Source organism: Candidatus Enterococcus avicola (assembly GCF_047470845.1).
GTDB lineage: Bacteria > Bacillota > Bacilli > Lactobacillales > Enterococcaceae > Enterococcus_D > Enterococcus_D casseliflavus.
The window spans coordinates 56,632-171,974 of record NZ_JBLGTY010000005.1 but is presented as its reverse complement, the minus strand read 5'-3'; the positions used below and the strand labels follow the sequence as shown (position 1 = coordinate 171,974).

General features: G+C 44.7%; 105 protein-coding genes, 1 pseudogene and 1 riboswitch (2 of these 107 only partly in view). Of the genes and pseudogenes, 32 read left to right on the top strand and 74 right to left on the bottom strand.

The features are described from left to right. The 4 genes from ACI3E5_RS07055 to ACI3E5_RS07040 all read left to right on the top strand — a co-directional run. Positions 1-2: a 2-nt sliver of a DEAD/DEAH box helicase family protein gene (locus tag ACI3E5_RS07055; RefSeq protein ID WP_271772896.1), read on the top strand. The gene continues 583 nt to the left of window position 1, outside the view; just 2 of its 585 coding nucleotides fall inside the window; its start codon lies beyond the left edge, outside the window; the stop codon is cut by the window's left edge — 2 of its three bases fall inside, at positions 1-2. A gap of 103 nt (positions 3-105) precedes the next feature. Further along, on the top strand, positions 106-528 hold the full coding sequence (locus ACI3E5_RS07050) for a VOC family protein (RefSeq protein ID WP_271772898.1): 423 nt from the start codon (positions 106-108) through the stop codon (positions 526-528). 217 nt (positions 529-745) lie between these two features. Continuing rightward, positions 746-934, top strand: a complete 189-nt coding sequence (locus tag ACI3E5_RS07045; protein WP_123834347.1) for a hypothetical protein — start codon at positions 746-748, stop codon at positions 932-934. A gap of 403 nt (positions 935-1,337) precedes the next feature. Beyond that, a complete protein-coding gene (locus ACI3E5_RS07040; RefSeq protein ID WP_081116612.1) occupies positions 1,338-2,189 on the top strand; it encodes an Rgg/GadR/MutR family transcriptional regulator in 852 nt (283 codons plus the stop codon). Between the two features lie 73 nt (positions 2,190-2,262). Here ACI3E5_RS07040 and ACI3E5_RS07035 read toward each other — a convergent pair whose 3' ends face one another. The 4 genes from ACI3E5_RS07035 to ACI3E5_RS07020 form a co-directional block, all read right to left on the bottom strand. After that, complete coding sequence (locus ACI3E5_RS07035) at positions 2,263-3,489, bottom strand: glycoside hydrolase family 3 protein (protein WP_077452719.1); 1,227 nt, start codon at positions 3,487-3,489, stop codon at positions 2,263-2,265. A 130-nt stretch (positions 3,490-3,619) separates the two neighbouring features. After that, positions 3,620-4,150, bottom strand: a complete 531-nt coding sequence (locus ACI3E5_RS07030; protein WP_005225551.1) for a folate family ECF transporter S component — start codon at positions 4,148-4,150, stop codon at positions 3,620-3,622. A 26-nt stretch (positions 4,151-4,176) separates the two neighbouring features. After that, a riboswitch (THF riboswitch) is annotated at positions 4,177-4,278 on the bottom strand. Between the two features lie 231 nt (positions 4,279-4,509). Beyond that, complete coding sequence (locus ACI3E5_RS07025; protein WP_005225550.1) at positions 4,510-4,692, bottom strand: hypothetical protein; 183 nt, start codon at positions 4,690-4,692, stop codon at positions 4,510-4,512. A 31-nt stretch (positions 4,693-4,723) separates the two neighbouring features. Continuing rightward, complete coding sequence (locus ACI3E5_RS07020) at positions 4,724-5,989, bottom strand: MFS transporter (RefSeq protein ID WP_375838486.1); 1,266 nt, start codon at positions 5,987-5,989, stop codon at positions 4,724-4,726. Positions 5,990-6,211: 222 nt separating this feature from the next. Here ACI3E5_RS07020 and ACI3E5_RS07015 point away from each other — a divergent pair, with 222 nt between their 5' ends. Continuing rightward, positions 6,212-6,868 (top strand): Crp/Fnr family transcriptional regulator, encoded by a 657-nt coding sequence (locus ACI3E5_RS07015; protein ID WP_008378905.1) that lies wholly within the window; start codon positions 6,212-6,214, stop codon positions 6,866-6,868. A gap of 55 nt (positions 6,869-6,923) precedes the next feature. Here ACI3E5_RS07015 and ACI3E5_RS07010 read toward each other — a convergent pair whose 3' ends face one another. The 15 genes and pseudogenes from ACI3E5_RS07010 to ACI3E5_RS06940 form a co-directional block, all read right to left on the bottom strand. Beyond that, positions 6,924-7,316: an OsmC family protein gene (locus ACI3E5_RS07010; protein WP_002307605.1), complete on the bottom strand. Its 393-nt coding sequence runs from the start codon at positions 7,314-7,316 to the stop codon at positions 6,924-6,926. Further along, positions 7,313-8,203 (bottom strand): ATP-binding cassette domain-containing protein, encoded by an 891-nt coding sequence (locus ACI3E5_RS07005; protein WP_002316738.1) that lies wholly within the window; start codon positions 8,201-8,203, stop codon positions 7,313-7,315. The genes ACI3E5_RS07010 and ACI3E5_RS07005 overlap by 4 nt, the downstream gene beginning before the upstream one ends. Further along, positions 8,203-9,081, bottom strand: a complete 879-nt coding sequence (locus tag ACI3E5_RS07000; RefSeq protein WP_498821135.1) for an ABC transporter ATP-binding protein — start codon at positions 9,079-9,081, stop codon at positions 8,203-8,205. The genes ACI3E5_RS07005 and ACI3E5_RS07000 overlap by 1 nt, the downstream gene beginning before the upstream one ends. 3 nt (positions 9,082-9,084) lie before the next feature. Beyond that, complete coding sequence (locus ACI3E5_RS06995) at positions 9,085-9,915, bottom strand: ABC transporter permease (protein WP_005234832.1); 831 nt, start codon at positions 9,913-9,915, stop codon at positions 9,085-9,087. Beyond that, positions 9,915-10,874: an ABC transporter permease gene (locus ACI3E5_RS06990; protein ID WP_002307597.1), complete on the bottom strand. Its 960-nt coding sequence runs from the start codon at positions 10,872-10,874 to the stop codon at positions 9,915-9,917. The genes ACI3E5_RS06995 and ACI3E5_RS06990 overlap by 1 nt, the downstream gene beginning before the upstream one ends. A 72-nt stretch (positions 10,875-10,946) precedes the next feature. Further along, a complete protein-coding gene (locus ACI3E5_RS06985; RefSeq protein WP_498821138.1) occupies positions 10,947-12,527 on the bottom strand; it encodes an ABC transporter substrate-binding protein in 1,581 nt (526 codons plus the stop codon). 51 nt (positions 12,528-12,578) lie between these two features. Next, entirely contained in the window at positions 12,579-13,409 is an 831-nt protein-coding gene (locus ACI3E5_RS06980) for a MetQ/NlpA family ABC transporter substrate-binding protein (protein ID WP_498821139.1), read from the bottom strand. A 255-nt stretch (positions 13,410-13,664) separates the two neighbouring features. Beyond that, a complete protein-coding gene (locus ACI3E5_RS06975) occupies positions 13,665-14,759 on the bottom strand; it encodes an aminotransferase class I/II-fold pyridoxal phosphate-dependent enzyme (protein ID WP_498821141.1) in 1,095 nt (364 codons plus the stop codon). Beyond that, positions 14,749-15,948, bottom strand: a complete 1,200-nt coding sequence (locus tag ACI3E5_RS06970) for a MalY/PatB family protein (RefSeq protein ID WP_375838489.1) — start codon at positions 15,946-15,948, stop codon at positions 14,749-14,751. The genes ACI3E5_RS06975 and ACI3E5_RS06970 overlap by 11 nt, the downstream gene beginning before the upstream one ends. Beyond that, positions 15,938-16,906, bottom strand: a complete 969-nt coding sequence (locus ACI3E5_RS06965) for a homoserine O-succinyltransferase (protein WP_010747802.1) — start codon at positions 16,904-16,906, stop codon at positions 15,938-15,940. Before ACI3E5_RS06965 ends, ACI3E5_RS06970 begins: the two co-directional genes overlap by 11 nt. 400 nt (positions 16,907-17,306) lie before the next feature. Beyond that, positions 17,307-18,077, bottom strand: a pseudogene (locus ACI3E5_RS06960) (C39 family peptidase). Positions 18,078-18,215: 138 nt separating this feature from the next. Further along, positions 18,216-18,827 (bottom strand): hypothetical protein, encoded by a 612-nt coding sequence (locus tag ACI3E5_RS06955; RefSeq protein ID WP_005225537.1) that lies wholly within the window; start codon positions 18,825-18,827, stop codon positions 18,216-18,218. 117 nt (positions 18,828-18,944) lie between these two features. Then, on the bottom strand, positions 18,945-19,832 hold the full coding sequence (gene rsmA / locus ACI3E5_RS06950; RefSeq protein WP_005225536.1) for a 16S rRNA (adenine(1518)-N(6)/adenine(1519)-N(6))-dimethyltransferase RsmA: 888 nt from the start codon (positions 19,830-19,832) through the stop codon (positions 18,945-18,947). Next, positions 19,829-20,401: a ribonuclease M5 gene (gene rnmV, locus ACI3E5_RS06945; protein WP_118214878.1), complete on the bottom strand. Its 573-nt coding sequence runs from the start codon at positions 20,399-20,401 to the stop codon at positions 19,829-19,831. Before rnmV ends, rsmA begins: the two co-directional genes overlap by 4 nt. Then, positions 20,394-21,164, bottom strand: coding sequence for a TatD family hydrolase (locus tag ACI3E5_RS06940; protein ID WP_074932156.1), 771 nt, complete (start codon positions 21,162-21,164; stop codon positions 20,394-20,396). Before ACI3E5_RS06940 ends, rnmV begins: the two co-directional genes overlap by 8 nt. 185 nt (positions 21,165-21,349) lie before the next feature. Here ACI3E5_RS06940 and ACI3E5_RS06935 point away from each other — a divergent pair, with 185 nt between their 5' ends. The 3 genes from ACI3E5_RS06935 to ACI3E5_RS06925 all read left to right on the top strand — a co-directional run bounded on the left by ACI3E5_RS06935 (position 21,350) and on the right by ACI3E5_RS06925 (position 23,408). Further along, positions 21,350-22,066, top strand: a complete 717-nt coding sequence (locus ACI3E5_RS06935; RefSeq protein WP_015509323.1) for a hypothetical protein — start codon at positions 21,350-21,352, stop codon at positions 22,064-22,066. Between the two features lie 173 nt (positions 22,067-22,239). Further along, a complete protein-coding gene (locus tag ACI3E5_RS06930) occupies positions 22,240-23,100 on the top strand; it encodes a metallophosphoesterase (protein ID WP_015509322.1) in 861 nt (286 codons plus the stop codon). Between the two features lie 134 nt (positions 23,101-23,234). Continuing rightward, on the top strand, positions 23,235-23,408 hold the full coding sequence (locus ACI3E5_RS06925) for a hypothetical protein (RefSeq protein ID WP_010747796.1): 174 nt from the start codon (positions 23,235-23,237) through the stop codon (positions 23,406-23,408). Positions 23,409-23,436: 28 nt separating this feature from the next. On the opposite strand, the gene ACI3E5_RS06920 is transcribed toward ACI3E5_RS06925, so the two are convergent. Continuing rightward, positions 23,437-25,194 carry a metal ABC transporter permease subunit gene (locus ACI3E5_RS06920; protein ID WP_005225531.1) on the bottom strand — a complete coding sequence of 586 codons (1,758 nt, stop codon included), beginning with the start codon at positions 25,192-25,194 and terminating at the stop codon, positions 23,437-23,439. A 1-nt stretch (position 25,195) separates the two neighbouring features. Next, positions 25,196-25,918, bottom strand: coding sequence for a metal ABC transporter ATP-binding protein (locus ACI3E5_RS06915; protein WP_060791832.1), 723 nt, complete (start codon positions 25,916-25,918; stop codon positions 25,196-25,198). A 573-nt stretch (positions 25,919-26,491) separates the two neighbouring features. Here ACI3E5_RS06915 and ACI3E5_RS06910 point away from each other — a divergent pair. Further along, positions 26,492-28,006: a flavocytochrome c gene (locus ACI3E5_RS06910; RefSeq protein ID WP_034857667.1), complete on the top strand. Its 1,515-nt coding sequence runs from the start codon at positions 26,492-26,494 to the stop codon at positions 28,004-28,006. 83 nt (positions 28,007-28,089) lie between these two features. On the opposite strand, the gene ACI3E5_RS06905 is transcribed toward ACI3E5_RS06910, so the two are convergent. The 4 genes from ACI3E5_RS06905 to ganS all read right to left on the bottom strand — a co-directional run bounded on the left by ACI3E5_RS06905 (position 28,090) and on the right by ganS (position 33,668). Further along, complete coding sequence (locus ACI3E5_RS06905) at positions 28,090-30,156, bottom strand: beta-galactosidase (protein ID WP_270276060.1); 2,067 nt, start codon at positions 30,154-30,156, stop codon at positions 28,090-28,092. Between the two features lie 9 nt (positions 30,157-30,165). Then, the gene (gene ganQ, locus ACI3E5_RS06900) at positions 30,166-31,020 is read right to left on the bottom strand and encodes a galactooligosaccharide ABC transporter permease GanQ (protein ID WP_010747791.1); all 855 of its coding nucleotides are present in this window, start codon (positions 31,018-31,020) and stop codon (positions 30,166-30,168) included. A gap of 1 nt (position 31,021) precedes the next feature. Then, positions 31,022-32,257, bottom strand: a complete 1,236-nt coding sequence (locus ACI3E5_RS06895; protein WP_375838548.1) for a carbohydrate ABC transporter permease — start codon at positions 32,255-32,257, stop codon at positions 31,022-31,024. A 139-nt stretch (positions 32,258-32,396) separates the two neighbouring features. Then, positions 32,397-33,668 carry a galactooligosaccharide ABC transporter substrate-binding protein GanS gene (ganS, locus tag ACI3E5_RS06890; RefSeq protein ID WP_016608234.1) on the bottom strand — a complete coding sequence of 424 codons (1,272 nt, stop codon included), beginning with the start codon at positions 33,666-33,668 and terminating at the stop codon, positions 32,397-32,399. 254 nt (positions 33,669-33,922) lie between these two features. Between ganS and ACI3E5_RS06885 the strand changes: the two genes are divergently transcribed. Beyond that, entirely contained in the window at positions 33,923-34,921 is a 999-nt protein-coding gene (locus tag ACI3E5_RS06885) for a LacI family DNA-binding transcriptional regulator (RefSeq protein ID WP_498821150.1), read from the top strand. Between the two features lie 82 nt (positions 34,922-35,003). Here ACI3E5_RS06885 and ACI3E5_RS06880 read toward each other — a convergent pair whose 3' ends face one another. The 17 genes from ACI3E5_RS06880 to ACI3E5_RS06800 form a co-directional block, all read right to left on the bottom strand. Beyond that, complete coding sequence (locus ACI3E5_RS06880; protein WP_034857670.1) at positions 35,004-35,525, bottom strand: GNAT family N-acetyltransferase; 522 nt, start codon at positions 35,523-35,525, stop codon at positions 35,004-35,006. A gap of 17 nt (positions 35,526-35,542) precedes the next feature. Then, the gene (locus tag ACI3E5_RS06875; protein WP_375838491.1) at positions 35,543-36,304 is read right to left on the bottom strand and encodes a YibE/F family protein; all 762 of its coding nucleotides are present in this window, start codon (positions 36,302-36,304) and stop codon (positions 35,543-35,545) included. Further along, positions 36,301-37,332, bottom strand: a complete 1,032-nt coding sequence (locus ACI3E5_RS06870; RefSeq protein WP_498821152.1) for a YibE/F family protein — start codon at positions 37,330-37,332, stop codon at positions 36,301-36,303. The genes ACI3E5_RS06875 and ACI3E5_RS06870 overlap by 4 nt, the downstream gene beginning before the upstream one ends. A gap of 168 nt (positions 37,333-37,500) precedes the next feature. Next, complete coding sequence (locus ACI3E5_RS06865) at positions 37,501-38,460, bottom strand: D-2-hydroxyacid dehydrogenase (protein WP_167822993.1); 960 nt, start codon at positions 38,458-38,460, stop codon at positions 37,501-37,503. After that, a complete protein-coding gene (locus ACI3E5_RS06860; protein WP_010747783.1) occupies positions 38,457-39,788 on the bottom strand; it encodes an APC family permease in 1,332 nt (443 codons plus the stop codon). Before ACI3E5_RS06860 ends, ACI3E5_RS06865 begins: the two co-directional genes overlap by 4 nt. Positions 39,789-39,911: 123 nt before the next feature. After that, entirely contained in the window at positions 39,912-41,132 is a 1,221-nt protein-coding gene (locus tag ACI3E5_RS06855) for an MFS transporter (RefSeq protein WP_231472410.1), read from the bottom strand. Positions 41,133-41,320: 188 nt separating this feature from the next. Then, a complete protein-coding gene (locus tag ACI3E5_RS06850) occupies positions 41,321-41,920 on the bottom strand; it encodes a YczE/YyaS/YitT family protein (RefSeq protein WP_194185456.1) in 600 nt (199 codons plus the stop codon). A gap of 107 nt (positions 41,921-42,027) precedes the next feature. Continuing rightward, entirely contained in the window at positions 42,028-43,512 is a 1,485-nt protein-coding gene (locus ACI3E5_RS06845; protein ID WP_498821156.1) for a response regulator, read from the bottom strand. After that, positions 43,505-45,253 carry a sensor histidine kinase gene (locus ACI3E5_RS06840; protein WP_231472408.1) on the bottom strand — a complete coding sequence of 583 codons (1,749 nt, stop codon included), beginning with the start codon at positions 45,251-45,253 and terminating at the stop codon, positions 43,505-43,507. Before ACI3E5_RS06840 ends, ACI3E5_RS06845 begins: the two co-directional genes overlap by 8 nt. After that, positions 45,246-45,866: a DUF624 domain-containing protein gene (locus tag ACI3E5_RS06835; protein WP_231472407.1), complete on the bottom strand. Its 621-nt coding sequence runs from the start codon at positions 45,864-45,866 to the stop codon at positions 45,246-45,248. Before ACI3E5_RS06835 ends, ACI3E5_RS06840 begins: the two co-directional genes overlap by 8 nt. A 278-nt stretch (positions 45,867-46,144) precedes the next feature. Further along, on the bottom strand, positions 46,145-47,614 hold the full coding sequence (locus ACI3E5_RS06830; RefSeq protein ID WP_005225517.1) for an ABC transporter substrate-binding protein: 1,470 nt from the start codon (positions 47,612-47,614) through the stop codon (positions 46,145-46,147). Positions 47,615-47,641: 27 nt separating this feature from the next. Continuing rightward, on the bottom strand, positions 47,642-48,562 hold the full coding sequence (locus ACI3E5_RS06825; RefSeq protein WP_005225516.1) for a carbohydrate ABC transporter permease: 921 nt from the start codon (positions 48,560-48,562) through the stop codon (positions 47,642-47,644). A 13-nt stretch (positions 48,563-48,575) separates the two neighbouring features. Beyond that, positions 48,576-49,457 carry an ABC transporter permease gene (locus tag ACI3E5_RS06820; protein WP_086294872.1) on the bottom strand — a complete coding sequence of 294 codons (882 nt, stop codon included), beginning with the start codon at positions 49,455-49,457 and terminating at the stop codon, positions 48,576-48,578. Positions 49,458-49,697: 240 nt separating this feature from the next. Next, positions 49,698-51,089: a glycoside hydrolase family 1 protein gene (locus ACI3E5_RS06815; protein ID WP_231472406.1), complete on the bottom strand. Its 1,392-nt coding sequence runs from the start codon at positions 51,087-51,089 to the stop codon at positions 49,698-49,700. After that, the gene (locus ACI3E5_RS06810) at positions 51,082-51,957 is read right to left on the bottom strand and encodes an ROK family protein (protein WP_005225513.1); all 876 of its coding nucleotides are present in this window, start codon (positions 51,955-51,957) and stop codon (positions 51,082-51,084) included. Before ACI3E5_RS06810 ends, ACI3E5_RS06815 begins: the two co-directional genes overlap by 8 nt. Positions 51,958-51,960: 3 nt before the next feature. Continuing rightward, a complete protein-coding gene (locus ACI3E5_RS06805; protein ID WP_081116589.1) occupies positions 51,961-54,639 on the bottom strand; it encodes an alpha-mannosidase in 2,679 nt (892 codons plus the stop codon). Positions 54,640-54,712: 73 nt separating this feature from the next. Next, positions 54,713-56,002: a glycoside hydrolase family 125 protein gene (locus ACI3E5_RS06800; protein WP_081116588.1), complete on the bottom strand. Its 1,290-nt coding sequence runs from the start codon at positions 56,000-56,002 to the stop codon at positions 54,713-54,715. A gap of 155 nt (positions 56,003-56,157) precedes the next feature. Here ACI3E5_RS06800 and ACI3E5_RS06795 point away from each other — a divergent pair, with 155 nt between their 5' ends. Then, positions 56,158-57,210 carry a GntR family transcriptional regulator gene (locus ACI3E5_RS06795; RefSeq protein WP_010747776.1) on the top strand — a complete coding sequence of 351 codons (1,053 nt, stop codon included), beginning with the start codon at positions 56,158-56,160 and terminating at the stop codon, positions 57,208-57,210. Positions 57,211-57,215: 5 nt separating this feature from the next. Then, positions 57,216-59,366 (top strand): GH92 family glycosyl hydrolase, encoded by a 2,151-nt coding sequence (locus tag ACI3E5_RS06790; RefSeq protein WP_081116586.1) that lies wholly within the window; start codon positions 57,216-57,218, stop codon positions 59,364-59,366. Between the two features lie 85 nt (positions 59,367-59,451). Here the strand turns inward: ACI3E5_RS06790 and ACI3E5_RS06785 are convergent, their stop codons facing one another. Next, positions 59,452-60,258 carry an HAD-IIB family hydrolase gene (locus ACI3E5_RS06785; protein WP_081116585.1) on the bottom strand — a complete coding sequence of 269 codons (807 nt, stop codon included), beginning with the start codon at positions 60,256-60,258 and terminating at the stop codon, positions 59,452-59,454. Between the two features lie 172 nt (positions 60,259-60,430). On the opposite strand from ACI3E5_RS06785, the gene ACI3E5_RS06780 reads away from it, so the two are divergent. The 5 genes from ACI3E5_RS06780 (at position 60,431) to ACI3E5_RS06760 (ending at position 67,616) form a co-directional block, all read left to right on the top strand. Further along, positions 60,431-61,426: an ROK family transcriptional regulator gene (locus tag ACI3E5_RS06780; protein WP_081116584.1), complete on the top strand. Its 996-nt coding sequence runs from the start codon at positions 60,431-60,433 to the stop codon at positions 61,424-61,426. A gap of 37 nt (positions 61,427-61,463) precedes the next feature. Further along, positions 61,464-63,305: an FAD/NAD(P)-binding protein gene (locus tag ACI3E5_RS06775; protein WP_315036722.1), complete on the top strand. Its 1,842-nt coding sequence runs from the start codon at positions 61,464-61,466 to the stop codon at positions 63,303-63,305. Positions 63,306-63,496: 191 nt separating this feature from the next. Then, positions 63,497-64,435, top strand: a complete 939-nt coding sequence (locus ACI3E5_RS06770; RefSeq protein ID WP_005225502.1) for an AAA family ATPase — start codon at positions 63,497-63,499, stop codon at positions 64,433-64,435. Between the two features lie 2 nt (positions 64,436-64,437). Then, positions 64,438-65,481 carry a DUF58 domain-containing protein gene (locus ACI3E5_RS06765; protein WP_315036726.1) on the top strand — a complete coding sequence of 348 codons (1,044 nt, stop codon included), beginning with the start codon at positions 64,438-64,440 and terminating at the stop codon, positions 65,479-65,481. Further along, entirely contained in the window at positions 65,478-67,616 is a 2,139-nt protein-coding gene (locus ACI3E5_RS06760; RefSeq protein WP_375847751.1) for a transglutaminase-like domain-containing protein, read from the top strand. The genes ACI3E5_RS06765 and ACI3E5_RS06760 overlap by 4 nt, the downstream gene beginning before the upstream one ends. A gap of 58 nt (positions 67,617-67,674) precedes the next feature. Here ACI3E5_RS06760 and ACI3E5_RS06755 read toward each other — a convergent pair whose 3' ends face one another. After that, positions 67,675-70,326, bottom strand: a complete 2,652-nt coding sequence (locus ACI3E5_RS06755; protein ID WP_016608271.1) for a cation-translocating P-type ATPase — start codon at positions 70,324-70,326, stop codon at positions 67,675-67,677. A gap of 349 nt (positions 70,327-70,675) precedes the next feature. On the opposite strand from ACI3E5_RS06755, the gene ACI3E5_RS06750 reads away from it, so the two are divergent. Further along, positions 70,676-71,419, top strand: a complete 744-nt coding sequence (locus tag ACI3E5_RS06750) for an NADPH-dependent oxidoreductase (RefSeq protein WP_498821161.1) — start codon at positions 70,676-70,678, stop codon at positions 71,417-71,419. 119 nt (positions 71,420-71,538) lie between these two features. Here the strand turns inward: ACI3E5_RS06750 and ACI3E5_RS06745 are convergent, their stop codons facing one another. After that, positions 71,539-71,889: a hypothetical protein gene (locus ACI3E5_RS06745; protein WP_081116580.1), complete on the bottom strand. Its 351-nt coding sequence runs from the start codon at positions 71,887-71,889 to the stop codon at positions 71,539-71,541. 159 nt (positions 71,890-72,048) lie between these two features. On the opposite strand from ACI3E5_RS06745, the gene ACI3E5_RS06740 reads away from it, so the two are divergent. Further along, positions 72,049-72,357, top strand: coding sequence for a DUF5960 family protein (locus tag ACI3E5_RS06740; RefSeq protein ID WP_008378984.1), 309 nt, complete (start codon positions 72,049-72,051; stop codon positions 72,355-72,357). A gap of 128 nt (positions 72,358-72,485) precedes the next feature. Next, positions 72,486-72,692, top strand: a complete 207-nt coding sequence (locus tag ACI3E5_RS06735) for a glycine zipper domain-containing protein (RefSeq protein WP_034857684.1) — start codon at positions 72,486-72,488, stop codon at positions 72,690-72,692. 140 nt (positions 72,693-72,832) lie between these two features. Here ACI3E5_RS06735 and ACI3E5_RS06730 read toward each other — a convergent pair whose 3' ends face one another. Continuing rightward, the gene (locus ACI3E5_RS06730) at positions 72,833-73,126 is read right to left on the bottom strand and encodes a hypothetical protein (protein ID WP_005234725.1); all 294 of its coding nucleotides are present in this window, start codon (positions 73,124-73,126) and stop codon (positions 72,833-72,835) included. 310 nt (positions 73,127-73,436) lie between these two features. Between ACI3E5_RS06730 and ACI3E5_RS06725 the strand changes: the two genes are divergently transcribed. Next, positions 73,437-73,892 carry a type II toxin-antitoxin system HicB family antitoxin gene (locus ACI3E5_RS06725; RefSeq protein ID WP_081116579.1) on the top strand — a complete coding sequence of 152 codons (456 nt, stop codon included), beginning with the start codon at positions 73,437-73,439 and terminating at the stop codon, positions 73,890-73,892. 135 nt (positions 73,893-74,027) lie between these two features. Here the strand turns inward: ACI3E5_RS06725 and pepV are convergent, their stop codons facing one another. Next, entirely contained in the window at positions 74,028-75,452 is a 1,425-nt protein-coding gene (gene pepV / locus ACI3E5_RS06720) for a dipeptidase PepV (RefSeq protein WP_005225493.1), read from the bottom strand. 159 nt (positions 75,453-75,611) lie between these two features. Here pepV and ACI3E5_RS06715 point away from each other — a divergent pair, with 159 nt between their 5' ends. After that, positions 75,612-76,448: an NAD(P)H-hydrate dehydratase gene (locus ACI3E5_RS06715; RefSeq protein WP_428214555.1), complete on the top strand. Its 837-nt coding sequence runs from the start codon at positions 75,612-75,614 to the stop codon at positions 76,446-76,448. 73 nt (positions 76,449-76,521) lie between these two features. Here ACI3E5_RS06715 and ACI3E5_RS06710 read toward each other — a convergent pair whose 3' ends face one another. From ACI3E5_RS06710 to ACI3E5_RS06670, 9 genes are all read right to left on the bottom strand, one after another. Next, complete coding sequence (locus ACI3E5_RS06710) at positions 76,522-78,576, bottom strand: beta-galactosidase (protein WP_231472403.1); 2,055 nt, start codon at positions 78,574-78,576, stop codon at positions 76,522-76,524. Further along, complete coding sequence (locus tag ACI3E5_RS06705) at positions 78,573-80,810, bottom strand: alpha-galactosidase (RefSeq protein WP_081116576.1); 2,238 nt, start codon at positions 80,808-80,810, stop codon at positions 78,573-78,575. Before ACI3E5_RS06705 ends, ACI3E5_RS06710 begins: the two co-directional genes overlap by 4 nt. Positions 80,811-80,818: 8 nt before the next feature. Further along, on the bottom strand, positions 80,819-81,286 hold the full coding sequence (locus ACI3E5_RS06700; RefSeq protein ID WP_010747761.1) for a hypothetical protein: 468 nt from the start codon (positions 81,284-81,286) through the stop codon (positions 80,819-80,821). 52 nt (positions 81,287-81,338) lie between these two features. Then, the gene (locus ACI3E5_RS06695) at positions 81,339-82,673 is read right to left on the bottom strand and encodes a PTS sugar transporter subunit IIC (protein WP_015509292.1); all 1,335 of its coding nucleotides are present in this window, start codon (positions 82,671-82,673) and stop codon (positions 81,339-81,341) included. A 100-nt stretch (positions 82,674-82,773) separates the two neighbouring features. Next, positions 82,774-83,808 carry a LacI family DNA-binding transcriptional regulator gene (locus tag ACI3E5_RS06690; protein ID WP_016621049.1) on the bottom strand — a complete coding sequence of 345 codons (1,035 nt, stop codon included), beginning with the start codon at positions 83,806-83,808 and terminating at the stop codon, positions 82,774-82,776. Positions 83,809-83,949: 141 nt separating this feature from the next. Next, entirely contained in the window at positions 83,950-84,552 is a 603-nt protein-coding gene (locus tag ACI3E5_RS06685) for a hypothetical protein (protein ID WP_010747759.1), read from the bottom strand. Next, positions 84,549-85,409 carry a carbohydrate ABC transporter permease gene (locus ACI3E5_RS06680; protein WP_005225484.1) on the bottom strand — a complete coding sequence of 287 codons (861 nt, stop codon included), beginning with the start codon at positions 85,407-85,409 and terminating at the stop codon, positions 84,549-84,551. Before ACI3E5_RS06680 ends, ACI3E5_RS06685 begins: the two co-directional genes overlap by 4 nt. Then, on the bottom strand, positions 85,409-86,320 hold the full coding sequence (locus tag ACI3E5_RS06675; protein ID WP_005234717.1) for a carbohydrate ABC transporter permease: 912 nt from the start codon (positions 86,318-86,320) through the stop codon (positions 85,409-85,411). The genes ACI3E5_RS06680 and ACI3E5_RS06675 overlap by 1 nt, the downstream gene beginning before the upstream one ends. Before the next feature lie 132 nt (positions 86,321-86,452). Further along, entirely contained in the window at positions 86,453-87,769 is a 1,317-nt protein-coding gene (locus tag ACI3E5_RS06670) for an ABC transporter substrate-binding protein (protein WP_008379010.1), read from the bottom strand. A gap of 242 nt (positions 87,770-88,011) precedes the next feature. Here ACI3E5_RS06670 and ACI3E5_RS06665 point away from each other — a divergent pair, with 242 nt between their 5' ends. Then, positions 88,012-88,530, top strand: a complete 519-nt coding sequence (locus ACI3E5_RS06665; protein WP_010747758.1) for an isochorismatase family protein — start codon at positions 88,012-88,014, stop codon at positions 88,528-88,530. 55 nt (positions 88,531-88,585) lie between these two features. On the opposite strand, the gene ACI3E5_RS06660 is transcribed toward ACI3E5_RS06665, so the two are convergent. Beyond that, positions 88,586-88,870, bottom strand: coding sequence for a hypothetical protein (locus ACI3E5_RS06660; RefSeq protein ID WP_026008050.1), 285 nt, complete (start codon positions 88,868-88,870; stop codon positions 88,586-88,588). 287 nt (positions 88,871-89,157) lie between these two features. Between ACI3E5_RS06660 and ACI3E5_RS06655 the strand changes: the two genes are divergently transcribed. The 4 genes from ACI3E5_RS06655 (at position 89,158) to ACI3E5_RS06640 (ending at position 91,922) form a co-directional block, all read left to right on the top strand. Continuing rightward, on the top strand, positions 89,158-90,291 hold the full coding sequence (locus ACI3E5_RS06655) for an alcohol dehydrogenase catalytic domain-containing protein (RefSeq protein ID WP_060791802.1): 1,134 nt from the start codon (positions 89,158-89,160) through the stop codon (positions 90,289-90,291). A gap of 19 nt (positions 90,292-90,310) precedes the next feature. Continuing rightward, the gene (locus tag ACI3E5_RS06650; RefSeq protein ID WP_010747755.1) at positions 90,311-90,655 is read left to right on the top strand and encodes a YrhK family protein; all 345 of its coding nucleotides are present in this window, start codon (positions 90,311-90,313) and stop codon (positions 90,653-90,655) included. Positions 90,656-90,683: 28 nt separating this feature from the next. After that, positions 90,684-90,899 (top strand): DUF378 domain-containing protein, encoded by a 216-nt coding sequence (locus ACI3E5_RS06645; protein ID WP_008379021.1) that lies wholly within the window; start codon positions 90,684-90,686, stop codon positions 90,897-90,899. 180 nt (positions 90,900-91,079) lie between these two features. Then, positions 91,080-91,922 (top strand): hypothetical protein, encoded by an 843-nt coding sequence (locus tag ACI3E5_RS06640; RefSeq protein ID WP_010747754.1) that lies wholly within the window; start codon positions 91,080-91,082, stop codon positions 91,920-91,922. A 51-nt stretch (positions 91,923-91,973) separates the two neighbouring features. Here the strand turns inward: ACI3E5_RS06640 and ACI3E5_RS06635 are convergent, their stop codons facing one another. The 10 genes from ACI3E5_RS06635 to ACI3E5_RS06590 form a co-directional block, all read right to left on the bottom strand. Then, entirely contained in the window at positions 91,974-92,837 is an 864-nt protein-coding gene (locus ACI3E5_RS06635) for a formylglycine-generating enzyme family protein (RefSeq protein WP_010747753.1), read from the bottom strand. 15 nt (positions 92,838-92,852) lie between these two features. After that, a complete protein-coding gene (locus ACI3E5_RS06630) occupies positions 92,853-93,629 on the bottom strand; it encodes a sulfite exporter TauE/SafE family protein (protein WP_010747752.1) in 777 nt (258 codons plus the stop codon). Beyond that, positions 93,626-94,738 carry a radical SAM/SPASM domain-containing protein gene (locus tag ACI3E5_RS06625; RefSeq protein WP_010747751.1) on the bottom strand — a complete coding sequence of 371 codons (1,113 nt, stop codon included), beginning with the start codon at positions 94,736-94,738 and terminating at the stop codon, positions 93,626-93,628. The genes ACI3E5_RS06630 and ACI3E5_RS06625 overlap by 4 nt, the downstream gene beginning before the upstream one ends. Positions 94,739-94,767: 29 nt before the next feature. Further along, on the bottom strand, positions 94,768-96,255 hold the full coding sequence (locus ACI3E5_RS06620; RefSeq protein ID WP_010747750.1) for a sulfatase family protein: 1,488 nt from the start codon (positions 96,253-96,255) through the stop codon (positions 94,768-94,770). Positions 96,256-96,268: 13 nt separating this feature from the next. After that, entirely contained in the window at positions 96,269-98,203 is a 1,935-nt protein-coding gene (locus tag ACI3E5_RS06615; RefSeq protein WP_010747749.1) for a beta-glucoside-specific PTS transporter subunit IIABC, read from the bottom strand. 111 nt (positions 98,204-98,314) lie between these two features. Continuing rightward, positions 98,315-99,136, bottom strand: coding sequence for a PRD domain-containing protein (locus ACI3E5_RS06610; protein WP_010747748.1), 822 nt, complete (start codon positions 99,134-99,136; stop codon positions 98,315-98,317). Positions 99,137-99,352: 216 nt separating this feature from the next. Next, positions 99,353-100,666: a DUF438 domain-containing protein gene (locus tag ACI3E5_RS06605; RefSeq protein WP_010747747.1), complete on the bottom strand. Its 1,314-nt coding sequence runs from the start codon at positions 100,664-100,666 to the stop codon at positions 99,353-99,355. Next, positions 100,663-100,896, bottom strand: coding sequence for a DUF1858 domain-containing protein (locus ACI3E5_RS06600; protein ID WP_262119114.1), 234 nt, complete (start codon positions 100,894-100,896; stop codon positions 100,663-100,665). The genes ACI3E5_RS06605 and ACI3E5_RS06600 overlap by 4 nt, the downstream gene beginning before the upstream one ends. A gap of 113 nt (positions 100,897-101,009) precedes the next feature. Continuing rightward, on the bottom strand, positions 101,010-101,744 hold the full coding sequence (locus ACI3E5_RS06595; protein ID WP_010747745.1) for an ABC transporter permease: 735 nt from the start codon (positions 101,742-101,744) through the stop codon (positions 101,010-101,012). Next, entirely contained in the window at positions 101,741-102,460 is a 720-nt protein-coding gene (locus ACI3E5_RS06590; RefSeq protein ID WP_010747744.1) for an ABC transporter ATP-binding protein, read from the bottom strand. The genes ACI3E5_RS06595 and ACI3E5_RS06590 overlap by 4 nt, the downstream gene beginning before the upstream one ends. 96 nt (positions 102,461-102,556) lie before the next feature. On the opposite strand from ACI3E5_RS06590, the gene ACI3E5_RS06585 reads away from it, so the two are divergent. The 3 genes from ACI3E5_RS06585 to ACI3E5_RS06575 are packed head-to-tail and all read left to right on the top strand — an operon-like array spanning position 102,557 to position 104,739. Further along, positions 102,557-103,309 carry a polysaccharide deacetylase family protein gene (locus ACI3E5_RS06585; protein ID WP_010747743.1) on the top strand — a complete coding sequence of 251 codons (753 nt, stop codon included), beginning with the start codon at positions 102,557-102,559 and terminating at the stop codon, positions 103,307-103,309. After that, entirely contained in the window at positions 103,306-104,283 is a 978-nt protein-coding gene (locus ACI3E5_RS06580) for an ABC transporter substrate-binding protein (RefSeq protein ID WP_010747742.1), read from the top strand. Before ACI3E5_RS06585 ends, ACI3E5_RS06580 begins: the two co-directional genes overlap by 4 nt. A gap of 51 nt (positions 104,284-104,334) precedes the next feature. Continuing rightward, entirely contained in the window at positions 104,335-104,739 is a 405-nt protein-coding gene (locus ACI3E5_RS06575) for an arsenic metallochaperone ArsD family protein (RefSeq protein ID WP_034695728.1), read from the top strand. Between the two features lie 56 nt (positions 104,740-104,795). On the opposite strand, the gene ACI3E5_RS06570 is transcribed toward ACI3E5_RS06575, so the two are convergent. Both ACI3E5_RS06570 and ACI3E5_RS06565 read right to left on the bottom strand, forming a co-directional pair. Beyond that, positions 104,796-106,058, bottom strand: a complete 1,263-nt coding sequence (locus tag ACI3E5_RS06570; protein WP_010747740.1) for a PTS sugar transporter subunit IIC — start codon at positions 106,056-106,058, stop codon at positions 104,796-104,798. Positions 106,059-106,167: 109 nt separating this feature from the next. Beyond that, positions 106,168-106,824, bottom strand: a complete 657-nt coding sequence (locus tag ACI3E5_RS06565; RefSeq protein WP_010747739.1) for a YczE/YyaS/YitT family protein — start codon at positions 106,822-106,824, stop codon at positions 106,168-106,170. A 92-nt stretch (positions 106,825-106,916) separates the two neighbouring features. On the opposite strand from ACI3E5_RS06565, the gene ACI3E5_RS06560 reads away from it, so the two are divergent. Beyond that, complete coding sequence (locus ACI3E5_RS06560) at positions 106,917-107,588, top strand: cyclic nucleotide-binding domain-containing protein (RefSeq protein WP_498821177.1); 672 nt, start codon at positions 106,917-106,919, stop codon at positions 107,586-107,588. A 121-nt stretch (positions 107,589-107,709) separates the two neighbouring features. On the opposite strand, the gene ACI3E5_RS06555 is transcribed toward ACI3E5_RS06560, so the two are convergent. From ACI3E5_RS06555 to ACI3E5_RS06535, 5 genes are all read right to left on the bottom strand, one after another. Continuing rightward, positions 107,710-109,152, bottom strand: coding sequence for a glycoside hydrolase family 32 protein (locus tag ACI3E5_RS06555; RefSeq protein WP_262119108.1), 1,443 nt, complete (start codon positions 109,150-109,152; stop codon positions 107,710-107,712). Between the two features lie 42 nt (positions 109,153-109,194). Then, positions 109,195-110,571, bottom strand: coding sequence for a PTS transporter subunit EIIC (locus ACI3E5_RS06550; RefSeq protein ID WP_010747736.1), 1,377 nt, complete (start codon positions 110,569-110,571; stop codon positions 109,195-109,197). Positions 110,572-110,717: 146 nt separating this feature from the next. Next, the gene (locus ACI3E5_RS06545; protein ID WP_010747735.1) at positions 110,718-111,713 is read right to left on the bottom strand and encodes a LacI family DNA-binding transcriptional regulator; all 996 of its coding nucleotides are present in this window, start codon (positions 111,711-111,713) and stop codon (positions 110,718-110,720) included. A gap of 372 nt (positions 111,714-112,085) precedes the next feature. Then, positions 112,086-113,396, bottom strand: coding sequence for an NCS2 family permease (locus tag ACI3E5_RS06540; protein ID WP_016610053.1), 1,311 nt, complete (start codon positions 113,394-113,396; stop codon positions 112,086-112,088). 160 nt (positions 113,397-113,556) lie between these two features. Continuing rightward, a complete protein-coding gene (locus ACI3E5_RS06535; RefSeq protein WP_010747733.1) occupies positions 113,557-114,156 on the bottom strand; it encodes an NUDIX hydrolase N-terminal domain-containing protein in 600 nt (199 codons plus the stop codon). Positions 114,157-114,345: 189 nt separating this feature from the next. Between ACI3E5_RS06535 and ACI3E5_RS06530 the strand changes: the two genes are divergently transcribed. Next, positions 114,346-115,343 carry the 5' portion of a DUF389 domain-containing protein gene (locus tag ACI3E5_RS06530; RefSeq protein ID WP_226818218.1) on the top strand. 7 nt of this gene lie beyond the right edge of the window, so the window shows 998 of its 1,005 coding nt (coding positions 1-998); it begins with the start codon at positions 114,346-114,348; its stop codon lies beyond the right edge, outside the window.

The following is a 115,343-nucleotide window of genomic DNA, read 5'->3' as shown; positions in this document are numbered from 1 at the left end:
AAGTCTAAAAGAAACGCCATTTTCAAGCTTTGCTTCAATACGAAATTGTCTATTGACTTTGACGCTGCGTCAAGCGGTATCCTCTAATTAAGAGGAGGTGTCAAAATGAACGTTTATGTTATGCCAATGTTTTATCAATTGAAGACAAAAGATATTGAACAATCATCAAAATGGTTTGCTGAAATCTTGGGGTTCCAGTCATTGTATCAGTTTCGCAATCAAGAAAATCAAGTGACGATGGACCATCTGCGTCTTGCTGACTACCAAGATTTGATGCTGATTGCCGCAGACTCGTTCACTGTTGGCGATGGGGCAATTTTGAATGTAGCGATGATTGATCTTCAGAATATCGCTCAGAAAATTCCCGAAAAGTGGATCGTGGAACCTTTGATGGAAAAGCCGTGGAATGCCCTTGAAATGACCATCAAAGACCCCAACGGTTATTTGTTTACCCTAACAGAGGCGATAAGAAAAAACGAATCAGACTTTCAAACCTTGATGGACCAAACCAAGGATTACTTACAATAAAATGGAACCGAGTAAGAAGGATGGCTTTCTTACTCGGTTCCTTTTTTATAAAACTTGATTCTGGCAACAATGACAAAAACGAACGCTCCCTAGATTTACCTAGCGAAACTTTTTATCCCATCAGATATACCGTTTTAGTATATTTTTAAATATTGAAGTTAATTATTAACACACTTAACTCAGAACATGCTACACTATTTAAAAAGGAGGAGTTCCTATGGAAAAGAAATCGCAGCTTCCGTGGTACAAGCGCAAAACGTTCTACCTTCCAGTTGCCGTCGTCCTCGGCGTGATTGGGGTTCTTCCCAGTCTCGTTTCTCTTTTCGGAGTCTCGATCGATGATGAATTCAATCCTGATTACTATTCTGATCCAAATGAACCAATGTTCAAGAAAAAACAAAACTGACTGTTGCGATGCCGTATGCAGGTTTTTTGACCAACAAAAAAAGAGCAATCACTCGCTGTTGTGTTTGCTCCTTTTTTAAAAGGGATTCGGCAAACCTACGCACCTTGACAGGGTAAGCTGTTTGGGGAGAGGGCGTTTGAATGCACGAATGAACAGTAACTTATTACGTGAAACCACTTATACTTTTTCCTGTTAAAAAATCAATTGCTAACCAATCACAAAGGATCGATTATTTGAAGAAAGAAAAAACGTTAGCCATTAGTTCTACAACTTCCCAGGGAAAACTAAAAAAATCAAACATCCATTTCTCCTCCTTTAATTGACTTTCTTCAAGTTTACCCGCAAAATAAAGCTGTAACATATTTGGACTATTTTTCCGTCCACTTTTTTTAGGAGGGATTTTTTGAAGGCCAATGACTTGTTAAAAGAGTTACGAACGGAACGAAATATCTCACAGCGAAAATTGGTTGAGAACATTTCAGAACGCAGTACACTGGCAACCTTTGAACAAAAAGGGCACCGCATCGCCTTTGATATTTTGCACCAATATTTGGACCGCTTAAATGTCACTTTGGAGGAATTTGAGTATCGCTTGGATGACAATCAAGTCAGCGAGAAAAAGCAGCTATCCAAACAGTTGACCACCGCTTACTATGAAAGCAAGTATTCTGAAGTCCTCTCTTTGATCAACAAAGCCCAAGCGCTGTATAAAACCACGAAGGATTTCTTCTATTATGTCCTGTATAGTCAATTCTTTTTGATTTTAGAGAAAAAAGGCGTGGTTACCGACGAGGAAGAACGGCGCATCATCGAAGCGACCATCAAGAAATACTTGGAACGCATCGACACGTGGGGAAAATTTGAAATCTCCTTATTTACCAATCTGCTCTTCCTCTTTTCTGACGAGTACATCTTGTATCAAATGAAACACCTGAATAAAAAAATTTTTTACAGCAATGCGTTAAGTATCAATTATCAAATCTACACAAAATTGCTGACGAATGCGGCTTTCTTGTTTATCGATCGCAAAAAACCTGCCGAGTTGGCGCATGTGCTGACGTATCTAGCCGATCACCTGCCGCCGGACAATGATCGTATCCGCTTGATGATTCGTTATTTCGAAGGCATCTACGCCTTGTTTCAAGGAGATCGTACGCTGGGAATGGCCACGATTGAAAAAGCACTGGATTATCTGCGTTTTATTGGGCAAGAAGCCTTTGCCAAAGAATTAGAGGCACTGGCTCAGAGTATCTAAAAAAAACCTGCTGCTTCCTCTCAGTAAGAGAACGACTCTCTTACACGGAGGAAACAGCAGGTTTATTTTTTTCTTAAAGTAAATGCAATGCTTCTTTCCAGAGCAAGACCCGTTTGACGGAAGCATTCAAATCAGCTTCTAAATAGCGGCCATCTTCAACCGCTTGTACCACAAAAGGAATCTGTTCTTGATAGGTAGAGGAGATCACTAGATCATTTCCCGCCTGCAACGCCTGTAATGCGGCTTCTTTTTGCGGAATGAACTCAGAAAGTCCTGCCATATCCAAGTCATCCGTCATGATGACCCCTTTAAAATGCAATTCATTTCGCAGCAGCTCATGCACGGGTTTTGAAATAGAGGCGGGTACGGTCTTATCGATACTATTGACGATCGTATGGGCGACCAAAATACTATCGGCACCAGCTTTGATCCCTGCGGCAAAAGGCAGAAAATCCGTTTCCCGCAGTGCAGATAGCGGGCGGTCATCGGTGACGATTTCGACATGCGAGTCACGATTATTGCCATAGCCAGGAAAATGCTTCAAGGTAGACCCAACGTGGTGTTTCTGTAAAACTTGAACCACACGTTCTACAAACGCACTCGTGCCCTGCGCATCCATGCCAATGGTTCGGTCGTAGATAAAGGACTGCGGATCAGTGGAAACATCGGCAACGGGAAACAGCCCAGCATTGATGCCGTAAGCTTTTAAAATTTCCGCTTTCTTTGCTGTATCTTCTTCGATCGCTGACCATCCACCTTGGGCATACAGCTGTTGTGGTGAGAGAAAACGCTGATCCGTAAGGTTCGGATTGCGGCTGATGCGAGTCACTGTGCCCCCTTCTTCATCCATACCGATTAACAGCGGGATGGCGCTGGCTGCTTGGTAATCTGAAATTTTCTGTTTCAAGCTCGCCGCCGTCTCATTTTCGGTATCACGGCCGAATAACAGATAGCCACCAAAGTGATACTTTTGAAGCTCTTCGATTTGATTGCTTTCTGGCACACGCACAAAAAACAATTGCCCGACCTTTTCCTCCAAACTCATCGTGGCGATTTTTTCTGCTATTGCCTCTTCTGGCTGTTCTTGCGTGGAAGTTGAAACAGAAGTTGACGTGGAAACTGAGGTGGGTTCCTGACTTTCCCTGCTTTCTTCCTGTGTTTCGTCCCTCAAGCTACTTTGCTGGATCATGGCTGGCTCTTCGGTTTGCTGTTTTTGCTGTTCTATCATCCACTTCATCCCTCCCATTGCTGCTAAGACCAAGAAAAGAAACAGTCCCATAGCGAGTCCTTTTTTATTCATAGGTTCCCCTTCCCCTCTAAACAAGTTATTGAGAATGATTAAGCCAATCCTTAGAAAGAAAAAAGTGAACCACTGACGAAATATTCGCAGATGATTCACTTCAATGGATGTTATCGTTCTTTTTTACTCGTTAAACGAACCGTCGGATCAGCCGTTTGTATGGTACCGCACGCCCTACGATGTAAATCAACGCAGTTTGTATCGGGAACATGATGACTGCTTTTAGCAAGCGGACCGACCAGATCGCCCAGCTTGTCAAAGGAATATTCAGCATCATAGCTAACCAGATCGGTGTTAAGATCAAGGTTATTAAAAGTGTATTTAACAAGACGACCATCGCCGCTCGTTTTAATGTGACTTCTTTCCGATAAAAGAAGTAGCCATAAATCAGTCCACCAACGAAGGCATTGATGGTAAAGCCGAAAAAGTAGGCTGATTTTGGAAAAATCACCATTCCTGCGATATCGGCTAATGAGGAGCCAACTGCTGTCCAGAACGGACCAAACAGCATACCCATGATCAGCTGTGGTACAAAGGAAAATGTGATTTTGATATAGGAGGTTTCAAACCCCAAGATTTGCGACAAGACGACCATTAAGGCAATCAAAAGTCCCATGACCGCAATCATGTGTGCATCGACTTTTCTTTTCATAGCGAGCATCTCCTTTTAGAGTTGCTACAAATTCATGCAGCGAATGCGAAAATAAAACCGCGAACGAATGATCGTTCTTCGTCCGAAAGGCAACATCCCATCCTTTCAGCACTTAACGCTTTATTTCCTACTCTGATTTTTTTTAGGTATTGCTACCCAGAAACACTATAGCATACAAGCGCGGACTGCTACAATTTTTCTTGCTTATTTTCTTGTACAAAATCTGCCAATGTTCGCTTTTCTTTTTTTGTGCATCAAAAAAACGCTTTTCTCATGTGAATCTTTCTGCCACCAGTAAGTGAGCAGCAAACATTCTCAAAAAAAGCGTTCATTCCTGTTTCTTGTTTCCTTTCAAGCCTTATGACAATTTACCCAATCAGATTGTCATTGATCAATACCGATTTGATGTCGCGTAATTGATGATCGATAGCAAGCTGTTCATGGGTCATTGTTGCGGTAACCTCTTTCATGGCATGCATTTCTTCATTCAATTCGTTGATATTCGTTACTAATTTGTTCAATGCTTCAATAATCAATTGATTGTTATCCATGGTGAAACACTCCTTTTTGTAATGGTTGAGGTTAGTCTTCTTCGTTGATTGGCTGATTCATCGTACCAACGGCGGCAACTGCGCGTTTCGTTTTATAAAACAATTTGTATAAAACAAGAACGACGACTGGGATCAGTCCGCATAAGATGTAGATTTGCGAATAATCAAACAGACCGTGTAAGCTTCCTAATGCATAGGGACCTACGCCTAAGCCGAGATCCAGCCCGATGAAATAAGTGGAGAGCGCTACGCCGACTCGGTGAGGATCGACTTCTTTCAGACAGACAGCTTGGCCATTGGACATGAAGGTGCCATAGCCCAAGCCGACAAAGCAACCCGCAAGCAACAACATCCAGCTGTTGCCAGTAATACTCAATAAGAAAAGACCAAGGGTCAAGAATAGAAAGCTGGGATACATGACCGCATCTGCGCCATGGCGGTCAAACAGTTTGCCCGTCATTGGCCGTGTGAAGGTCACAGAAAGTGCATAGACGATGAAGAAAAAGGCACCGGCCGTTTCCAACCCAAGGTCACTGGCGTAGATCGACAAGAAGCCGAGAACGCTGGAATAAGCCAACCCGATCAAAAAGGCAATCCCAGAAATGAAAAAGACTTTTGGTTCGACAAAACTTTTGATGGACCATTTTTGCAGCTGTGCTTTGTGTTCTTCCGTCAATGGGATGTTTTTGACCGGGAACCAGAAACAAGCGATGGCTGTTGCGATCGATAAAATAGTTGCTAACCAAATAATGAAATCAAAGCCGACCGTCGGTAGTAATAGCATACCAATAAAAGGTCCGACCGCCGCTGCTAAACTAGTACTTAATCCATAGTAATTGATCCCTTCGCCATGTTTGGAAGCTGGGATATAAGCGGTGACGATCGCATTAGCCGCAGTCGAGACGGCACCATAAGCAAAGCCATTGAAAAAGCGCACCGCATCTAAAATATAAATGTTGACTGAGACCAAATAAGTAGCGGTGGTAATGACATAAAACAATATCCCCCAGCGCAAAACGGCTTTACGACCAACTAATTCTAAAATTTTCCCAACATACAAGCGAGCGATCAAGGTCCCGATAATATAGATCCCCGCTGCCAAGCCAGCTTGTGCAGTGGATGCCCCTAACTCCTGCGTGGCAAATTTCGCGGTGATGACGACAAAACAATAATACACGAGAAAGACGATAAAATTGATCAAGGTAATCGTGATAAACCCTTTGTTCCATAGTTTTTCATTTTTAGTTGTCGGCAACGAGCTGACGACTCCTTCTTGATTGGTTTCCCTATCTGACATGTTTCTTCCATTCCTCCTGTTTGTGCTGTGATGCGTTTTACTATACCGAAACTTCCTCTGCTTGAAATGCGCTTTTGCTGTTAAAAAAGAGCATTAACAAGAAACATTAACATTTGTTATTGCTTTTTCACCAGAAATGTCTTTTAATGAAGCATGAATAGAGGAAATTTCAGATTTTTTTCAGAAAATGTTGGGTTGGCATGAAGTGAAGGAGTAACGTGGGTGGAGAAACAGATATTACGTGATTATTTAGAAAAACAAGCAATACCGGTCGTTATCCGTAAGAAAAAGAGTTACTTGACATATGAAGGCATCCCGGATCGGTACGTCTATATTTTAAAAAAAGGCATCATCAAAACTAGCGTAGTGACCCATGAAGGGCGCGAATTCAACTTGCGCTATTTGACGGATTTTGAGATCGTCTCTTTGTTTAAAGACGAATCCTCTCAAGAAGTCGAAGCCCCTTTTAATGTGCGGGTTGAATCAGAAGAAGCCGAATTATACAAAATCGTGCGGGATCAATTTTGGGCAGATGTCAATCGTGACCGTCTGCTGCAGGATTATGTCAAAGAGTATTATCGAAGAAACTTGATGGATACGATGAAAAAGATGCAGCAAATGCTGATGAACGGCAAATTTGGTGCTGTCTGTACCCAAATCAATGAGCTGTATGAAACGTTCGGAATCCAGACAACAGATGGTGTCTTGATTGACTTTGAAGTCACCAATGAGGAGATCGCTCGCTTTTGCGGCATTACCTCTGCCAGCAGTGTCAATCGAATGATGCAAAAATTACGAGAATCTGGCGCCCTAAAAAGTGTCGATCGCAAACTATTAGTGACAGATATCGACTTTATTCGGGAGAATATTATTTATTGATCAAAAAAAAGACTTTGCACGCCTATTGGTTTCAGGCACACAAAGTCTTTTTCGATTAAATAAACGTCACTGTTTCCGTCACTTCGATCGCTGGATCTAATGATTGGATCACGGGGCAATTTGGTGAAACGAGTTTTAGGCAACGGGTCGCTTTGTCATGGTCGGCTTCAGCGATTTTCGCATAAAACTGAATGTGGATGGCACTGACTGGTTGGGCTTTTTTGTTGTCGTCCCGGTCATAGCTGACTTCGATCTTTTCGATTTCTGCTGTAATTTTTGAATTCTCTAGGACGGATGCGTATACATAGCCGCCGCAAGCAGCGACTGCACTCACCAGCATTTGGACTGGCGAATAGCCTTTTTCCCGTGCTAACACCCAATTGCCAGTTGGGGTCGTCATTTCAAGTTTGTCGCTTCCTTGATGGATCGTCAATGTTTCTACTGTCATCGTTTTTCTCTCCTCACAAAATGATCTGGTTCAACTTCGACCCATTCATACAATGGTGTCAAAGTAATCGTGCTTTGAATTTCCGTTTGTTCCATCGCACCTCTTGCTAACACAGGATCAGCGATCGGCGCTGCTGCTAATAATTTCTTCGTGTAAGGATGCAGCGGATTGTCAAACAAACGGTCGGTGGGTGCCAATTCAACTAATTTCCCTTGATACATGACGGCTGTTCGGTCACTGATATGACGAATCACGGACAAGTCATGGGAAATGAACAAATAAGACAACGAAAACTCTTTTTGCAGACGCAGCAGCAATTGTATAATCTGAGCCTGAATGGAGACATCTAATGCCGAAGTCGGTTCATCACACAAGACGAACGCCGGGCGATTGACCACCGCACGAGCGATGCCGATCCGTTGTCGTTGTCCGCCGCTGAAACTGCGGGGCAGTTTATGGACATCATCACCCGTGATCCCGACGATCGCTAAGATTTCTTTGGCTTTCGCTCGGGCAGCATCTTTCGTTTCATGATACAACGGCTCCATCACCAGTTCAAGTGCCGTCATGCGGGGATTCAATGATGAATACGGATCTTGGAAAATGATCTGCATTTGCTGATACGCTGCTTTGCGATCTTCTGCCGTCAATGCTGTTAGCTCTTTGCCTTCGAAGAAAATCTCCCCGCTTGTTAAGGTCTCTAAATTTAAAATACTGCGTCCTAAAGTGGTTTTCCCACTCCCAGATTCCCCTACTAGCCCCAATGTCTCGCCCCGATGGATCGTTAGACTGACATCTTCGACCGCTCGGACTTCACTGACAGTGCCACGCCAGTTTTTGCTGCGAAAGGTTTTCGTCGCATGTTCTACGCGAATCAGTTCTTCCATTATTCTGTCACCTCCTGATTGCGCCAAACGCGATGGGTCTTAGATAACTGCGTTTCTTGCAACTCATCTGCCAATGTCTCATGATAGTCAAAGACTTTTAATTCGGCATGCTTGTCGCCTAAATGGGCCGCTTGCAATAATTGTTTCGTATAAGGATGCGCAGGTTGATAAAAGATCTCTTCCGTGGTGCCTTCTTCCACGACTCGGCCTTGATACATCACTTTAATAAAGTCGCACATTCCTGCAACGACCCCAAAGTCATGGGTCACAAGGACGACGGAAAGCTGGTTCTCTCTTTGCAGGTTTTTGATCAAGGCCAAAATCTGTGCTTGGATCGTCACATCTAAAGCCGTCGTCGGTTCATCTGCGATCAGCAATTTCGGTTGCGCCAATAAAGCCATGGCGATCATCACCCGCTGACGCATCCCCCCTGATAGCTCGTGGGGATATTGTTTCATGCGTTGCGCTGGAAAAGGTATGCCGACTTTTTCTAACTCTTTGGCGGCGATTTCTTGAGCTGCTTTTTTCGATACTTTTTGTGAGCGGCGAATCACTTCGATCAAATGATAGCCAATCGTACGCAAAGGATTCAACGAAGTCATCGGGTCTTGAAAAATCATGGCGATCGGTAATGTTCGACGATCGGTCACTGCTGCTCCTTCAAATGTATAACTGGCATAGTGATCGGTCACCTTATCAGGCAAAAGATCCATGACACTTTTCATGGTCATACTTTTGCCACTACCAGATTCGCCGACGATCCCAACCACTTTGCCTTTTGGAATCACTAGATCCAGCTTTTTGACTAACGGTTTCGGACCGGTTTTGCTGTGAAACGTCACATTCAACGCTTCGATCGCTAATAATTCTGTCTTCATCGGTCACACCTCCCTTTGCAAGACATGTTTGATCATGTCGCCGATGTTGTTGAAGGAATAGATGGTGAAAATAACAAAGAGCCCTGGAAGGATCGCCATGTATGGTGCCCGCTGCAAGCTGTTTTGCGCATTTTGCAACAGACTGCCCCACGAAGCCATCGGCTGCTGAATCCCTAATCCGAGGAAGCTCAACGCTGATTCGGTCATGATCGCCCCAGAAATACTTGCGGATGCCGCAACGATCAAGGTTGGCAGTACTGCTGGGAAAACATGCTTCACGATAATACTGAATGAAGAACGGCCGATAAATTTCCCGTAAGCAACATACTCCCGTTCTTTCGCTGCTAACGTTTCACCACGAATCAAACGAGCGATGTTCATCCAGGAGAAGCCGCCGATCACAATAATGATCGTGGTTAGTCCAGGACGTAAAAAGACGCTCAAAACGATCACTAACACCAGCCAAGGAATCGATGACAACACATCGACGAGCCGCATCAGCAAGTTATCGATCCATCCGCCAAAGTAGCCAGAAACAAGACCGACAAGGGTCCCGATAAACGTCGCAGTGATCATTGCCAACACACCTACAAACAAGGACACCCGACCGCCGTAGACGACCCGAATAAAGTAATCCCGCCCCACTTCATCAGTCCCAAATAAATGAGACCAACTCGGTGGCTGTGACATGTTGCTGACATCCGTTGCATTGGGATCGATCGGGATCAAAGGTGCAACAAGCGACAAAATAATCAATAACGTCAAGAAAACGACAGAAAAAGTATAGATGGGCGAAGCAAGCATGACTTCACTGATTTTTTTGAAACGTTTCATTACTTGCTCCCTCCTTTACGGATACGTGGATCAACCACGGAATATAATACATCCGCTAACAAATTCCCTAAGATGACCAGTGTTGCTGACAGCAGCATGATCGCCATAATCACAGGATAATCGAGGCTTTTCGTTGCACTCATCAAGTAAGGTCCGACGCCTGGCCAGCCGTAGATCGTTTCTGTAATGATCGCACCGGTAACTAACATCGGTAACGCCAAGCCGATTTGGGTGACAACGGGAATCAAAATATTGCGACTAATGTGACGACTGAAGATCTGCCATTTGCTGGCGTGGAATGCCCGTTGCACCATCACGTAGTCTTCTGATACTTGCTGAGTCGCTGATGCCCGAATATACCTTGTCAAATCTGGGAAGAAGGCGACAGTCAATGTGATATAAGGCAAAATAAAGTGCTGCAGAAAATCGCCAAAATCCCCTTCTTTGCCGACTGTATACATGCCAATGATTGGGAACATATTCAATAAGTAACCAAATACATAAATCAAGATCATCGCAAACCAGAAGGTCGGCACGGCGATCCCTAGAGATGCCACAGCGTCAATGATCCGATCCCAAATCTTTCCTTTGTTGGCAGCGGCTAACAGACCTAAAATGATCGCCAGCAATAAAGCGGTCAAATAAGCAGGGATCACTAGCCGCATCGTATTCGGGATCCGAGTGGCAAGTTCCTGTGAAATGCTGCTTTGAGAAACCAACGAAAAGCCAAGATTACCAGTAAGAACATTTCTGATCCAAAGAAAATATTGAACCAAAAAGGGTTGATCCAAGCCATAGCGCTGCCGCAAAAGATCGATTTGCTCTTGCGACATATTGGGTGTCGTGATGGAGTCGATCACATCATACGGTGCGATATGTATAAGTGAAAAAACGATAAAAGAGATCACAAACAGCAAAGGGATTGCTTGCAATACTCGTTTTGCAATGTATCGAAACATAACTGACCTACTTTCTTTTTCATAGAAAAAAGCTGTGATAAAAAAGATTCCTCTTTATCACAGCCAATGGATTTACTTGATTGTCAATTTAGACATATCTTCGAATGTATAGATTGGGATCAAACCTGCATCTTCTACATTACCAATTCGGTTATTGACCGCTAGGATTTTCTTGTTGTCAACGATTGGGTAAATGATCGCTTCGTCAGCAATGGCCTTTTGCAAATCATCATACAATGCTTCACGTTTGTCCGTGTCTAATTCAACTGCTGCTTGGGCAAACAAATTGTCAATGGTTTCGCTATTGCTTTGGAAGTAGTTGGCACTACCGCCAGTTTCAAATAGACTGCCGTATAAGTCAGGGTCATTTCCCATGATATACCCGCCAAGGAATAAGTTGTACTTCGTTGAATCAGGTTTCTTCAACTCGGTAAAGATCGCTGTACCATCGCCACCTTCAAGTGTAACCGTTATGCCTGCTTGTTGCAATTGTTGTTGGATCAACGTAGCTTGGATCGTTTGGGCTGGATCGGTTGAGTTGAAAGCCAAATTCAATGACAAATCAGTCACCCCAGCTTCTTGTAAAAGTTCTTTTGCTTTTTCAGCATTCGTCTCATATTTTTCAACATCATCAGTGACGTATGGGTTGTTCGGTGGCAAGAATGAATATGGTGTTGCATAATACTCTTCATCTAAATATGCTGCTTGATTTAATTCATCTTTGTTCAACGCATAGAGAACTGCTTGTCGAACTTTCACATCTTGCAAAGCATCTGAGTGAGTGTTCAAGCCTAGATAACCAACACGGTTTTCAGTATAAGGATAAACAGAGATCTGCTCATCATCTAAGTCTTCAATATCTGAAGGCAAGACAACGGCTGCATCCACTTCCCCTTTTTGCAAAGCGACTTTCGCAGTATCGGTACTTTCGATGATGCGCAACGTCACATTTTGAATCGAAGGCTTGCCGCCATAATAGTTTTCATTGGCTTCAAAAGTAAAGTACTCACCACGTTTGTATTCTTTCAGTTGATACGGACCAGTGCCGACTGGTTTTTCAGGCAGTTCACTGACAGAGAAGTCGGTAACATCTTTAAAGATATGCTCGGGAATGATGTATGTTTCGGTTGCAATATTGCTGATCGCTGCCGCACTCGGTGTCGGCAACACGAATTTGACGGTGTATTCATCCACTTTTTCGATCGCGATTGGTTGGTCGTCGACCCAAAGGGAATCGGCATTGCCATTTTCTTTTTTGACTTTTTGTTCATATGTGAAAACAACGTCATCGGCGGTAAAGTCTTCGCCATCTGACCATTTCACATCTTGTTTCAAATGTACTGTCAATGAAAGGCCGTCTTCAGCTGGTTCCACTGATTCTGCCAACGCATTTTGTGTTGTTCCGTCTGCTTCCACTGTAACTAGTGGAGAATAGATCATGTTTGTCACTGTCAATCCCCAACGATCACTGGTGTTGATCGGGTTAGTGGACGATGGGTCCCCGCTGATCGCATAAGTGAATGTTGAATCATCGCCAGCACCAGCTGCACTGCTGCTTGCCGTTTCCTCTGTATTTGATCCACCGCAGGCTGCTAGAACTAATCCTAGTCCGACGACGGCAACACTTGCTAAACCTTTTTTCCAATTGATCATTTTTCCATCCTACTTCCTGTTCCTATATAATTATAGTAGATTTTTTGCTTTTTATTCCCAAACAGGGATACTTGATTTCTTGGTAACTTCGTCAATAATTGCTTTTACTTCATCGGTCTGATAATACGCTACGACCGTTTGGTACACATCATTTTCTGCTTCGTCTGCTCGCGCAGCAATGACATTATAATAGGGCGTGGTGGAGTCAGCCACAGGTTCTAAGAAAATCGCATCTTCTGTAGGAACCAAACCAGCATCGACGGCCATGCCATTATTGATCAAAGAAATGTCGACATCGGTCATTGCCCGAGCAGTTTGATTGGAGTCAAGTAGCTCAAATTTCAGGGCTTTGGGATTGTCAATGACATCACTGGTTGTTGGCAGTAAACCTTTTGATTCATCCAAAGTGATCAAACCGGCGGTCTGTAAGAGTAATAGTGCACGGCTCTCATTTGAGACATCATTGGGTAAAGCCACCGTAGCACCATCTGCCAATTCGTTGACATCGGTGATTTTATCGGAATAAATACCAAGTGGGTTTAATGTCGTATAGGCAATCGTCGTGTTGGAATAACCACTTTCTTCGTTGACATTGTCCATAAAAATCTCCGTCAATGCTGCGTGAAGGTCAATTGAGCCATCCTCAAGCGCCACGATTGGCTGACGATAATCGGTGAATTTCACCAATTGCAAGTCGATATTTTCGTTTTCCTTCAATTCTTCCTGCACATGTTCCCAGGCTTCGTTTTGCTCACCCACGACACCCAATTTGACAACGGTGGATTCCTCATCTGCTTGACTGCTGCCGCAAGCGGCGAAGCTGAACAATGCCAGCAATCCAAGAGCCCCTGTTGCCAATCCCTTTACTACGTTTCTTTTCATCCCTTTTTCCCCTTTTGTTCCCTCCTCAGATCAATCGTCCCGTTTTCTTGACGTATTGCTCAACTAGACCAATTTCACCTCTGTTTCTCAAAACAAATTGTTTTTTCAAAAGAGAAATGGCAAATGCCTGTTGCCGTCAACCGAAAACATCGGACTCACTATTCATATGTAGTGTAACTTTATCCTATACAACTAAAACTGTCAATAAAATTACTCTACAAAAGTAAGTTTTTAACTAGCTGATCTGTGGTCGGGTTATTTGAATATCTTCAGTGCATTTTCTAAGTCATCGATCAAATCTTTACTACTTTCGATCCCAATGGAGATCCGTAAAAGATCCGGCGTCAACCCATAAGATTCTCGTACCTCTTGAGGAATATCCGCGTGGGTCTGTGTCGTTGGATACGTGATGAGACTTTCCACACCACCTAGGCTTTCCGCAAAGGTAAAGACCTGTAATGCTGCTAAAAAGCCGCTGATTTTGGTTTCATCAAGCACCCGAATACTGATCATCGCGCCGGCGTTCGGATAAAGCACCTCTTTGATCGCCGGATGGGCTCGTAAAAAGCGGCCGACTTCCTTGGCGTTGGCTTCCTGTCGTTCAAAGCGCAACGGCAGCGTCTTTAAACTTCGGATAAATAACCACGTATCAAAGCTGCTCAAGGTCGGGCCTGAAGTATTGGCTAAATAATTCAAGCGCTCCCCTACTTGCGCATCTTTGGCGATGACGACGCCAGCCAAAATATCATTGTGACCTGATAAGAACTTGGTGCCTGAATGGATCACTAGATCCGCGCCTTCTTCTAAGGGCAGCTGTCGTAATGGCGTCAAAAAGGTATTATCTACGATCAGTAGCGCCCCATGGTCGTGAGTAAGCTTGGCGGTTTCAGCAATATCCGTCACGGTCATCAAAGGATTCGTTGGGGTCTCTAAAAAGACAGCCGTTACCTCGTCAGTTAGTTTTTCACTTAATTCTGTTACAGTGCTGAAGGTATCGAAGAATGCCCGTTGGCTTTTTTCCAATTCCGCAAAGTAGCGAAAGCTACCGCCATACAAATCACGAGAAACCAAAAAGCGACTCCCGCTGGTAAATAAGTCAAAAATCAAAGCAATCGCACTCATGCCAGAGCTGGTCACTACTGCCCGAGCTCCTTTTTCTAATTCAGCAAGACCTGCTTCTAAGATATCACGGGTCGGGTTTTTGGTACGGGTATAATCATAGCCTGTACTTTGCCCTAACTCGGGATGAGCAAAGGTCGTGGAAAGATAGATCGGTGGGCTGATCGCCCCAGTTTGCTGATCCGAATGATTGCCTAATTGTGCCAGAAAAGTTGCTGTATCAATCGTCATGTCGTTCCTCCTTTTTGATTGCCTCGATCATGCGATCAAGGGCTTCTTGAATGATCGTCGGTGTTGTCGCAAGATTCAGACGAATCAAGCCCTGACCGTCTTGTGAAAACCATTCCCCATAGTCGACTGCCAGACCGGCAGTATCTTGGATCACGTGCTTGGTTCGTTCTTTGGCAATGACTTGCCGCAGATCGACCCAGAGAAGATAGGTTCCTTCTAATGGCAGGAGCTCAATTTTGGGAAATGCTTCTTGCAGTTGCTGGCGGACCATTTGTTCATTGGCAGCAATCACCAAAAGCAGGTCATCTAGCCATTGATCCCCCGATTCATACGCGGCTTTCGCAGCCACCAATCCCAAACGATTAACTTCCGTCTGCTTGTATTGTCGGCACCACGCCTGATAGGCTCTGCGCATCTCTAAATCAGGAATCCAAACATGAGAGAGCAATAATCCTGCTAAGTTGAAGGTTTTTGAGGGCGAATCCAGAACGATCAGCTTCTCAAAGCCGAACCCCTTTGCCACTGTCACGGCTGAAACAAATTGCTGCTCACCGAGTATCAGCTCACAATGGATCTCGTCGGCGATCACGACAACCTCATGTTTTTGGCAAATGGCCAATAACTGATGCAGTTCTTTCTCTTGCCAGACCCGCCCTACTGGATTGTGGGGGGAGCAGAGAATAAATAGTTTCACTTTTTCTTCAATGATTTTGCCTTCAAAAGCAGCAAAATCGATTTGATAAGAATTCCCCACCTTTTGTAAGGGTGCTTCTATCAAGCGCCTTTTCGTCTCTTTGATGCTGTCAAAAAAGGGATAATAGACGGGCGGCTGGATCAAGATGCCATCGTCTGGTTCTGTGAAACAATGAAGCAAATCAACCAAAGATTGGACGACCCCTGTGGAAAACGAGAGCCATTTTTCTTCGAATTTCGTCCCCCAGTGGCGATCTTGCCAAGCTTGATAGGCTAAAAAATAGCCTGAGGGGGGAATCGCATAGCCAAAGGTTCCTTGAACAACCAGTTGCTGCAAGGCTTCTTCCACTGCCTTTGGCGCAGCAAAATCCATGTCAGCTACCCATAAAGGCAAAAGCTTTTCTCCTTGGAACCGTTGATCCACAAGATCCCATTTTAAAGAATCAGTGCCTTTTCGCTGTCTAGCATAGTGGGAGAGAAAATGCTCAATCGTCATTGATACTCACCCGACCTTCTGGCTCACTGCCAATTCGGTAACCTTCTTTCGTCGGCGTGACGGACAGGTCATACGGTGTTCGCAAATAGGTTTCATTGATCCAATTGCTGAAAAACAAAGAGGCATGTCCCCGCCAACGGTTGGTAATTTTTCCGCCTAAACGGTCATAGGCAAAGTAATTTTTGGGCAATGCGGTAGCTAAGCCCCGTTCCATGTCTCGCAAGTACTCTTCATTCAAGGTCGTTGTGTGGTATTCAAAATGACCTAGCAAGAAGGCATTTTTATGATCTTCTGATACGAAGATGGAAGGCCCAGTTTCAACACCCGCTGCCAAGATTTCTAAAGGCGCCTGGGCGAGCTGGCCTTCATCGATGCCAGTATAGCGCGAATGGGGCGTATAAAAGACGTCGTCAAAACCGCGAACGAGCGGATGAAAATGCGTGACTGCTTGTTCGAAGACACCGAACAATTTGCTTGGGTACAACACTTTGTCGATACCATAATGGTAATAAAGACCAGCTTGTGCCCCCCAACAAATATGCAGGACTGAAGTGCAATTCGTCTGGCTCCAATCCATGATCTCTTGCAGTTCTTGCCAATAATCAATGGCTTCAAAGGCCATTTTTTCAACAGGGGCACCAGTGATGATCAAGCCGTCGAATCGTTGGGACTGGATCACTGAGAATTCTTGATAAAACTTTTCCATGTGATCGACAGACGTGTTTTTACTTTCGTGGTACTTCATTTTCAGTAAAGTTACTTCAATTTGCAGCGGACTTTGGGAAAGCAGGCGCAGCAATTGATTTTCTGTGGCGATCTTTTTCGGCATCAAATTGACGATTGCGATCTTCAAGGGACGAATCTCTTGTTTCGCCGCTTTATGCTGCAGTAAGGCAAAAACATTTTCTTTTTGCAGGACCGCTGCAGCGGGTAGTTCTTTGGGAATAATGATCGGCATTGCTTCAACTCCTTACAGTTAAATTTCTTGTTGAAGAAAAGGCGAATAGTTTCAGCTGTGAAAAAACAAAAAAAGCCGCCCTTTTATCCTTACGGATAAAAGGGACGACTTGATGCGCGTTACCACCCTAATTCGTGCTATTCTCACAAATAACACCTCAACAGTACACTATGATACTTGGCGCTGTAACGGGCGCATGCCGTTTTGCTGGCGTGAACCAACAAAAAAACTCAGAGTTCATCTTCACTGATCACCGCATGTCTCCTTTTTCACCAACCGGAGTCTCTGTACCTTTGTTGATCTGCTACTCTTCTCTTCAACGTTATCGATTTCTTTGTTTAATTTTAAAAAATTATAATTGTTTTTTCATTTACTGTCAACGGCAAGTTAGGGGTTTTTCTTAGATTTCTTCTAAATATAAGTATTGCTGACCCATTTTTTCATAGATCGCTGCTAAGTCTTCTTTGCTGACTTCACGATCCTTATGCCCATAAGGGTCGTTGACATACATCGTATCACCATCGATGCCAGTGATCACCACCGAATGGACCAATGCCGTCACAAGGATTTCGCCATTTTGGGTATTCCATTGAAAGAAATCCGCATCGGTAGGTACTTGTAATTCTAACGTCGCAATCATCCAAACTGGTTTCCCAGATTGTAGTACTTTGACGATCTCATCAAAGCTTTTGTCTCGTCCACTAACGACTTCGTATTACTCTTTTACAATCCTTTCGGCGACATCGGTGATCGGTTCTACGTCAACCCCCATCGCACTATCGCCGCCATAGATGTTTCCAACAAAGCCTTCTCGTGGATCTCCATGGTGATAATAATCCTCATAAAGCGGAACATACGCTAATTCTTCCGCCAATTGATTTTTATTGGTATCAAATCCGTAAAAATTCAAGAGCATCGATAAAGCCGTTACCTCACAGCCGTTCCCTAACGCCACTTCATCGAATTGATTTTCTAACGGAACATCCAATTGAATAACCTCACTGTATTCAGGCTCTGGTGTTTGTTCTTCATCCGAAAGTGCTAGTGTCAATTCATCCTCTATCTTTTCAAAGGGGGACTGCCCGTTCTTACTGTCATAAAAAATCAGCAGAAAGAAGAGCATCAAGACGAACATACCTAAAAGTAACCGTTTTAACTTTTTCTTCTTCATCTACTTCCTCCTCTTGTATATTATAACTTATTTCTGTTTATTATTTCACTATAATAAACTTTTTAGGAAGGAGTATTTTCTTAATCTAAACACAAAAAAATAGACCCGTTTAGGCAGCGGGTCTATTCAAACTGGCGCTTATGCCGCTTTCTTCTGTTTCTGAATAAAGCGTCCTTTTGCTTTTGAAAACGAACGAATATCAAATTGTTTGCTTAAGGCACCTGCAACAAAATAAGCCAAATTGAAATCGATCAAGCTATGGATCAAACCGCCGATCCCCATCAAAACGAACAAGAAATAGTAGAAATTACCATCGAATGCGGTCCCTGGTACATTTCCTGTGAAGTAAAAGGCGGCAACGACTGCCATTTCTACGGCAGAATGGATCAGTCCGATAATCAAGTTAAAGCTCTGAAATTTGATATTCAATAAAGAGGGTTTGCCATTTTTCAGCAAAATATCTGGGTGCTTCTGTAAATAAAAGGCACCGATGACGGCAAAAACAACATGGGACAATGCCCGTAAAGCAATGATTGGTGGCAGTGTTAAGAAAAAGCCAAAGGTCGTTCCTAAAGCTACCGCGATCGCCATCGCAGGTGAAAAGAACATCGCCACAAAGACGGGCACATGGCTAGCTAAGGTAAAAGATGCTGGTCCGATGACGATTTTGGGCATTACCATGGGAATGACGATCCCCATGCCGATCAACAATGCAGCGATCGTTAAATGGCGAATGGAATGATTTTTCATTTATACTCTCTCCTTCAATGTGTCATGACAGTTCTGTCTTGCTTATTCTACTGGTATTTCCACGAGGTGTCAAGACACAAAAAACGAATGTTTATTCAACATCCGTTTATATTGAAGTTATCCTTTACGCGCTTGCATTTCATTGCTTAATTTGGCAAATTCCGCTAACGACAGCGTTTCTCCACGTCGTTTCGGATCGATCCCACTTGCTTCTAAGCTGTCTGCCAACCACTGTTTGGTTGTTTCATCTTTTCCATAGCTATTTTGCAAATTGTTCCAAAGGGTTTTACGACGCAGCTGAAAGGCTGCTTTCGTTAATTTGAAAAACTCTTTTTCATCGGTGACTGCGACTGCTGGTTGTGATCGACGCGTCAATTTCAAAATAGCCGAATCAACATTCGGTTGGGGCACAAAAACGGTTTTCGGGACGATGAATGCCAGTTTTGCTTCCATGTAGTATTGTACAGCGATCGACAACGAACCATAGGCTTTAGTCCCGGGAACTGCTGAGATTCGATCTGCCACTTCTTTTTGCATCATCACGACCATTTCATCTACTTTTACCTGAGACTCTAAAAAGTGCATCATAATTGGCGTAGTGATGTAGTAGGGTAAATTTGCGACAACTTTTAATGAAGCAGCCGTATCGCTGAATGCTGACTGAATGGTCGTTGCCAGATCTGCTTGCAAGACATCTTGATGAATGATTTTCACATTTTGATATGGCTGCATTGTGTCGGCTAAAACTGGAATCAACCGATCATCAATTTCAAACGCCAACACTTGCTTGGCATGTTTTGCCAACTGTTCGGTCAGCGCACCGATTCCAGGACCAACCTCAATGACGTTTGTCGTCTCGTCGATGCCTGCAGTTTCTACGATTTTCCGTAAAATATTCGGTTCTGTTAAGAAGTTTTGCCCTAAACTTTTTTTAAAGGTAAAGCCATGTTTTGCTAAAATCTCTTTGGTTCTTGAGGGGGTTGCTATATCCCGTTCTTCCTTCACAATTCTTCCTCCACTATTTTCATTGCTTCTGCCAACTCTGCATCGGTGATACGAAACATTGCCAGCCGCTTCTCTAATTGTTTGCCGTTCGTATAGCCGATGCGTAAAAGATCCCCCAACCGCTCTCGTTTCTCTTTCGCTCCAGCCCCTGCGATCAAGCCATACGCTAACAACTGTTGCCGATCAATGGTCCCTTCACTGACTTCATTTGAAGCAATCGGGGTTACGACTTTTCGCAAGGCTTCTTTCAACGCTTCATGGCTGGCGTGTTCCACGCCTAAACTGCCCTTGCTTTTCGGTGCTGCCTGGCTGCGCGGTAAAAAGGCATGCTTGGCATCAGGAACGACTTCCATAATGATTTTGCGGATCTTTTCTCCCGAAAAATCGGGATCGGTAAACACGATAACCCCTCGTGTCTCTTGGGCGTGCTCGATTTGATCAAGGATCGTGTCATCGATCGCCGAACCGATCGTCTCGATGGTATCTACATCGAACACTTCTTGCAATCGGCGGGTGTCGTCTTTGCCTTCGACGACAATGATTTCTTCGATTTTCGGTTTATTAGTCATTGATCCTAAACAAGCGATGGGCATTTTTTGTCGTGTAGGCCGCAACATCAGCCACCGCTTCTTGCCGCAGCTCCGCGATTTTATCCACTACATAATGAGTATAGCCCGGTTCATTGCGCTTGCCACGATAAGGAACAGGGGCTAAATACGGCGCGTCAGTCTCAACGAGCAGCCGATCTTGTGGCACGACTTGCGCAGCTTCTTGTACCTCCGTCGCCTTTTTGAAGGTCACGACACCACTAAAGGAAATATACATTCCTAGGTCCAAGAACTTTTTCGCCCATTCGCCGTCCCCACTAAAGCTGTGCATGATGCCGCCGATCGTTTGGACTTTTTCATCCTTTAAAATCGCATAGGTATCTTCTAAGGCTTCACGGGTATGAATACTGATGGGCAGCTGATGTTCACGGGCGATCGCCATTTGCCGACGAAAGACCTTTTCTTGAACTTCCTTCGGATCTTCCATCCAGTGATAGTCTAAACCGATTTCACCTAGGGCAACGACTTTTGGTCGTTCCAAGCGCTCTTGCAAATAGGTTTCCACTTGTGGGGTATAAGAACCAGCTTCGGTTGGATGCCAACCGATAATACTGTAAATGCCAGGATATTCTTTGCTTAATGCTAACGATTTTTCAATCGTTGGTTGATCGAAACCGACGACCGCCATCTCCGTTACTCCTAGTTCTTGCGCACGGGCGACCGTTTCGGGAATGTCTTCGTTAAACTGTTCTGCATTCAAATGTGTATGAGAATCAAAAATCATGAAATCTCCTCCTTAGTCCTTCTATACTCTAGCATATTTTTACGGTTTAAGAAACGAATCCTCTTCGCTTTTTTCAGCAGTTTAAGAAAACTTTCAGCAAGCAAAAAAAATCCGCCCAAAGTTGGAGGACGCCGAAGCTGATTTTCTCTATACTGAGGGTAACGAAATCGTATGGAGGTGGAAATATGGAACGATCAAAAATTGATCCCGGCCGCTTTTTTTCTGGCCAAAAAGCAGCAACGAAAGGCACATTAAAACATCAATATCATTACTATCGGCAGCAAAATGCCCATCAAGCATTCAACAGCGATTTTCAGCGAAATTTCCAGCATGATTTCCCGAATTTTGCTACCTGGCTAAAATTGCAGCAACAGACACCACAAAAGAATCAAACAGCGACTTTTTCTCACTGGTTATTGGTTGGTTTCTTCGGACTTTTGACAGCAGCAAGTTTTTCGCAACAGCTCTTATTCCTACTTTTTGTCTTTGTCTTAGCCGCTCTCGTCAAAGGACCTGGCATGATCGTATGGGGCATCGTGTATTCCTTCTTAGTTAGTCTGTTCCCGCCATTGGGTATCGTTCTTTCTGGCTTATTTTTCTTACTGACCCTGCGTCAATTAACCAAAAACGTCACTTTCGTTTTGACTGCATTGTACTTTTACGGTTATCCCTTTGTCATCACAGCCCTCCAACACTTTACGAATTGGGACCCGCAATGGCTGTGGGTCGGCAGTATCGGTTTTGCCTTGATCAGTGGCCATTTTGTCTTAAAGCAAAACTATCCCTTTGCTTCAAGTAAAAGTCTCGCATGGGCGATCATCTCCGTCCCTTATGATTGTGTCATGGCTTTGATCCCCGTCAAACACAAAGCACGCTTTAAACGTTTGGTGAAAATCAAATAATTGCGTTCTAGGATACAAAAGTCGGCTATTACAGCCCCTTTTGTATCTTTTTTTCATGGAAGAAACAAACGAAATACGATGGATATTTTTTGTTATTTTTGCTTTCGCATGATTGCTTTTTTTGTAAGAATCTACTATGCTAGAAACTAGCAAATCAAAAAAGGAGCCACGCCATGTACACCCTCATTCTTATTGCATTCCTCCTTACGGGCTTGCTAGTTTACTCCTTTATTATTGAACCGCATCTTCTCAAACAACGGCACTACCTCATAAAAAAAGACAAGCGCACCGTCTTAGATATTTCAAAGGCTTACGATCTTTATCAAGCAGAAAGCAATCTCGTGATCGCCCATATCAGCGACCTTCATTTTTCTCGTTGGTACAAACCACGGCGAATGAATCGTATCATTCGATCAACGATCCAAAACAAGCCGGATCTGATCATCATCACGGGGGATCTGATCGATAATTATAAAAAATGGCCGCATCGTTCAACCAAGCGACTGATCGAAAAGCTGAAAAAATTGCAAGCGCCTCTGGGTAAGATCGCAGTTATGGGGAACCATGACCATTTGAATGACGGGCATTACTTTGTTAAGGAAATATACCAGCATGCAGGGTTTACCTTACTTGATAATGAGTCGGTTTTTGGTTCTGATGACAAGACGTCGATGAATATTGTCGGTATCGATATAGAAAGTCCGAAAGTCAGTTTTACCTATGAAGCAACCTTAGCAGAGTGGCAGCTGCTTTTGCTCCATGAACCCGATTATGTTTCTCGGATCACCAATCTGCCAAACTACGACTTGATTCTTTCTGGCCATAGCCATGGCGGGCAGATTCGCTTGCCTTTTTATTATGCGAAAACAAAGGGCGCGTTGAAATATACCGATGGGCTCTACCTTTTAGGCAATGAGACCTTATTAAGTGTTTCCAGCGGGGTTGGTATGACCAAGATTCCCGCCCGACTCGGTGTCCCACCTGAGATCCTTTATTACCATTTAGAACCGCAACAGCAATTGAACGTTTCTTAACTGTTCATCGGTGCAATTGGGAAAAAATCAGCGACTCGTTTCAGCAAACGTTCGATTCGCTGATTTTCTTTTTGCGCCTACCGTGTTAAAACATACTAAATAAACACTTTTCAACAATTAGGAGGAACCAAAAAATGCTCATCTCGGGAACGCTTTGGTTTTTGATCGCCTTCTTCGCTTATACAGCCTATGTATACGGTCAGGGGTTGTACTTTCCTGTCATCGCTTTTCTTGCTGCTTTGATGGGCTGCGGATTTTATCTCTTTGCTTTTCTCCAGCACAAAAATACGACGAAAAAACATCCTTAGCCAGAACGAGCTAAGGATGTTTTTTGCATTATTGATTCAAGCCTTGATAAATCGTATCGAGATTCCACTTCATCATGTTATAGTAGCTGTCGCCTTCTTCTCCCGGCTCTGCAATCGAATCGGTAAAGACGGTTCCGAATATCGGAATACCTGCATCACGAGAAACACTTTGCATCGGACGAGTATTGACGCTGCTTTCGACAAATAAGGAAGCGACGGCTGAGTTTTGCAGCTGATCCACTAAGTTCTTGATTTGCGCAGGGGTTCCTTCTTCTTCGGTATTGATTTCCCAAATATAGGCAGACGGTACACCGTAGGCTTTGGAGAAGTATTTGAAGGCTCCCTCACTGGTGACGATCAATTTCTTCTCTTCGGGAATCGATTGGAAGTTTTCCTTCGCTTGCTGATCCAGTTCTTCTAATGAAGCCAAGTAGCGTTCAAGGTTTTCTTCATAGAAAGAGCGATTGTCAGGGTCCTTTTCGCTCAAGCGTTGAGCAATGTTGCGGGCATAGATCATACCGTTTTCTAGATTTAACCAGGCATGAGGATCGGCTTTGCTGTGGTCTTCATCATCAGAAAGATAAAGCACATCCACGCCATCACTGACGGCAAAGTAATCTTCATTTTCTACCTTATTGGCATTGTTCATCAATTTAGTAAACCAGCCATTGCCGCCAGTTTCTAGATTCAAGCCGTTATAAAGGATAAGATCGGCATCGGTCGCTTTTCGAACATCTTCCACTAAAGGTTCATATTCATGGGGATCACGCCCCACTGGTACGATACTGTGAAGATCGATTCGATCACCGGCAATGTTTTCCGTAATATCAGCAATGATCGAATTGGTCGCTACTACTGAAAGTTTCCCTTCTGTTTGGGCCATCTGTCCGTTTTGCTGTGCCAAAAAGAAGCCACCAGCTACAGCTGCCGTTGCTAAAACCGCCGTCGCTGACCAGCGTTTGACTGGACTGGTCTTTTGTTTTGGTGAGAACAAGAAACCGATCACGAAAAAGGCTCCTGCGGTCAAAACGATACTTGATCCTGCGGCAATATTAAAACTGTACCCGATAAACAAGCCGATAAATGAGGCGAAACCACCTAAAACCCCTGCGATGACCATCATATGCTTCAATTGTTTTGTATAAAGATAAGCCGTTGCTGCTGGAGTGACTAACAGAGCCACGATCAAGATCGTTCCGACGCTTTGCATCGCTGTCACTGAAACCAAAGTCAACAAGAACATCAATAAATAGTGATAGGCTTGCACTTTCATCCCAAAGGCCTTTGCCATCATCGGATCAAAAGACGTGATCAACAGTGGACGGAAGAAGAGGATGATCACTGCCAGCACAAGGATAGCGATAGCGATCGTCAGCCATTTGTCGCTGTCTTGCACCGCTAGCACATTCCCAAACAAAATGTGAAACAAATCAGTCGAACTATTTGCTACTCCAATCAAGATAACCCCTAAAGCTAGAAACGAACTAAAGGTGATACCGATCGCCGTATCGCTTTTGATCAAGCTGTTATTGGCGATATAGGTAATGATCATGGAAGCCAAGATCCCAAAGAAGATCGCCCCGACAAAAAAATGAACGCCGAAGATATAAGACAAGGCTACCCCTGGTAAGACCGCATGAGAGATTGCATCCCCCATCAAGGACATCCCTCGTAAGATAATAAAACAACCGATCACCCCTGCCACAATCCCGATCGCGACTGCCGTGATCAAGGCATTTTGCAAGAAATGATAGTTACTTAAACTCGTAAAAAAGCTTGTCAACATGTTAAACGCCTCCTTTCACGATGATCGCATCGCCAAATGTTTGCTTCAAATTGCTTTCGGTAAAGACTTCACTGACTGGTCCCGCAGCGATCAGGGTTTGATTGAGCAGAACCAAGTAATCAAAGTATTCGGTGATTTTCCCCAGATCATGGTGAACGATAAAAATCGTCTTGCCAGCATCTCGCAAGTTACGCAACAGGCCGACGATGATCGCTTCACTGGTGGCATCGATCCCTACAAAGGGCTCATCGAGGAAAATATAGTTGGCATCTTGCACCAACGTTCGAGCAATCAAGACCCGCTGAAACTGCCCGCCGGACAATTCCCCAATCTGACGTTCCGCAAAGGATTCCATTTCTACCGCTGCCAGAGCGGCTGTCACTTTCTGCCAATCGTTTGCCGACATCCTTTGGAACATGCGCATCTTAGGATACAAGCCTAAAGATACGACTTCTTTGACTGTGATCGGAAACGTGTAATCAACCGCGGTCTTTTGTTCGACATAGGCAATTTCCTTTTGAAAGTCTTTTAACGCTTTTTTGTCGACACTCATGTTCCCACTGGAAGGGATCAATTTCAACGCCGCTTTGATCAGCGTCGACTTCCCTGCCCCATTTGGACCAATGATCCCTACGATCGACGGTTTTTCTACTTGAAACGACAAATCCGAGATCACTTGATGATCGCCATCATAGGCTGCGGATATTTCTGAAAAAGTAATCATTATTTTCACTCCATTTCCATAGTTAAGGATAGTTTATTTATTTTTTAGGTAGACCTAACTTATTTTTATTATACTAGAAAGGATTTGTTTTGCAAGACAGTTCTCTTGATTTTTTTAAGAAACACCGCAGTTTCTTGGCAATGACTCTTGAAAACTAAGATTCTATCTTTATTTATTGAGTAAAAGTTGGTGCCCACAAACACGGATGCCATCAATTTCTTTCTATATTTTGAGCGCAAAGCATTTGATTTATTCTTAATAAAAGAGATCATTCCTCGGCACCTCAGTGACGTACGTTTTTTCAATAACAGAAGAGAGGCGAATCAAAGCCTCTTCGCTTTCTCCCTTCATGATTAATACCAAACAAATCAAAGAATCAATAATTCTTCTATTTCCATAAATTCACGAATTCACTCTTTTTTATAATGACCAAGAAACCCTTTCACCTCGACTAAAACGCTTTATAAATTAAACTTTTCTAATTATTATGTGATTTTTCGAACAAAAGCTAAAAATAACACGACAACTATGTTAGTCTTTGATTTGGAAAAAGTTTTAGGAGGAATAAAAACAATGAAGAAAATTTTCCAAACACTATTAGTCCTAACCTCGTTAGCAACTTTGAGTGCTTGTGGCGCTGATTCACAAACAAGCAGCAGCTCAAGTACTGGTTCATCTGCTAATGAAGAAACAGATGCAACTTCTGCTGCATCTGGTCAAGAATACACAGACCCTAGCGAACTTGCAGACAGCTACGATGTCGTGATCGTCGGTGCGGGTGGCGCTGGAATGGCCGCTGCGATCCAAGCAAAAGAAGCTGGTGCAAACCCAGTTATTTTAGAAAAAATGCCAATTTCTGGTGGAAATACATTGAAATCTTCAGCAGGAATGAACGCTTCAGAAACCAAATTCCAAGAAGCAGAAGGCATCGAAGATTCAAACGATCTATTTTATGAAGAAACATTAGCTGGCGGTCACAACACCAATGATGAAGAATTGTTGCGCTACTTTGTGGATCATTCAGCAGAAGCGATCGATTGGTTAGATTCCATGGGTATCACTTTAGACAACTTAACAACGACTGGCGGGATGAGTGAAAAAAGAACGCACCGTCCATCTGATGGTTCTGCTGTTGGGGAATACTTAGTTGATGGCTTGATGCGCAACATCCATGAATTGGAAATCCCAATTTTTGTGAATGCCGATGTCAAAGAAATCAATGAAGAAGATGGCCAAGTCAACGGGGTGACGGTTGAAGTGGAAGGAACCGAACAAACCATTGATGCCAAAGCAGTTGTCGTTACAACAGGCGGTTTCGGTGCCAATTTCGACATGATCACCGAATACAAACCAGAATTGGCAGACTACGTGACAACGAACCAAGAGGGTTCAACTGGTGATGGGATCAAAATGATCGAAGCATTAGGTGGACAAACGGTTGATTTAGAGCAAATCCAAATCCACCCAACAGTGGATCAGTCTAAATCACTGTTGATCACTGAAGCTGTCCGTGGAGAAGGCGCGATCTTGGTCAATCAAGAAGGCGAACGGTTCTTCAATGAAATGGAAACACGAGACAAAGTCTCTGAAGCGATCATTGCCCTACCTGAAAAATCAGCAACGTTAGTTTTTGATGCAGGTGTCAAAGAACGCGTGACAGCCATTGATTTTTACGAGCAACAAGGGTTAGTCAAATCCGCTGACACGATCGAAGAATTAGCAAAAGAATTGGACATGCCAGAAGCAGCGCTTGCTGACACGATCGCTACGTGGAACAGCAGTGTGGCTGCTGGTGAAGACGAAGCCTTTGGACGCAGCACAGCAATGGACAACGATTTGTCAACAGGACCTTACTATGCCATTGCCATCGCTCCTGGTATCCACCACACGATGGGCGGCGTGAAGATCAACACCAACACAGAAGTGATCGCTACGGATAACGAGATCATTCCAGGTCTTTTTGCAGCCGGTGAAGTAACTGGTGGGTTGCATGGTGAAAACCGAATTGGCGGAAATGCCGTTGCCGATATCATCATCTTCGGACGCCAAGCAGGAACAAAAGCTGCCGAATTTGCGCAAGAAAATTAAAACACTCTCTATAAAAAAGAAGTACTTACGTTTTTTTCATCAACGTAAGTACTTCTTTTTTCATATAATTGACACAATAGTTTTTATTGTTCTGGTGCTGTCACTTTGATAATCTGCACCTCATAAGGCGCCAACTGAAGCTTTTGGTTTGTCGTTTTTCCAGTAAGCAAATCGATTCCTGAAGTTGCTACCTCTACTTCTTGATTTTCTTCGGAAAAATTCATCACAAAATAATAGGTGGTCGGAGCGAGCTGCTCTTGCTGACTTTCTCTACTTTGGATCGACACGTTCGTTGAACCTTGACGGACCCACTCATTTTGTATGCGAAGCTGTTGTGTTACTTCTTGATAGAAGTCTTCCAAAAAGGCTTGATCCGTCCGTCCCCCAAGATAGTAGGCACTTCCTTCACCATAATCATTTACGGTCACTGCAGCTTGACCTTGATAAAAATCAGCACCGTAGACCCCTAACGTTTGGGCAGTGTTTGTTTGAACAACACTACAATAATCATGAACTTGGTACTGCTGCTCCTTCATTAAAAGCAAATTTTTTTGTTTCGGATATAACGTATCGATTTCTTTCACAGACACACCAAACAGTTCTTCTAACTCTTGGGGCCAGCCCCCTAAATAGGTCAAGTCCGTTTCATTCACGATCCCCGTCAAATAAGTGGAAACCAGCGTCCCGCCATTTTTCGTATACTGTTGAAACTTTTTCATAGTTTCTTTTGGTAAAAGGTAAAGCATCGGAGCGATGATCAATTGGTAAGCATCAAAGTCATGGTCTTTCGTGATGACATCAACCGCGATGTCATGATCCCAAAAATAGCGATAATGCTCTTGCAACGTTTGTGGGTAGCGTTTGCTCTCCAAACCAAAACCTTGCGCATCATTGAGCGCCCAATTGTTATCCCAATCATAGATGATCGCCACTTTGGCTTTTTTGTGCAATCCTTTGATTTCTTTGATTTCTTCTAAGGCTTTTCCCACTTCTGCTACATCTTGAAAAACACGATTCTGTTCGTCGTTGTCATGGTCCACGACGGCCCCATGGAACTTCTCAGATGAGCCTCGAGATTTTCGCCATTGGAAATAAAGATTACTATCTGAACCGTGAGCAATAAATTGCATAGAAGACAACAGATGCATCCCGGGGCGTTTCGTGCGATTGACTGGATGCCAATTCACACCACTAGGGGTTGATTCCATGATCAAAAAGGGTTGCTTTTTCAAGCTACGGTACTGATCATTGATAAACCCAACCTTACTTGCCAAATCAGCGGTCGTTCCCCAATCATTGTGCCAAGCAGGATAACAATCCCAACTAATGACATCTACATGCTGGGCAAATTTTCCATAGTCAAGGCTATAAAAGGGAATCAAATCTCGGGTATCTGCCATGAAATTCGTTGTGATCGGTACATCTGGAGACAAACGACGAATGTCTTTGATCTCATGTTCATAGAAATCAATGGTCTGATCGGTCACAAAACGATGCCAGTCTAGATTTAGTCCATGAACTTGCATTTCGCCGATCGGTGAAGGAGATTCGATTTGCGACCAATCGGTGATTGTATGGCTCCAGAAAGGTCCCCACCAGGCCTCATTCAAGGCTGCTAATGTTTGGTACTTCTGCTTGACCCACTGACGAAAGTTTTCTTGGCAAATGGGACAATGACAATCGCCAGAATACTCATTGGAAATATGCCACATCAATAGTGCTGGGTGATCGTGGTAGCGTTCAGCTAATTTCCGATTGATGATCGCCACTTTCTCACGATAGATCGGTGAAGAAAAGCAGTGATTGTGACGCCCGCCGTGTAACATTTTTTCCCGTTTTTCATTGGTCCGTAGAACTTCAGGGTATGCTTTAGACAACCAGGCAGGACGCGCGCCGCTTGGCGTCGCTAAAATGACGTTGCTGTTTCGTTCGGCGAGCTCATCCATGATTTTGTCTAACCATTCAAATTCAAACACCCCTTCTGCTGGCTCTAAGGCACTCCAAGCAAAAATACCAAGGGAAAATGTATTAGCATGAGCTTTTTCCATTAGTTCTAAATCTTTGGCTAAGATCTCGGGATAATTTAGCCACTGGTCAGGATTATAATCCCCACCATGTAAAAAGCGTTCTTCTAAGTTATATCTTGTCATCTTCTCTTCCTATCCTTTTGTGCCACCAGCGGTCAAACCGGAGACAAAATGTTTTTGTAATGCAATAAAGACGAGTGCGATCGGAATACTGATCAAAATAGCCCCTGCCGCAAAAGTCGTATAGCTGGCTCCCATTTTATCCGTGACTAATTTGTATAACCCGATGGGTAATGTATAGTACTCAGGATTACGTAAAATCACAGAAGACAGGGCAAAGTCTCCAAGTGGTCCAGTAAAGCCATTCATGGCAACGACTGCCAGCATTGGTCGTGATAAAGGAATCAAAATTTGCCAGAATATTCGCGTATTGCTTGCGCCATCTATCTTGGCACTCTCGTCTAAATCTAACGGGATCGAGTCAAAATACCCTTTCAATAAGTACGTGTTCATGGGAATCTGGCCCCCAACGTAAATCAAGATCAGCAACCAATGGCTATTGATCAAGCCGAGCATTTGCGCCAATACAAAAATTGCGATCAAGGCAGAGAACTGCGGGATCATTTGTAGGAGTAAGAACAGCATCAACCCATTTTTACGGCCTGTAAAACGAAATCGTGAAAAGGAATACGCCGTCATGGAGACAAAAATCAGTGACAAGAACATGGTGCATACACTGATTTTTAATGAATTCAAATACCATTGACTATAATAAAGCGAGTTGTCGCCAGCAAACAATTTCGTGTAGTGACTTAATGTCGGACTCGTCGGAATCAAACTCGTACTTACTAAACTGTTCCCAGGATTAAAACTAGCACCGATCGTCCAAAGTAAAGGGTAGACGATCACCACTACCGTAAAAATCAGTACGAGATACGTCAAGGATAGGCGGACAAATTTTTGTTTCTTCATACTTGCTGCCTTCATGTTATCCAACCTCCTTGAATGAATTTGTTCGGCGGAATTGCCATAAAGCAATCGCGATCACGACGATCGATAAGAGAATCGTCAACGCTGCTGCCAGTGCATATTGACTATTTTGCATCGTGAGCTTATAGATCCACGAAACCAAAATATCGGTACCACCAGCGGTCGAACCAGGAACTGCTGGTCCACCAGAATTAAACAGATAAATGATATTGAAATTGTTGAAGTTAAACGTATATTGCGTAATCAAAATCGGTGCCATTGCATAAAGCAATAATGGCAATGTGATTCGGCGGAATTTTTGTAAAGCTGAAGCACCATCGATGGTCGCAGCCTCATACAAATCATCAGGAATGGATTGCAGCGTCCCTGTAGTCACGATAAAAATATACGGGAAGCCTAGCCAGCCTTGAATCAGTAGCAAAGCTAAGCGGGTCCAATTCGCACTCGTTAGCCAAGGAATCGGTGAAATCTGGAAGAAATTCAAAATCGAATGATTGATCGCACCAAAGGAATCATTGAACATTCCTGAAAACACCAAGATCGTAACAAATCCCGGAACTGCCCATGGGAGGATCAAAATCGTTCGAAAGAACTTTTTGAGTCGTAATTCTTTTTGATGCACCAGCACCGCTAAAAATATTCCGATTGAAACTTGTAACGTTGAGGCGATCAAGGTCCAGATAACTGTCCAGCCCAGAACATTGAAGAAGGTACTACGCCAAATATCGACAGTAAAAATCTTCTTAAAGGTCTCTAATCCCACCCAATCTGCTAAATTGGCAGGTGCAGAATGATACAGATCATAGTTCGTAAAAGCTAACGCGATACTAAAGAGAATCGGAAAAATAACAGAAAACACGAGTAAGAAAAATGCTGGGCTACTCATTAAATAAGGATAGCCTTCTCTTAATAGTGCCTGGTAGCTTTCACGGATAGAGTTGACTGGTAGCTCATTGTCTCTTAATTCACCGTTTTTATAGGCATCACGGATGTTTAAATAATAGAACAACAGACCAAAACCGATGACGATCAAGGCAACTAATCCTTCTGCTAATAAAAAGATGGAATTGTCTCTCGGCACTTCCACGCCTAATGTCACGATGCCCCAAAGTCCCATATTAAATAAATCTTTAAAGACGACAAGATACATAGTAAAAAAGAAGAAAAATAAAGCGCCTTTGATTTTTTGCCGATTATAAAATTGACCGAATCCTGGTATTATCGAGAATAGCATTGCTCGTTTTGCATACGACTGCCTGTTTTTCACATTTTCGCCCCCTGTAAGAAAAAGCCGCTGACAAACGTTTCGTTCGGCCTTACTTGATTCCTAATGATGAATGACCATCCGAAACGTTTGTCCTTGAGACGACTTTCTAGTTTTGAATTGCCGCAATGGCTGATTTGATCTGTTCGACTGCTTGTGGTAAAGCTGTTTTCGGTTCAGCCTTTCCAGTAGCAATGGTTTGCAATGCGGCATCCATTGGTTCCCATACTGAATTCATTTCAGTGATCCCAGGCGTTAGTTCTGCGTGTTGGGACTGAGCGGCAATGGCTGCAGCACTTTCACTTTCTTGAACTGCTGGATCATCTGCTAATGAAGCAACCGCTGGTACTTCCTGTGTTTTTTCATAACGAACTTTTGAATTTTCCTCATTGCTGATAAATTTGACGAATGCTTCAGCTAATTCAGGATTTTGGGAATAGCTACTTACGTTGTAGCTTTTGACACCGATAAAGGAGCCCATATGTTCACCATTGCCTAATAATGGCAATTCTTTCACACCATAGTCGATGCCCGCTTCTTTATAAGGAGACAAGTTCCATGGTCCCGAGATGACAGCGGCAGCTTTTCCTTCCGTAAATAAAGAGTCCAACACATTGATTCCTTGTTCACCGACCAATCCCGATGGAAAAACACCTGCATCATAAAATTGTTGGATATAGTCTGCTCCTTCGATCGCGCCTTCATTAGCTAATCCAATATCTTCAGGGTCATAGGATCCATCGGCATTCTCGCCAAAAACATAACCGCCATAACCGCTCAATACACCTTGTGCGTAATAAATTTGATCCCATAATGCCAGTAACCCATAACTGTCAGCACCTAAAACAGACTTGGAATACTCCAGCCACTCATCCGTTGTCTGTGGCAAGTCTTCTTCGGAAATTAGTTCTTTGTTATAATACAAAATTTGTGTTTCAACCGCTTTTGGTAAGCCGTAGACTTTGCCGTCAACGATTTGCGATTGCATTGCTGATTCTGTATACAGCTCTTGTAGCGTTTGATCGACTGTTAATTCTTTCAACAAACCTTCGGTAACGGCTGTACCGATTTGATCGCCAGGAATCGTGATGACATCCGCACCTGTACCAGCGGGTCCATCCAATCGTAAATCTTCGATCTGTCCACCATAGGCTTTTTCGACCACTTTGATCGTCACATCGTGTTCTTCTTCAAATTGTTTGACTGCCTCTTCAATCCCAGCTGATTTTGCTTGGTCCTCCCAGACCAATAGATCATAGTCCTTATTGCTGCCACTATTTGCTGCAGTACTATCTGTCCCTTCACTTTGTGGACCGCAAGCACCTAATCCTAAAGCTGCTACACTTAAAAAAAGAACTCGAGACATTTTTTTCATCATCATTTCTCCACCTTTTCTTTATTTTGCAAACGCTATCTTCTCGTTTATAATAAATTATTTTACTTAATATGTAAATAGTTTTACTAAATTAATTTCTCCAACGGAGTAAATAAACGGATAAAATCAAGGTTTATCTCACAAATAATTTTTCAAAATACCTCCACGCTCTAAACTTTCACTATTGAGTAAATATATTTAGTAAATTCATTTACTTGGTAAAGTTGTTAGCGTATACTAGAAGAAAGAGGTGAAGAAGATTGGTTACAATAAAAAAAATTGCCGAGCAATCAGGCTTTTCACAAGCGACTGTTTCCCGATTATTGAAAGGCGACGAATCGTTGTCGATCGCAGCCGATACGCGTCAAAAAATTATTCATACCGCTTTATCACTAGGTTATGATCGCTCAAAAATAAAAACAACACTAGAAAAAATCGCCGTCCTTTTCTGGCTGACAGAACAAGAAGAGCTGCAAGATGTCTATTTTCGACAATTGCGTATCTCTTTAGAAAAATATGCGAAAATCAACAATTTGGAAATTCAACTGATCACCCATGAAGATGATGTTTTAGAAACACTGCAAGAAGTCGCCGGATTTATTGGGATTGGCTCTTTCACTGAGAAAGAAACGCAGCAGTTCAAATCCGTTTGCCCCTATGGCGTCCTTTTGGAAATCAACCCCTGTCCAGAGCTGTTCGATACGGTCAAACCTGATACTGATCGAATGACGCAACTGGCGATCGATCTATTTTTAACAAAAGGATACCGAAAGATCGGCTTTATTGGTGGTGCTTATCTAAATCCTGATACCCAACGTGCAGAAATGGATAGTCGCGAGGTCATCTTCCGTCAAACGCTGGCTCGTCGAGATGCGCTCGATGAGGCGTTCTTATTTAGTGGTGGCAATTTTTCCGTTGAAACCGGCTATCGTTTGGCGAAAAAAATGGTGGAATCCCTTGGTGACAATTTGCCAGAGGCGCTCTTTGTGGCTTCTGACACCATCGCAGTTGGTGTGCTCCAAGCGTTAAATGAACGATCCATCATCATTCCTGATCGCTTGGAATTAATCAGTATCAACGACAATGAGATCGCAAAATTTGTGGCTCCCCCTCTAACAACGTTTAAAATTGATGTGGAGGAAATCGCCAAAACCGCGATCAATTTATTGGTGGATCAGATCGTTCATCCTCGAGCGATCACCAAAACAGTCCTTTTAGGTGCTGAACTCATCGAACGAAAAAGCTTTACGCAAGCATAAAAAACGCCCCTAGAAAGTTAGAAAAAGCTAACTTTCTAAGGGCGTTTCATTGTCTAAATCGAAAAAAGCATTCTTACGTTTTTCACATCTCTTTCGCCACAGCATACACAAGATGCGGCATGTCCACTTGCCGATAGTGTTTGACAAAGCGATCCACCAGCTTCATTCCATTGCGCAATGCCACATTTATGGAGGCTTGATTGGTCTCACGAATGATCGAATAAACAATGGCGGCATTCAGCGTTGCAAACGCATAGTCTTTACAAGCCTGGGCGGCTTCTGTGGCAAACCCATGATGCCAGAAGTTCTTTTGAAACAAGTACCCAATTTCTAAAACGGCTTCTCCCTTGACGTCTTGCCATGTCAACCCGCATTGACCGATCGCTTGCCCTGATGCTTTCTCAATCACTAGCCACAAGCCAATGTGATCGTTTTGATAGCGTTGCAGCTGTTTGTCGATCCAACCAGTGACTTCTTGCTCACTGAAGGGTCCTTCATAGGCAATCATAACTTCTGGATCTTGCAAAATCTTTTCAATCGCTGGTCGATCGTCATGACTCATTTCTCGCAGCACTAATCGCTTAGTTTCAATTAGTGGTTCCATGGTGGTTGCGCTCCTTCCTATTCCATTCGGTTTCTTTTCAAAAAATACCAACTCGCTGCCCATGCGGTGATGGGTAAAATAATCACCGCTGCCAGACCCGTGATCAAACAAACGACCAATTCTGAGACGAACGCCTTCGAATTGATCATTTCACCAAAGGAGATCGACAAATCTTGAAACCACGCAATCAACGCCAGATTACTTCCCATAAAGGCAAACAATAAGGTATTGATCGTTGAAGACAATACGTCTGATACCACGGTCATACTACTTTTACTTAATGCCTTGATCGAGACTTGCGGGTTTGCTTGAAAAAGTTCATAGGTCGCAGTGCTGATCGCCATACTCCCATCTGCCACCGCCCCCGAAAAACTCATCAAAATGATCGCAGTCATCAATGTCTTAAAATCGATGGCTACATCAAAGGAATACATCGCCAACTCATCCAGTTCCTCTGCCGAAAACCCATGCAGATTCATTGCAGCGAGCACAAGCGGAAATAGTAGTAGAAAAAGCCCTAGAAAGACCAACACACAGACAAAGGCAATTTTGGTTTTCTGATTGACGCCGTTCACGAAAAACAAGGTGATCGCCGCCACGGCTAAAAAGGCAACACAAGCCGCTGGTAAGATCGGTGCCCCTCGGTCAATCAGGACCAGCAGCGCTAGAAAGACAGCCACATTCATAAACAGACCAGTAACTTGAAACAGCCCTTCGATCCGAAAAACAGCGAAAGTCAGCAAGAGAAAAAGCAAGATCAACACAAACAAAATATTCATCCTGCTTTCCTCCTTTGTAGTTCAAAGCAAAGGAGCGTCAACGGTACCGATAAAACCAGCGCAAAGCCGCCGCATAATGTACGCACTATTTCTAAAGAAAGATGCATCGGCAATGCTTGCGACAGCAGCCAGCCATTTGCTAGGTAAAACAATAGCGCTGGCATACTCCCACTTAAATAAGCAAACAACAAGACATTGATCATCGAAGAAGTCGTATCTTGCGCGATGGACCGACCGATCGCTAATCGTTCCTTGCGGCTAGTCTGGGGATTGATGCGCTGGATCTCATCTAGACTGGCAATCAGCATGACAATATTGTCCATGCTGGCACCAATCGCGCCAATCAGCAGACTCCCTAGATAGACACTGCGATACGGACGGGTCAGAAACGACATTTCTTCATAGCGCAACCCATGATCTTGCAAAAGATCCATGGCGAACCGACAGAGAAAAAACGCCAAGAGGACGCTGGCTAACGAGGCAATGATTTTGCGACTGTCGATCGTACGAAAGCCATAGGAAATCCCCATCGTCAAAACCAACGAGACGATCGTAAAAACGATCATCAAAAAGACCAATGAAAAGGAGCTGTTGCCTTTGTGAAACCAAAGAAAAAGGAGCAGCAAGCCAGTATTCACAAAGATACTAAGTAAAGCCAGCAAGCCCTTTTTGCCACCAATTGCGACTACTGCCATCAAAAATAAGGCAAGGAAGAAAAAGAGATACCCATCCCGTTTTTGTGCTTGTACCTGCCAGCCATCCCCTTCTTTTTGCAAAAGCAGCTGTTGTCCGGTCTGATACAACGGATGAACCGCACCGTTGGGGGTGTATTGCGTAGTGACTGTCCGTAGTACCCCCGCTTCTTCTCCGTTACGAACGATCCCTTGGATCTGCTGCTGGTCGGCGGCGACTTGAACCGTTTGTACTTCTATGATCGGCTGTGCATAAAAGCGGCTGCTTTGGGTTTGGATCAGCCAGCTCAAGACCAGCACGCTAACAAAGGCCGCTAGATAATAATACTTTTTCAAGACCGTCTCCTTTCATTTTCAGCAAAAAAAGACTTAGACAAACCACCAGTCCTACGACCAATCACCTTGTGAGGCTGGATGACTGGTCGAAATGGTTACTGTGTCGGCGAGACTAACTGCTTTGCTAGTCGCCTGTTTTGTCAAAGTCCTTTTACTTGCTCGTTTTGCTTACACGACATTTTGCGGTGTACCTGCTTTAAAGCCGCTTAAGTTCGCCACAGCAATCCCCATCAAACGACGCCGCGTTTCGACGGGTGCCCAAGCGATATGCGGTGTCAAATAGCAATTTGGCGCCTGTAATAAGGGATTGTCAGCTTCGATCGGTTCTTTTGAAACGACATCTGCCGCCAAGGCTGCGATCTGCCCAGTTTGCAGCGCTTCAGCAACTGCCGCTTCATCGATCAAGCCGCCACGGGCGGTATTGATCAGGATCGCAGAAGATTTCATTTGTGCCAATGCGGTGCGATCGATCATTTTTTCTGTCTCAGGAAACTGCGGAACATGAAGGCTGATGATATCTGCTTCTTGATACAATTCCGCCAGCGAAACTTGTTTTGCCCAATCTGCTTGTGCTGGTTTTGGTCGATGATTAAAGTAGATCACCTTCAGCTGAAACGCATGAGCGATCGTGGCAACTGCTTGAGCAATCGCACCATATCCAATCAGCCCAATCGTTTTGCCTGCCAATTCCATCAATGGTGTCTGCCAATAAGAAAAATCTTTGCTGGTTTGCCAGTCGCCCTGATGCACGGAACGATTATGGTGTCCCACTTGATTCGTCACTTCCAGCAGCAAAGCAAAGGTCGCTTGTGCCACTGCATTTGTACTGTAGCTAGGAATATTGGTCACGGTGATTCCCTGTTCCTTCGCTGCTGCCAAATCAACGACATTGTATCCAGTTGCCAAGACCCCAATGTAGGTCAATTGCGGACATGCTTTGAGCACATCTGCGGTGATCGGCGTTTTATTTGTCAAAATTGCTTCGGCATCGCCGATTCGCTCAATAATTTCTTGTTTATCTGTATACGAGGTACGATCATACACCGTCACCTCTCCTAATTCTTCAAACCCTTGCCAAGACAAATCTCCTGGATTCAACGCATAGCCATCAAGTACAACGATCTTCATTCTTTCGCTCCTCTCGCTTTTCCTTTTGCTTTTCCATAAAAAACGGGAATTCCTAGTAACGTCACGCCAATTCCCACGACTGCTAACCACGTGTCAGTGATCAAGGTCATAATCAAGATAAAACAGCCACCTAAGATCGCAATCAAGGGAATGATTGGATAGAAGGGAACTTTATACGGACGCTTCATCTGCGGTTCTGTTTTTCGCAAACGAAAAACTCCTACAAACAATAATACACTAAAGAACCACATAACAAAAACCAGCATATCGGTCAAGAGATCAAAGGTGCCTAAAAGCATCATGATACACGCGATCCCTAATTGTAAAAAAGCCGCCGCATAGGGTGCATTGGTGGTTTTACTTAAAGTGGCAAAGGTCTTGCTGAAAGGAATCTCATCTTCCAACGCCATGGCATATGGGACCCGCAAGCCAGTCATTGTATAGCCGTTCAATGCGCCATACACAGAGATCAGGATACCGATCGTGACCAGTTTTCCGCCAAAGCTGCCAAACAAGGCCATCGCAGTTTCTGAGGCACTGTTCAAATTACCAGCGATTTGATCGATCGGCAATGTTTTTAAAAAGGCAACATTGATCAACACATACACCAAGGTAACAAAACTCAACCCAAAGATGATGGCTTTTGGTAAATCTTTTTCGGGTCGCTTCATTTCCCCAGCGACATTACCGACTCCCATCCAGCCGTCATAAGCAAAAAGGGTTGCTAAGAGGGCACTACTGATGCCAGCTGCAAGCGATCCTTGAGTATTGGAAGAAAAATCCACCAATGAGACCGATACTTGCCCTGGTGTCAACAGGCCCGCCACGATGATCACCGCAATCGGAATCAGCTTGACTGCTAACGTGACGGACTGGACTTGAGCAGCGGCTTTTGTTCCCAAAAGATTGATCAATGTCACACTCGTTCCGGTCAAAATCGATAAAGGAAGCAAATAATTGCTGGGTAGATGAAATAAGTTCAAACACTGGGTCGCAAAAATAATACTTAAAGCCGCCACGTTCGCTGGAAAGTAAATGATACTTTGTGCCCAGCCTAATAAAAAGGAGGGTAATTTTCCATAAATTCTTTCAATATATCGAATGGGTCCGCCAGTCTCAGGAATCGCCGTCGCTAACTCCGCCACCGTCAAACCGCCGCAAATCGTTAGAAAGCCGGCAAGCAGCCAGACCAACAAGGTCAAACCGGTGGATTGGGTCTGCTGGACCACAGCCGCTGCTTTGAAAAACACGCCGGCGCCGATCACCGTTCCCATTACTGTCGATAATGCCCCAAAAAAACTGATTTCTTTTTTCAATTGACTTTTCACAACATCACTTCCTTTTTAAATGAATAAGTCAAAGTATAGCGGATAGAAACTATCTTGACTAGAGGAATTTCAGAAAACAAAAAGCAAATACCATGAAAAGACGGCATTTGCTCCAAAATTTTTTTATTCTTTTGTGGATTCTTGAAAAACCAGCAACGGAAGCTGTCGTTTTTTGTGCATTTGTTGAACCAAATAAATTCCTGTCAGCAAGATGATCGGGAAAACGATCGCCCCTAGAATCCCAACCTGCAGCTGTTGTCCCGTCCATTCGACGATACTGCCGACGACAGCGGGTCCGATTGAACACCCTAAATCTCCTGCTAATGCCAAATAAGCAAATAGCGCCGTTCCGCCGTTGCGAATGTATTGCGCAGAAAGACTAAAGACCCCTGGCCACATGATCCCTACGGCAAAACCGCTTAAGCCGCAGCCAAGGAACCCGATCAATGGCAATGAAGCAAAGCCGATCATCATATACGCCAGTAGGCAAAGCAAAACACTCAAAAACATAAAGCGTTTCAAATCGATGCGTTCCCCGAACTTGCCGTAAAGCAAGCGGGAGATCCCCATCATCAAGGCAAAAACCATTGGCCCTGCTAAATCGCCTAGCGTCTTACTAACGCCTAAGCCCTGTTCGGCAAAGGTCGATGCCCATTGGCTGACTGCTTGTTCGCTGGCTCCAGCACAGACCATCATCACCAGAAACAGCCAAAAGCTTTTCAAGGAAAAGAGCTGCCGAGTGGTCAACCCTCGTTCTCCTCCGGCAACGATTGGCGCCAACGGGACTTTGGTAAAGAAAAACAAATTGACCAACGGGATCAGCGCCCAGATGATCGCCAAAATCGGCCACTGTTGAATACCGAACACCATGAAGAACGCAGTTGAGAACATAACGACCCCCACGTACCCCCAGCAATAAAACGAGTGCAGCATGCTCATCGTTTTTTCCTTATGTTCCGTTGGACAGGCTTCAACGATGGGACTGACTAAGACTTCCAGCAAGCCACCGCCAATGGCATACAACAAAACCGCTGCTAACAATCCGCTAAACGGGGTCGGAAACCATAAGGGAAAAACGGCTAGACCAATCAAGCCGATCGCTGCAAAAAAATGCGCGGCTACGATCGACACTCGATAGCCGATGCGGTCTACAAAAAAGATTGCTGCAAAATCGACGGCTAACTGGGTCAAAAAGTTAAAACTAACCAGCAAAGTAATCTGGCTGATCGGTAGCTGGTATTGGCTTTGAAAGGTCAAAAATAATAAGGGGGCAAAATTATTGATGACGGCTTGAACGATGTACCCTACAAAGCAAGCCGCAATCGTCGAACGATAACTTTTCATTTTCACTTCTCCTTTACTCGTCTTATCAGTATACCAAGTCTAATAAGACAGTAACCATGGAGAAAACACTTTTTTTACCCAGAGAATCTTAAGGAAATCAGGATTTTTCTTCCTTCAGATAATTCCCTTAAATGGAAGCAGCAAAAAAGCTGCCCTTACAGACAGCTTTTTCCGACTTATTCTCAAGGCTAGGCGTTTTTCTTCCGAGCAGCGATGGTTTTCATGGTGGCTTCAAAGATTGGGCCAATAAAGACGATACACAAGAGAGTACCTAACCCAACACTGGCGCCTAGCGCAAAACCGATCAAGACCATGGCTGCATCCAAGCCGATACGGATCGTTTTTTGCGTCAATTTGCTTCGTTTGTAGATCAAGGCAGTCAAGGCTTCTAACGCCGCTGATCCTTTGTTGGAAGAAACGTAGATACCAGCGCCGATCCCAAATAAGATCGGTGCAGCGAAAATAGCGATCCAAGGATAAAAAGGCAAATGAATCGATACTTTGTCCATCACTGGTTCAAAGATCCCAATCAACAGGCCTAAGCCAATCCCGTTGATAAAACTGCCAATGCCTAATTCGGCACGATCAAAGACTGCAACGAACAACAAAACAATAATATTAAAACACAAACTGGCAATCCAAAAAGGGACATCGACGAAATTCAAAATTCCTAGTAAAAACGTACTGATCGTATCATAACCTTGATGGGCGGTGATCAATAAGGAAATGGCCAACGCAATCAGCCCGGTACCTATCAAAACTTGTGCAAATTTTTTGGTTTCTTTCACAACATCACGCTCTCTTCTTTATTTTTCCTCTCTTAGTTTACCGTGAAAGCGTCACAATTACTATCATTTAATCACAAAAACCAGAATTTTTTTGAAGAAATCTAAATTCAATCAAGGGATTCATAATGCTGTTCATAGGTATCGCGAAACTCTTTGGGGGTCAGACCATTCAATTTCTTAAACATTTTGGAAAAATAGTTGGTATTGTTGTAACCAATACGATCGCCGATCTCACTGATCGTAGCTTTCGAATGAAGCAGCAGCTGCTGGGCTTGCTTGATCCGCACCAGATTGACGTACTGATTAAAGCTCATTTCCGTTTCTTTCTTAAAGAGCTGGCCCAAATAAACGACGCTGACATGCAGTTCTTCTGCCGCTGATTTGACCGTCAAATCATGGGTATAGCCTTCTTCGATCAGTTGGATCGTCTTTTGAACGATCTCCGAATAGCGTTTTTGCGGTGGCTGCGATTTCGCCAGCTCCAGCACATCATCAAAGAGCTGCCGCAAATCTGCCAGTGTATTAGACTCACGAATCCGTGCCAAAATCTGTTCATGGTTTTCATGGGAAAGTACTGGTAACTGCCGATAAATATCGTTGAACAACAAGAACGAAACATAGCGAACATGCTCAGGGTCTGCTTGGGTTTGTTCCAAAATAGCGAACATTTTATCCAGCTCATGTTGGATCGTTTTGACATCCCCAATGGTCAATGCTTTGTTAAAAGACAGAAACGGGAGTTCTTCGTTTCGCTCTAAAATATCCACGTGGATCGTCTGTTCTTGTAAGAACAGATCCGGGTAGAAGGCTTGCAGTGACTGAACCTGTTTGATTTTTTCATAGGCTTTATACAAATTCTCCCACTCGTTGATGGTCTCGCTCATGATCAACTGCCAGTCTGTACTATTGAGCTGCTGTGCCAGTGCTTTTAGGTCAGCGTTGATTTGCTGCCTTGGTCCAGTAGCAGTAATGATCACTTGGTTTTCATCTAATCGCCCTGGTAAGATCAATGGCTGATCGTGTTGCTGAAAAAACGTCGTGATTTTTTGTAAGATCTCAGCAGTCCCATTGAACTGCAAAACGGTAAAGGGTGCTGCTAGTGGCACCCGCTGTTGCGCCAGCAAATGGAGGTACTCGCTTTCGTTCAATTCATCATTCAACCAAAGCAGCAGGCTTGATTCTTGATACAGTTCTTTTTCTGCCAACAGTTTTTGCTGCTCCTCTAACTCAGCTGCAATTGCTTGTACACTGCTGCGTAGTTCTTCTTTGTTAACAGGTTTGACGAGATAATTACGCACACCTAACGCCATGCCTTGTTTGACAAAGGCAAACTCCTGATAGCCTGATAGAATGATCGAGAAAAATCGATTCCCAAACGCTTGTGCTTTGCGGATCATATCGATGCCGTTCATTTCTGGCATCCGAATATCCGTGATCAGCAAATCAACGGAATGCTCTTGCAAGTACTCGAGAGCTTCACTAGCACTTTTCGCTGTATGCACCACTTCAAAGCCCAGTTCTTGCCAAGGCAAGATCATTTGCAGCCCCTGCAAGATCATGTATTCATCATCAACGAACATTGCTTTATACATCTGTCTCATGCCCCCTTTGCAAACGTTTCTCATCTAAGCGGATCTTGACCGTAAACCCAGCACCTGCCTGAGATGTAACGTCCATTTGATAGGCGCTGTTGAACATACCCCGCAACCGTTCGTGAACATTTTTGATCCCGATCGAGGTTTGGGCTCCGATCTCCTGATTTTGCAGTTCTTCTTGGATCATCGCCAACTGCTGTGCATCTGCGCCTTTGCCGTTGTCTTTGACCTCAATCACGATCTGATCGACTTCTTTATAAGCCTTGATACTGATGGCATTATCATTGCGCTGATAATCGATGCCGTGAACAAAATAGTTTTCGACAAGCGGCTGCAGCGTGAACTTCGGCAATTCCAACTGTTCTAATGCCGAATCGATGGTTACATGATAGGCGATCTTATCTGGGTAGCGCATCTGAAACAAGTAGACATATTTTTCACAAAAATCGATTTCTTCTTTTAAGGTCTTCGTCTTTTCTTGCGTCGTATTGTTCCGTAGCAGTGCCGAAAAGGCATAGACGACATCCGCCAGCTCTTCTTGGTTGCGACTCAAGGCATACATTCGAATGTATTCTAACGTGTTATACAGAAAATGCGGATTGATCTGTGCTTGCAGCGCCCGCATATCGGCGTCTCGCTGCTTGATCTCTAACGTGTAGATGTCTTTGATATACTCGTTGATACTGTAAGTCATTTGATTGATGGCTTCTGCGATTTCTTTCAGCTCTTGTTGGACATTGGCGGTATCGATCCGCTTATCAAAATTCCCTTGACTGACTTCTTTCGTCGCATAGACGATCTGCTGTACTTGCGAGGTATAGCGCTTGAAGGTCCGATGGAGCACCCATAGGACCAATAAGAGAATCCCAATCCCAAAGCTAAAAATCCAAATGGCACTAGAAAAAATATCCCGCCAGATCACACCTTTTGACAACAAGATCAGTGACAACTCTCCGCTGACGGTCGTTTGTTTTTTGATATAAAAGTCTTTCGACAGAGTGTCGTGAATAGTTCCATGAGCCACCGCCTGATCAATTTTCGCTAAGGTCTGCTTGCTAAGGTTCGCGGCATCCTTGTATAGCCGCTGACCATTGGAGGTATACAAAAAACTGTTGATACCGTGCGTTTGGTTGTCTTCTTGTCGATTGGCTAAGACATCGTCTGAGTGAAAAATCACGTAGACTTGCCCTAACGGTTGCGCATAATTACTTGGTTGGGCGATCGAACGAACAAAAAACAGACGATTTTTCAAATCGATCTGCTTGCCGCTGCGTTTTTCTCCATAAGGGGTATCTGGGGTTGCCACTAGTGTCTCATTGCTTTCATCCAGTTGAATGATGATCTCTTCGATACTAGGATGATTACGGATCAAGCGATAGAGGATATTTGGCAAATACACACTTTGTCCCGTCTGGCGAAAAATATCATTACTATAGGAAAAATAGTCTGGCAATGAAAGCTGTAAATAATTGCGCAGCGATTCAAAAGCAGTATCCGAACTGGTAAATTCGCCTAATACCGTTGAGACGACCGCGTTTTGATCCTGCACGTATGCATCCAGCTGCATACTGGTGGCTTCCACGAGGCGTTCGCTGCTATTGAAGCGGTCTGCCCCAGTATATGCCGTCAGAACCAGCATGATAATAATCGAGATGATCACCAAGAGCACGCTATACAGCTGCATCAACTGATTGATCAAAAAGTCATGTTTAAACAAACGAAAGCGCTGCTTAGTCATGTGCCAAGTCCCGATCAATGACGGTTTTTTCCTGACTGATTGCCACATGGCACCACAAAATCAATAGACTAAAGGTTCCAAAGAGCAATAGCCCTTTCATCATCCAAGTAAAAGCGAAAATACTGGCAATCCCCACTAACAATTTTAGAAAGGTCGCCATATGAAGAAACAGACACACGAAGGACAATTTCAGGTTATTCCACAAGGAAATCTCATAGGATGTGTCAAAAACCACACTTAGTAAGTACAGTAAGATACTCAATCCGCTGACGACAACTAAAACAAAAGAGATCATCAGCCAAATCAAGCCTTGGATCTGGGTAGCTAAATACAAGTTATACACTAAGAAACCTGTCAGTAGGAAGAAAAGATAAAATTGTTTATTGGCTTTGACAAAGACGCTGCGCCAAATGCGCCATGCGCTGCGAAAGCTTTGATGCTCATAATTTAGTCCTTCTTCATGGATCAAGGTACTAATGGTATGAAACGCTGGACCGATCCCTAAGATTCCGCCACCTGCCAATGTCAATACGACGAAAAACAAATTCAACTTCACGATCGCCCAAATCAAGCGAAAGCCCTTGACCAACCCACTATTTGCTGTTTCTTCCATTTAAAATTCCTCCCTTATTTGTTCCCTATCGAAAATGTAGCATGATTTTAGCTTCCTACTCAAGCTACCTGAGAATCTTTTAATGCTATGTACGTTTTAGATGCTCCATGCTTGCTGCTTGAAGGTTAAAAAACAAAAGTAACGTTATTTTTTCATCAAAGATTTCGCTACTTACTTTAAAGAAAAAGCAGCCAGAAGCTAGACGTGGGAACCATTGGTCCTGATGCGTTTAGCCTCCGGCTTACTTGATCTATTGATTGGTGAGCAGCGCCTATTGCTTATTCTTGGCTTGCACGATACTCATCAAATTGTTTTTGCATTTCATCGCGGACCTTCTCCCAGCCAGCGGTTTTTAATTCTTCGTTTAGTTTCGGAACATTTTCTTCTGGATCGATCGTTCCCGTTGCTAAACTTGCTTTGTAACGGTTCATGACATTGGCGATATTCGTGATTTCTGTTTTCACATTATCAGTCTTGAAGTTGAACCCTAAGATTGGTGATGCTTCAGCGTTAGCAATATTTTCATCACGCTCTTTGATCATATCGTCTGTGATGGATTCTTGTGTATAAAGGATCATGTTGTTCCCAGTGTTCCAAGCAGCCATCCGGGTATTTGGCAAGTAGCCATCAAGGAGACGGATTTTGTTGTCTTCGCCCTCGATTTTTTCCCATGCTTCGCCTTCAACACCCCAAACCAATCCATTTAACAATTCAGGATCGCTGTTCAACAAGCCCAACACTTCCACCGCTTTTTCTTTGTTTTTCGAAACATTCGCTACGACAAAGTTTGCCATTTGCGCTTGACCTGTTGATTTTAATTGTTTCGTGATTGGACGTGAAACCAATTCATGACCTGCGGCATTGCTTAAGATCGTATCGCCGTAATCCATTGGTCCTTGGGTTTCTTCACGCATGAACCATGTGTTGCCTTCTAATGGGTAACCAGTCGTATTAGTGGCTGCATCAGTTGGGATCAAGCCTTCGTTGTACCATTTGTGCATCAATTTCAGGTTTTCCATTTGTTCATCATCTTCGTATTGATTGATGATCTTCGTTGTATCGCCGTCCAATTTAACAGCAAATGGGTAATCTTTCCCGATCACATAATCATAGTTTCCAGAAACATTAAAGGTTTGACCGATCGCAAACGGTGCGATGTTTGGTTCTTCTTCTTTAAACTTCTTCAACACGTCTTCGGCATCTGCATAAGATTCGATCCCACTGATATCCAAATCATATTTATCTAAATACTCTTTATTGAAGGTCAAGACTTGTTGGGCATAAATATTGCCGTTGACTGGAAAGGCATATAATTTTCCGTCGATCGTATTGCCTTTGATATAAGATTCGTCTAATTGATCATACGCTTCTTTGGCATATTTTGGTGCTAACTCCGTCAAATCTGCATACGCGCCTTTTTGCGCATTCGCAACATAGTTTGAGGCAAAGGAAATATCGTAGTTTTCACCCGATGAAATGATGGTACTCATTTTTTGATCCCAATCACCCCAGCCGATATACTGCAGATCGATGCGAGCGTTGGTTTTTTCTTCAATGCGTTTATTGGCGATCTCCATTAATTGATCAAAGTTTTCTGGCTTGTCCCCGACTTGATACATCAATAAAGTCGTTACACCGTCTGCATTGTTTTCTGAATCGGATGTTGCGCCGTTCGACCCACAGGCAGCCATTCCCAAAGTTGCCGCTGCGGCCATCCCAGCAAAAGCTGTTTTTTTCCACAAATTCATTTTTGTTTCCTCCCTATACTTATTTGATTATTCTTTGACGCCACCAATTGTCAGACCACCGACAAAATACCGTTGGAAGAATGGATAGGTGATCGCAATCGGTAAGGTTGCAACAACAACGATTGCCATGCGAGCAGTTTCGCTTGGCAAAGCGGCCAAACCTCCTTGGATCTGGGCAGCCATACCAGAGCTTTTGGCTAGATAGTCCAAGTTGCTTTGAATCCGCATCAAAAGTGCTTGTAACGGCACTAAAGAGTCTTTTTGAATATACAACAATGCATTGAACCAGTCATTCCAATAGCCAAGAGCGGCAAATAGACTGATCGTTGCGATCCCTGGAACGGCTAACGGCAACACGATGGACAGAAAAATCTTCATTTCGCTGGCACCGTCGATGCGCGCAGATTCTATAATACTATCTGGTACCGTCTTTTTAAAGAAGGTCCGCATAACAAGGATATTAAAAGGCCCTAAGGCAAGGGGTAAAATCAACGCCCAAATCGTGTCTTTCAATTGGATCAAGTTGACCATCACTAAGTAATTGGCAACCATCCCTGGCGCAAACAACATGGTGATCAAAGCGAAGATCGTAAAGAAACGACGGAATGGAAAATTTGAGCGAGAGATGACATAGGCATATAGCGAAGTCATCGTTGCATTGACGAAGGTACCAAAAACAGTGATAAAAATAGATACGCCAAATGCTTGGAAAATTTTGCTGCTCATTTGTCCGCTAAACAGGTAGGTATACGCTGCGAACGAGAATTCTTGTGGCCAAAAGCGATAGCCATTTTCTGCCAAAGAGGTTTCACTGGTCAATGAGATCGCGATCACAAAGAGAAACGGCAAGACACAGGAAATCGCGAACAGACCGATCACGATATTAAAAATCAGGTTGACCGTTGGGTTAAAGGAGCGGATCTCGACTTTCGTTACTTTTTTCTTCATTTATCCATCCTCCTTAGAATAATGCTGAATCTGGTTCTAGTTTACGAACAACCAAATTCGCTGTTAGTAATAGTAATGCCCCAACCACTGATTGATAAAGGCCGGCAGCTGCGGTCATCCCGAAGTCGCCTGTGGCAGTCAGTCCATTATAAATGTACGTATCTAAAACGGAGGTGACTTGGTACAACGCCCCAGAGTTTCGTGGGACTTGATAGAAAAGTCCGAAGTCGGCACGGAAGATCCCACCGATGTTCAAAATCAACAAAACAGAAATCATTGGAATCAGCTGTGGCAACGTCACATTTTTGATCTGCTGCCATTTGCTGGCGCCATCGACCATCGCGGCTTCGTAATACGTCTGATCGATCCCGACCACTGACGCATAATAGATGATGCTGTTGTAGCCTAAGCTCTTCCAGACATTCATAAAGACGAAAATAAACGGCCACCATTTCGGATCAGCATACCAGTTGATTCCTTCACCGCCCATACCCGTGATCCATTGGTTGATGATCCCTTTGTCTGGACTCAAAAAGGCATAGACAAAGTACGAAATAACCACCCAAGAAAGGAAGTACGGCAACAGGGACATCGTGTGATACACTTTTACCAAGCGCTTATTGCGCAGCTCACTCATAATAATGGCAAAGGCAATCGCAAAGAATAGGTTGAATGCTAAAAATACGATATTGTAGAGTAGGGTATTTCTAGTGATCAGCCAAGCATCATTGGATGCAAATAAAAATTTAAAGTTATCAAAGCCGACCCATGGGCTTTGTTTCAAACTGGCAAAAAAGCCGTCTGGTGAAATGTGGAAATCTTTGAACGCCACCACATTTGCGAATACAGGTATATAGAAAAAAAAGATAAACCAGACAACACCTGGCAAAGCCATCAATATCAATGCTTTGTATTGCCAGACATTCCTCCAAAACCCCTTTTTCTTCACATCTCATCATCTCCTTCATGCTACTAGAATAACGCTTTCATCCCTAAAAAATAAGGAACAAACTAAAGATAAAATGAAACAAATTAAAGGTCTTTGTTTATATTTTGTTTTTATTCTCTAAAAACCTGAAAAACGTCCTACCTTTTGCAAGATAGGACGCTTCATTGATTTGTTTTTTATGAATGATCAGTCGACAAAGCCGTTTTGCTGAATCACTTCGTGGAACCACTCACCAGACTTTTTGATGGTCCGTTTTTGGGTAGCCAAATCGACAGCAATAAACCCGTAACGATTTTTGAATTCATTCAGCCAAGACCAATTGTCCATGCAGGTCCACATGTGATACCCGCGGCACTGGCTGCCTTCTTGGATCGCTTGGTGAACATACCGCAAATGATCTTTGATAAAGGTGATGCGGTACTCATCTTGGATCTGACCGCTGGCATCGATAAAGCGTGTTTCATCTTCGACCCCCATGCCGTTTTCTGAAATATAACAGGGGATATTGCCGTAGTTGTCTCGTAGGTTGATCAAGGTATCATAGATGCCTCGTTCATAGATCTCCCAGCCTCGATGGGGATTGATTTTCTTTTCTGGCCAATCATACACATCGAAGTAATCTTCTGGCATTGGTGTGTCCGCTGTTTTGGCAGAACGCTTTTGCTGCACCCGCCGTGGCTGATAATAGTTGACCCCCAAGAGATCGACCGTGTTTTCTTTAATGATCTGCAAATCTTCTGCCCTGGTTTCTGGCATGATCGCCAACTCGTTTAAGACAGCGATCAATTCTACAGGAAAGGTGCCTTTGACCGCTGGATCTAAGAAGGATCGGTTAAAAAAGGCATCTGCCAGTTGCGCCGCTTGGACATCTTTTTCATCGTTCGGATCTTTCGGATAAGTCGGTGTCAAATTCAAGATGATGCCGATTTCGCCTGATTGCTGAGATTGACGGAAGCGTTGGATCGCTAAGGAGCTGGCGAGTGCTTCATGGTAGCCGACTTGCACCGCATGTGCCAAGTTGATTTCTGCTGGGTAATGCTGTTGATACAAATACCCCATCTCCACTGGCACGATCGGTTCATTTTGCGTGATCCAATGACGGACTTGATCACCGAACAACTCAAAACACAAAGCAGCATAATCTGCAAATGCTGTGACAGTCTCGCGATTGAGCCAGCCGCCTTCTTTTTGCAGTGCCATCGGCATATCAAAATGATACAAATTGATGAAGGGTTCGATGCCATTTTCGATCAAAGTGGCGAAGTACTCGCGATAAAACGCCACCGCTTGTTGATTGACCGCCCCTCTTCCTTCTGGCAGCAAGCGACTCCACTGGATCGAGGTTCGAAAAGAATTAAAGCCGATCTCTTTCATCAACGCCACATCTTCTGGGTAACGCTGCAGCAGCTGGACGGTATCTTTTGGTCCCCGTTTTTGATAAAAACGTTCTGGCTCCGTTGCGTACCAATAGTCCCAAATCGAATCACCTTTGCCATCATCGGCCGTTCGTCCTTCAGTTTGCGGACCGCTGGCAGCAGCTCCCCACCAAAAATCTTTAGGAAAATACAGGTTAGTCATGGGCAGTCACCTGCTCTTTGCCTAACAAGAGACAGCCGATAATCCCGCTTTTGTTCGGCAAGCCCCAAGTGACGATGTAGTCTTCCACTGGTGGTGTCTCCATATAGCCTGCCATTTGTTTTTGGAAGGCTTGTTGGATTTGAGCGAGTAGATGCGGCTGATTCATGACCCCACCGCCTAAAATGATTTTCTCAGGTGCTAAGGTCAACGTGATATTGACCAGCGCTTGCCCTAGATAAAAGGCCTGCAACCCCCAAATCTCGTGCGCTTGCGGCAAGTCTTGTCCTTTGATCCCCGTACGTCCTTCTAAAGAAGGCCCTGCGGCTAATCCTTCCAGACAGTCGCCGTGATACGGGCATGTACCAGCATACGTATCTTCACTGTGACGTTTGACATAGGTATGACCGATTTCTGGATGACCGATCCCCTCGAAAATCTTTCCTTCACGAACGACTCCTGCGCCAATGCCGGTTCCTACTGTCAAATAGACACAGCTGTCTTTGCCTTGCGCCGCTCCTTGGCGTAATTCCCCATAAGCGGCAGCATTGACATCTGTTGTCCAAGCAAATGCTGTCTCTGGGTAGCGCTTCTTCAATGCACCGAGAAAATCGAACTGCTGCCAGCCCTGTTTCGGCGTCGCTAGTATGTGGCCATAGGTCGCTTGGGTTGGATCGATCCCGATCGGACCAAAGGAACCGACCCCTAATGACACGAGATCGTAGGGATCGAAAAAGGCAAAGATCGCCGCTAACGTTTCCTCCGGTGTTGTCGTTGGGATCGACTCTTGGGCGATGATCGTCAACTGTTCATCGGCAACGGCACAAATCATTTTTGTGCCGCCGGCTTCAATTCCTCCATAAACCATCATTTCTCACTCCTTTACTCCAATGGTACGAATTTCATATGGGTGTAATTGCTGATTGACGGTCGATGCTTGTTCTTCCTCTAAAAGGTTCAACAGACAGAGCGTCGCCTGCTCTTTTTGCACGTGAAAGGCAGTGGCTCGATCCGCCAAATTATAGCCCCGCAAAACGATCTGCTGGTCTTGGCGATTGCGTTTTAAAGCGGTGATAGCTACCGTCGTTCCATGAGCTTCCATGTATTGGTTGCTGCTGGCTAGCTTGCCTTGATGCTTGTCGGTCTGACTTGCCGTCCAAGGAACTTGGGCAGCTTGTGCTTGGCGATACGTTTCATAACGTTCTTCAGGAGCCCCATGAAAGGCTACACCGTATTCAAAGGTGTGGCTGCCTAAGCATTGCGCTTCTGGTGTTGGGAAGTAGCCCCAATCGCCTAGCTCTCCCGTACAGCGCAACAAGGTCAAGCAGATCTGATCCTTCACGATTTCATATTCGTTCAAACCAAAATTAGAAACCGTCATGCCGCCAGTTTCATCATGCAAGTTGACAAAGGCGTGCTGATGCTGCGGATTTGTTGGGTTTTCCCAATGACTGGAAACCTGATTCGGCCGTTTTACGACTTCATAAATGCTGTCAGCTTCATGGAAATCCGTGATGATCCCTGTTGGGAATAACACTCGCAGTCGGTGATCTTTGCTTTGGTTGTTGACGGTGGTTTTAAATGCCAGGCGGTTGCTGGTTCGTTCTAAACGGATCTCCGTCTCGATCTTGAAAGCAACCAATTCTTGACTCCGCTGTGCCTTACGGAAACGGAAATCGACGACAGCTTTTTGTTCTTCTAACAAACGGTCATCTGCTGAAACGGGAATCTGCAATTCTTGCGTCAGTCGCACGATCCCCACCAGTGGATCGTTTTGTTCGATCGTCACGTGATGCGGAAATTGTGTCGATAAGATTGCTTGATCCCCTTCTGGTTGTTTGAAGATGTACTCATTGGCGATATCCCCCACATCCTCGAAAACCAGTAAATTGCGATACGTTTTTTGGGTTACTTTGTCTGTAATCGTCAAGCTGCCGTTTTCAGTAATGACGGCTTCCAAATGTGCATTGGCAAGTTTGCGCCCTCCTTCTGAAACGATCGGGGCGCTCTCTACTGGCGTAGCGGCTTTTTCTACTAGGGCAAAGGTCTGCCATGAAAATTCTGGCAACTGATTTGCTTCAACTTGGACCTTGACAAAGCGTTTCATGAAAGGAATCCGAAAAGCATCTTTAGGCAATTCATAGTCAAAAAGAACCTCTTCTTCACTAATGATCGCAGCAACAGGGTTCCCCTCTTCATCGATCACCGAATAAGAACCTTTTGGCTTCGCCAACAATTCGTGGTAAAGCTTGCTTGGCAATCCTTCACGGAATGTTTTACGCTCAAGTTCGATCACGAATTCCACTAAACCAGAACGGGTGCTGCCAGTGGTGTTGAAGACCACGAAAGGGCGACTCTCCTCAGGAAACTGGCTCGTGTCGATGGCGGCTACTAAATTGCGTAACGCTTCATCTGCCACGAACTTGCCGATTTCATTGGCTTTTTCAAAGCGCGGCATCATTTCTCGGTGTACTTCGTCCACTGAACAGCCGCAGATACTGTCGTGAGGATGATTTTGCATCAGGGTTTTCCACGCATGATCCAACATATCGTGAGGATAGCTGCCGCTTGCTTCATAAGCCATAGTTGCTAATGGCTCCGCAACATTTTCTAATTGGCGGGAAACCTTTGTATTCCATTGTTTTAGATAAACTCGGGAAGAGGCGGTATTGGCTAGAGTATACCAACCATCGGTTTCTTGACTGGTCAATTCACCTGTGACAGTTCCTAGGTCATCTGGCAGATCTGCTTGCACCGCTTCAAGGTATTCGGTAAAGCTGGCGTGTTTGAATTCATACTCTGGGAAAAGCTCGTTGGCTGTACGAATCGCTGCCGAAATATCTTTTTGGACAGGTTGATGATCGACCCCATTCATCATTAAGTAATGATTGGTGGCTCCAAATTTTTCTACATCTTGCAGTTTTTGTGTCCAAAAAGCTTTGGCTTCTGCTTTATCCACTGGAATCTCATTGCCATTGGAGTACCAGTTGGCAAAAAGTAGACCAAAGATTTGACTGCCATCTGGACCTTCCCAATGCATTTCAGAATATTGGGAAGTAAATTGATCATCGGGTAAAACTTCGTTGTCAAAGCCGATCGGTTTGACGCCACGCCCAAATGCAGCACTTTCAAGATTGGCTTGTAGCATCATTTGCGGAGTTTGTCCCATATTGCCGAAGGTATCTGGGAAATACCCCAACATAACGGGGGTGCCCCACTTTTTGCTTTCTGCCATTCCAATCAGCATATTACGGGTGTTTGATTCGGCACTGATCAAAAAGTCATCTTGCAAAATATAAAACGGACCGATCTGTAATTTCCCTTGTTTGATGGCCGCTTTGACCGCCTCGCGTTTTTCAGGCCGCACTTCTAAATAGTCATCCAAGATGATCGTCTGTCCATCTAGATGGAAGCTGTGGAACTCAGGGTCATTTTCAATTAATTCTAAAAGATCATCCATCAATTCCACTAGCCGCATGTGATGCTGTTCGTAAGGCATGTACCATTCCCGATCCCAGTGGCTGTGTGAGATGATATAAACTTGTTTCTTCATTGATTTTTACTCCTCGCTGTTTGCGTCGTTGGACTGCTTTTTGTGTCACTCGAATGGTGGTGGGTCGTGCTGCTTATTTTTCCACTCGGATATCGAAATAATCCATAACCAATTCACAAAACATCATGTTCGCCCACGAGAACCATTCTCTCGTGTATTGCGAAGGATCATCGACATCGAACCCTTCATGCATCAAATTTGTACCCGCATCTGTCGCCACTAACTGATCCAAAATTCGTTTCTTTTCTTCTTTGTCAGTGGTGGTCATCCCTTCCATTGCCATGGCGATCGGCCACACATAATTTTCTGGCGTATGAGAGCTACCAATGCCTTTGGCGTATTTCCCTTCATAGAAATACGGATTTTCACTGCTCAACAACGTTTTACGGGTTTGAAGATAAAGGGGATCTTCCATGCTGCCATACCCCAAGTAAGGGGCGGCAATCAAATTCGGCACATTGCTGTCATCCATCAGGGTGCCATTGCCGAATCCATCCACTTCATAGGCGTAGACTTCTTCGCCAGCTTGGTTCGTGGTCAACCCATATGCTTTAATCCCTGCTTCGATATCTGCTTGCAATTTTTTCGCTTGTGCCACGATCGCTGCATCTTCTAAAACCGTCGTAAAGATTTCTTGGATATAGCCTAAGACCACCACCGCAAACATATTGGAGGGAATCAAATAGCCGTATTTGCAGGCATCATCACTTGGTCGAAAGCCTGACCAAGTCAAGCCGACAGGTTTCACTGGTGCGCCTTTGCCGCCATGAGTCAAGGTATCTTCTTTTCGCCAGGTATCCCGTTCAAAGCGATATGGAGATTCCTCATGATTTTGTTCTGTCACAAACACCTCCAAGGCTTTTTTGATGCCCGTTACAAAATCATCATTGAACTGATCGGTTCTGCCTGTGTTTTTATATAGCAGATAGGCCAGTTGGATCGGATAGCATAGAGAGTCGATCTCATATTTGCGTTCCCAGATCCAATCGTTCATTTCAGTATCGTCTGTTTGGTGGCCAGCGCCATTGGCTGATTCGTTAAAGGCATTTGCGTAAGGATCGATCGTAATATAGTAGAATTGCTTTTTAACTAACCCGCTGATCATGCTTGCTAAGTCTTCATCTTCTTTAGCGATCACCAAATACGGACGAACTTGTGCAGTGGAATCTCGCAGCCACATGGCTGGAATATCCCCCGTCAGTAAAAAGGTCGTGCCATCCTCATGACGCTTGACCGTCGTTAATAGTGTATTGGCAAAGGCTGCGTTAAAATTTTTCGCCCAATCGGCATGCGTTTCTCCGCATAGATCCGTAATCGTTTCCATAAATGTTGTTACTGAAGTTGGTATTTCTTTATAAACCATTCCATCACCTTCCCTGATTTGATATATCAATTTACGAACCTAGTATATCATGAATTAGTTGAATGTCTAGCGCTTTTTCAAAATAATTAAAGGGTTTTCATTTTTATTGGTTTATGGTATGCTAACAAATATGATATATCAAAAGGGGTTTTCTTATGAAACAACCATTATATAAAAAAATTTACGCGGAGCTTCACGAAGCCATCGTTGAAGGGCGATTAGCGCCTGGCAGTCGTGTCCCTACTGAAAAAGAACTATCTGAACAATACCAAGTCAGTCGGATCACCTCTAAAAGAGCCTTGACGGAACTGGAACAAAATCAGCTGATCTATCGCGTGCAAGGCAGCGGCAGCTTTGTCCGAGAATTGAAGGAAAAAAAAGCGACTGGACGAATTTTGTTTGTCTTGCCCTTTGCCAATGATCTCTCTTTAGGAAACTTTACCGAAGGCATTTACCCCGTGATGCAAGAACACGGCTTTGAACTTTTGATGACACCAGTGGATTATTTGGAAAAAACGACGGCAGCTGAGCTGATGCAAGAATTCGACGGCCTGATCTATTACGCCAGCAATACGTTTTCTTACTATGACTTGCTGTTCGAATGTGCTGAAAAGCACTTTCCTATCGTGACCTTAGATAAAAAGCTGCATGAGTTTAATTTTCCAGCGGTGATGCCAGATAACTTTCAAGGTGGACAGCTAGCCACAGAGCATTTACTTGCGTTGGGGCATCACCGGATCGCTTATATTTTTGGTGATACCCATCATCCGCAATCCGTCCGTCAGCGTTATCTAGGTTACATCGATGCGCTGAAAAAAGCCCAAAGAACCTTTCGCACCAAGCTCGACGACACGGCTGCCAGCATCGCAAATGCGCTTGCCTACTTGGAAGAACATCAGGTCACGGCAGCCGTCTGTGAAAATGACTTGATCGCCATTGAATTGATGCGTGCTTTGCGCCAAGCAGATTTGCACGTCCCTGCCAACATTTCCCTAGTTGGTTTCGATAATATCCAAGCCGCAGCCCTCGTTGATCCAGCACTAACGACTATCGGGCAGAATTTTGCCGAGATGGGGCGCTTGGCAGGAAACCAAGTGATTGAGAAAATCAACGCTGCGAAGGCAGCAACCCCAGTACCAACGGAGACGACCACCCATCTAGTGGCGGTTTCTTTGATCAAAAGAGAATCAACCCAATTAAAGGAGTGAACCAAGTGAACGTATCAATGATCGACACACGACACGGAACAGACAACCAATATAGTTTTTCCCACGGCAACTGCCTGCCTTATACAGGGGTTCCTTTTGGCATGAACTACTTTGCCCCGCAAACCAGCGATCAACGCGGCAGTTGGTGGTTTCATCCAGAAGATCGAACCTTTCAGGGCTTTCGCATCACCCATCAGCCTAGCCCATGGATGGGAGATTTCAGCCATCTGACGATGCTGCCGATAAACGGCACGCTTTCTGAAAATACCCTTTTCCATGCGCAAAGCTCGTATCGTCCCGAAGAAAGCACCTTTAATCCAGCCTTTCTTAAAATCAAGACGCAGCGGTATTTAACAACAACGACTTTGATCCCCAGTATGTATGGCGGTGTGCTGACTATTGAAAACTGCGGGGATCAGCCAGGTCTTGGCTTGTCACTGCCGGGTGACTATGTCTTAGAACAGTTGGATGAACAAACAGTGGCTGGTCAACTGATCGTATTTTCAGGGTGCGAAGATGAACGCTTCACCTTCCATTTCGTCTATCGTTTTGAAACACCCATCACGGCGATCGAAGGTGCCTTGACAGGCAAAGAAGCCTTCGTCGTTCTCCGCTTTGGGGCTTGCCAAACACAAACGATCCGTTTTGCGACCTCGTTTCTCAGTCGCGAACAAGCTTGTTTGAACTTGCAACGGGAACAGCAATGGGCTCCTGCCGATTATCTGGCTTCTGTCCAACAGCAATGGAATCATTTTTTGCAAAAAATCGAGATTGAGCATCACGATCAAACACAAGTTTCTACTTTTTATCATAATTTTTATCGCTTATTCTTGTTTCCTCAAACCTTCTTCGAAATCGATCAAGAGGGCCGCAAAATGCATTGGGATACCTTGGCAAAAGCAATCAAACCAGGACCACTGTATACAAACAACGGCTTTTGGGATACGTATAAAACTGTCTACCCGCTCTTTTCACTCTTGGCTGTCGAACAATTGGAAGACATGCTGGAAGGCTTTTTGAACAGTTATCGCGAAAGCGGCTTTTTACCAAAATGGCTATCGCCAGATGAGCGTGGATTGATGCCAGGGACGCTGATCGATGCCGTGATCGCTGATGCCGCAGTAAAAGGCATTCGTCCTGATTTGATGCCCGAATTTTTAGCAGCGATGAAAAAAGGCGCCACCGTCCAAAGTGAAAATCCCAATTATGGTCGGCGCGGCACGACGGACTATTTGACTTATGGGTATGTGCCATTGACGCATCATGAATCGGTCAATCACACCCTTGATTATTGTTACAGTGATTTTTGTATTTCACAAGTCGCGCAACAGCTGGGTGACGAGCAAGCAGACTATTATCAGCAGCAATCGCAAAACTACCGCAACATTTTCGATCAGGAAACTGGCTTTATGCGGGCAAAAGATCCCGATGGTGCCTTTCGTCCAGAATTCAGTGACATACGCTGGGGCTTAGATTATGCAGAAGGCAGTGCGTGGCAAAGCAGTTTTGCTGTTTACCATGATTTCGCTGGCTTGATCGCCGAACATGGCGGCAAAGCGGCCTTTGAAGCAAAACTGATCGACTTGTGCAATCAAGAACCTCGCTATACGACAGAAGGCTACGGCTTTGAGATCCATGAAATGAGTGAGATGGCCGCACTCGATTTTGGTCAGCTGGCGATCTCCAATCAGCCAAGCTTCCACTATCCGTATCTATTCAGCTATTTGGGCAAACCAGAAATGGCACAGCCCTTGATCAAGCAGCTATTGACACAATGCTTCAATGACTCGCCCAAAGGCTTTCCTGGCGATGAAGACAACGGTAGCATGGCTGGTTGGTACATTTTCAACTCCTTGGGCTTTTATCCAGTCACACCAGGGACGGGGGAATATGTCATCGGCATGCCATTATTTGATCAAGCAACACTACATCTTGCTTCAGGCAAAGACTTAGTGATCAAGAGCACGCCCAATGCGCCGCAACAGCTCTTCGTGGATAAAATCACATTGAACGAAGAACCCTTCGAGCGATTGTTTTTCACCCACCAAGAATTGACTGCCGGTGGTACATTGAACTTCCAGCTAGGTATCGTCCCTCGCAGCAAAGAGTGGTCAGCCGATGCCTATCCTTATAGCGTCAGTCAACCACATGCATAACGAAAAAACCGCTCCTTAGCAACAGGCAGCACTCTACTTTCAGTCAAATGAAAGTACGTGCTATCCCTGCTAGGGAGCGGTTTTTTTATTGGTTCATTTGTAGCGGTAACAGACGTTCGATGGTTTTCAGCACGCCATTTTCATCGTTTGACTTGGTCACAAACGCTGCGGCTGTCTTGACTTCCTCAAAGGCATTGCTCATGGCGAAACTAAACGTGCCAGCTGCCATCAACTCCAAATCGTTCAAGCCATCGCCGAAAACCATTGTCTCTTCTGGTGTGACGTGCAGCAATTCTTGCAAGTGTGCCACAGTCGTTCCTTTGTGGACGCCTTGATTGGTGATATCGATCCAAGCGACTTCCGAAGCCACGATGTAGGCGTCGTTTGTAAACTCGCCTAACTGTTGGACATGCTCAAAGCAACGTAGTTTGGGATCAAAAATAGTGAGCTTCACAAAATCTTCGGTGATGGTTTGATAATCCGCCACCGTTTTGACCACCCGATAAGAGCCGCGAACTTTCTGGGCATCTGCTTCATTGGTCGTTTCCGCAATGTACGCCGCAGTCGGTGTACAGGCGATGATCACATGATCTTGCGCAATCGCAGCGAGCTTCGCAATGATCCGCCGCCCTAATTCGTTTGGCAGCAGTGATTCAAAGATGTATTCGCCTTGATGTTTGATGCGGGTCGCGCTATCCCCAAGAATCCAAACATCCGCTGCTGCTTCACCAAACAGTTCTTCCACTCGTTCACACTGTTTGCCGGTACACGCAGCAAAAGCAACACCCGCTTCTTTCATTTGTTGGCTGACTTGTTCATAATAAGGCCGATCAAAACTGCCTTGGCTGTTCAAAAATGTGCCGTCTAAATCTGTGATGACTAATTTGATCATACGTTTCTCTTCCCCTCTACCTCGTGTCCTCTTTATGGCGAATCACTTAATTAACATTGTTAATTAAGTATACTTATTTTCAAGTTTTCCGTCAAGTCAGTCTTTTAAAAACTTTACATCGTTCCATCCCGTCGGTATACTTAATTAAATCACTTCATTAAGGAGAACACCTATGGCTTCTACCACCCATTCCATTCGCCAGCAAAACAAACAGCTGGTTTTAAAAACCTTATTTCAAAACGGGGCATTATTCGCCTCCGATTTAGTAAAAAAAACCGGCATCAGCATGGTCACCATTAACTCATTATTAAAAGAATTGTTGGCAGAGGGGGAAATCACTAAAGGTCCGCTGGAGCAAAAAGAGCTAGGGCGGCCTGCCGTGACCTATCAGCTAAACCAAGACCGAGGCCATTCTCTTTTGCTTAGTTTTATCGATCACGATGGTTCCTTGGCTCTTTGGTCCATGCTGATCGACCGCAAGGGAAAGGTTTTGGCAAAACACGACCAGCCCTTTCCTGATGTTGCCCCTCATCGCTTTCAAGAATGTGTAACGAACGAGCTAGCATTATTTCCCTCTGTGGAACAGATCGCCCTCTTTTTACCAGGAAAAATCAGTGGAGGAACCGTGACTTCCAGCTGGTATGAAAAATTTAATGGCTGGCAGCTGGCAGCCCTCGTGGCAGAGGTCACTGCACTGCCCTTCTACTGTCAAAACGATGCCCATATTTTAACGATCGGCTATTGCATCGCCCAACAGATCTCCTTGCAGCAAACCATCGTCGGCATGTACAATCCCGAAAAAAGCATGCCTGGTATCACGCTCCTGGTCAATGGTGCGCTTTTAGAAGGAAAAGATGCCCTAGCGGGAGAGGCAAAATTTTTGCCCGGCTACTTGGATCAAGGGGCACCGCAAGACCGCACGGCTTTGGTTCAGCGCCTGACAAGCTTACTGCCATTTTACAATGCAGCTTTTGCCCCCCACTGTATCATTTTAGCCAGCAGTGATGCAGTAAAAACCGATCTCTTAGACGCGATCCAAAAAAATCCATTACTGCAGCAACAACCCAATCAGCCTGCTTTCCATTATATCGATGCTATCGAGGAAGCCATGGTGCTAGGCATGCACTGGCTGATTTTCCGCAAGACACCTTTTGACTTAGCCCGTTGATGACACAAAGACCATAGAATAATTGAGGCGGTGTGATATGAAAATAGCTATCATTGGTGCTGGTCCTCGTGGACTTTCACTTTCAGAACGACTGATCGCTCATAGCAAACAAAACAAACAAGCCATCGACTTGCTGCTGTTTGATCCCTTTCTTCCTGGGGCAGTTTGGCGCACGGACCAATCGGCGGATCTGCTATTGAATTCTGTAACCAGTCAAGTCACCCTTTTCACGGATGACACATTAAGCACCGGCGGTCCCGTGGTCAAAGGACCTACCTTATACGAATGGGCAGTGACAGAAGGGAAACATTTCGCAGCCACGCATGCCCCTGAGCTCGTTGCGGAATGCACAGCACTTGATTCACTTGATCCTAACGGGCATTGCTCGCGGGCGTTATATGGCCTCTATCAGCAGTGGTTTTATCAGCAGCTATTAAAAGAGCTGCCTGAATCCATTACCGTCAACCATCTGTCAGACAGTGTCAGCTCCTTGACCCCTCTTTCCAAAAATCGCTACCAGTTGACGACGGCTCACCACACATTTCTTGTTGATGCCGTCGTCTTAGCTACAGGCCATTCGCAAGCCCAACTGTCAGCAGCAGAACAACGATTGGCGGCGGCCGCAGAAAATAATGGCTGGTTTTATGCACCACCAGCCAATGCGGCAGATACGGATCTAACGGCGGTGAAAGCTGGCGAACCTGTAATTTTACGGGGACTAGGACTTGCCTTTTACGATTACGTCACCCGCTTGACCAGCGGTCGGGGCGGCACCTTCGTCAAAGTCAATGGATCCCTCGTCTATCAACCTTCTGGTGAAGAACCACAAATCATCGTAGGTTCTCGTCGGGGTGTCCCGTATCATCCTCGTGGCCGCAATCAAAAAACACCGACGCAGCAGCGAAAGCCCGTTTTTTTGACCCCTGAACGCCTCGCTGCTTGGCAAGCAGCCAAAACGGTTGCTGGCAAGACCCTGCTCTTCTATTTAAAAAAAGAGGCAGAACTCGTCTATTATCAGACGCTGCTTTTAGAAAAACAGCTGCTGGACAAAGATCAGCTTGCCGCTTTTACCGCCGCCTTTGTTGCCTCTGAAGGATCTGAAGACTTGCTGAAAAAATGGCAGCTTCCTACGACGGAGTGGTGGTCATGGCAACAATTAGCCGACCCCTTTGCTCAGAAAAAGCAACAGTCGTTGCAAGACTTTTTCATTGCACTATTACGTACCCAAATCCAAGATGCCGAAAAAGGCAATCTAACAGGACCTATCAGCAGTGCCTTGGAAGTCTTCAAAGACCTGCGGGACCCGATTCGGTTTGTTCTCGATCATCAGCTAATGCCAGTACAAGACTTGAAAACACTCTTTTGGCAGTCTTTCGTTCCCTTGAACAGCTTTTTATCGATCGGTCCACCAGTTAGGCGCCTTCAGGAACTGGTGGCATTGATGGAAGCGGGAGTGGTGACCTTACTAGGTCCTGACATGACTGTTGAGATCGAGGAGGCTTACTGTACGTATTCAAAGCGATTTGACGACACACGCTATCACGCGATGCAACTAATTGAGGCTCGCATTCCATCGACAGCGATTCGTCGAACCAACAATTCCTTGTTGCGGCAACTGCTAAACGATCGGATTATTCACCCGCACCAGTTGGCGATCCCCAATGAGGTGCCTTTTGAGACGGGTGCGATCGCCATCGATCCTGAGACCAATCAGATCCTTGGACCAGATGACCGCCCTTACCCTACCCTCTATTGTTTTGGGATTCCCACAGAAGGCATCCACTGGCTGACGGCTGCCACTGCTCAGCCAGGAACCGATGCTTGGAATTTACGGCAGGCGGACCAGATCGCCGCTGACCTCTTGCACCACACCTTCTAGTCGCTTCTGTTCTATCAAACGCAAACTTCCGAGGAAACGCTTCGGAAGTTTTTTGTTTTTCTTTCGCAAATCCGCAGAAAGGATTTCTCTTTTTTGAATATTCTTGAAATTTTCTTTAATTGTTACACGAAAATTGCGACAGTCCTAGAAAACCGTTACAATGGAAGAAACGAACGTAGGGAGGTTATCAGATGACCGCTGAATTACAAAAAATAGATGCCTTGATCGCAGAAGTGGAAAAAGTGATTTTAGGCAAACGAGATGTGATCCAATTTACCGTGGCTGCGCTGCTTGCTGGCGGACACGTTTTATTCGAAGATATCCCTGGTGTTGGGAAAACGATGTTGGTCAAATCGTTAGCCAAAGCCATTCAAAGTGACTACAAACGGGTACAGTTTACCCCAGACCTTTTACCTAACGATGTGTTAGGTGTGTCGATTTTTAATTCCCAAAGCCACCAGTTCGAGTTTCGTCCTGGCCCGATCTTCACCTCCGTCCTCTTGGCAGATGAGATCAACCGAACCACACCAAGGACGCAAGCCTCACTCTTAGAAGCCATGTCAGAAAATCATGTCACCATCGACAATCAAACGTACCCATTGAGTCCCCACTTTTTTGTTTTAGCCACGCAAAATCCAATCGAGTATGAAGGAACGTATCCTTTGCCTGAAGCCCAATTGGATCGTTTTTTGTTCCGCCTGCATATCGGTTACCCAGATTTTCAAGATGAGCTCGCCCTCTTGACTGGAAAACGACAGCAAAGCTTGGATCAGATCCAAACCATTTTACATGCTGATGAAGTGACCGCTTTAAAAGCGATGGTCGATGACGTGTATGTCGATGAGCGGGTCGCCCGTTACGCATTGCAGCTGGTTCAAGCGAGCCGTCAGCATAATGCCATTGACCTTGGTATCAGCCCTCGTGGTGGGATCGCCTTCTTAAAAGGGGCCAAAGCGTTAGCATTGACGGAAGGTCGGACCTTTGTCACGCCGCAAGACTTGCAGCGAATTTTACCAGCAGTCTTCGGTCATCGTTTATTACTGAAAGGTGGCGTTCATGCCAGCACGGAGACCCTTTCAGACTTGATGAAACAGATGATCCAACGAGTGCCTGTCCCAACGAGGAGATAGCGATGAAGAAAAAGAAGCTTGAACGCCTGCTGCGCCTCCTGTTGTTTAGCGCTGCCTATTTTCTGCTGCTGGCTTACTGTGGGATCTTCAATAATAATGCTGGCTGGAGCCTTTGGTTTTTACTGACTTTGTTATTGTTGCTTGATGCAGTATTCTTGCTCCCCTCCCTCAAGAAGGTTCAAATCATTTTAGAAGAATCGATCCAAGCTGAAACACACACAGCGATCACCTTACCGCTGCAAGTCTTCAAGTATCGCCCGACGCTGCTGCCGCTGGTCGATTTCACCTTACAGTTTGACGATCGTTTCAAGGAAAGTCATCACAGCGCCTTTTATCGAGGCAATCTGATTCGGCTGCAGCTGCCTTGGACCCCAAAGGAGCGAGGCATCTATGAAGAATTGCCCGTTCAATTGTACAGCCATGATCTCTTTGGCTTTTTTGAAAAAAGCTACGCTGCAGTTGCGAAACAATCGATTTTGATCCTGCCTAAATTGGCGCCAGAAGCCGTTACCCTGCTGCCATTTTTTAAACAGCAAGTCCGCAGCCAAACCCACAGAGAACCCAATTTTTCTATTCGACAGTTCCGTCAATACCAGTTAGGGGATTCCTTAAAAAATATCGATTGGAAATTATCCAGCAAACAACAGGAATTGATCTATCGCGAACGAGAACATGAAGAAGAACAAGACATCGTTCTGCTCTTTTGGGGAGAAGATCATCCTGCTTTTGAAGAGACTTTGACACTGTTTTATTCGATCCACCATTTCTCGCAAAATCAACGACTTTTTCAGCCGCTCTTGATTGGTGACGGATTGACTTCTCCTTACCAAACGGATGCCGCTGCCTATGCCCAGATCCTTCCCTTCGAGAAAGTTCCTGAAGGGGTACCGCTTTTGACTGGTAGCCATCTTGTCTTCATTACCCCGGTTTTTACCCCACAACTGGAAGACTACCTCAGTCAGTTGGAAGCAAAAAACAGCTGCCAAGTGTTTACCTACGCTGATTTAATGAGGCAGTTGAATAAACTTGAGGAGGCGGTAGGATGAGATTTATTAAGAAAGCGCTGATTGGTCTTCTGACCTTTCTCAGTCTATCACTGGTGATCTTGCCGTTTATCGCAGTTTATGACCTTGGCAATCAGTTCACCCTTTTAACTTATGCCTTTAGTGTCTGTTTGATTTTGACCGTGGTGCCGAAAGTCCATTACAGTTTGCCTTTGCTGGCAGCCGCTTGGCTGATCGTCTTGTATCGGATCTTTCCTTATGGGACTGCCTTTTCTTTTGATTGGCTGCTGCGTTTTTGGATAGACCTGCACCGTGCCTTTCAAGAAATCCTCAGCGGTGAAGTCGGCTATATCACCGAACTGGCGGCGGTGACATTGATCGTTAGTTGGGTTTTGTTTTTAGCGATCTTACCGATCGCTTATCAACGCTTTTTCTTGATTTACGCTACCATGATCGGCTACTTGCTAACAGTCGTGATTTTTAATCAATTTGATCTGACGTGGCATTTGATGGGTATTTTTCTTTGTGCCTTGGCTTCTTCACTGATCCAGCGCAGCGTCTTTCAATCCAGTCAAACGATCGCTCCCTGGTTCGCTGTGATGCTATTGATTGGTGGATTAGCCGTCACTGCTGTCTACTTGCCGCAAACGAGCCTGCGGGAACAGTTGGCAGCCCGTTCCACGCCTATACGGACAAATCTGAATCAGCTGGGTTTTTATCAATTTATTGAAGAACATGGCACGCCCAGCGGCTCTCGCACTGGATTCAGTGAAAACGACCGTCAATTAGGCGGACCACTACTGGATGATGCGACGATTTTATTTGAAGCGCAACAAGAAACCCCGCATTACTGGCGGGTGGAAAGCAAAGATTTTTATTCTGGTAAGGGCTGGATCAGTACGAGCCGCGAAGAGGCTCGCTTAGAAGCAGAGGCCGTCACGATCGCGGATCAAAGCTATCAGCAAGCCTATCTTGAGAACGAGTCTGTTCGGGTCCAATTTCAAAACCATGGAGACTATGTCCCATTGCCCTATGGACGCAGCACGTTGTCCCTTGAAAACGGTGCTCGCGGTTTTCAGATCAGCGACGCCATCCAGCGGGTCGATCTCATTGATCCACTCCCAGACACCACCTTGACCCTCGATTGGGACCATCCAGATTTTGCCGCAGAAAATCTCCAAAATCTGCCTTTGATCTATCCGGATTCTCCGATCGATTATATCCAGTTACCCGATTCTTTGCCGCAGCGGGTACGAGATCTCGCAGCTGAGATCACCGCTGACAGCAACAGTCTGTTTGATCAAGTCACGGCGGTTGAAAGCTATGTGAAAGATCCGCTCGTATTCCGCTATTCCAAAACCGATGCCGTCGTGCCTGCAGAAGAGCAAGATTATGTTGATCAATTTTTATTTGAATCACAAGTCGGCTACTGCGACAATTTTTCCACAGCAATGGTCGTGCTACTACGGAGTTTAGAGATCCCTGCTCGCTGGGCAAAAGGCTTTTCTCCTGGATCTCCTGCAACAGAAAACGGCATTACTACCTATACCGTTCGCAACTTGAATGCCCACTCATGGGTGGAAGTCTACTTTGGCGGCTACGGTTGGGTACCTTTTGAACCGACCCCTAGTTTCCAAAATCCAGATCGTCCCGTGTTGACTCAAGAATCTACTAGCTCCGAAGAAACACCGACCGCTAGCAGCGAAACAACACCATCGAGCAGCAGGGAAACAGAAAGCAGCGAAACCACGACCAGCAGTTCTGCAACAGCCGCGGTTACCGATGACGTTTGGTTGACTGAGGAGTTGAAACAAACGCTGCGCAATGGCTTCTTTGGAGGCTTAGCTATCCTAGGACTTGGCCTGCTTTTCTATTTCCGCCATTCGTTTTTCCGTATTCATTTATGGTTGATCTGCCGCTTTAACAAACAGCCGCTAGTTGCTGCCTATCCTTTGTTTTTGCGGCAAACGACGAAAGTTCTGTACCGTAACGAGGCGGAGCCGTTGATCGATTATGCCCAACGACTCGAAGCATTCTATCCACTGTTCCATGGTGATTTTATCCGCTTGACGCAGCAATACGAAGCCTACCTTTACAGCCAAGAACAGCCGGCTGGTCAAGAAGCCTTCTTGAAGCAAGTCGCTGCCCAAATCAGTCAGCTGAAAAAAATCAACTAAGCAGTGAGGATAAACGACAAAAAAACGTATCGATCAAACGATCGATACGTTTTTTGCTTTAGGCGTTTCCTTGACGTTTTTGAACGGCAATAATAATCAGTTTCGTAATTTCCATCAAAACAACTGCCACAGCAGCCATTGCGATACATAGACCGACATGTCCTAAAGTGAAGGTTGCTGGAATCGCAAAGACTTCACGGATGCCAGGAATCAAGGTAATGCTGTATAGTCCACCACAAACGACGATCGCCAACCATACCATTTTATTGGCAAAAAGGCCAGCTTGCCAAGCAGTCTCAGTGTTTGAGCGTGCTGGTAATGTTTGCAATGTTCGGCTCCAGATAAGTGTTGAGAAGGCCATCGCTACACCTAATTCAGGTGATTGGTTCATTCCTAACCATTGTGCCAAAATCACGACAGCGGCAATCAAAATACCACGATACGTTACTGAGATCAATGTTTTTCCAGTGAAGATACCAGCATTTGGATCTCTTGGCTGGCGCTGCATGATCGTTGGTTCGGCTTTTTCCATTCCTAGAGCAATCGCTGGTAATGAGTCGTTGACTAGGTTGATAAAGAGCAGCTGCAAGGCAGTAAATGGATTGTCCCAACCCATCACTAAGGCAAAGACGATCGCAATGATCGCACCTAAGTTTCCAGCAAACAAATACGAAATAGCTTTTTTGATGTTGTCAAAGACGTTTCGGCCAACTTCTACGGCACGAATGATCGAGGCAAAGTTGTCATCCGTCAAGACCATCGCCGCTGCGTCTTTGGCAACGTCCGTTCCGGTTCCCATTGCGATCCCGATATCCGCTTGTTTCAAGGCGGGTGCATCATTGACCCCATCCCCGGTCATGGCAGAGATCTTGCCTTTGTCTTGCCAAGCCCGCACGATACGGATTTTGTTTTCTGGCGAAACACGAGCATAGACTGTGATTTTGTCTAATTGATCCGCTAGTTCGGTTTCAGAAAGAGCATCCAATTCCGTACCAGTCAAGGCTAAGTCGCCCTCGGCTGAAATACCGATCTCTTGTGCAATCGCCACGGCTGTCGTTTTGTGGTCCCCTGTGATCATAACTGTTTTGATACCAGCAGATTTAGCATCCGCTACGGCTTGTTTGACTTCTTTACGAGGAGGATCGATCATCGCCATCAAACCAACCAAAATCAACTCGTTTTCATCCTCAAGTGTCAATTCTCGTGATTGGGCATCAGTCAATGGACGGTAAGCAAACGCCAAGACCCGTAATGCCCGTTTTGAGAATTCTTCGTTTTGATGCTGCAATTTCTGCTTGATTTCATCTGTTAAAGGCACGACTTGATCATCGATCAAGACTTTGGTACTGCGGCCAAAGACGATGTCTGGACCACCTTTGGTCAACAATAAATGTTCGCCATCGATCTCATGTAAGGTAGACATCAATTTACGATCAGAATCGAAAGGCAATTCTTGCAAACGAGGAAACTGTTGACGAATTGCCCGATAAGGCTGATTTAGTTTCTCACTGTAATCCAGAAAAGCAATTTCAGTAGGGTCTCCTAGCTTCGCCCCATCTTCACTGATGGCAGCATCATTGGCCAAGACACTGATCTCTACTAAGCGTTTTTCAGGCAATGTCCAGGTAGTTGGCTCATCGGAGAACGTGCCCGTTTGCCCATTTGGTAAATAGTAGTCAACAACGGTCATTTTGTTTTGGGTCAAAGTCCCGGTCTTATCGGTACAAACGATACTCGTTGAACCCAATGTTTCAACCGCTGGTAGTTTTCGAATGATGGCATGACGCTTCGCCATTTGTTTTGTTCCGATCGAAAGAACGATCGTCACGATCGATTGCAAGGCTTCTGGAATCGCTGCAACGGCTACGGCTACCGCAAACATAAAGGCGTTGACTAAGTCTTGTGTCATATCACCTGTTCCGTCACCTAAGAACAACCGTGCGACTTGAACCCCTAAAATAATCAATGAAAGGACTAAGATCGCCAAGCTCAGTTTTTTACTGAAGCTGTCTAGTCCTCTTTGCAATGGCGTTTTGTGTTCAACTGTACTTTCCAATAAGCCAGCCACTTGACCGATTTCCGTCACATTACCAGTCGCGGTTACGATAAACCGGCCACGCCCATAAGTGACGATCGTTCCACTGAAGACCATGTTGTCACGGTCGCCGATCGGTGCGGTACGATCGATCACACCTAATTCTTTTTCCGCTGGCGTTGATTCCCCAGTCAGCATTCCTTCATCGACCTTCAAAGAACCCTCTTCGATCAATCGACCATCTGCTGGTACATAGTCCCCAGCTTCTAAAATAACGATATCGCCGACAACCAATTCTTTCGCCAGCACACTTTGTTCTTTGCCATCCCGAATGACGTTAGCATCTGGTGCCGACAAGCTTTTCAAAGCGTCTAACGACCCTTCGGCTTTTTTCGTTTGAATCACACTGACGACGGAATTCAACAAGAGTACTGCGAAGATAACGATCGACTCAACGTGGGCACCCATAACCATTTGGATGATTGCCACGATCAGCAAGACGATCACCATCGCATCTTTGAAGGTATCTAAGAATAAGGCAAAGCTAGATTTCTTAGGTGCTTCCTTCAGCTGGTTCAAGCCATTTTCTAACCGCTTGGCTGCCTCTTGCTGCGTCAACCCCTCTGGACTGCTCTGGACCTCTGCCATAATTTCCGAGATTTCTTTTTGATACATTTCTTTCGCCAATTTTTTTGCCCCTTTTAATTTTATTTTCCTTAGGCACTCTGCTAGAAAAAAAGAGACCTAAGACAAGTATACGCTTGTCTTAGGTCTCACCATTTCAAATAATACCAGAAAGCTGTCGCCAGCTTACTTACTGTTGATATTATCGCAGCTTGCGCCACCGGTTACTCCCCTAAGGAATAATAATAAGAATGTATCATTATCATAACGGAAACTTTTGTGCTTGGCAACTATAAAACATCAATTTGAAAATTTTTTGAAAACATTCTTTTTGTTCCCATTCCTTTTTTTCTGTTACACTAAGGAAGAAAGAAATTTGTACGTTACAGGAGGAAAAACGATGGATCTTTTTGATACTTTTACCCGCCATAGCTCTGTCCGAGATTTTCAACCCCGGCCACTATCAAAGGAACTCAAGCAAAAATTAGTAACGGTTGCCCAGAGCGGTTCCAGTTCGAACTTTGTTCAAGCCTATTCGATCATTGAGGTCAGTGATCCTGAAAAACTGGCTGCCATCGAAGAAATTGCCGGTGCCCCAAATTACATCACTCGAACGGGCGTCTTCTATCTTTTTGTCGCCGACTTACATAAACACCAGCAGCTGCTGACCCAAGCAGGGGTGCCTGATACCCACTTAACCACGATGGAACCATTTATTGTGTCTGTCGTTGATACGACCATCGCTGCCCAAAACATGGTAGCTTACGCTGAAGCGCAAGACTTAGGAATTTGTTACATCGGCTGCATCCGCAATGATTTGCCTCGTATCGCAGAACTTGTCGGCTTACCAAAATTGACGTTTCCGTTATTCGGTTTAACGATCGGCTATCCGCAACACAGAAATGAGCCGAAAGTCCGCTTGCCCCAAGAAGCGATCGTAAGTGTCGATCAGTATCAACCGCTGACGCAGGAGCAAACAGCCCAGTACAATCAAACGACAGAAACCTATTATGCACAGCGCAGCAGCAATCAACAGCAAACCAATTGGCAAACGAAAATGACGGAATTTTTCCGTGAACCGCGACGTCCAGATGTCGCGGCCTTTATGAAACAACAAGGCTTCTCAGACCACTTCGGCGAATGAGGACACTAATTACCACGGGAAAATAAAAAACGATCTTTGGCAAGGAATCTTGTCAGGATCGTTTTTTGCTTAGTGTAAAAAATCAGGTTCAGGCGGCTCTTGTATCTTTGTCATGCTAATTAACGTGCGGCTTCTTGTGCGGCTTCGTTGACGGCAACTGCCTGCTCACATTTTTCCATTAATGCTACTAACGCTTTATCTAACACTGCTTCATTTTCGGAGCTTCGCTGACTGATTTGCGTCATAGGCTGCGCCGCAAGATCCAGCAAATAGGTAGGGATTGCTTCTTTTTCAGCAAAAGTGCCCTTGATCAGCGGCTGGTAGACAGACTCGCCACAGGGTCCGGTTTTGATAAAGGCTAGTTCGAACTGCGCCTTCCCTGACAAACGCAACCGATAGACCCCTTCTTTGGTCAGCAGTTTTTCATCGGCAAAGCGTGCCTGTAATCGTGCGAAACGTTCGTAATCCATGGTATCTGCTCCTTTTGATTCCTTCTTTTCTCTAGTGTAGCAAATTTCTTGTTAGCATAACATCTTTTTCATAGAGAACGCCTCCTTTTTCCTCGCTTGGTAATTTTTCACTTTACAAACAGAACAAACGTTCGTATAATTCAAGTGAGGTGAATGTGTATGCCAGCTGCAAAAATCGCTTATGCAAAACAAGAAACCTATGCATTTGAAAAACACTATTATGAATTGGTAAACTTTCCCACACCAGTGGCGCTTTTGTTTGATGAATTCGCACTGACGATGGAGCGCAATCAAAAATCGTATATTGCGATCCCCGCGCGCTATTCCGTCTTAAAGGTTCCGCTCGTCTTTGTTTTTCGACTAGAGACTAAGGATGCGCCTGTTTATTATTATGAGCACGTACTCGCTGAAAATAAGATCATTCGCCGCTACAACCCCGAGCGTAACTATTTGCCCGGCGGAAGATAGACCAATGGTTCAACCCGTTTGCTATACTTAGCGGCTACACTCTCCTGATGCATATCACTGAGCAGCAGTTCGAATATTTGTCATCCAAACGAAACCCCTCTATACTAAAAAGAAAGGGGTTTTTCACAATGACGAAAAAACCGCCGCAAACGTCTGAAGAAAAGGAAGCCGCTTCTAACAATATGGGACTGGGGATCGGTGTCGGAATGGCATTAGGTGCTGCGTTTGGGCTGCTGTTTTTTGACAATCTAGCATTAGGCATGGGTTTAGGCATCGCACTAGGTGTAGCGATCGGTGCGGGCATGGATCAAAAAAGCAGCAAAGACAAGAAATAGCTGCAGCAAGGAGCTGTGTTTATCTGTCACAGCTTGCTGCCCAGTAAATACCAAAAAAGCCTAGGTTCTGCACTTGTTGTGCAGGACCTAGGCTTTTTTACTTCGAGCAATATTCTCGAAAGCAGCTGCTTCACAGTTGGTTACAGCAGATTTCTTTTCGCCATTTCTGCGCGATACAGTTCATAGACCGCATCACTTTGCTTTGCATGGCTGCGGTAAAAGAGCCCATAAGAGAAAATCGCTTGGAAATTGCTTCCTTGATTTGCTCGTGCTACAGCGTGGTACAAATTCGCCAACTGCTGATCAGACATCTTCCCGCTTTTGATTCGTTTGGCAACTGCTTTTTGGGAAAGGGTAAATAAAATCGTCGTAAATACTTGATAAACCACCCAAATCGCCAGAATAACCAAAATGAATTTCACTAAATCAGGCATCACTTTTCAACTCCTTACAAAAAGTAAATCATTCGGATGATTTGATGTCAATAACAAAATATAACATTTTCATTAATAATAGACACAAAGATTTTTAAATTACCACAAAAGATGATGTTCTTTCAATCATCAGAATTTCTGAATTGATACTCTCCTCTTAAAAAATATTGCCTATTGTTCAGTATTTATGACACTGGTACAATAAAAAAAGCAACAACTCTTGCTTAAGACTACTAGGTACTAGTGAAAAATAAGAGCGCTACCATTGCAATCAGATCTGTAGAGAATCGCGAAAAAGGAGTTGTACACTATGTTAGCAAGTTACCCTGCATTGTTTTATTACACCGATACAGACGAAAGCGAAGTGAAGTATTTTATTTCTTTTCCTGATTTTCCTGAGCAAGTCGGCACTCAAGGCTTAGACATCGCCGATGCTTTATTCATGGCATCCGATTGGCTCGGAATCGTTTTGGCAGATTGTATTGAAAATAATCGGGAGATTCCGCTCTCTACCCCCATTAATTGTTTATCACTGGAAGCGAATAATCCGTTTATAGACGATTTAGATTTTGAATTCGATTACGACAAAGAAAAATCATTTCTATCGATGGTCCTTGTTGATGTTTCAGAATATTTAGAGAATCAAACCTTCGTCGAGAAAAAACTGGCGATTCCTCAATGGGCGGATAAACTAGGACGAACTATGCATTTAGATTTTTCAGAAATCCTCACTGACGCAATCCTAAAGAAAAAATGTAAAGACTAATTGCTTCTACACCTCATCCCCCTGTTCCATACTAAAAAAGTGCGGCATTCTCTCACATGAAAAAGATACGAGAATGCCGCACGAAACGTTCAATTGTATTTATTTAGCGAGTGAAAAGACCCAATCAATCTCTCTTTATTTCGCCAAACGGTAGATAGCATCTGCATAGATCACCGCTGCGTTGAATAGGTCATCCAAGCTCATGAATTCATTGGCTTGGTGCATGGTGTCGACATAGCCAGGGAACATTGCGCCATAAGCAACGCCGCGTTTCAATAGACGACCGTATGTGCCGCCGCCGATGATTTGTTCGAAGCCTTTTTCGCCGGTATGTTCTTCATAAACCGCCAATAAAGTTTCTACCAATGGATCATCTGCTGGTACGTAGTGAGGTTCCATGTTGCGGTCATTGCGGGTAACGGTTGCCCCTTCCATACCGACGGTGCGTTCCACACCGATTTCAAGTCCTTCCGCAGTTACGCCTTTAGGATAACGGAAGTTCAATGCGATAAAGTTGTCTGCTTGTGTTCCTGCTTGGTTCGCTTTGAAAGCAAACAAGCCAGCATTCATTGTCAATTTACCCATTTTTTCGTCTTCGTACGCCACACCTAATTTTTCACCGTAGAAATCTTCATGGACATAGGCTGCTGCTGCATGGATGAATTGTTTTGCGCCGCCGCCAAAGGCATAGTTATCTAAGAAGACTGCTAAGAAAGTCCCCGCATTGATTCCTGATTGTGGGCTGGCACCATGAGCACCTTTACCGACTAATTCGATCGTCACTTGTTCATTTTCTGTTTCAATCGTCCCCGTCACTGGATTGGCTTCAACGTAATCGAAAAAGGCTTTTTCGATCGCTAATGCTTCTTCTGTTGATGGAGCAATGAAGCTTGCTGTTGCCGTTCCTGGTACCATATTTTCTCGCAAGCCAGCAGTAAAGCTTTGCAGCGTGAAGTCTCCTTCATTGTTGCCTTGGAAATGGATCCCTAATGTCACATTTCCTTTTTCTCCATTAATGATTGGGAAATTGGCATCTGGTGAGAAGCCAAAATCAGGCTTTTCTTCATGCTCAAAGTAGTAATCCATATCTGCCCAGCCGCTTTCTTCATCAGAACCAACGACAAAACGGATTTTTTTCGATAATGGCAAGCCCAATTCTTTGATGATCTTCATCCCATAATAGGCAGCCATTGAAGGACCTTTATCATCAGAAGAACCACGAGCATAGATTTTGTTGTCATTGATGACTGGATCATAAGGATCGGTTGACCAGCCGTCACCTGCAGGAACAACATCCATGTGGCCGAAGATCCCTAATGTTTCGTCTCCTTCACCAAATTCGATGTGACCAGCGTAGTTATCGACGTTTTTGACTGTGAAGCCATCACGTTCGCCATAAGCTAGCATGTGTAGCAACGCATCACGAGGTCCAGGACCAAATGGCGCATCCGCAGTCGCTTTATCATCTTCTCTTTCACTTTTCACTTTCAATAGATCAATCAAGTCGTTCAGCAAATCGTCTTTGCGGGCTTCGACCTCTTTTTTCCAATCGATTGTCATAGTGTTCCCTCCATTTCTGTTCTCGCTATTTATGATAACACTCTTAAACCAAAAAAGGAAAAAAAATTGCGCCTTTTTCCATGGGTCTTTTCTATGAAATTTCTAGGAAACAGGTATAATAAATATAACTCGATTTTGATTAACGAAAGGAGTCATTGCATGGAGCAACTTGATTCTGCAATTTTATCCAAAGTGATCCAACAGCGCCCGACAAAAAGCCACAAAGGCACTTTTGGCCGAGCCGTTTTAGTAGGGGGCAACCGCCAATTCGGTGGGGCGATCTTAATGGCTGCGCAAGCCTGTGTGTATGGGGGAACTGGTTTGACCACCGTGATCTCCGATGGCGTCAACCGAACCGCCCTGCACGCCCGCTTGCCTGAAGCGATGTTTGTCGATTGGCAGCAAACAGAACTGATCGATACGGTCACCGAATCGGCAGACATCCTACTGATTGGTCCTGGATTAGGCGAAGGAAAAAGCAATTTTGATCTGCTGCAGCGGATCGTTTCTGCCCAAAAAGAACACCAATGGTTGGTGATCGATGGTTCGGCGATCAATTTGGCTGCCAAATATCCGCTGATCATCCCCTTTCCTGAACAAGTCGTCTTCACGCCGCATCAGATGGAATGGCAACGGCTCAGCGGACTGGCAATTGCCGACCAGACAGAAGAAAACAACCAGCAAGCCCAACAAAAACTCGGAAGTCTGGTAGTCTTAAAAAGCCATCGCACACAAATTTACGGCAGCAGCATCGCCCAAAATCCCCTCGGAACACCCGCAATGGCGACCGGCGGCATGGGGGATACACTGGCAGGCATGATCACCAGCTTTTTGGCACAGTTTGAAAAAACAGAGGAAACGATCCAAGCGGCTGTCTATCTCCATAGCCTGATTGGCGAAGCATTGGCAAAAGAGCACTATGTCGTTTTGCCGACACAAATCAGTGCCGCATTGCCTCAATGGATGAAAAAGCACCAAGCATCCGATCCAGAATGATTTCTGATAAACCATTCATCAAAAAAACGTCCCTTTCTGCATTTATCGAAAGGGACGTTTTTTTGATGGTCAGCTAATTGTTAAAATAAACCACTCGCACTTCATACGGCGCCAAGGTTGCTGTTTGAGGGACTGCTTGATTGGTCTCTAAATCAACGACTTCTTTGATCAAGTGTAGTGTCTGCTCTTTCTCAGAAAAATTCATGATGAAAAAGTACGTTCGTTCTGGACTGATCCTGCCTTGGATCGAGACTGCAGGATTGGCATGCGCGATCCTTTCCTCTGCCAAGGACAGCTCACGGACCAAAGAGGCATAAAACTGTTCGAAAAAGTCATAGTTGGTGCGAGCCGCCAGATAGTAGGCGGTGCCGGCACCAAAGGTATGTTTGGTGATCGCAGGTGTTCCTTGGTAAAAATCCGCTTGATACTCCCCTAGTACCTCCGCTGTTTCGGCTTCGATGATTGCAGAATAGTCCCGTGTTTCAAAGGGCTGTCCTTGAAAAACCAACTGATTGTGTTCAGTGTCAAAAAGAGTTTCCAGCTCCAGCACGTTGATGCCTAATAATGCTCGCAACGGCTGTGGCAAGCCCCCCAGATACAACAAGTCGGTTTCATTGACCATGCCGCTAAAGTAACTGGAAATCAAGGTACCACCGGCTTGTGTATACTGGCAAAGTTTTGCCATCGTCTCTGATGTCATCAAGTAAAGCATTGGAGCGATCACCAACTGATAGTCAGAAAAATCTTGCTCTGGCGTCAAAATATCGACAGCGATGTCTTGTTCCCAGAAATAACGATAATGCTCCTGCAACGTTTGCGGATACCGTCTGGTTGGTCGACCAAACCCACCGCCTCGCTTCAATGCCCAGTTGCTTTCCCAATCAAAAAGGATCGCCACTGCTTTTTTTCTTGTGGTTCCTTGAATCTCTTTGATTTTTTCCAAGCGCTTGCCGTAAGCCGCAACTTCTTTGAAGACCCGATTCTCCGTGGAATCATCATGTCCCACGACTGCCCCATGGAATTTTTCTGAATTGCCGCGGGATTGGCGCCATTGAAAATACAAGGTACTATCTGAGCCGTGAGCGATCTGCTGCATGGCACTCAACTGATGGACACCATGCTTTTTCGCTTTATTAAAGGAATGCCAGTTAACAAAACTCGGCGTGCATTCCATCACTAAAAAGGGCTGTTTCTTCAATGACCAGTATTGATCATGTACATAGGCGGATTTCATCGCTGTCGCTGCCAAGGATTCAAAGTTGTTGTTCCAATCAGGGTAACTATCCCAGCTAACGATGTCCACATGACGAGCGAACTTGCTGTAGTCAATGCCTTCTAAAGGAATAAAATCTTGGGTAGCATGTCCTTCCGCCATAAAATTCGTCGTCACAGGAATGTCCGGTGTCAGCTGACGGATCGGCGCACATTCATGCAAATAAAAATCGATCGTCCTATCTGTGACAAATCGTTTCCAATCAAGATCCATGCCATGCACTTTGTGTTCCCCTAAAGGTGAAGGCGGTAAAACCTGCGACCAATCGGAGTAAGTACCGCCCCAAAAAGAAGTCCACCAGGCATGATTCAACGTGGCTAAATCACCATATTTTTTTTGCAGCCAGCTGCGCCAGTTTTCCTGACAATAGGAGCAAAAGCATTCCCCAGAGTACTCATTGGAGATATGCCACATGGCTAATGCCGGATGCTTGCCGTAACGTTTTGCCAACTGCTGATTGATTTGCGTCACCTTTTCCCGATAGATCGGTGAAGAGTAACAGTGATTGTGGCGAAACCCATGGGTATGTTTTTGCCCTTGGGCGTTGGTCCGATTGACTTCAGGATACTTTTGGCTTAGCCATTGAGGCCGCCCACCGCTAGGAGTGGCCAAAATGACTTTGCCGCCGATGCCATGGATCTGATCAAACACTCGATCCAACCAGTCAAACTGATAAACGCCTTCTTGCGGCTCTAAGGCACTCCAAGCAAACACCCCTAATGTGACGGTGTTGACATGGGCTTGCTGCATGTGGGCAAGATCCTTTTGCAAGATTTCTGGATAAGCCAGCCATTGATCGGGGTTGTAATCCCCGCCATGCATAAACTGCTGATCAAACAATTGATTGCTCATCATTCTACTCCTTTTTTGGCTTGTAACTGGTAGACAAATGATTGAAAATCGCCAGTGACTTGCGCTGTTCCATGGTTGACGGCATTAAACTGATAGGGTTTACGCAACCCTAATTGCCTTAACAGCTGACCAGAGACAGTTTCGCCATTGACCTGATACACCTGTTGGGCATTAAGAAAGGCTGCGGGCAAAAAGTCTTCCGCCGTCGGATTGGCTTGTGCCAGCACGCGAAAGAAAGCAATCAATGCTTCTTCGTTTTGTGGGTCATACACTGCCCAAGTCGTTTCATTGGCATGGTCCAACTGCTGCAGCTGGTAAAAAGTGCCAAAGGTCAGCAATTGCCGCTGTTTTTTATAAAAGACGATTTGGGATTTGATCGCCTGCTTTTCGGTTTCAGACAAGTGAAAGAGATCGAGTTCATACCCCAAAGGCCCAAACATTGCGACGGTTTGCCGAAAGGCTAAAGACGTTGCCCGGCCGACTTGGTGGTTTGGTGCCGCCGACACGTGATTGCTGAAGGAGGACAAAGGATACCCTAACAACGTTCCGCTTTGGATGGCTAAACGTTCCACTGCATCACTATCATCACTAGGCCAAATCTGCGGACTGTAAAATAAGATCCCTAAATCGTATCTGCCCCCGCCGCCAGCACAGCCTTCGATCAAAAGGGTCGGAAACGCAGCTAAGATTTTTTCATATAAGCGATAAAGACCTAAAATGTAGCGATGATAAAACTCCGTCTGAGAAATTCCCTGTTCCGCTAAATAGGGAGAGTAAGCTTCAGTGATATTGCGGTTCATATCCCATTTGATGTAATCTAGCTTGGTTTCAAGGATCACTTTTTGCATCGCTTCGAAAATCGCCTCGACCACTGCTGGATTGGTAAAATCCAACACGTATTGTCCGCGCCCCACAGAGATCCGCTCATAAGGATGCTTGACTACCCACTCAGGATGCTCTTGGTACAACTGACTATCTGGCGAAACCATTTCTGGTTCAAACCAAATCCCCAGTTGCAGCTGCATGGCATGAATTTTCTCAGCAAAAGACCCGATTCCTTTTGGAAATTTGGCAGGGTCCGCCACCCAATCGCCTAATGAACTGCGGTCGTCGTTGCGTTTTCCAAACCAACCATCGTCAAGCACAAAGCACTCCATCCCTAACGCCTTGCTTTCTTGGGCTAAGGTCAACAGCTTTTCTTCATTAAAATCAAAATAAGTCGCTTCCCAATTATTAAAGACGATCGGCCGCTGCCGCTTTTGCCAATAAGGGGCAATCACATGCTTTTCGATAAATTGGGCGGATTCTTGACTCAAGCCATTCAGACCAGCAGCGGTGAAGGTGAAGAGGCATTCTGGGGCTTCAAAAGTTTCTCCTTGTGAAAGCTGCCAGCTGAAATGCTCAGGATGTATCCCCAACATCAATCGAACGTTGTCCCATTCATCCATTTCCGCTTGCGCCAAAAAGTTGCCCGAATAAATCAGGTTGGCACCATAGACGTGACCAGTGTCATTGGTGGCTTGCTGTTCTTTTAAGGCGACAAAAGGATTGTGCTGATGACCAGACGCTCCTTTTAACGAGCCGACACTGATCGTCCCTTGGGTCAAAGGGACCGTCTTGATGTGCCGTTCTTTCAGCCATGCGCCTGAAAGATGCAGCAGTTCAAAATCGCGATTTTTCAGCTCCAAGACACCACTCAAAAAGCGCTGGATGGTTCTCGGCTTGCTCCCCGTATTGGTCAGTGTTTGCTGCCGCGTGATGGTTCCTGATCCTTTGAAGATCGTATAGGTGAGCGCCATTTCCAGCTGTCGCTCTTGATCTACTAATTCAAAGACGATGCTTTGGCTTTCATCGGCAGAAGCAAAGCTGGCTGGTTGCGCCAGCTTTCGTTCTTTGCCCTCAAAACAGTGAAAAGCCACAAGTTTAAAATCAACATAAAGAGGGGTTTCTTCCTCAAAAACCGACACTGCCCCTTCTCGAAAATCAGAAGTCCCATACGTTGGCAATTCTTGAAAACGGTCCGCCAAGGTAAAAAGATTGTCTGCTTTAAAAAATTTGACGGTTCCTGCCGATTTATTCTCTTTTTTCTCAAGGTACGCTTGATCAAACGGCGCCAGTGTGCCTAGAGATGGCCCAAAATAGACATGACCCAGTTGCTGATTTGGTAACACATTTATGATATAACTAATTTTTTCATTGTATAAGTGAAAGAGTTGTTCATTCCTAATTTCTATCATTGCTATCCTCAATTTTCCCCATTTTTTTCATTTGTCCCTGCTCGTTGACAAGCTGCTTCAAGATAACGCAAGCGTTTTTTGACGCCGCGATTGAAAAAGAATTTGTAAAACAGCGCCGCCAGCATAAAACTGTAGGTTGTTTTCTGCTGCTCAAAACGGCTTTGTTCCGAATACGTGACTTGCAGCTTCCCTTTTCGTCCTGGTGCAAAACTGTACCGTTGATCGATCACTCCTTCTTCATGGGTCGTACGAAGCCACAGCTCATCCGCGGCAATTTTTTTGACCGTCATGACGGCAGGTACCAACCGCGGGGCGGTTTTGGTTTGGATCATCGTTTCAATACGGCAGCCTTCCCCGAACGGTTCTTGGGCTTGTTTGGCTAGAAAGAATTTCTCTTGTTCCGCCAATAACACACGGGAAAAGTCCGTAGGTGTGGTATTCATTTGATAACTGCAAGACAATGTATCGGTTCTCATCACAAATTCCTTTCTAAAGGGTGCGCTATTGCATTCCTTTCCGTTTCTGGGCTTATCTTTCTTCTACCCTTTGATTGATCGTTTCAGATGTCGCTTGTTCATTTAATGCCGCTTCCGCTTTTTCTTCTTTCAAGTACCCGCGATCCATTACGATCAAGAATGGCACCCAAATCAAGGTCATTACGGCAACCGTCACTAACTGTAAGATTGCGCCGGCAACAGAACCCGTGCCTAACCAACCAGATAAGAAAACAGGGGTCGTCCAAACCACCGTTGCTCCAATTGGTCGTGGCACCAAGCCTGCGGCGATCGCAAAGTAAGAAATCGTCGTACTGGCTAAGGGCGCTAAGATCCATGGGACAAAAGCGATCGGGTTCAAGACGATCGGCAAACCAAAGGTCATCGGTTCAGATACGTTGAAAACAGATGGAGCGATCACCGTCTTCATTAATTTTTTCATCCGAATCGAACGAGCGATAAAGAAGGCCATCGTAATCGAGATCCCCAGCTGCATTCCTTGATTGACGAACACGCCCATAAACGTAGTGTTAATGATATGGGGCAGTTGTTCCGCCCCTGCTTTGTAAGCTTCATAGTTTTCGATCGCTAACGCATTCATGATTGGATCGATCACCGCATTGACCACTAGTGTTCCGTGAATCCCAAACCACCAGAAGAATTGGGTGAACAAGACGGCGATCAGTACTGCTGGCAACGTACCGCCTAAGCCCATTAATGGTTTTTGCAAAATCTCATAAACGAAGTCAACGGCATTGCCCCATGAAGTAAAGGTGAACAAGTAGCGGATCAAATTGAAAAGGAACAACGGTGCCGCCCCAGGAATGATGGCGACAAAGGATTCTGCTATCATTGGCGGAACCGAATCTGGCATTTTGATCGTCAGCCCAGCCGCACTGATTTTGCAATAGATCTGCGTAGCGATAATGGCCGTGATGATTCCGACAAACATTCCCTCAGCCCCTAATTTCGACAAGGGGATCACTGTACCTAACTCTTCGGATGAGCCAAAAGGCAGCAGCATCAAAAACGAAGACAGTGAGATGGCACCCGCAAATAATTTGGCTTGTCCATACTTGCCAGCCAACTGATAGCCGATCCCAAAAACAACGAAAATAGCGGTGATACTCATGGTCGCATTTCCGATAGGACCAAAAAAGTCGTTTAGAAACGTGATGAATCCCTCTGGAAGTTTTTCCGAGAGTCCGAAAGTAGCAGGCAGATTTTGAATAATAATCATAATTGACGCAAACATTGTTGCAGGAAAAGCGACCATAAACCCATCACGAAGACTTAACAAGTATTTGTTGTTGGCAATGATCTGAGCAAAAGGCACCATCTTTTCGGCTAATTTATCAATAAACTTCATTTCGTTTTCTCCTTTATTTTTAACTGTAAACGTTTACTACAATCAGTATAGTTGTTTAGTTAATGTTTACACAACCCCTAAAATAAAAAAAGATCAGACGTCACTGATCTTTTTCGGCAATCGATTCTCTAATGATCAATTCACTGCCACAAACGACGCGAACAGGCATCGTCCGCACCCCAAGGATTTTATTTTTCGCTAATTCGACACTCATCTGCCCCATCTCTTCAGCTTTCATCTTGACGGAAGACAGTGCGGGCGTCATAAATTGCGCCATTTCGATATCATCAAAACTAACGACTGACACATCTTTAGGAATCGATAGCCCCGCTTCAGCGAGTGCCTTGTAAACCCCGACAGCCATAGGATCGCTGGCAACGACGATCGCTGTGGGGCGAGGATTCATTTGCGCGATCTGCTGACCAAAATGCAAACCAGTCTCTGGTGACCATTTCCCCTGCAGCACGGTTGTGAACTTTTCCAATTTATTGAGCAGCATCCATTGGCGATAATTTTCTGCTCGAATCTCTTGTTCATCGTAAACGACTTCGCCAGAAATCGTCACTCGGCTGGCAACACCGCCCACAAAGGCAATATTCTCATGGCCCTTCTCTTTTAACAACGTGAGGATCTGGTGAGTCTTTTGGGCAAAATCGGTTTGGATGCAATCGTAGCTGGGTGCTTCACTATAATTATCCACCAGGATAATATTGGCATTTTGCTGACTGATCTCTGCCAAAGCATCGCTGGTCATCTCTCCAATAATAATGACTGCGCCATACTTCGCCAATTGTGCCAAATCTTTTTGAGGCTCCCGCATGGAAAAGGCCCGAATCGTTTTTAAGCGCCACTTCGCCGCTTCCTTTTCGATCCCATTGCGGATCATCATAAAATACGGATCGTTTCTTTCCGACTCTCGATCGTGGCGGGTAATGATGGCAATCGTGTTTTGGTCGCCGACTTCACGGGAATGGGGTTGATTTTTTTCTTTTGAATAATTCATTTGATTGGCGATCTCAATGACTCGCTGACGCGTGTGTTCATTGATACTGAAGGTTTCATCATTGTTAAGGATTCTAGAAACACTTGCTACCGACACCCCGGCTAATTTCGCGATATCTCTCATACTTGCCATAGCTGCACCTCATCTGTTTACTGTTTACTAAATTTACATTCAGCATAGGCATAATTTTTGACCCTGTCAACCTTCTTTTCACAAAAAAACCGAAACTCCTTAGCTTTTCACTAAGGAAGTTTCGGGATACCCGTTTGTTTTCTATTTGAGCGCTTGGTCACAGAGCAAGACATTGACTAAATACAAGGTGCTGATTCCTAAGACCAATAAGTAGACTGGACCAAACAGCAAAAAGGTCAAGACAAGCGTCACTGTTGCTAAAAGATGCGCCAGTACTCGTTTGGGTGAACGAGCAAACTGGTAAAAACTATAAAACAATGAGCTGGGCTGCTGCGGATAGGTGTGAAGCAGCCTCGTTTGATAAAGTAAGACCAAGCAAAACAAGCCAAAGGTGAACGCTAACGCGTAACTAGCGATTTGAAACAGCGGGTGCTGCAGACGGCTAAAGACAAAGCTGTCCGCTAAAAGCAGCAAGAAGAATAGACTGAGCAAACGGTCTTGCCCTTTTCTTGTTGCCCACTGCTGATGAAATGCTTGCTGAAAATGAGCTTTGCTGCTTGCCTCCAAGCCATCGTTACGCAGTTCCGTCAACGTCTCGATCAATGCTCGACTAGCGGTGGTACTCGTGATCAAAGGCAAGGAATACAACAGCCACATGCCTTGTAAAACCAGTAAATGCGGAAGCCAGTTGATGCCAGTCAACAGCGCTTGGTTTAAGCGTTGCGGGGTAACTTTTGTTCTCATCCTTTGGAACCTCCCGTCAGATCCATTCCCTCAATAAAGTAGCGTTGAGCGAGGAAGAACAGCAAGATCGTCGGCAATAGCACAAGCGTTGCTCCTGCCATCAAGTAGTTCCACTGGGTCGTTGATTGGTTTTGGAAAACTTGCAGGCCAATCTGCAGCGTGTACTTTTCTTGGTTTTGAATATACAGTAATGGTCCTAAGAAATCATTCCACGCCCCATTGAAGGAGTTGATGGCAATCGTGATCAGCGCGGGTTTCGTCAATGGGATCATTAGATGGCTCCAAATATAAAGATGATTGGCGCCATCGATCTTAGCGGCTTCGATCAATTCATTGTTGACAGACAAGTAAAACTGCCGCATCAAGAAAATGTTAAAGGCGTTGCCGAAAAACGCTGGAACGATCAGCGGCAGATAGGTGCCGACCCAGCCGATTTTGGAAAACAAGACATATTGCGGGATCATCGTCACAAAGCCAGGAATCATCATGGTAGACAAGACGAGGGCAAAGATCAGATTTTTTCCTGGAAAGGCCAATTTTGCAAACCCATAAGCAATGAAGGAATTTGATAAGACATTCCCGAAGACCACTAAGACGGTAATGAATAACGTATTTTTTGCATACTGCCAAAATGGAAAGGCGTTGATAGTCTCCAAATAATTGCCAAGATTGATTTCTTCTGGGAAAAAGGTCGGCGGGTAGCGCACGATCTCCTCCATCGGTTTCAATGACGTAAAGACCATCCACAGCAACGGAATCAGCAGCACGATCCCGATGATCGACATCACCACATAGCTGATGATTTTTTTGACTCGCTGTTGGCTTGATTTGCTTCGTGTTTTTGTCGTCATTTCCATTAGCTGCCACCTCCGGTATAGTGAACCCAGCGTGGTGCCAGCTTGAGATTGATAAAGGTCAAGACTAAGACGATCAAGAACAAGATCATCGACATGGCCATCGCATAGCCCATATCAAAGGCGACGAAGGCTTTGTTCCACATATGCAAATTATAGAAAAGCAGTGAATTTGCAGGACCGCCGGTACCATTTTTGGTCATCACGTATGCTTCTTGGAAAATTTGAAAAGAACCGATCGTTGAAGTAATCACATCATAGAAGATGATTGGCGTGATCAAAGGGATCGTAATATTTTTGAATTTCGCCCAGACTCCCGCCCCATCGATCTCAGCCGATTCGTACAGCGTCGGTGAAATATTTTGCAAGGTAGCTAGATACAAAAGCATCGCGCCCCCCGAACTCCAAATCTTCATCAAAATCAACGCTGGTTTCGTCCATTCGGGATCAAACAGCCATGCTGGACCTTTGATATTGAACCAGCTCAAGAAGGTATTGATCAATCCTGCGGAAGGAGATAATAATTGCATCCATAAGACGTAGACGGCAACCCCTGAAAGGATCGCTGGCAAGTAAAAGGTGGTTCGGAAAAAACTGATTCCGCGGATTTTTTGATTCAATAACGTGGCTAGAAAGACACTGAACAACGTGGTTAAGGGAACATTGAAGAGTACAAAATACGCCGTGTTATAGAGAGATTTCCAAAACAGGGTATCTTGCGTGAACATGCGGGTAAAGTTCTTAAAGCCGATAAAATTCATTTTCGAAGTCAGATTGTAATCGGTAAAGCTTCCTACGAAGGAAAACAGCATGGGCCCTAACATAAACACCACGAACCCAAGCAAAAATGGTGCTACGAAGAAGTAGCCCCAAAGAGCTTCTTGCCGTTTACTTTTTGAACGCTTCTTTGGCATTCCTTCCACTCCATTCTATTTTTACTCATTGTTTGTTCAAGAAAACATGTCCGCTTCGCAAAGCAGAAAGCAAAGCCCAGTCCGCTAACCGACTGGACTTTCCTTCTTTTTTAAAAACGCTCGTTTTGAGGTTTATTTGTTTTGCTCAACAAGATCTTCCACCGCTTTTTGCGCATCTGCCAACCCTTCAGCCGGTGTTTTGCTGCCTAGCATGATTTGGTCGATCTGTTCATTGACAAGACTGCTGAAGTCAGGCGCTGTCAATGGCACAGGCGTGATCACCGTATTGGCAAAGTTTTCATCCGCCATTTGGTAGATCATTTGGCCGTTTTCATCTAGATTGTCGTTGTTGACCAAGTTTTCGTTGGCTGTCCGATTCGCCATGATATCAAAGCTCTTCTCACCAAATTTCTCTTGAACTTCTGGTGTCGACAAGTATTTGATAAACTCATAGGACGCTTCAGGATCTTTGGCACCGTATGGCACTTCTAGGACGAACCCGCCGCCCCATGACCAGTGACCAGAGCCACTTTCTTTTTCAGGAATTTGAATGACCCCAAATTCAAAGTCATCTGGTGCATTTTCTGCTAAACTTGAGTAGTAGTTGATGTTTTGCGCACGCATCGCCACTAATCCGGAAATGAATGGATCGGCAACCCCTGAACCAAATTCAGCTTCTAAGCGATTGATGGTATCTTGACCATAATACTCTTGCCAGTCTAAGATCCATTCCAACGCTTCCACTTTGTTGTCTGTATCGATTTTGACGTTCTCATCCTTGTCAAACCAGCTGACGCCATCGTCGGCATTCAACGCCCACACGTCAGCGCCTAAATTCCACAATGGGTAAAAGCCGATCCGCTCAAAGTCATCACCGTTTTTGACATCTAATTTCCGAGCAACTGTTTCTAACTCCTCCCACGTTTGTGGCAGTTGCTCTTCACTGATACCAGCCTCTTTAAAGAGTGTCTTATTGTAGAAAATCACTTGCGTATCTGTATTGAAAGGAACGGCATAGGCATCCCCTTCGTATTCCACTGTATCCCATAATTGCGGATAAAATTCATCAGAAAAGCCCTCTTCGATATACTCACTTAAATTCGTTGCTTGCTGCGCTTCTGCCCGCTGAGCAACAGAATTAATATCTTGTACAATAACATCAGGCGGATTGCCAGCAGTGATCGACGACAGTGATTTTGTCCAAATATCGCCCCAAGGCTGGTAGCTATATTTGACCTCGATTTTATCTTGTGACGCATTAAAATCATCAATAATTTCTTCAATTACTTCTTGTCTTGCACCAGACCCCCAGAAGGACCAAAAGTCCAACGTCGTTTTGCCATCTGCTGACTCATTCCCCGAGGAATCAGCGGTTTCACTGTTGCCGCATCCTGCCGCCAGTACACCAACTGAAAAAAGCAAAGTCCCCATATAAAATAACTTTCTCATTTAACCTAACCTACTTTCATTTATTTTTAATGTACTATTTAAAAGCAATCACTACTTCTTCTTTTCAGCAAACAAAAAGCATCGTGATTCGAATAAAAAAATAACGTTTTTACCGTTTCTCGACAAGAAGAGCGTTTTCTTTGAAAATATAAAAAAAGTGGGGCATCATAGAAATAGCACCTATTTTTCAACCTCACGTCAGACCATTTGACAAATGATGTTTATAGAAAGGGAGTAACCACATGCTAGTCATTGTCGATATGCAAAACCAAATTCTCGATGAAGAGAACGAAGCGTATGTGCCAGATGGCGCCGCTCTCGTCAAACGAATCGCCAAGCGCCTAGAACAAGCACGGGCGGATGGGGAGTACATCTTACACACCCGCGACATTCCAATCGAAGTCAAAGGAACACCTGATGAAGAAGCCGATGCCCTGCAGCTGATCCCAGAACTTAAGCCTCTCGAAAATGAAAAAGTCGTCAAGAAATACTATTACAGTATTCCACCTGAAGTCTTGATCGACATTAAGAAAAATCTATTTGAACCTGAAGAAGAAAAGAAAATCGAAATCACCGGTGTTGAAACCAACATCTGTGTCCTTTCCAATACCATCGAGATCCAAAGCGCCTTTCCTGACGCTGATTTTACTATCAATAAAACATTAGTCGCTGGTAAAAACCACGAGTCACAAGGACTCGACATCTTACGAGACTTCAATGTCCAAATCATTGATGGCACAAAACAAACCAATGACCAATAGGTAACGAAAGCTCCCTGTTCAAGGAACAGAGAGCTTTTTCAATTTGATTATTCATTTAATTCATTGAGCCATCTAATAGCTCGGTCGGAATTTCAATCCGAACCTCATTTTCAGTCTGACAGTTTGGACATACGAAGGTTCCTTCGATGGCTTCCTTCACTTCCCCGTAAGCATAATGAATAGCGATTTCATCTTCTGCCAATTCATTCGTTTCCAACGGTGGTACCATGGTTAATTGCCCCTCGCTGTCTTCTTGTAAATGAACGACCAGCTTCCCATCAAAGTTTTCATTGCAATTCGTGCAGGAAGCTTTTCCTCGAATCGTTAGATCCATGATCATCCCTCCTCATTTCTTGTCACTGGTTGATGCAGATTCCGTTAGATACTCGTAACGCATGCATGCTTCACTTTAATAGTGTCACGCTTTCACTTTTTTAGCAAATCATCTGTTTTTCTTTTTTTAAACCATTGATGAAGAAAAAACAAATCAACCGTTTTGAGCGTTTTCGTTGTCAAATCGTTAAAATCCTTGCAGAATTAAATTATCTGTTACTAAAAAGTAAAAACGTGTTGTTGAAAAAATTAGTGATTGTCCGAACTTATCTGAACAAACAAGGAGGAAAAATGATGCAAGCAGTAACCTGGCAAGGAAATCAAAAAATGGACGTTCGTCGTGTAGAAGATCCAACGATTTTAGAACCGACGGATGCGATCATCCGAATCACCGCAACTGCGATCTGCGGCTCTGATCTCCACCTTTACCACCATGGCGGCTCGGTTTTGGAAGAAGGCTATGTCGTTGGTCACGAACCAATGGGTATTGTCGAAGAAGTTGGCAGTCAAGTACAGAAACTAAAAAAAGGCGACCGCGTCGTCATCCCTTTCAATATCGGTTGCGGCCATTGCCACTTTTGTCAAAATGAAATGGAAAGTCAATGCGACAATTCTTCAGAAGATACATTGTATGGCGGCTTATTCGGTTTCGGAAAAATGAACGGCAACCACTGGGGCGGTCAAGCCGAATTCTTGCGGGTTCCTTTCGCAGATTTCACTTCGTTTATCGTACCTGAATCAACGATCCCTGATGAAAAAGTATTGTTTTTATCTGACATCTTACCTACAGCGTATTGGAGTGTCCAAAACGCTGGCGTCAAAAAGGATGATACCGTGATCGTCTTAGGCTCAGGCCCAGTTGGGTTGTTTGCCCAAAAATTTGCCGTGATGGCAGGCGCTAAGCGGGTGATTGCCGTGGACCCTGTTGCTCATCGCTTAGAAAAAGCCAGCAGCTACAATCAAGTCGAAACATTCCAATTGGATGATTTGGCTACTAGTGCTGATGAACTGTATGAGCTGACCAAAGGTGGCGCTGATGTGATCATCGACTGCGTTGGGATGGATGGTTTAGAACCCGTCAAAGAAAAAGCCAAAAACCTAGTCAGCTTGCAAAGTGGAACGATCTCACCGATCCAGATGGCCGCCAAAGCAGTCAAAAAATTTGGTACCGTCCAAATCACTGGCGTTTACATGACACCAGCTTCTTCTTATCCATTGCAAGAATTCTTTATGCGTAACATCGATGTCAAACACGGGCAAGCACCTGTGATCCATTTGATGCCAAAAATTTATGACATGATTGCAGACGGTTTGTTTGACCCGTCACAGATCATCACCCACACGATGCCTTTAGCAGATGCTGCCAAAGCGTATGACATTTTTGACAAAAAAGAAGACAAGAACATCAAAGTTGTCTTGAAACCTTAGCAAAAATAAAGGAGCAGTGATGGCACCTATGCCAAAAATCAAACGGAGTGAACATCAAGTCGATCCGGGAAAAGAAGAAGATGTGATCATCAAGGCAAGCCGCTTTCGCATCTACTTTCAAAATCGCTACATGTTGATCTCACTTACGAATGATATTTTGACGGGCTTGTTTTATATTTTCGGAAGTATCGTTTCATTAACTAGTTTGCCTGCGCTATACGGAACGATCGCCTATTTGATCGGCGGAGTCTTTTTAACCATTCGCCCACTGATTAAAATCGTTCGCCATGTCTATATCTATAATGAGCGCAATCAAGAAGGCGAGAAAGAAAAAGATGTCACCATCACCGACGATGAACGTTGATGGGACGACAACTAGAGAGGAGTTTCCTATGTTAAAAACATTTGATGGGATCGCACTGACCTTATTGATCATCGGCGGTATCAATTGGCTGCTGGTCGGCGCCTTCGAGTTTGACCTTGTCGCAGCGATCACCGGCGGCAGCACGTCGATCATTGCCCGCGTCATTTATATTCTAGTTGGGATCAGCGCCTTGTATAGCCTGAAATTCTTTCCAGCTATCGCCCGCCAACAAACCCTCGACTAAATGAAAATAAAACCTGCATCTGCGATGTCCTGACCCCAAAAAGTTAGATTTTTGGTCTAACGTTTTGAGGTCGCATCTGTGGATGCAGTTTTTTTGTCTACAATCATTGAAAAAAAACACCAGTTGTACTACTCTTGTATTTAACCTACTATTTTCGAAAAAATAAAAAGGACGTGACTCATGACCCCACCTACTAGACCCTCGCTGATACGTCGGATACTCGGTCGGATGCTTTTGCTATTGATTTTCTTATTTATTTTAAGTATTATTGGCGGAATCATTGTTTTAAATAACCTCACCATCGCAGAAAATTGGTTTGGTCTGAATGAATACCAAGTCGTTGAAACCAGACATCAGATCATTCGTTTGTTCCCCTACTTTTGGGTAGCAGGGATCCTGCTGGTCTTTTTGATCGGTCTGATCATCGGCATCAAGAAACGCAAAAAATCGCCATTCTATTGGTTATTCTCATTGCTCTTGCTGCCAGTGATTCTCTTTTGTATTGGCGTAGTTTCCACCTTTTTACCTGTAGACCGCCAACTCTTTCGAGAAGAAGCCAGTGCCAAAGAAATTATGGCGGTGCTGCCGAATCAATCCTCATTCAAGGACAAAGAGCTGCAACTGGTCAGCTATAGTTTTCACATCCGCAATGTCCCGCTAAAAAGCGGCATTTATGCAGTTGCGCGAGTGATCAATCCAAACACAGGCCTGCAAGACGAGTATTGGTATTACCCAGAAAATCTGTTGACCAAATGGAAAAAAGACGACGATACGATCGAGCTTTCGATGGAAGATACCATTGCCTTTGATGCCATCGATTGGGGCGTCATTCCCAAGATCATCAAGGATTCTGAGGCACGAGCAGCTCAGCTGGATCACTATGTTCCTGGCGTCAGCATCGTCATTTTAAACGGCTTCCAAGGCGAATGGACTTGGACCGTTGGTTTAAATGGGATTCGTAATCGCACCGAGATCAATTATGTTTATGATCTCAAAGGAAATTATCAATCCGAATGGCAATAAAACAAGCGGCACCTATCCACGTGAATAGGTGCCGCTTTTGCTTTTATCGGTTTACTGATCCAAGTCTTTGACACACCGAAACCCTAAATTATTGGCTGCCGACATCCCAGAATTACCATTTCTAGCGGCAATTCGGTATCGTTTGCAATAGGATTCGTGGCACAAAAACGAACCACCGCGAGTCGCATACAGTTGATCATCTTGTGTTTGATTCCTTGCCCAAAAGGTTTGTCCCGTCTGTTGTTGAAACTGTGTCAGCGGGATGCGGGCAGGATTGACGCACCATTCCCAGACGTTGCCGATCATTTGATACAGACCAAAACCGTTGGGCTCATACCATTTCGCTGGCGCTGTATTGGCAAAGCCATCTGCTCGCGTGTTGCTTTTTGGAAACTCTCCTTGCCAAATATTGCAATGATAGGTATTTTCTGCCAAAAATTCCCTTCCCCAAGGATATTTTTCAAAACTTGTCCCGCCTTTTGCAGCGATCTCCCACTCTGCTTCTGTCGGGAGGCGTTTTTTTGCCCATTGGCAATAGGCGATCGCATCGTTGCGAGACACCTGAACCACTGGGTGATCCATCCGCTGGGCAATCGTTGAATCAGGTCCTTCAGGATGACGCCAATCTGCGCCGCTAACCGCGTACCACCAAGCCATATTTGGTACCTTTTGACTGCGGTGTTTCGTTTGCTCACTTAAAAAATAGTGAAAAACGAACGACCAGCCAAAGCGCTCGGCTTCTGTGACATATCCTGTTGCTTCCACAAAAACTTGGAAAGCTTGGTTCGTCACCGTCGTGGCATCAATGGCAAATGCTGGGCTGTCGAGGCTGATTTGCGGTCCCTCAAGATCCTCGGCAAAGCCGTCCATCGTATTCGTGCCGATTCGATAAGTTCCTGCTGGAATCGTGGGCATCTGTTTGCCTCCTTTTTACAATAATTGATAGCCATTGTACAGATTGATCAATAACACCAGCACGATCACAGTTTGAAATACCAGTGTCACTCGCTGCGGTGACAGGACGTTGCTGGCCTTGGCGCCTAATAGTCCTCCCACGATCGCGGCTGGAATAACAAACCACAAAATTTGCAGATCATACGCACCAAAACCTGTCGAAAAAGCGATCGTCAAAATTTTTGCCAGCTGTGAGAAAAAAATCGTACAAATTGAATAAATCGTCGCCTCTTTGATCGGCATGGCAAACAGCAGCATCAATAAAGAAACATTGATGGGTCCGCCGCCGATCCCCAGCAAACTGGCTAGAAAGCCGAGAATCAAGCCACAAGCTGCATACCAGCCGACTTTTTCCAGCGCAAACCCACGCCAGTTATATTTTGTATACAAAAAAGCAAACAATAGTGTTAGCACGGTCACAAGGATTTGGATCAGCTGAACCATCTTGTCATCTCGAAAGACCAGCAATAACCGTTCAAAGGCAACATTGCCTAAAACACCGCCTAACACAGCGCCGCCAGAAACCCACAAGGCAATCGACCAATTGATTTTCCGTCCACTGGCTAATTGTCTAGCTGTCGAAACGATGGACATCGTGAAGACCGCTGTCGCCGAGTAAAAAGAGATCGCAGCAACAGAATGGGCGCCGATAAAATCGAAAATCGGTTTGATCAGCACGCCGCCCCCCATGCCCGAAACTGCCCCTACGGCATTTGCTAAGACGATCACGAGAAAATAAATCAGTCCGATCATTGTCTCACCCCTTGCAAAAGCCCCAGTATCTCATTGATTCTAGGTGTGAAGTCTTTTAACAGCTCCTGATAACCGCAAAAACCCTCACTATCCACGTACATTGCATCTTTCATTCGTTTACAGCCTCCTCGGCACATTTTTTGGAAAGGACATTGCGTACACTTCGAAGGCATGTCTTTTTTCTGGCACAAAAACTGCTGCGAACAGTCTTGAGAAAACAATTCCCGTAACGTTTGCTCTTGGATATAGCCCATGCGAAACTCATCTAATACATAAAAGTCACAAGGATAGACACTGCCGTCGGCTTCGATCACATACTGCACTTGGCAATTGCCTAGAATCCCGCAGGCAGTTACTTGCTGCCGCACCAATAGATTCAGTAAATCATCGAACAGCTTGATACTTAGGTAGCGCCCTTGCTTCAATTCCTGCAGCCAAAACGCCAACAGCTGCTGATAAAAGCCAGCAAAGCTTCTTGGTGTCAAGGCATAGTCGTTGGTTGATGTGGCATCCAAATCAGCCAAACAAGGAATGAATTGCACAAAGGCAATCTGCTCTTCCTTGAGAAAGTCAAACACACGCTGGGCTTCCTTTGCTAACGGATTTGTCAACACGCACAAGACATTGTACTCGATCTGATAGGCATCCAATAACCGCTTGGTCTGTAAAACCCTAGCAAAGGTCCCCCGCCCTTTGGCGTCTAATCGATGCCGATCGTGCGCAAGCGGATGCCCATCGATCGACAGCCCGACTAAAAAGCGATGCTCTTTCAAAAAACGACACCACTTGTCATTGATCACCATGCCGTTGGTCTGGATCGCATAGTGTACTGTCACTTGCTTTTTTTGCGCCGCAACATAAGCCGTTAGTTTTCTAAAATAACTCAGCCCCGCCATCGTCGGCTCTCCGCCTTGAAATGCCAACGTCAAATGATCGCCAGCTTCTAAGTCTACATAAATGTTTGCAATCATCTTTTCCATTACATCCTCTTTCATTTTGCCAAAGGAACGCACTTCGCGCAAGGAACTGACGTTAGCATAAAAGCAATAGGTGCAGCGCAGATTGCAAAGAGAGGATGCTGGCTTGATCAATACGGAGATGTGTTTCATGTGGAGGCCTCGATTCTTTTTTTACTTATTTAGCGTTTGTCCCGTTTCATCGGAACAAAATCAGTCGTTTCCATATAAAAACGAGTAACGCGTTGTTTCATTTTCTCGACAATTTCGGCGTATTCTTTTTCTAGCGCCAAGTTTTTGATTTCCATTGGGTCTTTTTCCAAATCATATAATTCGTCATGCTCATAAAGACGCATCACATATTTATAGTTTCCCATCTTGCACATAACTGCTTTTGTATGTTCCGGACCTTCGCTATACTGTGTCGCAAGCCGCGGCCAATACGGAGATTTCGGTCCATGCCCCAGCTCCATCGCTTGTGTCTCGCCATGAATGCGTCCGCCTTCGCAAAAAACAGCATCTTTGTGCTCTTCGGCTCCTTCGATCACAGGAACCAATGATTTTCCAAATTGTGTATAGGAAAGATCGAACTCAGCCAGTTCGGCGATCGTTGCTGGTAAATCTAGCAGTTCCGCTTGTGCTTTGGTGATTCGCGGCACACTTTCAATCGTTTTAGCAGGTTTGATGACCAATGGGACATTCGTGATCGGCTCTTCAAAACAGTTTTGGACTTTTTCAGTGATCGTGTAGTCACCAGTATAGTCTCCATGGTCACTGAAAACAATGAGGTTTGTTTCATCATAAAAGCCTGTTTCACGCAGCTTCTCTTTGATCATGCCCAGTTGATGATCAAAACGCGAAACCATTGCTAAATAGGTAGCTCGTAATTCATCAAAACGCTCTTCTGTCCAACCGTTCAAATTCTGTTTCTCATTGATGCCATACAGCATTGAGGCTTTGTTAGGAATATCTTTGATATTCGGCCGGCGTTTCGGCAGTTTCTGACGATCAATACTCGAATACCATGGATCTTCGCAAGCATAGGGTGGATGCGGGAATGAGATCGTACAATAAACGAAAAATGGTTTGTCTGTCTTTTCCTGACTGCGGCGTTCAAGATAGTCCAACGCCTTTTTCACACAATTCCAGTCCGTTTTGCCATAGCCCTCACTGTCTGGTAATTTTCCCATATAAAATGAATAATACGTATCTCCTGAAAGCATCTGGTCGTACAGCTGTTTACTGGCTTCGTTCATATCAGCAGAATGATTGACTTCACTATTTTGAGCATCCCGAGTGTTTTCGTCTACCACACCGTCATAATATTCATCACAATAGTCTGTTTTTGGTTTATCACCTGGAACCACATCATTTCTGCCGATCCAGATGACTTCATAGCCTTGATTCTTCATTTCTTTCAAAATATTGGGTTCATCTTCTCTTTGCAAATAGTGCATCGTTCGATGCCCATTGACATGTGGATAAAAACCTGTCAGAAAACTATTTCTAGAAGGCACACAGACAGGGTTTTGGCAGTAGGCATTTTCAAATGAAACCCCTTCTTCTGCCAGTTCATCAAAGTTAGGGGTGATTGATGCGGGATTCCCCATATGTGCGAGTGCGTCATTTCTCATCTGATCTGCTACGAATAAAAAGATATTTTTTTTCAACTTGTCTTTCCTCCTAACCAATGACCGTTAATAAGGTATCTTGTTTTTCAACATCTTGTTTGTCTGTTTCAACAATATCTAGGTAATCCGCCGTGTTTGAAATAATAATCGGTGTCACGATGGAATAGCCTTCTTTTTCCAATGCGTCTTTATCAAAACTCAAAAGTAATTGTCCCTTCGTTACTGAGTCTCCTTGGGCAACGGCTGGTTGGAAATACTGTCCTTTCAAATTCACTGTATCCATCCCTACATGAATCAGAACTTCAACACCATCTGCGGTCGTGATTCCCACAGCATGATTTGTCGGAAAAAGTGTTGAAACGATTCCATCTGCTGGTGCATAGACCATTCCTTCTGACGGAATGACAGCTAATCCCTTCCCTAACAATCCACTGGAAAACGCTTCGTCTTTTACTTCTTTTAGTGGGATGATCGTTCCTCTAACTGGTGTTGCTAAATCATAGAGAACAGTTTGTCCAAGTTCATGATTCAGTGTCGATGGCTCCACGTTTTTTTCCTGAGTTCCTTCACTAGTTGGTTCGTCATCACTTTTAGGATTATAGGCATAAAAGAACGTGATCAAAAATCCTAATGCAAAGGCAACGGCACTAGCTAAGGCAAACCCGATAAAGCTGTTATCAATGCCATTTTCTGGGTGAATAAATCGTGGTAAAGCGAAAATACCTGTCCCACCATTGATATAGACTCTCGTTTTGAACAATCCCATGATTCCTCCTGCAACAGCGACTGCGATGGAGGTAGTATAAAATGCTTTTTTCCTTGGTAAGGTTACCCCATACAGTGCCGGCTCCGTGATACCAAAGATTGCCGAAAGAAAAGCAGGGAAGGCAATTTCTTTTAATTTTTTGTTTCTAGTTTTCAAAAAGATTGCGAGGGTGACTCCCGCCATCGCCACAGGTGTTGCCAGACCAGCCATCATCACGACATCGTACCCTAGTGTGGCATAGTTGTTCAAAGCGATCGGCACAAAGCCCCAATGCAGGCCAAACATAATGAAGACTTGCCAAAATCCACCGATAACAATACCCGCGATAATCGGACTAAACTCGTAAGCAGCTGACAATGCTTGCCCTAATAATAATCCTGCCCAAGTAGTAATCGGTCCAACGATTAGAAAGACTAATGGCACTGTGATGATCAAGGTCAGAAAAGAAACAAAGAAACTCCGCACTGCTCGTGGAATCAATAAAGAAAAGAAAGCTTCTAGTTTTGATGCCAAATAAGTAGCTGCAATAATCGGGATCACGCTTGAAGTATAGCTCATCAATATAACAGGGATTCCAAGAAAAGTAATATAGATTGGAGATTCTAAGACAGAACCTGCAAATAAGGTATACATCGCTTCGCTTCCGCCATTTGCTGCTACGATCGTCGGATAAACTAATGCTGCCCCGATCGCCATTCCGATAAAGGGTTTACCCCCAAATTTTTTCGAAGCAGTGTACCCTAGAAAGAGTGGGAAGAAATAAAACAATCCATCCCCTGTCGCATTTAAAATCAAATACGTCCCTGATGCTTTATCCAGCACTTCAAATGTTGTCAATAAAGCAAGTAACCCTTTGATCATCCCTGCTGCCATCAAGACATTGATGATCGGTGTAAAAATACCAGCGACAATATCGATAAATCGGTTTAAAATACCTTTTGGTTCTTCCTCTTGCCCAGAAGTTTCTTCCGTATTCATATCGATCATGTCCGTAAATTCTTTGTAAACTTCTCCTACGTGATTTCCGATAACTACTTGATATTGTCCCCCACTTTGGACGACGGTGACAACCCCCGGCAAATTTTTGATCGTTTGGGTCTGGGCTTTTGATTCATCTTTAAGTTTAAACCGAAGACGGGTAATACAATGCGTCAATCCAGCAATGTTTTCTTTTCCGCCGATATTCTTTAAAATTTGTTCATTCAATTCTTGGTATTGCATCTCATTCATTCCTTTCTCTACTATACAACCAATAAAAAAGGCAAGACCAAACAACACTACATTTCTTGTAGCCTTGTCAAGTCTTGCCTGCTTTACCAGTAACACCTTGAATTATTGATCGATCAATTTTTGTACATGAAGCGTTAAATACAATTGTTCATCGTCATATAATGTTTTATTTAAATATTCGCCAATCAAACGGGTGGTTTCATAGGCTTTAGGATATTTATCAATCACGTGGACTAACAGAGGATTCCCGACGCCTTCAACGATTTCCTTGTTTTCAATCCGTTTAAAAAAGAATCTCAAATGGGTGACGAAGCGATCGAAAGCTAAACTATTCTCATCAATGTGCACACGATTGTGAATACGAATAAGTGAAATAATGTCTTTGATTTTTTGTGTCAGCAATTCGATATCTTCCATCTTCTCTGAATCGTCATTGATTTGCGCATTAATAAAATGCATGGCGATATTACTGATCTCTGCCTCATTTAGGGAGAATTGCGTTTTGCTTTCAATCAATCGAACCGCATGCTCTCCTACTGCATACTCGTTGGGATAGAAACGCTTGATTTCCCAAGTCAAGCGATTGTTGATGCTGATCCCTTCTTCTTTCAAGCGAATCAAATTATAGATGTGATCCGTCAAAGAGATGTAAATGGAATCACTTAATTGGTAGGAAATGACTTGCTTTCCATAACGGATAATATCATCCGCAAGAGACGCATATTGGATTGGAATATTCTCTAGCAATTCCATCAAACGATCAGAGGATTTCTTATGAAGCACAAACACTTTTTCAATTTTTGATTCATCGGCGGTTTGTCCTGGTTTCATTTTGAAGCCAAGGCCGGTACCGATCCAGATAAAATCTTTGCCATCTTGTCCGACCAAAACTGCATTGTTGTTTAAGATTTTTTTGATCTTCAAGACGCTTCTCACCTCCTTAAAATGAAAAAAGGCGATACCTTAATACATGTGTAGGATCCATACACACGTAAAAAGGTATAGCCTGCATTATCAGTAACTACCCATTTGATTGCCTTTACTATACTATTTTTCTAGAAACGTTGCAAGCGTTTTATTGATTTTTCTTTTTTTTTGCTTCGTTTCAAATAGACACGGATCAGCCTTTCTCCAAACTGCTCACTGATCCAACAACCGGCTTTGCCCTTCGATTTTTTGGATCTTTGTAATGTCTTGCGTGACTTCTAGACAACCTAAATAGATGCCTGCTTCATTTTTTAATGCAAAGTAGCGAATATAGATTTTACGGCCCCGCATATCGATCCAAAATTCTGCTGTCTCCCTGGTACCCGCTCGAAAATCATCCAAAATCTGTTGCACGAGATGCATGCTTTTCGGTGGATGGCAGTTGACGACTTCACGACCTAAAACCGAATTCGTTCGTGGAAAGACGCGACTCTTGCCTTCTGAATAAAAGCGCACCCGCTCTTCACTATCTACAAAGGTCAAGTCCACTGGCAACGTTTGAAAAATGGCCACCAATTGCTCAAATTGCAGATTACCAGTAGGCAATGAAACGGTCGGCTGTTCAGCAATTTGCGGCGAATCTTCCGGTTCTGTGACTTGAAAGTCATTGAATCCTAAACCGGCTGCGATGCCAGCGGTTGTTTCTTGGGCTTGTTTGATCGCCGCTTGCCGTGCGGGTTCTGCCGCCAGTTCCTTTTCAAGGGATTCTTGGCTCGGTTTCCAAGGAAGCGGTTCTGGGATAAAGGCAAAGCCGATGTCAAAACTGTCAGCCGCAATTTGTTCCCAATCTTTAAGACTGAAGACATCCAGCGTCATGGGCACCATGATTTCTTCTTCTTTGAAAATCATCTCTTCGATCTCGTTTTTGACTGCTTCCCATTGGACAGCAATTGGATTATAGGCAGCTTTTTCGGATGCCAAAAGCTCATTGAGCGCTTTGATCATAACCCGAATATCATCATCAACACCCCACATCACTTTTGGCGGCGCAGTGATGCCGTACTTCTCCATGTAAGAAAAAATCAACGTTTCTTTTCGCGCATAGTGTTTGTCAATCTGCATTAAATCATTGCAGGCAGCTTGTAGACGCTTTTTAGGCGTCCAATCACCGGTTTTGATTTTGGCTAAGAGGCTGTCGATCTCATCGGTCAACAAGGATTGCAGGACTTGGTTCTCCAATTTAAGGGTATGAACAGGATGGCCTGGTTGCCCATATTCTTCATTGGAGTCATGGATCTCATTGATCGATCCTTTGAAAACAGCAGCATGAATATTGCACAAACGCTGAATCTCAGAAGGGTCCAACCCCGTTTGGATCAAAGCTTTTTCAGCAGCAGTGATCTCCGTCACATCCACACCATCAAATTCTTCGTTAAACAAGCGTTTAGCCTCTTCAAAGGAACCGCCTTGGTGAAGCAAACTCAGTATTTCGACGATCCGTTCTTGTCTTTGACTGTTAGTTTTCATTTCGTCGCTCCTTTCACAAGAAACCCTTGCTTTTCGAAAGCGAGACAAACCATTTCCAAGGGGATCTTCTTCATCTGAGCACCTTTGGGTATCGTCATATAACGTCCAGCAATTTGCAGCATCCCTGGTTGATTGATCGCCGTAAACCCTAGTTGACTCATGATTTCTTGTATTTCAGGGTATTGTGCCACAAGTTCATAGAGCGTTTTTGACAGATCGATTTCTTTCATAGTAAGGTCTTCCTTTCAGTGAGAATGATTCTCAATAAGATATCCTTAGTATAAATCATTTTGTTCAAAAATACACGAACTGCCGCAAACATTCATCAATCGATCATTTTTTTCTAAGATTGTCGGTAACGGCACACCACTTTTTCCAACAAATCGATACTGGCAAAAAGCAGATAGCCCATCAAAGCAATCAGGAGGATACCCGAAAGCATTTGTGGGTAGTCCATTTTTGACCACGCACTTAAGATCAGATAGCCGACACCATACGTCGTGTTATAATTTTCGGCAAAAAAGAGGGAAGCCAACGCGATCCCGATACTGACCCGCACACTGGCAAAAAGCGCGGGCATGAGCGCGGGCAAAATAACGAAGCGCAAGACATGGCGCCATTGGTTGGTATAATTTTTCATGACCTGAAAATACGCTGGTGGGATCTTCGTGACTGCATCACGAATCGAGACGATCACTTGAATGACGATCACCGCAAAAATCAAGAGAATTTTTGAGAGATTGCCTAAGCCAAAGAAAATCATAAAGACGGGTAAAAACGCAACTTTAGGAATCGGATATAAAAAGTAAAGCAGTGGACCAAGCAGCCGATCCACTCTTTGGGATCGCCCAATCAAGATTCCTAACGGCACCCCGACTAGCAACGCCCCACTCAACGCCGCAAATACCCGCAGCAAACTGGCACCTGCGTGGATCAGTAAGACTTCTCGCAGTGCCCAAAAACGTTCGGCCGTTTCTAAAGGATTAGGCAGTGAGCGATTGTTGGTCACCCAGCTTACGCCCCACCAAACCACGACAAACGAACAGAAGCCCCAAGCAAAAGATTTGATGGGTTTCATTGCCTCGCCTCCCTCATTTGTTCTTTCAACTGCAAGACGACTTCATAAAAAGCCAACGAATCTCGTTCCTGCTGGCTGCCGTAAAATGGATTACTGATCGGCGTAACGCCCTGATCTTTTAGCAGCAAAATCGTCTGCCCCAAAAACACTGCCTCTTCTGGATCGTGGGTCACCACGATCAAGCTGTTTTGTCTGCGCTGCTGTTGGGCAGCGATCATGGCTTGGGCGTTTGCTTTGGTTTCTTGGTCCAGCGAAGCAGTCGGCTCATCCAATAATAAAACATCGGGCTGTGTGATCAGCCCCCGCCCCATGGCGGCCCGCTGTTTTTGACCGCCGCTAAGCTGATGCGGATAGCGGTCCTGCACCTGCGTCAATCCCAACTCAGCCAAACAGCTGGCGACCCGTTTTTTACGGCGCTCACTAGGGGTTTGATTGATAATCAGCGGCATTTCCAGTGCTTGGTAGACTGTTTGCCAAGGAAACAAATGCAGTTCTTGGAAAACGACCTCGATGTTGTCAGGGGAACAGCCTTGGTAAGTGATCGTGCCCGATTGCGGTCGCTGCAACCCTTTGATCAAGGATAAAAGCGTGCTTTTGCCAATCCCCGATTCTCCCAGCAGCACATAAGTCGCGCCTTGTTCAAAACAAAACGAAAGGTTTTTAAAAATGGCGGTGTCTCCATAGGTAAAGGAAACGGAATCGAATAGAATACTCATCAGAGAATAAACTTCTTTCTTCAAATTATTTGTGTTGGTTTTCACATTTTATGCTATACTATTTTTTGCGTGATTGACAAGAAAGGATGGTTTATGATGTTTCAGACCCTCGTATTTCATGAAATACGTCCCGAAGCAGAACTTTATGATCAGGTCCGCCCGATCAAAGTCGCAGACGGGTATCAAGATGCCTTGCCTCTGCCCTTATTCAATAGCACTTCTCATTTTAAACAACAAATCGACTTTTTGAAAGCAGAAAATTACCATACGTTGACCCTTGCAGAAGTCAAAGATTTTTATTTCCAGCAGCAGCCGCTACCAGAAAAATCCGTGTTGCTGACCTTTGACGACTGCTATCAATCGATGAAAGAATATGCCTACCCACTGTTGAAAGAAGCTGGTTTCAAGGCAACAGCCTTTGTCGTGACTGGCTGGCTTTTTGATGCCCCTCAGCCTTACGAGCCAGAAGTTTCGCGGACATTGAGCGGCTCCGAATTAGCCGAAATGAGCGATGTCTTCGAGTATGCCAACCATACCGATCATTTTCACGAACGCAAGGACCAGCAAGGGCGTTCAATGTGGGAAACACCAGCAGCCTTTGCGCAAGACTTACGAAGCTGCAATCAGCACGTGGCCATCAAGGATGTTTTTGCCTATCCCTTTGGTTTTTATGATCCGCAGACGATCGCTACCTTGGAAAAGGAAGGCTTTGTTCTAGCATTTACCACCAAACCAGGTATCAACACGGCACAAACCAAGCCAATGGAACTCCATCGGGCAGTCATCCCGTTCTCACTACCAATGGCTGCTTTTGAACAACGATTTAGAAACGAGGAAATGAACCAATGAAAAAAACGATTTTAGCAAGTATCCTAGCACTATTCGCTGTTGGCGCTGCCGCATGCGGTAACACTGGCGAAACAGCAAGTACCAGCAATTCCAGCACTAGCAGTACAGAAGCTGCGGTCACAGATCAACCATTGACGATCGGGGTGTTACCAGCTGAATCAGCGATTCCGATCATTCTAGCAAAAGAAGAAGGCTTTTTCGAAAAGCAAGGATTGACTGTGGAACTCAAATCCTTCACTTCCCCGAATGACCGCAATGTGGCGGTGCAGGCAGGCGAGCTGGATGGTACCATCAGCGATGTCATGACAGAAGCGACCTTTAAGCAAAACGGCATCGATATGACGATCACTTCTGATATTTTGGAAAACTTCAAGATTCTCGCTTCACCGAATTCAGGGATCACTGAGATGAAAGGGTTAGCGGATAAAAAAATCACCCTTGTACCGAATTTCATTTTAGAATACATCATGGACCAATTTGCACAGGAAAATGATTTTACCTATGACATCGTGGATATCGCTTCTTTTTCTGCCCGTTCCGAAGCATTGCTCAATGACCAAGTCGATGGCGCTGTTTATACGGAACCGCAAGCCAGCATGTTGGCTGCCCAAGGGGCGATTGTTTTAGGCAGCTCTAAAGATGCTGGCATCAAAGGCGGCACACTGCAATTTATGGACGAAGTTATCCAAAATCGCCCGCAAGACCTAAAAGCATTCTACACTGCTTACAACGAAGCCATCGATTACATGAATGCTCATTCAGCAAAAGACTATGCCGACATCTTGGCAGACTATCAATTTCCCGATGCTATGAGTACTTACTTAGACAGCCAGGAAGACTATCCGTATGCCCAGGCAGTGCCGCAAGAGCAATTCGACGCAATCATTGCTTGGACGAAAGACAAGGGTCAAATCGACCAAGCGTATTCTTACAACGAGTTGACCAATTTCGATTTTTTACCCGCTGACGAATAAGAAACAACAAAAAAGACGCATTTGCGTCTTTTTTTGTTGTTTCACTTCTTTTTGATACTCTTTTTTGCTCGTGGCAAGAAATTCAGGTATACTTTTGACAAATCAGCTGCCAGGAAAGGATTTGATGCAATGCCAATGATTGCGGTTTATGCCGACCAGAAAGAAGATACTTGGGAAGCACACTTGACTCACCAGTTAAAAATAAATGAAGAAAGAACCCAGGCTCATCAAACATTCCATAACGAACCTTTAACGATCGACGAATACTTCTTTACAGAAGATTCTGCCCCTTTTCATACGAATCAAGCCGTCAGGCAGCAATTAGCAAGCAATGGCCGCAGCTGTCTGCCACTCGTTTATGTCGACGATCAGCTATTTTGCCACGGTCGCTTGCCAACGATCCGTGAATGGGAACAATTGACGAAATCTGGGATCACTGTGCAATTTGATGAGTAGCAGCCACTGTTTTCTTCGCCAGACAAAACAACGCACCACGAGCCAATCATAAGCGTTTAGTTCTCCCCCTTCGCGGCAACTGCGTCGGTAACGCCTTTTTCTTCTTCCGTTAAACTTCGTTCGCTGATTTTAAAGAATGGATAGTAGATCGCCACACTAATCAGTAAGGAAGCGATACTCCAAAGAACAGCAGGGATATTGCCGCCGGTTGCAAGGTAAGTATTGATAAAGGGCGGTGTGGTCCACGGTGGATTGAACATGATTCGCCCAATGACATTGGTGACCGACAAGAAATACGTTCCGACACATAATACAAGGGGGGTCAGGATGAAAGGAATCATCATAATAGGGTTCATCACGATCGGAAACCCAAAAATGATTGGCTCATTGATACAAAAAATAGCAGAGGGCAAAGCCATCTTCCCTAGGGAACGATAGGCTTTTTTCTTTGAAACTAACATGTTGATGATCAGCCCCAGTGTTGAACCAGTGCCTCCATAGCACAAAAACATGATATAAAACCCGCCTGCAAAAATGTTCGGTAACGGTTCGCCTGCAGTGTAGGCTTCGGTATTGGCTGCTAATAAAGCTAGAAAAATCGGATCGCCGATACTCCCCATCACATTGCTGCCATGAATCCCTAAACACCAAAGCAACAAAATCAAAAAGGTATACAACAGCATCCCAGGCAATGTGTTTAGACCAACTGCCAGCGGTGAAAAGATGGCTTGCACGAATTGATTGACATTAAATTCCAATAAGACCCGAATCACCCAGGCACCCGTGATGATGGCAGCTCCGGGAAGCAAGACCGAAAAACTCTTGGCAACTGCGGGCGGCACTTCTGCTGGCATCCGAATCACTAAGCGGTGCTTGAGAAAAAAGCGATGGATCACTACTGTCGCAATCGCCGTGACGATTCCTGTAAACAGACCAGACGCCCCCAAAGAAGCTGGATCGATCGTCCATTCTTCCCCCGCCTGCAGCAGCAAAAACGCGCAGACTGCCAACACGACAGAACCGATCCGATCGATCTCATACGAAGCCGCCAAATAGTAGGCGATCCCGATACAAGCGGCCAGTCCCAAAATTCCAAATGTAAAATTGCTGGCGGCGCCTAGTTTGACGCCAAATTCCCCGACAAACTCGGTCCAGCCAGGAAAAGGCAGATTGGCTAAAATCAAAAAGAGACTGCCGATTATCGTCAGCGGCATCGTAACGGCGACTCCGTTGCGCACGGCAACTAAAAACCGATTTTCACTGATCCTAACCAATTTTGGTGCAAAATTTTCCTGAAACCCTTCAATCAACCGATTCATCCTGTCTCCTCCTACTAAATATCTCGCTTTTTTAATAAGAGTAGCATAAAAAACGCTTTCTGCATTTTTAGAACACTCGACGCCTTCCCAATTCCAAGAATACTACTGGCTAACTGTTTCTTTGCCAAATGGGTAAAGCCGCTGCCAAATCACGTTCCTTCGACCAAGCGATAGCACCTGACAGCAAAAAGAAACTAATGACCGTCCCTTCCCTCACCGCTAGCGGTAAGCCCAAACTGATCGCTAGCAAGAGTGCCCCCGAAATACAGACTGCATCAACGCCATAACGGTACTGCTTAAATGTCCAACGACTGCGTTGCGCCAGCAAATGACACCAGTGCTCGATTGGAAATTTCAAGACCTGCAACCGTAGGACTTGCCCCGTCGCCGTTCCAGAAATCAAGATCCCACCGATCAAAGCAGCTAGTTGGCTCCAATAATTCGTCAAGTGCAGTGATGCCAAGAAGTAGTAAACAAAGCCATTGATCAAATAGCCGAATGCCAGCAAAGCGAAAAACATAATCAAGTACTCACTGCCTTTTTGTTTGAGGGATGTCTGCCGCCGATCCAATAGCCAACAGGCAGCTAAAAAGCCCAAGTTGATGGCTGTTGTGATGGTGCCGACTTTGATTCCTGACATCGTTGCCAGCGTAACATTCAAGGCATTAAAACTACTGACCCCAACGCTTGCTTTAATGGTCAAGCTGATCCCGAATGCACTCAGCCCATAAAAAATCCCTGATCCTATCCATTGCTTTTTATTCATTTTTTCTCCCACACTTTCTTTTTTGCTTTTCTAAGTATGTGCTATACTGGCTAAAAACAAATAGGAGATTTCTCCTAGTTCGGAGGAAAAAAGTGAAAAAAACCGCTTATGCCTTGGCAATAAAGCAGGTACCAATCAAAGAAAACTGCCCTTTGTCGATTCCTGAGGAGATTTTACAACAAAGTGCCCTCTGGACCTTTGATCATCGAGAAGCGATCCAAAAAGAAACGGTGCCGATGTCGGTCTTTTTCGTCCTATTGACTGGCAAAGCCAAGATCATTCAAACACAAGAAAACGGCAAACGTGCCTTGCTGCAGTTTCTCCATCCTGGTGATTGCATTGGCGATCTCACGTTGATTGGCGCCGAAACAGTACCGAAAACCGTGGTTGCGATCGGTGAAACAACATGTCTGGGCATTCCGATGCAAGCAGCAGCTCACGGGCTCATGCAAGACCTGGCTTTCGTACAAACACTAGGCAAAACTATCGGTGAAAAATTGCTGCTGCGTATGGATCATTTTTCCGTCAATCAAACCTATCCCTTAGCTTGGCGCCTTGCTCATCTACTGTTGGAAGCTTCGATCGATGATCTTTTTCAAGAAAAATTGACGGAGACCGCAGAATACTTAGGCGTGAGCTATCGCCATTTAACGTATACCTTAAAAGATTTCAAAACGCAAAAACTAGTCACAAAAACTGCAGACGGCTATCGGATCGATGCGCCTGCGCTGCAGACCTTTATCCAAAACCAACAAAAGCAGTAACAAGCAAATAACGACAGCAAAATAGTTGGTATGATGCCCCCCTAAAAGCCAGAGAAAAAGCTGACTCTTGGGGGTGCAACAAGAAAAACCAACTGTTTGCTGTCGTTTTCGGATCGTTGCTTTAATTTTTCGCCAATGCCCAAGCATTGACACAAACCGTGCCGGTTCCGCTGAGAGCGATCGCCTCGGTCCGTTTGGGATACACGCGAGAGGTCAAACAATATTGCCCGCCATTTAGAAAGATCTCAATCGAAGACGTATCGACAAAAATCTGCAGCTGCGTCAGTTCATCGACCTTGACACTGCGCTGTTTACGACCGTAGCCAGAAACGCCATGATGGATCGTGAAGACACCAGCTTCATAAGCCAAAGTCGTATCTTGCAAAAGCCCCAGCTGGAACTGCTGCAATGGGGCTTCCGCCGTAACTTGCAACTCATATGCCAATTCATCGAGAGACAAGTGCTGCGGTTTCTCTGAAAGCACAATTTTTTGGCTGACTTGCTTGTCTCGTAATTTTTGGAATTCTGGCAAAGGTTGTTGATACAACTGGTCATTTTTGACAGAAAGCTGTCTTGGCAGCGTTGCGGCATGCTGCCATCCGCGAGGGATCGTAGGATTGCTGTATTCAGGACTGGTATCCCCTAGCCCCATCCAGCCCCACAAGATCCGACGTTTCTGCTCATCTTCAAAGGTTTGCGGGGCATAGAAGTCAAACCCATAATCAAGTTCACGAAACGCAGAAGTTTCTTTAAACGTCAGGGTTTCCCAATCCACCTCACCAATCAGATACCCTGATTGATGAATATTTTGGTAGGCATGTTCTTTGGCTGCCAAGCCTTGCGGTGAGAAGACCAACACATCTTTGCCATCTAAATGGAAGTAGTCTGGGCATTCCCACATGTAGCCTAGAGCATAGTCCTCACCGAAAAAGATTCCTCGATAGGTCCATTCATTTAAATCCGTCGATTCATAAATCAAAATTTTGCCTTCGTTTTCCAACGTACGCGCGCCTAGCAGCATATAGTAGGTGTCTTCGTGGGCAAAAACCTTTGGGTCACGAATATGATCGGTAAATCCTTCAGGGTAGTCCTCATGAGGAATCACGACTTCTTGCTTTTCGACGGTATAGCCGTCTTTGCTGATTACATGGACCGTGTTTTGTTCTCGTCCACTAAAGGTATAGTCATGATCACCAGGATGTTTGACATTCCCAGTATAGAAGAAATGGATCGTGTCATTCTCGATAAAGGCAGAACCCGAGTAGACCCCATCTTTGTCATAGTCGTGTTCGGGAGAAAGAAACAGCGCTTCTTCTTGAAACGTGACATAATCCGTCGACGTTTTGTGTCCCCAGTGGGGTGGTTCCCCGCCATGGGGTGTTTGCGGTACATATTGATGGTAAAAATGAACCACGCCTTTGAATTGGCAAAGACCATTCGGGTCGTTCATCCATCCTGTTTCTGGCATCAAATGATAGTTCAAGCGCCACGCATCAGCACTGATTTTTTCTGCTAAATCGTTTTGGGTTTGGGCAAGCTGTGCCCAGTATTCCTTCGTTAACAATGTGGTACCTCTTTTCTCTTGCGATGAACAGCAAGGGATTATTTATTGGTTCAACTCTTTGGCTAGCGGTTTGCGCTGCAATTGGACACCAGCAAAACCGACACCAAAGGCAATCAAAATCACGACAACGTATTTCAGCATGGCACCGAAATCTCCAGTATACAACAACAGTCCTGGTATAAAAGTGATGCCCATCCCAGTGGCAGCTAATTGGAAGACATACGTCGCAAACCCGCCGACTGCGCCTCCCAGCATGCCTGCGCCAAAAATGCGCATCGAGCGTAAGTTGACCCCAAATAGTAAAGGTTCCGTGATCCCAAATAAGGTTGGAACCGCCGCACTGATGGCATTTGAGCGTTTGACTTTGTTTTTATAAATAAATGCCGCAGCAATCGCTGCCCCAAATTGTCCCGCCATACTTGCTGTACCTAAGACTTGTAGGACGTTTTCGCCTGTCGTATTCAATAACCCTAACTCAATAATACTTAACGAATGGTGCAATCCAGTGATCACGATCACTTGCTGAACCCCTCCGTAAATGATATAACCGATGCCCAATGGTGCTTGCACCAAGTAGACGATACTGTTGATGACTGCTCTTTCAGCTACTTGCAAGATTGGTCCTAACGCAAACAAAATCAAACCTAAAGTAATGACAATCGTTAAGAATGGTGTCACAATCAAGTCCATCATTTGCGGAACAAATTTACGGAACCATTTTTCTAGCTTAGAAACTAAGAGCCCGACAATAATTGCTGGAAAAATCGACCCTTGATACCCAGAGATCGATAAACCGAATAAGTGCAATGGCTCTGCATCCCCGCTGGCAACTGCCCAAGCGTTCGGCAATTGCGGTGCCACCATCATCAATCCTACCACGATCCCAATGATCGGATTACCGCCGAATTTTTTCGTCGCACTATAGGCGATCAAAACAGGTAAAAAGGCAAACGCTGTATCCGTTAACATTTCAAACATAGCTAACCAGTCAGCACTATAAGTGACCCCCAACTCGGTCAATAATCCCCGAATCCCCATCAAAAGCCCCGTCGTTACCAAAGCTGGAATCAATGGCACCAAGACATCTGACAACGTGCGGACAACTTTTTGGACGGGTGACAGATTCGAATAGACATCGTCTTTGAAGCCAGCTTTATCAGCGGAGGCGTCATTGCCCATTTCTGCTGCGAAGGTTTGATAAACTTCATTGACTTTCCCTGTTCCAAAAATGAACTGATGCTGTCCCGTGTTGAAAAAATAGCCCTTGCTGCCCTCAACTGCTTCCGCTTTGTCTTTATCTACTAACTGATCGTCTTTCAAAATCAAGCGCAAACGTGTGGCACAGTGTTCAAAGTTTTTGACATTTTCTTTGCCGCCAACAGCTTCTAACACTTGGTCGATCGTTTTTTGTTCCTTCATTTTTCCCACTCCTTTGATCGTCGGTCCATTTGTGGAACCGGTTCTACATTTGTAGATTGACAGAAACCGTTTGCAATTGCAAGCAAAGAAAATAAAAAAACAGAACGCCGCGACTGGACGTCCTGTTTTCTCTAAAAATGTTTGCTTTATTTCTCCTGCTTGTCAAGCTTGGCAGTCGACTGTTTGACCACTAATCTATTCGGTAATTCGATCACCTCAGGAACCTCTTCCCCTTGCGTCAGTTTTTGGATCGTTAAGACGGCATCGATGCCTAATTGGACATAGGGATATTGGGTCGTTGTGATGGTCGGATAGACATAATCCGTCGAATCATAGCCGCCAAAGCCGTTTAAGGAAAAGTCTTGCGGCACTTGATACCCTAGTTCATGGGCGGCTTTCAATACAGCAACAGCAATATTGTCGGTAGCACAGGCGATGTACGTTGCCGATTGATCTTTCAAGAACACAAGGGCTTTTTGGTACGTTTCTCTTCTTGAAAAGGACGTTTCGATAAAGTCGACTTTGACGTTGGGCGTTTGTGCCAAGACATCAAGAAACCCTTTTTTCCGCAAGACACCTACCGCATAATCATTTTCGCTGACACCAACAAATAAATAACGTCGGTGGCCAGCGCTGACTGCATATTCTGCCATGGTTTTGCCAGCTTGATAATCTTCATGGACGATGGAATGAATGCCAGCTAACTGTTGACCTAACAATAAAACAGGCATAGGAACCTCTGCCAGCACCGCTTGCAGCTGCGGTGTGATTTTGCGCGCAAACAGGATCATCCCTGCTACTTTTTGTTTAACCAGCATTTCGATATTTTCTAATTCCCGTTCATCGCTTTGATCAGAGTTGGTGATCAGCATTTGATAGCCGTTTTCCCGTGCCGTCGTATCGATCCCTTTCAACACATCATTTGTCGATGGTGAATTCAGTCGAGGAATGATCACGCCCAGCAATTTCGTGTCTTGGGCTTTCAGCGAACGAGCAAATGTATTGGGGCGATAGCCAGTTTCAGCAATGATCTGATCAATTTTTTTGCGCTTTTCTTCACTGATATAGCCATTGTTCAGATAGCGGGAAACCGTACTTTTCGCTACTCCCGCCTTTTCAGCAATGTCCTTGATCGTTGTCATGATTTTCCACCTTTGCGTTTTCTTTTATTATAACAATAACAGAAAGAAAAGCGCAGGTTTTGCGTGAAAATTGTTGGGATGGGCGGTTTTGGAATGAAGTTTCACTTCAAAGTAATCTTACAATCAATGAATGGTAGAGAAACTAAAACCTCCCTTTACAAGATATGGCGAAAATCGATCAGATCATTGAGTATATTTTTTAAGCAATACAACGCCCTGATTCGTCGGCATATAAACCACGGATAGTAAATCCTTATTCAATTCTGAACATTTTTATAGCAAGCGACATATAATAAAAAACCAGCTAAGCCACGCTTAACTGGTTTTTTATTACTTGAAATCCTATCCTAAGTTTACATTAAAACGTCTCTCTCACACATTCAAAATCCACATAAACCCAAGAAAGACAAAGAACAAGCCGTACATGATTGGTGAGACTTCTTTGCCCCGTTTGGCTGCTAACATGGTGATTGGGTAAAAGATGAAGCCCAAGGCGATCCCATCGGAGATACTGTAGGTCAACGGCATGCCTAGTAGAATCAAGAAGGCTGGGATTGCGATTTCCATTTCGTGCCATTTGATTTCTCGTAGCGATTGTGCCATCAGCACGCCTACGACGATCAGTGCTGGTGCCGTCACTTGGGAAGTAACAACGGATAGCAATGGTGAAAAGAACAAGCCGAACAAGAAGAAAACTCCAGTCGTCACGGCAGTCAAGCCAGAGCGACCGCCCACGGCGATCCCAGCGGAGGATTCGACATATGCGCCTACTGGTGAGGTCCCTAATAAAGAACCAGCGAGCATGGCGGTGGAGTCAGAAGCAAGTGCTTTGCCGACCCGCGGCATTTTGTTGTCTTTCATAAAGCCCGCTTGATTGGCAAGTCCCACCAAGGTGCCTGCCGTATCAAAGAAAGTGACGAGTAAGAAAGTCAGTACTACGACCCACATTTGCAGGGAGTTGATGTCTCCTACATGGTTTAGCGCCACTAAGAATGTGGAAGAAATACTCGGTGCAGCAGAAACGATACTGGATGGTGCTTGGATCAAGCCAGTCAAAAGACCTAAAACAGTTGTTGCGGCCATCCCGATAAAAATTCCACCAGGAACTCTGCGAACCATCAAGACGGCAGTGATCACTAAACCAAAAATCGTCAGCCACGTCGTACCGACACTCAATGACCCTAGTGCCACAAGGGTCGAATCATCGGAAACGATGATCCCGCCTTCGCTCAATCCCAAAAAGGCGATGAACAGACCGATCCCGCCAGAGATGGCGTATTTTAAATCAGCAGGGATCGCATCAATGATCAGCTCCCGTAATTTGAAGATCGTGATCACGATGAAAATCAGTGATGCCACAAACACACCCGCTAATGCTGTTTGCCATGGAACCCCCATTCCAATACAGACTGAATAAGAAAAGAAGGCGTTGATCCCTAATGCGGGTGCCGTAGCGATCGGGTATTTTGCTAAAACCCCCATCAAGATACAGCCCAATGCGCTGGCTAACGCCGTTGCCGTAAAGACGGCACCTTCGTCCATCCCAGATGCCCCAAGGACCGTTGGATTGACGAATAAAATATAGGCCATCGAGATAAAGGTGGTAAAACCAGCTAAGATTTCTCGTTTGACCGTTGTTTGTAAGGCATCCAGCCCAAAAAAGGAATTGATTTGATTCTTCATTTTTACTCCTCCAGCAATCAAGCAAAGGTGTCGCCATTGCTTGATTTTTTATAATGAAAACGACGAAATCAATCATAAACCAACTTTATCTGCAAGTAAATATTATCCAGTTAAAAAAACCAATAAAACGCTTTTTCCAACATCTTACCCTTAGCTGTTTTTAATCAACGTGTAACGACTTCTCATTCACCAATTGCTCCAGTTGTTCCTTGGTGGTGCGCTTGATGGAAAGCTTCGGCAGCTCCTTCAACGAAAAGTAATCGCTGTTGGAGGTTTCACTGTTTTTGATGAAGTCCCCTGCCAAAACATCACAGGCAAAGACCAGCTTATAGTATTGAAACACTTGCGGAATGTCTGGTCTTAGATTCGTATCAAAAATTGCTCGCAGCTCCTTGACCTCAACGAGTAAGCCAGTTTCTTCCAGCACTTCTTTTTTGATGTTTTCCCGTGGCGTCAAGCCAATTTCTGCATAGCCTCCTGGCAGTGACCATTCTTTCGTCAGGCTGTCTTCCACCAGCAAGATTTTTTCGTCTTTTTGGATCAATGCTCGTACATCGACTTTGGGCGTAGGATAGCCCTCATTTTTTTCTGTTAAAAGGGTCAACGCAGCTGCGTCTTGATCCACGACGGTACTCATCAAATGCAATGCCAACTCTTTGATCTCTTGGTAACGTTCCTTATCGTACACATCTTTGCCATAGTACAAACCTGCTTCAGCGATCGATAACAGGCGTTTGTATTGCGCAAAATAATCTTTCATCCATTCCCCGCCTTTTCCATTTCTCTGTTATGCTTCTTATTCTAGAGGAATTCGGCGGTTTTGCAAAAGATTGGCAACCCAATCATTGAATTCTCGTTGCTGCCATCGCCTGATAAACGCAGATTTTTGTAAAATCAGCCGATTTAAGGGACAATGAAAAGAGCAGAACGATTTTTCTCAGAAAGGATGATGAAGGTGAACTTAACGCCTGATTTAGTTTCCAAAGAACAATTGATTGGAAAAATTCAAAAAGATATGGACCAAACGATGCTCGTCTATGCACTTTTAGTTTGTGCAACGCTGATTGCTTCGATTGGTTTGAATTACAATTCCACTACCTCGATTATCGGGGCGATGTTGATTTCGCCACTTTTAAATGGGATCAACGGGATCGGCTTTGGTTTAGGTCTTTCCCACTTGCGCTTAGTCAAAAAAGGGCTGCTGGTCTTTAGCATCCAAGTCATCATCGTACTTATCATCTCATTTGCCTTTTTCTTACTCACGCCAGTCAAAGATACAACCCCTGAAATCATGACCCAGACGTCTGCGACGATTTGGGATATTTGCATCGCATTGATCGGTGGTTCAGCACTGGCTTTTGCCAAAGTCAGAGGCCGCGACAACGATGTCATTATCGGTGTCTCCATCGGGACGTCCCTGATTTTGCCGCTTTGTGTGACGGGTTATGGGCTGTCGATCAAAGACTATTCGATTTCATGGGAGTCTGCTCAACTCTTCTTCACCAATTCCTTTTTGATTTGTTTTTCCTTGTTCATTACCATCTGGCTGTTGCAGTATGGGGATTTCCGTCACCAAAAATGGTGGAAGTTTGCCGTGGTTGCCTTACCGATCACGGTCATTGGCAGTTTCTTCGTTTATACGACGATCCAAACGACCATCGTGGAATACCATGCCAAGCGTTTTGTAGAAGCCAAACTGGGGGAACATTATTTGCTGGAGCAAACACTTAATGAGCAGAAACAATCCCTTGAATTAAAACTCGTCGGTGAACCACTCTCGAAACAAGCGGTCGCGCAGCTTGAAGCAAGTCTTGAAAACTATGCTTTGCCCGACTACCAGCTCAAGGTCAATGTCTATTCTGCCAATAAAGAGGGGCAATTTGATGCCAAAGTATTAGCCGAAATCCTCCAAGTCCAAAACCAAGGAACTTCGAAATTTTTGGGCTT

Excerpts from the sequence above, each read along its gene's own strand:
- ganS (WP_016608234.1), bottom strand. The coding sequence starts at position 33,668 with ATGATGATGAAAAAAATGTCTCGAGTTCTTTTTTTAAGTGTAGCAGCT.
- rnmV (WP_118214878.1), bottom strand. The coding sequence starts at position 20,401 with ATGACTAATAAACCGAAAATCGAAGAAATCATTGTCGTCGAAGGCAAA.
- ACI3E5_RS06810 (WP_005225513.1), bottom strand. The coding sequence starts at position 51,957 with ATGATGGTTTATGGAGGAATTGAAGCCGGCGGCACAAAAATGATTTGT.
- ACI3E5_RS06650 (WP_010747755.1), top strand. The coding sequence starts at position 90,311 with ATGGCACCTATGCCAAAAATCAAACGGAGTGAACATCAAGTCGATCCG.
- ACI3E5_RS06985 (WP_498821138.1), bottom strand. The coding sequence starts at position 12,527 with ATGATCAATTGGAAAAAAGGTTTAGCAAGTGTTGCCGTCGTCGGACTA.
- ACI3E5_RS06855 (WP_231472410.1), bottom strand. The coding sequence starts at position 41,132 with ATGAAAAGTTATCGTTCGACGATTGCGGCTTGCTTTGTAGGGTACATC.
- pepV (WP_005225493.1), bottom strand. The coding sequence starts at position 75,452 with ATGACAATCGATTGGAAAAAAGAGGTCGAAGCCCGCAAAGACGATTTG.
- ACI3E5_RS06590 (WP_010747744.1), bottom strand. The coding sequence starts at position 102,460 with ATGAGTATTCTATTCGATTCCGTTTCCTTTACCTATGGAGACACCGCC.
- ACI3E5_RS06615 (WP_010747749.1), bottom strand. The coding sequence starts at position 98,203 with ATGCAATACCAAGAATTGAATGAACAAATTTTAAAGAATATCGGCGGA.
- ACI3E5_RS06725 (WP_081116579.1), top strand. The coding sequence starts at position 73,437 with ATGTTAGCAAGTTACCCTGCATTGTTTTATTACACCGATACAGACGAA.
- ACI3E5_RS06910 (WP_034857667.1), top strand. The coding sequence starts at position 26,492 with ATGAAGAAAATTTTCCAAACACTATTAGTCCTAACCTCGTTAGCAACT.
- ACI3E5_RS06865 (WP_167822993.1), bottom strand. The coding sequence starts at position 38,460 with ATGAAGATCGTTGTACTTGATGGCTATGCGTTGAATCCAGGAGATTTG.
- ACI3E5_RS06970 (WP_375838489.1), bottom strand. The coding sequence starts at position 15,948 with ATGACGATTGAGCATTTTCTCTCCCACTATGCTAGACAGCGAAAAGGC.
- ACI3E5_RS06905 (WP_270276060.1), bottom strand. The coding sequence starts at position 30,156 with ATGACAAGATATAACTTAGAAGAACGCTTTTTACATGGTGGGGATTAT.
- ACI3E5_RS06920 (WP_005225531.1), bottom strand. The coding sequence starts at position 25,194 with ATGTTGACAAGCTTTTTTACGAGTTTAAGTAACTATCATTTCTTGCAA.
- ACI3E5_RS06540 (WP_016610053.1), bottom strand. The coding sequence starts at position 113,396 with ATGAAGAATCAAATCAATTCCTTTTTTGGGCTGGATGCCTTACAAACA.
- ACI3E5_RS06710 (WP_231472403.1), bottom strand. The coding sequence starts at position 78,576 with ATGATGAGCAATCAATTGTTTGATCAGCAGTTTATGCATGGCGGGGAT.
- ACI3E5_RS06925 (WP_010747796.1), top strand. The coding sequence starts at position 23,235 with ATGCTCATCTCGGGAACGCTTTGGTTTTTGATCGCCTTCTTCGCTTAT.
- ACI3E5_RS06645 (WP_008379021.1), top strand. The coding sequence starts at position 90,684 with ATGTTAAAAACATTTGATGGGATCGCACTGACCTTATTGATCATCGGC.
- ACI3E5_RS06815 (WP_231472406.1), bottom strand. The coding sequence starts at position 51,089 with ATGACTAACCTGTATTTTCCTAAAGATTTTTGGTGGGGAGCTGCTGCC.
- ACI3E5_RS06800 (WP_081116588.1), bottom strand. The coding sequence starts at position 56,002 with ATGGTTTATAAAGAAATACCAACTTCAGTAACAACATTTATGGAAACG.
- ACI3E5_RS06835 (WP_231472407.1), bottom strand. The coding sequence starts at position 45,866 with ATGGAAGAAACAGCAAATAGTGGGTTGGTCAAGGGCTTTCGCTTGATT.
- ACI3E5_RS06840 (WP_231472408.1), bottom strand. The coding sequence starts at position 45,253 with ATGACTAAGCAGCGCTTTCGTTTGTTTAAACATGACTTTTTGATCAAT.
- ACI3E5_RS06655 (WP_060791802.1), top strand. The coding sequence starts at position 89,158 with ATGCAAGCAGTAACCTGGCAAGGAAATCAAAAAATGGACGTTCGTCGT.
- ACI3E5_RS06895 (WP_375838548.1), bottom strand. The coding sequence starts at position 32,257 with ATGCTATTCTCGATAATACCAGGATTCGGTCAATTTTATAATCGGCAA.
- ACI3E5_RS06765 (WP_315036726.1), top strand. The coding sequence starts at position 64,438 with ATGAAGAAAAAGAAGCTTGAACGCCTGCTGCGCCTCCTGTTGTTTAGC.
- ACI3E5_RS06915 (WP_060791832.1), bottom strand. The coding sequence starts at position 25,918 with ATGATTACTTTTTCAGAAATATCCGCAGCCTATGATGGCGATCATCAA.
- ACI3E5_RS06875 (WP_375838491.1), bottom strand. The coding sequence starts at position 36,304 with ATGAATATTTTGTTTGTGTTGATCTTGCTTTTTCTCTTGCTGACTTTC.
- ACI3E5_RS06845 (WP_498821156.1), bottom strand. The coding sequence starts at position 43,512 with ATGTATAAAGCAATGTTCGTTGATGATGAATACATGATCTTGCAGGGG.
- ACI3E5_RS06670 (WP_008379010.1), bottom strand. The coding sequence starts at position 87,769 with ATGAGAAAGTTATTTTATATGGGGACTTTGCTTTTTTCAGTTGGTGTA.
- ACI3E5_RS06680 (WP_005225484.1), bottom strand. The coding sequence starts at position 85,409 with ATGGAAATGACGACAAAAACACGAAGCAAATCAAGCCAACAGCGAGTC.
- ACI3E5_RS06795 (WP_010747776.1), top strand. The coding sequence starts at position 56,158 with ATGAAACAACCATTATATAAAAAAATTTACGCGGAGCTTCACGAAGCC.
- ACI3E5_RS07050 (WP_271772898.1), top strand. The coding sequence starts at position 106 with ATGAACGTTTATGTTATGCCAATGTTTTATCAATTGAAGACAAAAGAT.
- ACI3E5_RS06660 (WP_026008050.1), bottom strand. The coding sequence starts at position 88,870 with ATGATCATGGATCTAACGATTCGAGGAAAAGCTTCCTGCACGAATTGC.
- ACI3E5_RS06880 (WP_034857670.1), bottom strand. The coding sequence starts at position 35,525 with ATGGAACCACTAATTGAAACTAAGCGATTAGTGCTGCGAGAAATGAGT.
- ACI3E5_RS06930 (WP_015509322.1), top strand. The coding sequence starts at position 22,240 with ATGTACACCCTCATTCTTATTGCATTCCTCCTTACGGGCTTGCTAGTT.
- ACI3E5_RS07010 (WP_002307605.1), bottom strand. The coding sequence starts at position 7,316 with ATGACAGTAGAAACATTGACGATCCATCAAGGAAGCGACAAACTTGAA.
- ACI3E5_RS06745 (WP_081116580.1), bottom strand. The coding sequence starts at position 71,889 with ATGGATTACGAACGTTTCGCACGATTACAGGCACGCTTTGCCGATGAA.
- ACI3E5_RS06760 (WP_375847751.1), top strand. The coding sequence starts at position 65,478 with ATGAGATTTATTAAGAAAGCGCTGATTGGTCTTCTGACCTTTCTCAGT.
- ACI3E5_RS06770 (WP_005225502.1), top strand. The coding sequence starts at position 63,497 with ATGACCGCTGAATTACAAAAAATAGATGCCTTGATCGCAGAAGTGGAA.
- ACI3E5_RS06740 (WP_008378984.1), top strand. The coding sequence starts at position 72,049 with ATGCCAGCTGCAAAAATCGCTTATGCAAAACAAGAAACCTATGCATTT.
- ACI3E5_RS06730 (WP_005234725.1), bottom strand. The coding sequence starts at position 73,126 with ATGCCTGATTTAGTGAAATTCATTTTGGTTATTCTGGCGATTTGGGTG.
- ACI3E5_RS06775 (WP_315036722.1), top strand. The coding sequence starts at position 61,464 with ATGAAAATAGCTATCATTGGTGCTGGTCCTCGTGGACTTTCACTTTCA.
- ACI3E5_RS06635 (WP_010747753.1), bottom strand. The coding sequence starts at position 92,837 with ATGCCCACGATTCCAGCAGGAACTTATCGAATCGGCACGAATACGATG.
- ACI3E5_RS06755 (WP_016608271.1), bottom strand. The coding sequence starts at position 70,326 with ATGTATCAAAAAGAAATCTCGGAAATTATGGCAGAGGTCCAGAGCAGT.
- ACI3E5_RS06990 (WP_002307597.1), bottom strand. The coding sequence starts at position 10,874 with ATGTTTCGATACATTGCAAAACGAGTATTGCAAGCAATCCCTTTGCTG.
- ACI3E5_RS06805 (WP_081116589.1), bottom strand. The coding sequence starts at position 54,639 with ATGAAGAAACAAGTTTATATCATCTCACACAGCCACTGGGATCGGGAA.
- ACI3E5_RS06545 (WP_010747735.1), bottom strand. The coding sequence starts at position 111,713 with ATGACAACGATCAAGGACATTGCTGAAAAGGCGGGAGTAGCGAAAAGT.
- ACI3E5_RS06625 (WP_010747751.1), bottom strand. The coding sequence starts at position 94,738 with ATGAAACACATCTCCGTATTGATCAAGCCAGCATCCTCTCTTTGCAAT.
- ACI3E5_RS07020 (WP_375838486.1), bottom strand. The coding sequence starts at position 5,989 with ATGTCAGATAGGGAAACCAATCAAGAAGGAGTCGTCAGCTCGTTGCCG.
- ACI3E5_RS06705 (WP_081116576.1), bottom strand. The coding sequence starts at position 80,810 with ATGATAGAAATTAGGAATGAACAACTCTTTCACTTATACAATGAAAAA.
- ACI3E5_RS06735 (WP_034857684.1), top strand. The coding sequence starts at position 72,486 with ATGACGAAAAAACCGCCGCAAACGTCTGAAGAAAAGGAAGCCGCTTCT.
- ACI3E5_RS06830 (WP_005225517.1), bottom strand. The coding sequence starts at position 47,614 with ATGAATTTGTGGAAAAAAACAGCTTTTGCTGGGATGGCCGCAGCGGCA.
- ganQ (WP_010747791.1), bottom strand. The coding sequence starts at position 31,020 with ATGAAGGCAGCAAGTATGAAGAAACAAAAATTTGTCCGCCTATCCTTG.
- ACI3E5_RS07000 (WP_498821135.1), bottom strand. The coding sequence starts at position 9,081 with ATGAAGACAGAATTATTAGCGATCGAAGCGTTGAATGTGACGTTTCAC.
- ACI3E5_RS06785 (WP_081116585.1), bottom strand. The coding sequence starts at position 60,258 with ATGATCAAATTAGTCATCACAGATTTAGACGGCACATTTTTGAACAGC.
- ACI3E5_RS07035 (WP_077452719.1), bottom strand. The coding sequence starts at position 3,489 with ATGAATAAAAAAGGACTCGCTATGGGACTGTTTCTTTTCTTGGTCTTA.
- ACI3E5_RS06715 (WP_428214555.1), top strand. The coding sequence starts at position 75,612 with ATGGAGCAACTTGATTCTGCAATTTTATCCAAAGTGATCCAACAGCGC.
- ACI3E5_RS07025 (WP_005225550.1), bottom strand. The coding sequence starts at position 4,692 with ATGGATAACAATCAATTGATTATTGAAGCATTGAACAAATTAGTAACG.
- ACI3E5_RS06550 (WP_010747736.1), bottom strand. The coding sequence starts at position 110,571 with ATGAAGGAACAAAAAACGATCGACCAAGTGTTAGAAGCTGTTGGCGGC.
- ACI3E5_RS06820 (WP_086294872.1), bottom strand. The coding sequence starts at position 49,457 with ATGGCTTTGCCAGGTGTTGTCTGGTTTATCTTTTTTTTCTATATACCT.
- ACI3E5_RS06965 (WP_010747802.1), bottom strand. The coding sequence starts at position 16,906 with ATGCCGATCATTATTCCCAAAGAACTACCCGCTGCAGCGGTCCTGCAA.
- ACI3E5_RS06700 (WP_010747761.1), bottom strand. The coding sequence starts at position 81,286 with ATGAGAACCGATACATTGTCTTGCAGTTATCAAATGAATACCACACCT.
- ACI3E5_RS06585 (WP_010747743.1), top strand. The coding sequence starts at position 102,557 with ATGTTTCAGACCCTCGTATTTCATGAAATACGTCCCGAAGCAGAACTT.
- ACI3E5_RS06995 (WP_005234832.1), bottom strand. The coding sequence starts at position 9,915 with ATGAAACGTTTCAAAAAAATCAGTGAAGTCATGCTTGCTTCGCCCATC.
- ACI3E5_RS06935 (WP_015509323.1), top strand. The coding sequence starts at position 21,350 with ATGGAACGATCAAAAATTGATCCCGGCCGCTTTTTTTCTGGCCAAAAA.
- ACI3E5_RS06570 (WP_010747740.1), bottom strand. The coding sequence starts at position 106,058 with ATGAATCGGTTGATTGAAGGGTTTCAGGAAAATTTTGCACCAAAATTG.
- ACI3E5_RS06780 (WP_081116584.1), top strand. The coding sequence starts at position 60,431 with ATGGCTTCTACCACCCATTCCATTCGCCAGCAAAACAAACAGCTGGTT.
- ACI3E5_RS06955 (WP_005225537.1), bottom strand. The coding sequence starts at position 18,827 with ATGAAAAATCATTCCATTCGCCATTTAACGATCGCTGCATTGTTGATC.
- ACI3E5_RS07030 (WP_005225551.1), bottom strand. The coding sequence starts at position 4,150 with ATGCTCGCTATGAAAAGAAAAGTCGATGCACACATGATTGCGGTCATG.
- ACI3E5_RS06580 (WP_010747742.1), top strand. The coding sequence starts at position 103,306 with ATGAAAAAAACGATTTTAGCAAGTATCCTAGCACTATTCGCTGTTGGC.
- ACI3E5_RS06685 (WP_010747759.1), bottom strand. The coding sequence starts at position 84,552 with ATGAGAACAAAAGTTACCCCGCAACGCTTAAACCAAGCGCTGTTGACT.
- ACI3E5_RS06675 (WP_005234717.1), bottom strand. The coding sequence starts at position 86,320 with ATGCCAAAGAAGCGTTCAAAAAGTAAACGGCAAGAAGCTCTTTGGGGC.
- ACI3E5_RS06535 (WP_010747733.1), bottom strand. The coding sequence starts at position 114,156 with ATGAAAGATTATTTTGCGCAATACAAACGCCTGTTATCGATCGCTGAA.
- ACI3E5_RS06605 (WP_010747747.1), bottom strand. The coding sequence starts at position 100,666 with ATGAAAACTAACAGTCAAAGACAAGAACGGATCGTCGAAATACTGAGT.
- ACI3E5_RS06690 (WP_016621049.1), bottom strand. The coding sequence starts at position 83,808 with ATGGCAAGTATGAGAGATATCGCGAAATTAGCCGGGGTGTCGGTAGCA.
- ACI3E5_RS07045 (WP_123834347.1), top strand. The coding sequence starts at position 746 with ATGGAAAAGAAATCGCAGCTTCCGTGGTACAAGCGCAAAACGTTCTAC.
- ACI3E5_RS06665 (WP_010747758.1), top strand. The coding sequence starts at position 88,012 with ATGCTAGTCATTGTCGATATGCAAAACCAAATTCTCGATGAAGAGAAC.
- ACI3E5_RS06630 (WP_010747752.1), bottom strand. The coding sequence starts at position 93,629 with ATGATCGGACTGATTTATTTTCTCGTGATCGTCTTAGCAAATGCCGTA.
- ACI3E5_RS06565 (WP_010747739.1), bottom strand. The coding sequence starts at position 106,824 with ATGAATAAAAAGCAATGGATAGGATCAGGGATTTTTTATGGGCTGAGT.
- ACI3E5_RS06940 (WP_074932156.1), bottom strand. The coding sequence starts at position 21,164 with ATGATTTTTGATTCTCATACACATTTGAATGCAGAACAGTTTAACGAA.
- ACI3E5_RS06975 (WP_498821141.1), bottom strand. The coding sequence starts at position 14,759 with ATGACGATTGATACAGCAACTTTTCTGGCACAATTAGGCAATCATTCG.
- ACI3E5_RS06980 (WP_498821139.1), bottom strand. The coding sequence starts at position 13,409 with ATGAAAAGAAACGTAGTAAAGGGATTGGCAACAGGGGCTCTTGGATTG.
- ACI3E5_RS06595 (WP_010747745.1), bottom strand. The coding sequence starts at position 101,744 with ATGAAACCCATCAAATCTTTTGCTTGGGGCTTCTGTTCGTTTGTCGTG.
- ACI3E5_RS06695 (WP_015509292.1), bottom strand. The coding sequence starts at position 82,673 with ATGAAGTTTATTGATAAATTAGCCGAAAAGATGGTGCCTTTTGCTCAG.
- ACI3E5_RS07005 (WP_002316738.1), bottom strand. The coding sequence starts at position 8,203 with ATGGAAGAACTGATTCGCGTAGAACATGCGACGAAAACCTTTCGCAGC.
- ACI3E5_RS06825 (WP_005225516.1), bottom strand. The coding sequence starts at position 48,562 with ATGAAGAAAAAAGTAACGAAAGTCGAGATCCGCTCCTTTAACCCAACG.
- ACI3E5_RS06750 (WP_498821161.1), top strand. The coding sequence starts at position 70,676 with ATGGATCTTTTTGATACTTTTACCCGCCATAGCTCTGTCCGAGATTTT.
- ACI3E5_RS06600 (WP_262119114.1), bottom strand. The coding sequence starts at position 100,896 with ATGAAAGAAATCGATCTGTCAAAAACGCTCTATGAACTTGTGGCACAA.
- ACI3E5_RS06640 (WP_010747754.1), top strand. The coding sequence starts at position 91,080 with ATGACCCCACCTACTAGACCCTCGCTGATACGTCGGATACTCGGTCGG.